The organism is Anaerosporomusa subterranea, assembly GCF_001611555.1.
Classification (GTDB): domain Bacteria; phylum Bacillota; class Negativicutes; order Sporomusales; family Acetonemataceae; genus Anaerosporomusa; species Anaerosporomusa subterranea.
Genome location: NZ_LSGP01000023.1, coordinates 115,344 through 215,019, shown reverse-complemented (window position 1 = coordinate 215,019; position 99,676 = coordinate 115,344). Strand labels below are relative to the sequence as shown.

The 99,676-nt window shown below is 46.7% G+C and carries 84 protein-coding genes, 2 tRNA genes, 1 rRNA gene, 1 other RNA gene and 3 pseudogenes (1 of these 91 running past the window's edge); 79 read left to right on the top strand and 12 right to left on the bottom strand.

What is annotated here, in order from left to right; translation table 11 throughout:
- The first annotated feature begins 242 nt into the window (after positions 1-242).
- A 5S ribosomal RNA gene (rrf, locus tag AXX12_RS14950) occupies positions 243-359 on the top strand.
- Positions 360-364: 5 nt separating this feature from the next.
- A tRNA-Asn gene (locus tag AXX12_RS14945) sits at positions 365-440 on the top strand.
- Between the two features lie 252 nt (positions 441-692).
- On the opposite strand, the gene AXX12_RS14940 is transcribed toward AXX12_RS14945, so the two are convergent.
- Complete coding sequence (locus AXX12_RS14940) at positions 693-1,187, bottom strand: rubrerythrin family protein (protein ID WP_066244429.1); 495 nt, start codon at positions 1,185-1,187, stop codon at positions 693-695.
- A 143-nt stretch (positions 1,188-1,330) separates the two neighbouring features.
- Positions 1,331-1,789 (bottom strand): adenosylmethionine decarboxylase, encoded by a 459-nt coding sequence (speD, locus tag AXX12_RS14935; RefSeq protein WP_074431377.1) that lies wholly within the window; start codon positions 1,787-1,789, stop codon positions 1,331-1,333.
- Positions 1,790-2,174: 385 nt separating this feature from the next.
- On the opposite strand from speD, the gene AXX12_RS14930 reads away from it, so the two are divergent.
- From AXX12_RS14930 to radA, 6 genes are all read left to right on the top strand, one after another.
- Complete coding sequence (locus AXX12_RS14930) at positions 2,175-3,356, top strand: class I SAM-dependent rRNA methyltransferase (RefSeq protein WP_066244426.1); 1,182 nt, start codon at positions 2,175-2,177, stop codon at positions 3,354-3,356.
- Between the two features lie 363 nt (positions 3,357-3,719).
- Complete coding sequence (locus AXX12_RS14925; RefSeq protein ID WP_066244424.1) at positions 3,720-4,154, top strand: CtsR family transcriptional regulator; 435 nt, start codon at positions 3,720-3,722, stop codon at positions 4,152-4,154.
- 19 nt (positions 4,155-4,173) lie between these two features.
- Entirely contained in the window at positions 4,174-4,704 is a 531-nt protein-coding gene (locus AXX12_RS14920) for a UvrB/UvrC motif-containing protein (RefSeq protein ID WP_066244420.1), read from the top strand.
- Positions 4,695-5,795: a protein arginine kinase gene (locus AXX12_RS14915; protein ID WP_066244416.1), complete on the top strand. Its 1,101-nt coding sequence runs from the start codon at positions 4,695-4,697 to the stop codon at positions 5,793-5,795. The genes AXX12_RS14920 and AXX12_RS14915 overlap by 10 nt, the downstream gene beginning before the upstream one ends.
- Complete coding sequence (locus tag AXX12_RS14910; protein WP_066244413.1) at positions 5,795-8,227, top strand: ATP-dependent Clp protease ATP-binding subunit; 2,433 nt, start codon at positions 5,795-5,797, stop codon at positions 8,225-8,227. Before AXX12_RS14915 ends, AXX12_RS14910 begins: the two co-directional genes overlap by 1 nt.
- Before the next feature lie 136 nt (positions 8,228-8,363).
- Positions 8,364-9,737, top strand: coding sequence for a DNA repair protein RadA (gene radA, locus AXX12_RS14905; RefSeq protein ID WP_156478689.1), 1,374 nt, complete (start codon positions 8,364-8,366; stop codon positions 9,735-9,737).
- Between the two features lie 106 nt (positions 9,738-9,843).
- Here radA and AXX12_RS14900 read toward each other — a convergent pair whose 3' ends face one another.
- The 3 genes from AXX12_RS14900 to AXX12_RS14890 form a co-directional block, all read right to left on the bottom strand.
- Positions 9,844-10,233, bottom strand: coding sequence for a stage II sporulation protein P (locus AXX12_RS14900; RefSeq protein WP_231881911.1), 390 nt, complete (start codon positions 10,231-10,233; stop codon positions 9,844-9,846).
- A complete protein-coding gene (spoIIP, locus tag AXX12_RS14895) occupies positions 10,202-11,335 on the bottom strand; it encodes a stage II sporulation protein P (protein ID WP_066244406.1) in 1,134 nt (377 codons plus the stop codon). Before spoIIP ends, AXX12_RS14900 begins: the two co-directional genes overlap by 32 nt.
- A gap of 206 nt (positions 11,336-11,541) precedes the next feature.
- Positions 11,542-11,937, bottom strand: coding sequence for a DUF1573 domain-containing protein (locus tag AXX12_RS14890; protein WP_066244404.1), 396 nt, complete (start codon positions 11,935-11,937; stop codon positions 11,542-11,544).
- Positions 11,938-12,259: 322 nt separating this feature from the next.
- Here AXX12_RS14890 and AXX12_RS14885 point away from each other — a divergent pair, with 322 nt between their 5' ends.
- The 13 genes from AXX12_RS14885 to AXX12_RS14825 all read left to right on the top strand — a co-directional run bounded on the left by AXX12_RS14885 (position 12,260) and on the right by AXX12_RS14825 (position 25,860).
- Positions 12,260-12,838 carry a glycerol-3-phosphate responsive antiterminator gene (locus AXX12_RS14885; RefSeq protein WP_066244401.1) on the top strand — a complete coding sequence of 193 codons (579 nt, stop codon included), beginning with the start codon at positions 12,260-12,262 and terminating at the stop codon, positions 12,836-12,838.
- Positions 12,839-12,841: 3 nt separating this feature from the next.
- Positions 12,842-13,105, top strand: coding sequence for an HPr family phosphocarrier protein (locus AXX12_RS14880; RefSeq protein WP_066244397.1), 264 nt, complete (start codon positions 12,842-12,844; stop codon positions 13,103-13,105).
- A gap of 219 nt (positions 13,106-13,324) precedes the next feature.
- Positions 13,325-14,800, top strand: coding sequence for an NAD(P)/FAD-dependent oxidoreductase (locus AXX12_RS14875; RefSeq protein ID WP_197470738.1), 1,476 nt, complete (start codon positions 13,325-13,327; stop codon positions 14,798-14,800).
- Positions 14,793-16,076 carry an NAD(P)/FAD-dependent oxidoreductase gene (locus tag AXX12_RS14870; protein ID WP_066244394.1) on the top strand — a complete coding sequence of 428 codons (1,284 nt, stop codon included), beginning with the start codon at positions 14,793-14,795 and terminating at the stop codon, positions 16,074-16,076. Before AXX12_RS14875 ends, AXX12_RS14870 begins: the two co-directional genes overlap by 8 nt.
- Before the next feature lie 2 nt (positions 16,077-16,078).
- Positions 16,079-16,471 carry a DUF1667 domain-containing protein gene (locus AXX12_RS14865; protein WP_231881910.1) on the top strand — a complete coding sequence of 131 codons (393 nt, stop codon included), beginning with the start codon at positions 16,079-16,081 and terminating at the stop codon, positions 16,469-16,471.
- A 216-nt stretch (positions 16,472-16,687) separates the two neighbouring features.
- Positions 16,688-17,728 (top strand): ABC transporter substrate-binding protein, encoded by a 1,041-nt coding sequence (locus AXX12_RS14860; RefSeq protein WP_231881909.1) that lies wholly within the window; start codon positions 16,688-16,690, stop codon positions 17,726-17,728.
- A 54-nt stretch (positions 17,729-17,782) separates the two neighbouring features.
- Complete coding sequence (locus AXX12_RS14855) at positions 17,783-19,468, top strand: ABC transporter permease (RefSeq protein WP_231881908.1); 1,686 nt, start codon at positions 17,783-17,785, stop codon at positions 19,466-19,468.
- Positions 19,469-19,528: 60 nt separating this feature from the next.
- Positions 19,529-20,584, top strand: coding sequence for an ABC transporter ATP-binding protein (locus AXX12_RS14850; protein ID WP_066244389.1), 1,056 nt, complete (start codon positions 19,529-19,531; stop codon positions 20,582-20,584).
- Positions 20,585-20,605: 21 nt separating this feature from the next.
- Positions 20,606-21,397, top strand: a complete 792-nt coding sequence (locus tag AXX12_RS14845; protein WP_066244387.1) for an HAD-IIA family hydrolase — start codon at positions 20,606-20,608, stop codon at positions 21,395-21,397.
- A gap of 75 nt (positions 21,398-21,472) precedes the next feature.
- The gene (locus AXX12_RS14840) at positions 21,473-22,360 is read left to right on the top strand and encodes a carbohydrate ABC transporter permease (RefSeq protein WP_231881907.1); all 888 of its coding nucleotides are present in this window, start codon (positions 21,473-21,475) and stop codon (positions 22,358-22,360) included.
- A 68-nt stretch (positions 22,361-22,428) separates the two neighbouring features.
- A complete protein-coding gene (locus tag AXX12_RS14835; RefSeq protein WP_066244475.1) occupies positions 22,429-23,241 on the top strand; it encodes a carbohydrate ABC transporter permease in 813 nt (270 codons plus the stop codon).
- Between the two features lie 32 nt (positions 23,242-23,273).
- On the top strand, positions 23,274-24,620 hold the full coding sequence (locus tag AXX12_RS14830) for an ABC transporter substrate-binding protein (protein ID WP_197470737.1): 1,347 nt from the start codon (positions 23,274-23,276) through the stop codon (positions 24,618-24,620).
- A 133-nt stretch (positions 24,621-24,753) separates the two neighbouring features.
- Positions 24,754-25,860: an ABC transporter ATP-binding protein gene (locus AXX12_RS14825; protein WP_066244378.1), complete on the top strand. Its 1,107-nt coding sequence runs from the start codon at positions 24,754-24,756 to the stop codon at positions 25,858-25,860.
- Between the two features lie 39 nt (positions 25,861-25,899).
- Here AXX12_RS14825 and AXX12_RS14820 read toward each other — a convergent pair whose 3' ends face one another.
- Positions 25,900-26,607, bottom strand: coding sequence for a glycerophosphodiester phosphodiesterase (locus AXX12_RS14820; protein ID WP_066244376.1), 708 nt, complete (start codon positions 26,605-26,607; stop codon positions 25,900-25,902).
- A gap of 187 nt (positions 26,608-26,794) precedes the next feature.
- Between AXX12_RS14820 and AXX12_RS14815 the strand changes: the two genes are divergently transcribed.
- The 25 genes and pseudogenes from AXX12_RS14815 (at position 26,795) to eno (ending at position 50,846) form a co-directional block, all read left to right on the top strand.
- Complete coding sequence (locus AXX12_RS14815) at positions 26,795-27,133, top strand: ArsR/SmtB family transcription factor (protein WP_066244374.1); 339 nt, start codon at positions 26,795-26,797, stop codon at positions 27,131-27,133.
- A gap of 24 nt (positions 27,134-27,157) precedes the next feature.
- Positions 27,158-27,526 (top strand): arsenite efflux transporter metallochaperone ArsD, encoded by a 369-nt coding sequence (gene arsD / locus AXX12_RS14810; RefSeq protein WP_066244372.1) that lies wholly within the window; start codon positions 27,158-27,160, stop codon positions 27,524-27,526.
- Entirely contained in the window at positions 27,527-29,281 is a 1,755-nt protein-coding gene (arsA, locus tag AXX12_RS14805; protein ID WP_066244368.1) for an arsenical pump-driving ATPase, read from the top strand. It abuts the gene before it with no gap.
- Positions 29,282-29,309: 28 nt separating this feature from the next.
- On the top strand, positions 29,310-30,392 hold the full coding sequence (arsB, locus tag AXX12_RS14800; RefSeq protein WP_066244365.1) for an ACR3 family arsenite efflux transporter: 1,083 nt from the start codon (positions 29,310-29,312) through the stop codon (positions 30,390-30,392).
- Positions 30,389-30,673 (top strand): annotated as a pseudogene (locus AXX12_RS20205) (NAD(P)/FAD-dependent oxidoreductase); the annotation flags it as partial. The gene arsB and the pseudogene AXX12_RS20205, both read left to right, overlap by 4 nt.
- 319 nt (positions 30,674-30,992) lie before the next feature.
- Positions 30,993-31,310: an ArsR/SmtB family transcription factor gene (locus AXX12_RS14795; RefSeq protein WP_066244360.1), complete on the top strand. Its 318-nt coding sequence runs from the start codon at positions 30,993-30,995 to the stop codon at positions 31,308-31,310.
- Positions 31,307-32,308 carry a permease gene (locus AXX12_RS14790; RefSeq protein ID WP_066244358.1) on the top strand — a complete coding sequence of 334 codons (1,002 nt, stop codon included), beginning with the start codon at positions 31,307-31,309 and terminating at the stop codon, positions 32,306-32,308. Before AXX12_RS14795 ends, AXX12_RS14790 begins: the two co-directional genes overlap by 4 nt.
- A 44-nt stretch (positions 32,309-32,352) precedes the next feature.
- Positions 32,353-33,612 carry an arsenite methyltransferase gene (gene arsM, locus AXX12_RS14785; protein WP_066244355.1) on the top strand — a complete coding sequence of 420 codons (1,260 nt, stop codon included), beginning with the start codon at positions 32,353-32,355 and terminating at the stop codon, positions 33,610-33,612.
- A gap of 34 nt (positions 33,613-33,646) precedes the next feature.
- A complete protein-coding gene (locus AXX12_RS14780; RefSeq protein ID WP_066244352.1) occupies positions 33,647-33,880 on the top strand; it encodes a thioredoxin family protein in 234 nt (77 codons plus the stop codon).
- A 79-nt stretch (positions 33,881-33,959) separates the two neighbouring features.
- Positions 33,960-34,580 carry a DUF2703 domain-containing protein gene (locus tag AXX12_RS14775; protein ID WP_066244350.1) on the top strand — a complete coding sequence of 207 codons (621 nt, stop codon included), beginning with the start codon at positions 33,960-33,962 and terminating at the stop codon, positions 34,578-34,580.
- A 120-nt stretch (positions 34,581-34,700) separates the two neighbouring features.
- A pseudogene (locus AXX12_RS19425) lies at positions 34,701-34,922 on the top strand (transposase); the annotation flags it as partial.
- A 237-nt stretch (positions 34,923-35,159) separates the two neighbouring features.
- Positions 35,160-36,158 (top strand): dihydroxyacetone kinase subunit DhaK, encoded by a 999-nt coding sequence (dhaK, locus tag AXX12_RS14770; protein ID WP_066244348.1) that lies wholly within the window; start codon positions 35,160-35,162, stop codon positions 36,156-36,158.
- Positions 36,159-36,420: 262 nt separating this feature from the next.
- Entirely contained in the window at positions 36,421-37,065 is a 645-nt protein-coding gene (gene dhaL / locus AXX12_RS14765; protein WP_066244345.1) for a dihydroxyacetone kinase subunit DhaL, read from the top strand.
- Positions 37,065-37,457, top strand: a complete 393-nt coding sequence (dhaM, locus tag AXX12_RS14760; RefSeq protein ID WP_066244342.1) for a dihydroxyacetone kinase phosphoryl donor subunit DhaM — start codon at positions 37,065-37,067, stop codon at positions 37,455-37,457. The genes dhaL and dhaM overlap by 1 nt, the downstream gene beginning before the upstream one ends.
- Before the next feature lie 238 nt (positions 37,458-37,695).
- Positions 37,696-38,427: an MIP/aquaporin family protein gene (locus AXX12_RS14755; RefSeq protein WP_066244340.1), complete on the top strand. Its 732-nt coding sequence runs from the start codon at positions 37,696-37,698 to the stop codon at positions 38,425-38,427.
- A gap of 75 nt (positions 38,428-38,502) precedes the next feature.
- Positions 38,503-39,999, top strand: a complete 1,497-nt coding sequence (gene glpK, locus AXX12_RS14750) for a glycerol kinase GlpK (RefSeq protein ID WP_066244337.1) — start codon at positions 38,503-38,505, stop codon at positions 39,997-39,999.
- A gap of 280 nt (positions 40,000-40,279) precedes the next feature.
- Positions 40,280-41,758: an NAD(P)/FAD-dependent oxidoreductase gene (locus tag AXX12_RS14745; RefSeq protein WP_066244335.1), complete on the top strand. Its 1,479-nt coding sequence runs from the start codon at positions 40,280-40,282 to the stop codon at positions 41,756-41,758.
- Positions 41,745-43,028: an NAD(P)/FAD-dependent oxidoreductase gene (locus AXX12_RS14740; RefSeq protein WP_066244329.1), complete on the top strand. Its 1,284-nt coding sequence runs from the start codon at positions 41,745-41,747 to the stop codon at positions 43,026-43,028. The genes AXX12_RS14745 and AXX12_RS14740 overlap by 14 nt, the downstream gene beginning before the upstream one ends.
- Positions 43,021-43,410, top strand: a complete 390-nt coding sequence (locus tag AXX12_RS14735) for a DUF1667 domain-containing protein (protein WP_231881903.1) — start codon at positions 43,021-43,023, stop codon at positions 43,408-43,410. Before AXX12_RS14740 ends, AXX12_RS14735 begins: the two co-directional genes overlap by 8 nt.
- A 205-nt stretch (positions 43,411-43,615) precedes the next feature.
- Entirely contained in the window at positions 43,616-44,650 is a 1,035-nt protein-coding gene (locus tag AXX12_RS14730; RefSeq protein ID WP_066244327.1) for a sugar-binding transcriptional regulator, read from the top strand.
- Positions 44,651-44,669: 19 nt separating this feature from the next.
- On the top strand, positions 44,670-45,677 hold the full coding sequence (gap, locus tag AXX12_RS14725; protein WP_066244326.1) for a type I glyceraldehyde-3-phosphate dehydrogenase: 1,008 nt from the start codon (positions 44,670-44,672) through the stop codon (positions 45,675-45,677).
- A 159-nt stretch (positions 45,678-45,836) separates the two neighbouring features.
- Entirely contained in the window at positions 45,837-47,021 is a 1,185-nt protein-coding gene (locus tag AXX12_RS14720) for a phosphoglycerate kinase (RefSeq protein ID WP_066244322.1), read from the top strand.
- 41 nt (positions 47,022-47,062) lie between these two features.
- Positions 47,063-47,812: a triose-phosphate isomerase gene (tpiA, locus tag AXX12_RS14715; RefSeq protein ID WP_066244317.1), complete on the top strand. Its 750-nt coding sequence runs from the start codon at positions 47,063-47,065 to the stop codon at positions 47,810-47,812.
- Between the two features lie 178 nt (positions 47,813-47,990).
- Complete coding sequence (gpmI, locus tag AXX12_RS14710) at positions 47,991-49,556, top strand: 2,3-bisphosphoglycerate-independent phosphoglycerate mutase (protein WP_066244314.1); 1,566 nt, start codon at positions 47,991-47,993, stop codon at positions 49,554-49,556.
- On the top strand, positions 49,557-50,846 hold the full coding sequence (gene eno, locus AXX12_RS14705) for a phosphopyruvate hydratase (protein ID WP_066244311.1): 1,290 nt from the start codon (positions 49,557-49,559) through the stop codon (positions 50,844-50,846).
- A 129-nt stretch (positions 50,847-50,975) separates the two neighbouring features.
- Here the strand turns inward: eno and AXX12_RS14700 are convergent, their stop codons facing one another.
- Positions 50,976-53,369: a sodium-translocating pyrophosphatase gene (locus tag AXX12_RS14700; protein WP_461781735.1), complete on the bottom strand. Its 2,394-nt coding sequence runs from the start codon at positions 53,367-53,369 to the stop codon at positions 50,976-50,978.
- Between the two features lie 454 nt (positions 53,370-53,823).
- Between AXX12_RS14700 and secG the strand changes: the two genes are divergently transcribed.
- The 20 genes from secG (at position 53,824) to AXX12_RS14605 (ending at position 75,698) form a co-directional block, all read left to right on the top strand.
- Entirely contained in the window at positions 53,824-54,051 is a 228-nt protein-coding gene (secG, locus tag AXX12_RS14695; protein ID WP_066244306.1) for a preprotein translocase subunit SecG, read from the top strand.
- 454 nt (positions 54,052-54,505) lie between these two features.
- A tRNA-Lys gene (locus tag AXX12_RS14690) sits at positions 54,506-54,581 on the top strand.
- An 896-nt stretch (positions 54,582-55,477) separates the two neighbouring features.
- Positions 55,478-55,723 carry a 2-phosphosulfolactate phosphatase gene (locus AXX12_RS14685; RefSeq protein WP_066244304.1) on the top strand — a complete coding sequence of 82 codons (246 nt, stop codon included), beginning with the start codon at positions 55,478-55,480 and terminating at the stop codon, positions 55,721-55,723.
- A 200-nt stretch (positions 55,724-55,923) separates the two neighbouring features.
- Positions 55,924-56,892 carry a hypothetical protein gene (locus AXX12_RS14680; RefSeq protein WP_066244302.1) on the top strand — a complete coding sequence of 323 codons (969 nt, stop codon included), beginning with the start codon at positions 55,924-55,926 and terminating at the stop codon, positions 56,890-56,892.
- A gap of 68 nt (positions 56,893-56,960) precedes the next feature.
- Positions 56,961-57,128, top strand: coding sequence for a hypothetical protein (locus AXX12_RS19420; RefSeq protein ID WP_156478681.1), 168 nt, complete (start codon positions 56,961-56,963; stop codon positions 57,126-57,128).
- A gap of 64 nt (positions 57,129-57,192) precedes the next feature.
- Positions 57,193-57,738: a biotin transporter BioY gene (locus AXX12_RS14675; RefSeq protein WP_066244300.1), complete on the top strand. Its 546-nt coding sequence runs from the start codon at positions 57,193-57,195 to the stop codon at positions 57,736-57,738.
- Positions 57,735-58,889: a thiolase family protein gene (locus tag AXX12_RS14670; protein ID WP_066244298.1), complete on the top strand. Its 1,155-nt coding sequence runs from the start codon at positions 57,735-57,737 to the stop codon at positions 58,887-58,889. Before AXX12_RS14675 ends, AXX12_RS14670 begins: the two co-directional genes overlap by 4 nt.
- Positions 58,876-60,216 carry a class I adenylate-forming enzyme family protein gene (locus tag AXX12_RS14665; RefSeq protein ID WP_231881902.1) on the top strand — a complete coding sequence of 447 codons (1,341 nt, stop codon included), beginning with the start codon at positions 58,876-58,878 and terminating at the stop codon, positions 60,214-60,216. Before AXX12_RS14670 ends, AXX12_RS14665 begins: the two co-directional genes overlap by 14 nt.
- A 215-nt stretch (positions 60,217-60,431) precedes the next feature.
- On the top strand, positions 60,432-60,851 hold the full coding sequence (locus tag AXX12_RS14660) for a 3-hydroxyacyl-ACP dehydratase FabZ family protein (RefSeq protein ID WP_066244296.1): 420 nt from the start codon (positions 60,432-60,434) through the stop codon (positions 60,849-60,851).
- A 165-nt stretch (positions 60,852-61,016) separates the two neighbouring features.
- On the top strand, positions 61,017-61,766 hold the full coding sequence (locus AXX12_RS14655; protein WP_066244293.1) for an alpha/beta hydrolase: 750 nt from the start codon (positions 61,017-61,019) through the stop codon (positions 61,764-61,766).
- A gap of 12 nt (positions 61,767-61,778) precedes the next feature.
- Positions 61,779-62,165, top strand: coding sequence for a PaaI family thioesterase (locus AXX12_RS14650; RefSeq protein WP_066244291.1), 387 nt, complete (start codon positions 61,779-61,781; stop codon positions 62,163-62,165).
- 22 nt (positions 62,166-62,187) lie between these two features.
- Positions 62,188-64,566 carry a ribonuclease R gene (gene rnr, locus AXX12_RS14645; protein ID WP_066244288.1) on the top strand — a complete coding sequence of 793 codons (2,379 nt, stop codon included), beginning with the start codon at positions 62,188-62,190 and terminating at the stop codon, positions 64,564-64,566.
- 213 nt (positions 64,567-64,779) lie between these two features.
- The gene (gene ptsP / locus AXX12_RS14640) at positions 64,780-66,486 is read left to right on the top strand and encodes a phosphoenolpyruvate--protein phosphotransferase (RefSeq protein ID WP_066244286.1); all 1,707 of its coding nucleotides are present in this window, start codon (positions 64,780-64,782) and stop codon (positions 66,484-66,486) included.
- A gap of 204 nt (positions 66,487-66,690) precedes the next feature.
- Positions 66,691-67,161, top strand: coding sequence for an SsrA-binding protein SmpB (gene smpB, locus AXX12_RS14635; protein ID WP_066244283.1), 471 nt, complete (start codon positions 66,691-66,693; stop codon positions 67,159-67,161).
- A gap of 85 nt (positions 67,162-67,246) precedes the next feature.
- Positions 67,247-67,590, top strand: a transfer-messenger RNA (tmRNA) gene (ssrA, locus tag AXX12_RS14630).
- 237 nt (positions 67,591-67,827) lie between these two features.
- Complete coding sequence (locus tag AXX12_RS14625) at positions 67,828-68,529, top strand: hypothetical protein (protein ID WP_066244280.1); 702 nt, start codon at positions 67,828-67,830, stop codon at positions 68,527-68,529.
- A gap of 22 nt (positions 68,530-68,551) precedes the next feature.
- The gene (locus tag AXX12_RS14620) at positions 68,552-70,165 is read left to right on the top strand and encodes an ORC-CDC6 family AAA ATPase (protein WP_066244278.1); all 1,614 of its coding nucleotides are present in this window, start codon (positions 68,552-68,554) and stop codon (positions 70,163-70,165) included.
- Positions 70,166-71,039: 874 nt separating this feature from the next.
- Entirely contained in the window at positions 71,040-72,413 is a 1,374-nt protein-coding gene (locus AXX12_RS14615; RefSeq protein WP_066244276.1) for an L-cystine transporter, read from the top strand.
- A gap of 599 nt (positions 72,414-73,012) precedes the next feature.
- Complete coding sequence (locus AXX12_RS14610; protein ID WP_066244273.1) at positions 73,013-74,434, top strand: cytosine permease; 1,422 nt, start codon at positions 73,013-73,015, stop codon at positions 74,432-74,434.
- The gene (locus AXX12_RS14605) at positions 74,418-75,698 is read left to right on the top strand and encodes a cytosine deaminase (RefSeq protein ID WP_197470736.1); all 1,281 of its coding nucleotides are present in this window, start codon (positions 74,418-74,420) and stop codon (positions 75,696-75,698) included. The genes AXX12_RS14610 and AXX12_RS14605 overlap by 17 nt, the downstream gene beginning before the upstream one ends.
- A gap of 208 nt (positions 75,699-75,906) precedes the next feature.
- Here the strand turns inward: AXX12_RS14605 and AXX12_RS14600 are convergent, their stop codons facing one another.
- Both AXX12_RS14600 and aspD read right to left on the bottom strand, forming a co-directional pair.
- On the bottom strand, positions 75,907-76,545 hold the full coding sequence (locus AXX12_RS14600) for a hypothetical protein (RefSeq protein ID WP_156478679.1): 639 nt from the start codon (positions 76,543-76,545) through the stop codon (positions 75,907-75,909).
- A 129-nt stretch (positions 76,546-76,674) separates the two neighbouring features.
- A complete protein-coding gene (gene aspD / locus AXX12_RS14590) occupies positions 76,675-78,297 on the bottom strand; it encodes an aspartate 4-decarboxylase (protein WP_066244259.1) in 1,623 nt (540 codons plus the stop codon).
- A 730-nt stretch (positions 78,298-79,027) separates the two neighbouring features.
- Here aspD and AXX12_RS14585 point away from each other — a divergent pair.
- The 11 genes from AXX12_RS14585 (at position 79,028) to AXX12_RS14535 (ending at position 93,341) form a co-directional block, all read left to right on the top strand.
- On the top strand, positions 79,028-80,482 hold the full coding sequence (locus tag AXX12_RS14585) for a DEAD/DEAH box helicase (protein ID WP_066244258.1): 1,455 nt from the start codon (positions 79,028-79,030) through the stop codon (positions 80,480-80,482).
- A 50-nt stretch (positions 80,483-80,532) separates the two neighbouring features.
- A complete protein-coding gene (locus AXX12_RS14580) occupies positions 80,533-81,675 on the top strand; it encodes a tRNA nucleotidyltransferase/poly(A) polymerase family protein (protein WP_066244257.1) in 1,143 nt (380 codons plus the stop codon).
- Between the two features lie 320 nt (positions 81,676-81,995).
- Positions 81,996-82,934 carry a substrate-binding domain-containing protein gene (locus tag AXX12_RS14575; RefSeq protein ID WP_197470735.1) on the top strand — a complete coding sequence of 313 codons (939 nt, stop codon included), beginning with the start codon at positions 81,996-81,998 and terminating at the stop codon, positions 82,932-82,934.
- A complete protein-coding gene (locus tag AXX12_RS14570) occupies positions 82,931-84,358 on the top strand; it encodes a HAMP domain-containing sensor histidine kinase (protein WP_082816898.1) in 1,428 nt (475 codons plus the stop codon). The genes AXX12_RS14575 and AXX12_RS14570 overlap by 4 nt, the downstream gene beginning before the upstream one ends.
- Positions 84,355-85,017, top strand: coding sequence for a response regulator (locus tag AXX12_RS14565; RefSeq protein ID WP_066244255.1), 663 nt, complete (start codon positions 84,355-84,357; stop codon positions 85,015-85,017). Before AXX12_RS14570 ends, AXX12_RS14565 begins: the two co-directional genes overlap by 4 nt.
- A gap of 303 nt (positions 85,018-85,320) precedes the next feature.
- A complete protein-coding gene (locus AXX12_RS14560) occupies positions 85,321-86,352 on the top strand; it encodes an ABC transporter substrate-binding protein (RefSeq protein WP_066244250.1) in 1,032 nt (343 codons plus the stop codon).
- Positions 86,353-86,431: 79 nt separating this feature from the next.
- A complete protein-coding gene (locus tag AXX12_RS14555; protein ID WP_066244248.1) occupies positions 86,432-87,523 on the top strand; it encodes an ABC transporter ATP-binding protein in 1,092 nt (363 codons plus the stop codon).
- 23 nt (positions 87,524-87,546) lie between these two features.
- On the top strand, positions 87,547-89,253 hold the full coding sequence (locus AXX12_RS14550) for an ABC transporter permease (RefSeq protein ID WP_066244463.1): 1,707 nt from the start codon (positions 87,547-87,549) through the stop codon (positions 89,251-89,253).
- A gap of 3 nt (positions 89,254-89,256) precedes the next feature.
- Entirely contained in the window at positions 89,257-90,327 is a 1,071-nt protein-coding gene (locus tag AXX12_RS14545; protein WP_066244245.1) for an ABC transporter ATP-binding protein, read from the top strand.
- 410 nt (positions 90,328-90,737) lie between these two features.
- Positions 90,738-91,652, top strand: coding sequence for an alpha/beta hydrolase family protein (locus AXX12_RS14540; RefSeq protein WP_066244242.1), 915 nt, complete (start codon positions 90,738-90,740; stop codon positions 91,650-91,652).
- A 69-nt stretch (positions 91,653-91,721) separates the two neighbouring features.
- On the top strand, positions 91,722-93,341 hold the full coding sequence (locus AXX12_RS14535; RefSeq protein ID WP_066244240.1) for an ATP-binding protein: 1,620 nt from the start codon (positions 91,722-91,724) through the stop codon (positions 93,339-93,341).
- Positions 93,342-93,680: 339 nt separating this feature from the next.
- Here AXX12_RS14535 and AXX12_RS14530 read toward each other — a convergent pair whose 3' ends face one another.
- From AXX12_RS14530 to AXX12_RS20310, 3 genes and pseudogenes are all read right to left on the bottom strand, one after another.
- Positions 93,681-94,562 (bottom strand): AraC family transcriptional regulator, encoded by an 882-nt coding sequence (locus AXX12_RS14530; RefSeq protein ID WP_066244237.1) that lies wholly within the window; start codon positions 94,560-94,562, stop codon positions 93,681-93,683.
- A gap of 83 nt (positions 94,563-94,645) precedes the next feature.
- Positions 94,646-95,878 carry a beta-ketoacyl-ACP synthase II gene (fabF, locus tag AXX12_RS14525; protein WP_066244235.1) on the bottom strand — a complete coding sequence of 411 codons (1,233 nt, stop codon included), beginning with the start codon at positions 95,876-95,878 and terminating at the stop codon, positions 94,646-94,648.
- A gap of 464 nt (positions 95,879-96,342) precedes the next feature.
- Positions 96,343-96,550 (bottom strand): annotated as a pseudogene (locus AXX12_RS20310) (GrpB family protein); the annotation flags it as partial.
- A gap of 493 nt (positions 96,551-97,043) precedes the next feature.
- Here AXX12_RS20310 and AXX12_RS14520 point away from each other — a divergent pair.
- Both AXX12_RS14520 and AXX12_RS14515 read left to right on the top strand, forming a co-directional pair.
- Positions 97,044-97,994: a helix-turn-helix transcriptional regulator gene (locus AXX12_RS14520; RefSeq protein WP_066244234.1), complete on the top strand. Its 951-nt coding sequence runs from the start codon at positions 97,044-97,046 to the stop codon at positions 97,992-97,994.
- A gap of 82 nt (positions 97,995-98,076) precedes the next feature.
- Positions 98,077-99,676, top strand: partial view of a DUF2779 domain-containing protein gene (locus tag AXX12_RS14515; RefSeq protein WP_066244232.1) — the 5' portion only. The gene runs 392 nt beyond the window's last position; 1,600 of the gene's 1,992 nt are visible here — the first part of the coding sequence; the start codon lies at positions 98,077-98,079; the stop codon falls past the right edge of the window.

The following is a 99,676-nucleotide window of genomic DNA, read 5'->3' as shown; positions in this document are numbered from 1 at the left end:
TAATCGGTCGAGGACTTGACCTGAAGCAGAGAACCAGGTTTTTAGGAGCGTAAGCGACGCGAAAACCTGAGTGAATCGCTTCGTTCTGAGTGGAACGAAGAACTTCCTAATTGTAAGCTCATTTGATCTTCTGTGACAGTTTTGAGGCGAGCAGAGAACCAGGTTTTAAGAAGCGCAAGCGACGTGAAAACCTGTGTGAATCGCTCGGTTCCAAGCGTAAGCGCGGAACTTCCTTAAACAGATCCTGTGACGATAGCTGTGTGGTTCCACCCGTTCCCATTCCGAACACGGCAGTTAAGCACACATACGCCGAAAGTACTTGGCTGGTGACGGCCTGGGAGGATAGGTAGTCGCAGGTTCATATTCCTCGATAGCTCAATTGGTAGAGCACGCGGCTGTTAACCGCGGGGTTGTAGGTTCGAGTCCTACTCGAGGAGCCAAAAATCAAGCGCCTGCTGATGCAGGCGCTTTTTTCTTAAACCTCTAGAAAGTATAACAATAGAGGTACGTTAGCGCGAAGTCCGGTTAAAGTGCGCGCAAGCGTCGCAAAGAAAACACTATATTATATAAATATATTTGTGATCTTCGATTCTTAGCGCGCTTTGTGCTTATGTTTTCCGTTCCAAAACCTATCATCGTTTTTCTCAAATAATATAAAAGAAGCCTGCCGGAAAACCGGCAGGTAGGAATAACTAGTCAACTTTTTTGAATGCCATCGCTTTTGCGCCACATATGGGGCATTTTTCAGGAGCGCTACCCTCATGGATATGACCGCAAATGGTGCATAGGTAAAGGTCAGTCTCAGTGAGATTGTTCATATTATCATAGTATTTCTGATACAGATCAGCGTGGACTTTCTCAGCGCCATTCGCCAGTTCAAAGGTACGAATAGCGGCTGCATTGTTTTCAGCCTTGGCTTCGGTAATGAACGGTGGATACATCTCTTTATATTCATAGGTCTCACCAGCGACCGCAGTTTTAAGATTCTCCTGAGTTGACTTGATGGCGCCCATAGCTTTCAAATGAGCGTGTGCATGAATCGTTTCAGCTTCAGCCGCGGCGCGGAATAATTTCGCCACTTGTTTGTGCCCTTCGGCATCAGCTTGCTTGGCAAAAGCTAGATATTTGCGATTAGCCTGGGATTCGCCAGCAAATGCGGCGGCAAGGTTTTTATCAGTATTCGTCATCAAAATCCCTCCATTGATATATTTATTATCCATTAACTATTATTATCGATTATGTGAAAAAAGTCAAGAGCAACAGTAAAATTTAAAGCAAAAAGCAGCGTATTCTTCAAAAGAATACGCTGCTTTTTAAACAAAGTGTAAAGCTATTTTTTCTTTTTCTGTGATAAAAATCGGAGAACTTTTGCGCTTGTGGATCGGACGCGAGTCATCGGACCGGCGCTTGTTTTGACCTTGGGTTTCATATCGCTTTCTGAGCCGAAATCACCACGGCGAATATTCGTAATCTTCATCCGTTCAGGTTTTAGGAATTGCTTCAGTATTGAGACTGACTTATCCGGGCGACTTAGGTCGCCGCAGGTGAAAACGTCGACTGCTGCGTAACCCAGTTCAGGATAGGTATGAATATTCATGTGACTTTCCGCCAGCAGCGCCATCGCTGTCAGTCCCTGGGGTTCAAACTTGTAGGAGGTAAAGTCAAGAAGTGTCATACTAGACTCTGTTATTGCCGTTAACATAGCTTCTTTTATAAAGTCTAGGTCATCCAGACATTCAAAGCTACAACCGTACATGTCAACTGTTAGATGCTTACCGATAACCTTCACTACACATCGCCCCTTCTATGTGATCCATTTTTGAGGCGTTGGCTATTCCTCAATTAACGGGCAAAAATCAAAATTAATTAAAGAACAAGGCTGTCCTGCGCCAATTATTATATACATTATACAGATTCTCATTATATAGCTATTGTAGGACAATGTAAAGTCCATTTTCGCGTGATTCTCCACTAGTACTTTCTGATACCGATGCTAAGGTAAATAAATGAGTTATTTTCCATTTCCTGCAGGAATAATAGGCCTTCGAATCCAATGTTCTAAAAACAGCCTGCGTAACTTGCACGATTTTCCTGGGCATACTACTCCAGGCAGGATTAAGAACTATAACGAGAATCTATTTATTGATGACAAGTTTGTTTGAAAGAGGGTAACTATGGATATCAAAGCTCGAATCATCATCCGCAAAGGTGCTCAGCACAGAGTGGAGAACGGTCACCCCTGGGTGTACCAAACGGAAATTGGCGAGATCATTGGCCAGTTTGAACCAGGCGATATAGTCGATGTGTATAATCACAGGCAACGCTTTATTGGCAGAGGCTATATTAATCCACGTTCGCAGATCATTGTTCGGATCTTGACTCGTGAGCAGGAATCGATTGATAAAGATTTCTTTCGTCGACGCATCGAACGTGCGTGGGCGTACAGAAAACGCTTTCTTGCTGAACCGGACTATTGTCGGCTGATTTTTGGTGAAGCAGATTTTCTGCCAGGTCTGGTTGTGGACAAGTTTGGCAAGTATTTGGTTATGCAAAGCCTGGCGCTCGGCATCGATCAGTATAGCGCCGAGATTGTCTCTATACTAGATGAAATGTTTGAACCAGATGGCATCTATGAACGTAATGATGTTCCCGTTCGACGGTTAGAAGGGCTAGAGCAGCGTAAGGGATTTCTTAAAGGCAACTTTGATACAATCATACAGGTTAAAGAGAACGGCATTCCCTTTTATGCTGATATTGAGAATGGACAAAAAACTGGTTTCTTCTATGACCAACGCGAAAACCGGGCCTCTATTCGCCCGTTGGTTGGAGGGGCGGAGGTTCTTGATTGCTTCTGCCACACTGGTTCTTTTAGTGTACATTCAGCATTGTATGGAGCGAAAAAGGTGACCTCAATCGATATCTCTGAGGACGCTATTAGTCTCGCCAAAAGAAATGCTGCCTTAAACGGTGTCGAGAGTTGCTGTGACTTTCAAGTGGCCAATGCATTTGACGCGCTACGGGCGATGAGCGATGAACGGAAACTGTTTGATGTCGTTATTCTCGATCCGCCGGCCTTTACGAAAAGCCGCAGTGCGTTGGAGGGAGCGGTTCGTGGCTACAAAGAAATCAACCTCCGAGGACTTAAGCTGACCAAACCGGGAGGCTTTCTCATCACCTGCTCTTGTTCTTATCACATGGACCGTGATCTGTTTAGCGCTGTCATAGTTGATGCCGCAAGAGACGCAAGACGGACTATTCGTCAAGTTGATTATCGTTACCAAGCCAAAGACCATCCCATTTTACCGGCTGCGCCGGAGACAAACTATTTGAAGTTCATGGTATTACAGGTTGATTAACTTAACTATAAAATTATAAATTTCGTAGAGACCGAGGCTACGTTTCCACAGAGGGCGCAGAGTTAAAAAGAGGTCACAGAGGATGTAAGATGATTACTATTTTGAAACTCTGTGTCCTCTGTGTGACCTCCTTTACTCTGTGGAATAGTGCCCAGTGCTTCCTTAAGACCGCAGTAGCGGTTTTTTTCTTTTTAAAAGCGATAATGGGCGAATTTGTTATCTTTGCAGAGATATTTGGCGATAATAAACTCTGATTACAATTTGTGGGCAATAATACTTATAAATTGTACTTGCAAAAAGTGCAAAAGTCGAATAAGATCAAATTAAAGTCAAACAAGGTCAAACTTTTTTGGGGGAATTGTTGTGGCGAACTTAGCTGACATTATCGAAAAGTTTATCCTGCGGCGCTTATCCGACCAAGCGGAGGATATTGTCTTGTTACAGCGTAATGAATTGGCTGATGAACTGGAGTGTGCTCCTTCGCAGATTAGCTATGTGTTAAGCACTCGCTTTACCAGTGAACGGGGTTTCATTGTGGAGTCCAGGCGGGGTACGGGCGGCTATATTCGTATTGCCCGCATGCCTGCGGAGAGTTTTCAGACCAATCATAGCGAGGCTGCACCGATGTCACAGGCTGATTTAGAATCGTCTGTCAGACGATTGCGAGAAAACGGCCTACTATCAGCTAGAGAAGAATCGCTGATCTTAACCGTATTTCATTTGTTTCAGCAACGAATAGAGGCGACAGAGAGGCTGTATATCTTGCGTTCGTTGCTGAGTAGCTTAAGCAATAATTAGTATGAGGAGGCGAGTCGAGATGATTTGTGATGACTGCCAAAAACGGCCGGCTTGTGTACACATTACCAAAGTGAATAACAATCAGAAAACAGAAAAGCATCTTTGTGAATATTGTGCTCAGAAAGCGGGAGAGTTTAGTTTCACCTCAGACGCTGGCTTGTCTGTACAGGATTTACTGAAGGGCATGTTTAATCAGGGATATGTTGAAACGCAACAGAAATCGGCAACAGTTTGTCCGAATTGCGGGATGTCTTATGGTGATTTCAGCCATAATGGCAAGATCGGCTGTAGTGTTTGCTACTCGACATTTGCTGATCGACTGGGGCGAATGATGCGACGAATACATGGTGCCAACGTGCACACTGGCAAAGTGCCGCAGCGCACAGGCGGCGCTTTAGCTGCCAGGCAAAATATCAAGAAAATGAAGCGACAATTGGATACCTATATTGCTAGAGAAGAATATGAAAACGCTGCAAAGCTGAGAGATGAGATAAGAAACCTGGAGCGAGAACTTGAGGAACGGGAGAGGGGGGGACAGACATGTCAATAGCAGAACAATGGCTGGCTGAACCTGTTTTATCATGGATGAAGCCGAGTAATGCAGATAGTGATGTAGTACTATCAAGTCGGATTCGCTTAGCGCGGAATCTTTCCGGCATTCCGTTCCCTAACCGAGCAGATGGTAAACAACTAGCCCAAGTTGTGACGCAAGTCGATGACGTCATTCCTGAGTTGGAGAAGAGCGGTCACCAATATGCTGCTATACGACTGGATAGTCTAAATCCGCTTGAACGCTTCGTTCTAGTGGAACGCCATATAACCAGTCCTGGTCATGTTGAGGAGCCTTGTGAACGATCAATTATTTTACGAGATGACGCCGCAGTCAGCATCCTGGTCAATGAAGAAGATCATTTGCGCATACAATGCATGCGTCCAGGGTTGGACTTAGCAGAGGCATATGTCAATGCAAATAGTATTGATGACATGTTGGAATCGCAGCTGGATTTTGCCTATAGTGAACAGCTGGGCTATCTGACGTCATGCCCTACAAATATCGGGACAGGATTACGCGCATCTGTTATGCTGCATCTGCCTGGCCTGGTGTTGACTAAACAAATACAGCGAATGGTGTCTGCAGCGACTCAGTTAGGCATGGCAGTACGCGGTATCTATGGCGAGGGAACAGAGGCTTCTGGTAACATGTTTCAATTATCTAATCAACTAACGTTAGGCTATAGCGAGCAAGAAATAGTCGATAATCTAACCAGTGTTGCTCGCCAAGTGGTTGAACAAGAACGGGGAGCGCGAGGCGCTTTACTGGCAGACGCCGGGGTATCACTGACTGATCGTATATGGCGGGCCTATGGCGTGTTACGGTTCGCCCGCAGTATTTCCGCTCAAGAGGCGCTTGCTCTTCTCAGCGAAGTTCGTTTAGGAGTGGATCTGGGAATCCTTGATGCAGTCGAGGCTCAGGTTTTTAACGAACTTTTGGTCACGATCCGGCCGCACTATCTTATAAAGCAATATGGTAAGCCTGAGTATGATGCCGCGGAGCGGGATCAGCTTAGGGCTAGGGTAATTCGAGAAAAGCTTGCACAAGCGTCGCAAACGAAGACTGAACAAGATGGGGAGGAATTATAATGTTTGACAAATTTACTGATCGGGCTAATAAGGTGATGGAACTGGCTTACCAAGAGGCTGCAAAATACCGCCACGGTTATGTTGGCACTGAACATTTGCTATTGGGCTTGATTGCTGAAGGTGAAGGAGTGGCTGCTCAGGCGCTGCTGTCTTTAGGAATCAGTCTGGAAGCAGTTCGGCAACAAGTAGAAAGTGCAATGGGACAAGGCCAAAGTGAGGAGAAAAAGATTGTTCCCACACCACGCGTAAAAAAAGTCATCGAGCTTGCTTTTCAACATGCCCAACATCTCGGGCATAACTATGTCGGCACCGAACACCTGCTGCTCGGCTTGATCGCTGAAGGAGAAGGCATTGCCGCCCAAGTCTTGGTCTCCCTTGGCGCAGACTTAAATACGGTTGGCAAAAAAGTCGTGGAACTGCTGGGCGGGTTTTCCATGTCCGGTCAGGCACCCCAGCCCAAAGGCAATACAGCAGGTAAAGGAGCAGGGACACCTGCACTAGACGAATTCGGTCGCGACCTCAATAAGCTCGCGGCAGAGGGCAAGATTGATCCGGTTATTGGCCGCGAATCGGAGATTGAACGGGTTATCCAGATACTCAGCCGGCGAACAAAAAACAACCCAGTTCTGATTGGTGAGCCGGGAGTCGGCAAAACAGCTATTGCCGAGGGTTTAGCGCAAAAGATTATTGACGGTCAGGTACCAGATGCATTGCGTGACAAGCGAGTCGTATCATTAAATATGGCGTCTATTGTCGCTGGGTCCAAATACCGCGGCGAATTTGAAGAGAGATTGAAGAAGGTCATGGATGAAATCAGTCAATCTGGCTCAATCATCTTGTTTATTGATGAGCTCCACACCTTGATTGGGGCAGGAGCGGCTGAAGGGGCCATTGATGCTGCAAATATCTTGAAGCCAGCATTGGCTCGCGGTGAGCTGCAGGTGATTGGCGCCACTACGCTAGACGAATATAAGAAACATATTGAGAAAGACAGCGCTCTAGAACGGCGTTTTCAAACCGTCACGGTGGGAGAACCCAGTGTTGAAGATGCGATTAAGATTCTCAAGGGCTTGCGGGATCGTTATGAAGCCTTCCACAAAGCCACGATCACCGATGAAACAATTGAGGCTGCGGTGAAGCTTTCCTCCCGCTATATTGCTGACCGGTTTTTGCCAGACAAAGCAATTGACCTGATGGATGAAGCTGCTTCCCGTGTTCGGCTGCAAGCCTTCTCAACCCCGCCTGACCTAAAAGATATCGAACGTCAATTGGAAAAGCTGGCGATCGAAAAGGAATCAGCCACGAAGACTCAGGAATTCGAAAAGGCTGCCCAACTTCGAGATCAAGAACGGGCGCTGCGCGAGGAATTTGAGCAGAAACAAAAAGAATGGAAACAAACAGGCAGCGGCCAAATTACGGTTACACCTGATGACATCGCTTATGTTGTAGCCGCCTGGACCGGGATACCGGTTAAAAAGCTGGCTGAAGAAGAATCAGATAGACTGCTCAAGCTAGAAGAAGTGTTGCATGACCGGGTTGTCGGTCAACACGAGGCGGTAAAGGCTGTAGCCAGAGCGGTGCGTCGCGCCCGCTCCGGCCTCAAAGATCCGAAACGCCCGATTGGCTCCTTCCTGTTCCTTGGACCGACCGGTGTTGGCAAAACTGAACTGGCCAGAGCGTTAGCGCAAGCGCTATTCGACGATGAAAACGCAATGATCAGACTGGATATGTCTGAGTATATGGAAAAACATACAGTATCCCGCTTGGTTGGTTCGCCTCCTGGCTATGTCGGCTATGATGAAGGTGGGCAACTTACTGATGCGGTGCGCCGTAAGCCCTATTCGGTTATCTTGTTCGATGAAATAGAGAAGGCTCATTACGATGTATTCAACATCTTGCTGCAGATTCTCGAAGACGGCCGCTTAACTGACAGCCAAGGTAGAACTGTTGACTTCAAAAACGCTGTCATCATCATGACCTCAAATGTTGGAGCCAAGTATCTTGGTAAAGACAGCGCTGCTCTTGGTTTCCTGGCAGATATGAAGAAAGACGATGCGGTGGCTGACAAAAATCGAGTACTCGAGGACGTGAAAAAGACGTTCCGGCCGGAGTTCCTCAACCGTATCGATGAGATGATTGTGTTTGGCAGCTTAAGTGACGACGAACTGAAACGAATCACTCGGTTCATGTTGCGTGATGTAGCTAATCGTTTGACTGAAAACGGCATTAGCCTAGAAGTCTCCGATAGTGCGGTGCAAGAATTGTTGAAGGAAGGTCGCGATCCGGCATATGGCGCACGGCCACTTCGCAGGGCTATTCAGAAGCTGGTGGAAGACCCCGTGGCTGAAATGCTGCTCAAGCGTGAAGTCGTCGCAGGGGATACAATTATGGCTGATGCGGGGACAGATGGTCTGACCTTTACCAAAAAATAATAGAGGAATCTAACCCACTCATGACGAAACAAGCGCTACATGGTAGCGCTTGTTTTTTTAATCCGTAACCCTCTGCGGGTGCCTCCGCGTACTCTGCGGTTCGTCCTCTACAGTGGGTATTCCTAAAGGAGAAATAATTTTGAGTAAACGCAAAACAGCATTTTTTTGTCAAGGCTGCGGTGCTGAGTCGCCCCGTTGGGTGGGGCGGTGCCCAGGCTGTGGCGCCTGGAATAGCATGGTTGAGGAGCCTATCTCTGTTGAACGTACAACTGGGAAGGGGCTAGCCTTAGGATTATCTGACGGACAGTCGCCAGTCGCCATTACTGCTATCGAGATCGAAGAAGCGCCGCGCTTGCGTACTGGCTCAGGCGAACTCGATAGAGTGCTTGGTTCCGGTCTGCTGCCTGGATCGCTTAGCATTATTGTCGGCGACCCGGGGATCGGTAAATCCAGTTTAACGATAAAGGTTTGCGCCCACATGGCCGAGAATTATGGTAAAACTCTTTATGTGACAGGGGAAGAAAGCGCTCATCAGATCAAGCTGCGGGCTGATCGATTAGGCGCGATTCGCGACAATCTCTTTGTACTGAGCGAAACGAATTTGGAAGTTATCGAGCAGCAAGCTCTCAAACTAAAACCTGCTTTACTGGTGATTGACTCTGTGCAAACAGTGTATCGCCCCGAAATCCAGAGTGCGCCAGGCAGCATCAGTCAAGTGCGCGAGAGCGCTATGCAACTCTTACGGTTGGCTAAGTCAAACCAGATTACGACGCTACTTGTCGGGCATGTCTTAAAAGATGGCACACTGGCCGGCCCACGCGCCCTCGAACATATTGTGGATACAGTGCTATATTTTGAAGGTGATCGGCATGGTCAATACCGAGTGCTGCGGTCTGTCAAAAACCGCTTTGGCGCCACTAATGAAATTGGGCTGTTTGAGATGCGTGGTGAGGGCCTGGTTGATGTGCCAGATGCGTCACGAATATTTTTATCTGAACGACCACTCGATGTACCAGGCAGCATTGTCATCCCAACCATCGAAGGCACTAGACCGCTATTGGTAGAAGTTCAGGCGCTGGTCAGTTCCTCGCCGTTCATGCCGCCGCGCCGAACCTCTGACTCGGTTGATAATAAGCGGATACAACTGCTGTTAGCTGTTCTTGAAAAACGAGTCGGCATTATGCTTGGCAGTTCAGACGTCTACGTCAAAGTTGCAGGCGGCATCAAAATTGACGAACCTGCTATCGATTTAGGTTTGTGTGTCGCTCTAGCCTCTAGCTTCCGTAATGCGAAGACTGCCTCGCACACTGTCTTTCTCGGAGAGGTGGGGCTAGCCGGCGAAGTGCGCGCTGTCACGCAAATTGAGGCGCGGATTCGTGAGGCAGAGCGGATGGGCTTCAAAACCATTGTCTTGCCGCAAGGAAGTTTAAAAAGACTCTCTATACGCTCAACTGCCCAGCTAGTTGGAGTGCAGACAGTTCGTGAAGGTCTGGACGCAGCGTTTCAGTGAAATAAGAGAAGCCCACACGGTTGCATGGGCTTCTCCCTTTATAAATCCGTAGACTCTGCCGGTCATCTTCCGCGTACTCTGCGGTTATCGTAATCGTCTAATCAAATCATTTCTTCCCAGGCAACTGTAGCGTGTCTGCCACCCTGCGGGCATAGGCTTTATTTTCAATAACCTTTACCACTTGAAACCGACGATTATCCTCAGTCAACAGTTCGTCGCCGACGTTGACAATGAGCGGAATTGTCATCAGACTTTCACCGCCAGCTTCATCCACAATCTCATAGTAATCGTAAATTGGCTGTGGAGTTGGTTTTTGATGCAACGGCAGTAAACTCATCGGCAAATATAATAACGAAAAATAGACAATAACAGCTATTGCAAGTCCGGCTAGCAAGAGAAATGTAATTCGGCGTTTGGCGATCACTGTCTCACCTTCATCTCCGTCTTCCTCTTTGCAAAATACATTACTTCTTACGTCGACGTCGTAATGGTCCAAGAAAATTTGTAAACTCCACTTTGCGGAAATGTCTGATTTTGTTTTTAAGCTCCCGCCAACTGCCTGTGCTTAAGTAAAGGTATAAGCCAGCCCCGCCAACTAAGACTGCCAAAATTTTCGCAATGTCAGAACCGTAGTCAGTGGGGCCCGGTGGTGTCGGAGGCGGCGGTGAAGCAGCATCATTGGTAGTTTGCCCGGCGTCGCTGCCAGCCGCTTCAGCGACTTTGGGTAATTGAATAAATAAGGGAACCGTTTCAGCGAAATAGGCGATGCTTTTTTTAGCAGCATCGAGCGAGTTATTTTCTGTACCCACCTCAACCAGCATGCTACGGGGCATGATATCCTGGTTATAGTTGCCGTGGGCAATAAAGATACCTCTGATCAGCCCTTTATATTTGGAATCAGCGGCTGCCTTAATTTGTTTAGCATAGCTTTGTGTAGTATTGAAGTTTTGATTTTCACGTCCGACAACCAGCACCAGTTTAGCGACATCCTCGCCCCTAATTTGCGTGATATAAGATTGAAGCGGTGCGCTGTCCCGGTGCAGATCAAACAAGGCGGTCGGTTGCTCACTCAGAAGTTTGATAAATGTCCGGCGTGAGCGTTGATAGGCATTGGCGTCATGCGGTTCGTGAAGCGTTTTATTGTGGTTTGTTCTGTACCCTAGCTCGCCCAGTTTAGTCGCGAAGACGTCTCCTACAGTCATAATGCTGCCTTTGCCTGGTGTGGTGGCCTTTCCATCAGTAGGAATATACGACTCATCATTATGGGTGTGATAGATGGAGATTAGCGGCGTAGTCGGTGCCTCCGCTGGCGTCTGAGCAGGTAACGCCAAGTCTAGATTCATATCTTGTGACAGATTAGCTTTATATACTGCCAAGGCCCGCGAGTTATCCACCAACAGTATTTCATACAGGCGATTATCTTCATTGATGAACTCATCCCCAGGATGGACTTTTCTCCCAGTCTCATAAATGATGGAGCCAGTTTCGTCGACCACGGTTATATACCCGGAGGGTAACTCGTCGTGCGCCGTTCCCAACGCAGGAAATGAACAGCCTGCAAAGAACGCGATCAATACACATATTTTGAGCAGCCGCATGGTTGCACCTCTCTATCTGGAAGTACCCTTAGCGTGTCCTGTACGGTGCGAATTATGTGTCCAGGCAAAGAAAAAGCGCGCCAAACGGCGCGTAGAGAATCGATGGCGGTGGGGCAGCACGCTACCCCACTAGCCGCACAACGTACAAGATATGTAGCCGTAGCCACGTTGTGGCGTTCGTGCTAAAACGGTTCTCCCTTATAGGGTTAGGATAAATGAAAGACTCCCAGAGTTGTCAAGTTCTTGCGTTCTTGTTCCATGATATCCCGGATGTTAAGTCCGGCAAGATTGCAGAGAGCAGTCTGGTAAAACATGCTGCGCCCCATCTCCTTGGCAATGACTTCGCGGCAATGGGTGCAGGGCTGACCGGAGGTGTGATTTGACATATATTGTTTCAAATCACGGAATTCGGCTCCTTCAGGAATCTCTTGGCGGCCAGCTTCGATAGTGACACAACCACACTCCGTCACAGCCTTGGCGTAAGCTCTGTTTACTCGGGCAGCGGCTTCTTGATATTTAGTTAAGACATCAAATACACTACGGTGACGAACCAGGTATTCATCAACAGCATCTTGAAATTGGTAACAGCACTTGTCATTCATGCTCGACACCTCGCTTTGGTTTTATTATATAGATTGCCTTTAGACGTTGTCAATGGCAGATGCGAGTCCGGGACGTTGGTTTAACGCAAGACTAGAGATCAATTGTCCCGAGAAGTGAGTTTGTGCTAAAATAAAGAAGAGTTGATTGGTGGATTTTTTATTCATCTGAATCCTAGTCGCACTTATCCAGGGACTTAGCCGCGCTTTCTTCCGCTTAAGAGAAGTGGGAGTCTTAGCGAGGTTTGGTCATCGGGTAAAAAGATTTGTCCAGCCTCAGAGTTGAAAAGGAATATTTGCGCAAGATTTTAATGAAGAGGTAATTATGAATCATCAACAAATCCTCAACCTTTTATGTGACGGGCCAGTTATCCCGGCAGTGAGAACCTATGAAGACTATAAACATGTTCTTTTACATATACCTGGTCCTAGTGTCATACTGCTGTTTGGAGATATCAACACTCTGCCTGGATTGCTTGCTGAGGCTCAAAAGCATGGCAAACGTTTGCTCATTCATTTAGATCTGCTCGAAGGAGTTGGCAAAGATCGAGCTGGTATTAAAATGTTGGCAAGGCTTGGCGTCAACTCAATGATCACCACAAAGTCCCACCTCGCCAAAAGCGCTCGGGAGGAGGGCATGTTGGTCATTCAACGCTTGTTTTTAATGGATTCAGAAGCATTGAAGCATGGTATTCACTTGCTGAAGGGATTTACACCAGATGTTGTGGAGGTACTGCCAGCGACTGTTCCCGCTTCTGTGGTTAGGCAACTCGCCAAAGCGACAGGTGTTCCGATTTTGGGTGGCGGTCTTGTGTTTACCGAGGAAGAGGTTAGGCAGGCGCTGGCAAGTGGTATTTGCGCTGTCAGCACCAGCCAAAAAAGTTTATGGAATATGGGAGGCTAAGTCGTGCAACAGAACCGTATTGTATTAACCAATGGCAGTGGACTACATGCTAGACCAGCCGCGCAGTTTGTGAAGAAGGCAGCCGGGTTCAAAAGTTCTGTAACTGTTGAGGCAAATGGAAAGAAGGCTGATGCTAAAAGTATTTTGCAGCTTCTTAGCCTAGGCGCAAAAGATGGAACGGAAATAGTGATTGCTGCCGATGGCTCTGACGAAGTTGAGTGCATTTCTTCACTGAGAGAACTGCTTCGTGGCGGCCTTGTCGAATAGCAAGTAATCGTGAAATAAATAACTTATTCTCTGTGTATAAAGATGGAGGATTATACTGGATAATGTTGAATATGTTGTAATAAATACATATTTGGACGAGAGATAAAGAGAAGTCCAGACTTGCCTCGGATGTTCCGGGGTCAAGTTGGGCTTTTTTCTTTTGCCTGTAAACAATGCCGGGGAACAATCTATTACCGGATTATTGATAGGAGTGAAAGTGTGTCTACGATAAGCAAAGCAGATGTGGTAGTTATTGGCGGCGGCATAGTTGGCGCAGCTGTTGCCCGTGAGTTATCCCGCTATCAGTTAGATATTGTGTTGCTGGAAGCAGAAACAGATATCGCGATGGGAACCTCAAAAGCGAACAGTGCCATACTACATGCCGGGTTTGACGCAAAACCGACATGTTGGAAAGCCAGGCTTAATGTACTGGGCAATGCGCTTTATCGGCAGCTCCAGGACGAACTTAAACTGCACATCGGATGGACAGGTTCCCTAGTTGTCGCAAAAGACCCAGTCGATATGGCGGTACTAGAGGAGCTTTTGGTCCGCGGCCAACAAAACGGAGTGAATGGGCTGGCGCTGCTCGGACGAGACGAGGTCCTGGCGAGAGAGCCTAATCTAGCCAGTGATATCACAGGTGCTCTCTGGGCGCCCACGGCTGGGATCATTTGTCCGTTTGGCGCAACTTTCGCTTTTGCGGAGAATGCCATACGCAATGGGGCAACTCTGCTTCGCGAAACACCGGCGCTCGATATTGTAGTAGAAAATGGACGCGTCGCCGGGGTCAGAACACCGCAAGGCGTAATCAACACAAAATTTGTCGTCAACGCGGCTGGCGTGCGGGCCGACGACATCGCCCGTCTGGCTGGCGACGAGAGCTTCACTATCCAAGCGCGTAAGGGTGAATATATCTTGTTTGACCGGTCGGTGAGAAATCTGGTCAACTCTGTGATTTTTCCGGCCCCGAGTAAGATATCTAAGGGAATATTAATTGCACCCACCGTGCATGGCAACTTATTTATTGGTCCTGATGCGCAAAACATTGACGATAAAACCGACATTGCGGCAACCGGCAATGGTATGGATCGTGTCATTACAGGCGCTCGCCGCTTAGTTCCCAATCTGCCGCTGCAGGCGGCTATTACTCAATTTTCTGGTCTGCGGGCTACTGCTGAAGACGGAGATTTTATTTTGCGCGAATCAGAAGCTGCTCGTGGACTCGTGCATGCGGCTGGTATTCAGTCTCCCGGATTAACCGCTGCGCCAGCAATTGCCCAGGTAGTCTCTGCTTTGCTGAAAGAAGCTGGACTGAAACTGAGTGAAAAGAGGGACTTTAATCCTGCTAATCCATTAAAGCCAGCCTTTCAAGAACTGAGTTGGGAGCAACGGTCTAGCTTGATCGCCAGCAATCCACTTTACGGTCGCGTTATTTGCCGCTGCGAAACCGTTACTGAAGCCGAAATTGTTGCTGCCATCCATTCACCATGCGGCGCACGGACGGTAGACGGCGTCAAGCGGCGGGTTCGGGCAGGCAGTGGGCGTTGTCAAGGCGGCTTTTGTGGTCCAAGGGTGACCGCCATTTTAGCCAGGGAATTAAACATTCCGATGACTGAAGTGCGTAAGGATAGCATAGACTCCCGACTTTTCTTTGACAAATTGCCAGGGAATTGTGAGGTGCCTGCCCATGAATAAACAGTTTTTTGATGTCGCCATCATAGGTGGTGGCCCCGCCGGTTTGGCCGCAGCGCTTAGTGCCCGAAAAGCTGGCGCCAAGCAGGTAGTCATTCTGGAGCGAGACGTTGAACTGGGCGGTATACTGCAGCAGTGCATTCACAACGGCTTTGGCCTGCATCGTTTTCAGGAAGAACTAACCGGTCCCGGTTATGCCGGACGATTTGTCCGCATGGTACGTGCCGATACTGGGATTACGGTCTATACGGAAGCCATGGTTCTTGAAGTTGCCAAGGATAAGACGATATGGGCGGTCAGTCCAACCCTTGGCCTGATACAGCTATCTGCAAGAGCAGTTATCTTTGCCATGGGCTGCCGTGAACGCACTCGCGGCGCGATTCGGATTCCCGGCTACCGACCGGCAGGCGTGTTTACCGCTGGCGCTGCGCAGCGCATGGTTAATATGGAAGGCTTTTTGCCCGGAAAAAATATTGTCATTTTAGGTTCTGGCGACATCGGCTTAATTATGGCGAGACGGATGACACTGGAAGGAGCGAAGGTTCAGGCAGTTGTTGAACTGATGCCGTTTTCAAATGGTTTGACACGCAATGTGGTTCAGTGCCTGGAGGATTTTGCTATTCCGCTGCATTTATCACATACAATCACGTTTGTGCATGGCCGTGAAAGAGTAACCGGCGTATCAGTTGCGGCTGTTGACGCCAATCGCTGCATTGTTCCAGGCTCAGAGTTCTATCTGCCCTGCGATTGTTTGCTGCTGTCAGTAGGTCTCATTCCGGAAAATGAGCTTTCGCGAGCAATGGATATTTGCTTGGATGGGCTAACAAATGGTCCAGTTGTCGATCAATACCGTCAGACCTGTGTTAGTGGTTTTTTTGCCGCGGGCAATGTTGTCCATGTCCACGACTTGGTCGATTTCGTCTCTGAAGAAGGCGATATTGCTGGACGCAGCGCCGCTTTATTTGCAAATGGTGAGTTACCGCTAGAGAAGCAATACATCAATGTTAAGGCGGAAACCGGTATCCGGACTGTGGTGCCGCAACGCATTAGCTTGCCAACTGCTGCCGGCGAAAAGGTCCGGCTGTTTATGCGCGCCCAGGAACCGCTAACACGTTCGACGCTAACCATTACCACAACTGCAGGCAAGTTGGTAGAACGAAAGCTGCCGGTTGCCAAACCAGGCGAAATGATTGTCGCTGATATATCAACAGAAAAGATCTCGCCAGATAGCCAAGAAATTATTGTGACACTTTTGCCGCAATCCCTAGGAGGTGCATAACTGTGAGTGAACTACAAAGGCAGCCAATCACGCAGCGGGTTAGTTGTATTGTCTGCCCGATGAGCTGTGTTGGCGAAGTCGAAATAGCAGAAGGTCAGGTTGTCCGCATGGTGGGCTTTAGCTGCGAACGGGGCCGCGCCTATGCCGAGAGTGAGGTTACTGCCCCGAAGCGAGTGCTGACAACGACAGTGAAGCTTAATGGCGGAACTCTCCGCCTACTGCCCGTCGTTTCTCGCCAGCCTCTGCCTAAAGATAAAATAGCTGCTTGTGTTCGTTGCTTGGCCTCTGTAGAAGTCGAGGCTCCGGTCAAAGAGGGAGACATTATTTCTGGCGACCTTCTTGGTCTGGGCGTGGATATAGTGGCCAGTCGGGACGTGGAGAGTGTATCCCGGTAACAGTAAGGTAAACAGCGAAATGATTTTTTTGATCATTAGCCGATTTATGCTATACCAATTACAGGATTTCTTGCAACTAGTGTAGAACAACGGAAATGCTGCAGTAATGTGTGCTAACAACGATAAATAGGCGCAAGTGATTATGCGACTATAGGGAGGTGGCGAAGAATCGTTGCAGGCAACTGGGTTATGCGCAAAAAAGAGGAGGAGAGCATCTTGAACAAACGTCTGGTAGGGTTGTTGGCCCTTGTTATGGTCCTCGTATTTACCGCCGGTATTCTCGGCGGCTGCGGTGGCGCCAAGGAAGCAGAGAAACCGAAGGCTGCCGACACTCCCAAAGGGAAGTTAATGATCTATACTTCTATCTATCCTGATATTATCGAGAGTGTAAAACCAGCTCTTAAAAAAGCGTTCCCGGATATTGAAATTGAGTGGTTCCAAGCCGGTACGGAAAAAGTTATGGCTAAAGTAGCCGGTGAAATTGAAGCGAAAAAAATCTCGGCCGACCTGCTGATGGTAGCCGATCCGTCTTATTATCTAACTCTGCAGGAAAAAAACCTGTTGCTGAAATACGATTCCCCTAACCGTAAAGATGTAAAACTCAATAAAGACCAAGACGGCTATTGGACAGGCGTACGGGTCAGCAATATGATCATCGCCTACAACACCGCCAAAGTCAAACCTGAAGACGCTCCGAAAAGCTTTAAAGATCTCCTTGATCCGAAATGGCAAGGCCGCATCGCCATGCCTAGCCCGCTTCTTTCCGGTACAGCGTATGTATTCGCTGGCGTCCTGAAAGACACCTACGGCTGGGAGTATTTTGAAAAATTAAAAGCTAACGGTCTGAAAGTTGAAGAAGGTAACTCAGCCATTCAAAACAAACTAATTCGCGGTGAATATCACGCAGTCGTCATCCTGGAAGAAAATATCTTGAAAATGGCTGATAAAGGTGAACCGGTTAAAGTCGTATATCCGGCTGACGGCACTGTCGTAATTCCTAGCCCGATCGCCATTTTCAACTCGAGCAAAAACCAGGAGCTCGCCAAGAAAGTACTTGACTGGTGGATTTCCAAAGAAGGTCAGGAAGCAATTGTCAAGGGCTGGATGCACTCAGTTCGCGATGACGTAGCATCACCGAAAGGCGCACCTGCGCTCAAGACTTTTGCTGACAAAGGCAATAAGCCTGATTGGCTGAAACTGTCCAAGGAAAACGAAACAGTGAAAGAGACATTCCGAGCTAAGGTTCTAGAGAAGTAGCAGGACGCAGGGGAGTGAGGGGAATCCTTCACTCCTCTAATGTGGGGGGCTAACGTGGATAAGAAGTTTTCGTTGCCGGGTTTTCAGGCTAAATGGTCTGTAATCGCCATTGCTGTTGCCGTTTTGGTCATATTTACTGTTCTGCCGATGCTATACTTAGTTCTGCGCAGTTTCGCCACTGAAGGCGGCTGGAGCGTCGAGAACTACAAGGTAGTATATGGGAGCTCTGTTAACCTAAGAGCGTTTGTCAACACCATTAAAATCTCTCTATTGGTTACATTGATTAGCGTGCTAATCGCATTCCCGCTGGCGTGGCTTGTTGGCAGGACCAACTTGCCGGCTCGTGGTCTGTTCCGCACTCTGTTTGTCGCCACCTATATGATTCCGCCCTATGTTGGTGCTATTGCCTGGACGCAGCTCCTTAGCCCGAATACTGGCTATCTGAATGAATGGCTGGTACATGTACTAGGGTTATCGGAAGCGCCATTCGACATCTATACGATGAGTGGTCTTATCTGGTGTATGACTATTTTTCATTTACCGTTTGCGTTCATCGCGATCTCGCGCGCGCTGGAGAAAATGGACCCTAGTCTAGAGGAAGCATCACGAATTTCCGGCGCTTCTCCGCTGACCACTCTGTTTCGGGTTACCCTACCGCTCATGTTCCCCAGTATTTTGGCAGGCGGTGTTTTGGTCTTTATCGGTGTAGGCTCAGCCTTCGGCATTCCTGCGATTATCGGTATGCCAGGTCAAATCGAAGTGCTGACAACTCGAATCGTCACGTATGTTTATATGGGTACAGGCAAAGGTATTAAAGAAGCTACCGCACTGGCGGTATCTCTGATGCTAGTTGCGAATGCCATTCTTTATGGAATGACGGCAATGTTAGGTCGCAAAGAATATGTGACCATCGGCGGCAAGAGCACCAGGCCTGGCATCGTTGACCTGGGAGTCTGGAAGTGGCCAATCACTGCCGTCGTGTCGCTTTATGCCTTCGTTTCCGTCGTCCTACCGATGGGTTCGATCTTTGTGACTTCACTGATTAAGTCACTATCACGGCCAATTACATTCGAAAACATGACACTAAGGAATTGGTTGGCGGTCGTACAGAATGACCAATATATGGACCCCCTAATTAACAGCTTCGTCTTGGCAGGTGTTGCAGCAACTCTGTGTACTGTCATCGCATTACTGGTGTCTTACTTATTAGTAAAGACTCGGACCAAAGGTCGAAAATTACCAGATGGGTTAGCTACACTGGGAGGCGCGACTCCGAGCATTGTTATCGCACTAGCACTAATCCTAACCTTCTCAGGTGAGTTTGGGCTCAATCTGTATTCTACCATGTCCATTCTCGTTGTCGGCTATATGGTTAAATATCTGACGATGGCAGTGCGTACCATATCTGCCTCGCTTACTCAGGTTCACATATCGCTGGAGGAAGCGGCGCTAAGTTCAGGTGCTAGTTGGCTGCGGACACTGAAAGATATCCTCTTGCCACTGATCTCACCGTCTATCGTTGCCGGCTGGTTTCTGGTATTTATGCCATCCTTCTACGAATTGACGATGTCTATCCTTCTCTATGGAGCGAAGACCAAGACAATTGGCGTGTTGCTGTATGAGCTGCAAACTTATGCCGATCCGCAAGACGCTTCTGTGTTGGCAATGGTCGTTTTACTCATTGTCCTTGTCAGCAACCTCATTTTGCGTAAGATATCAAAAGGGCAAATTAGCATTTAAATTCTAGCGCTAGGCGATGATCAGCGTGCCCTAGGAGTTCACAGTAAAGGAGAAGACAGCGTGGCTGAAGTAAAGATTGAGTCTGTTAGTAAATTGTTTGGCGAAGTGAAAGCTGTAGATAATTTTACGGCGACTGTTCGTGATGGAGAATTTGTTTCGATTCTCGGCCCATCAGGCTGTGGCAAGACGACAATGCTGCGGATGATTGCTGGGTTTGAGAAAGCAAGTTTGGGAGAAATTTCTATTGGTGATCAACTGGTTAGCTCATCAAAAGTAAAGAAATTCTTACCACCGGAGAAGCGCAATATTGGCATGGTCTTTCAGTCCTATGCCGTATGGCCACATATGAGTGTTTTTGATAATGTCGCCTATCCTCTGAAGATTCGTAGAGTCAATAGTCAAGAAATCCAGGAAAAAACGATGAAAGCATTAGAGCTCGTGCATCTAGATCAATATGCACAGCGCTTCCCTAACCAGTTATCAGGGGGGCAGCAACAACGGGTTGCTTTGGCGAGGGCACTAGTCGCAGAGCCGCGTTTGCTGTTACTGGATGAACCACTCAGTAACCTTGATGCAAAGCTGCGTGAAAGCATGCGCTTTGAGATTAAAGAACTGCAAAAAAAATTGGCGATTACCGTTATTTACGTTACCCATGATCAGGCGGAAGCCATGGCGATGTCTGACCGGATTATTGTTATGCATGCTGGCGTGATTCAACAGGTGGATGAGCCGACTGTAATTTATGAGAATCCGGCGAATCAAATTGTTGCAGACTTTATCGGACTCGTTAATTTCATTGAGGCTGATGCCACCGAGGGTCGAGTCTCTCTGCCTGAACTGGGTATGGAGCTAGCCTATGAGGCGCCCTTTACCGGTAAGGGCGTGGTTGCCGTGCGTCCGGAGCACATTCAGCTTAGCAGCTCAGGTGCTGGCGTGAAGGGCACCATTTTGCATCGTTTATATCTTGGTGATGCGACCGACATCCGGGTGCAGGTGAAAGACAAAGTCCTCCGTGTCATTGACAAGGGTAATTCGTATCAAAAGTATTCCGAAGGCGATGCAGTTGTGATTGATTTTGACAAGCTGATTGTGTTTCCAAATGAAAAGCTATCTTAGACAAAGGCGAGAGGTAGCAGCATGACCAACCTTAGCCACATAACCTGTTTCCTGCTAGACATGGATGGGACGGTATATCTGGGCGACAAATTGCTGCCAGGCGCTCTAGAATTTTTGCAACAGGCAAAACAGGCGGGGAGCGATCTACTGTTTCTAACCAATAATTCCTCGCGCAGTACTGCCTATTATGCGGAGAAGCTGACTCGCATGGGTTGGCCAGCCAGCCCGCAAGATATTTTGACCTCGGGGATGGCAACGGCAGCTTATATACACTCTTTGCAACCGAAAGCAAGAGTATATTTAGTCGGCACTCAAGAGTTGGCAGATGAGTTTAGCACCTGGGGACTGATCCTGACAAGCGATGCTCCGGATTTCGTGGTTCTGGGCTTTGATACAACGCTTACCTATCATAAGCTGCAGACCGCGTGTCAATTAATAACCGACGGTGTTTGCTACATCGCAACCCATCCGGATATCAATTGTCCGACAGAAACTGGCTATATCCCAGATTGCGGAGCAATGATCGCCTTGATCCAGGCATCAACAGGCAGACTGCCTAAAGTGATTGGGAAGCCCAACAAGGAAATTATCGAAGCCGCTTTTTCTCGCAAACCCTACTCCACCAGGCAAATGGCAATGATCGGGGATCGCCTATATACCGATATGGCCACAGCAAAAAATGCAGGCATAACCGGGATATTGGTCCTTAGCGGGGAAACGAAACAAGAGCATTTAGCAGAGTCACCCATTGAACCTGATTATGTATTTGATAATCTTGGCGAACTTGCTTATAGACTGCGACAAACAGAATAGAAAACGCATTTGTTTCATAGCAATAGTCAAAGTATGATATACCTAATTTTTCGGAAGAAAAGGCGGGGTGCTATTTTGAAAAGACCTATGAGACAATGGCGTTCCCTCGGGACTGCCCTTCTCTACTTAGGGCCGTCCCTTTTTATCTTTTCGCTATTTATTTTCTACCCTTTGATTAAGTCTTTCCGTCTGAGTTTGCATACGACTGACCTCTTAGGGGCAGAAAAACAGTATGTTGGTTTTCATCAGTATGTCGACATCTTCACCCAAGGACACTTTGGCCAAGACCTCGGGGTAACCTTATTGTTTACTGCCTACACCGTTATCCCCGGCATCTTGATCAGTCTTTTGCTTGCCTATATCGCCAATTGGAAACTGCGGGGGATTGGCGTTTTCCGGACTATTTTTGCCACTCCCTTGGTTATTGCTGTTGCCAGTGCCTCGCTAATTTGGATGATGTTGTTTAATCCGAGCGCTGGAGTGTTAAACTTCTTCCTACAAAAGATCGGACTGTCATCAGTGAATTGGCTGGCTGACCCCAATTGGTCCTTGTTTTCCGTCTCGCTGGTCGCCGTCTGGCGTGGTCTGGGTTTCAATACGATTGTACTATTGAGCGGGCTGCAGTCTGTGCCTGAACAATTGTATGAGAGTGCGAAGATTGACGGTGCGGGACCGGCTAGAACCTTTTTGGATATTACCTTGCCTATGCTTTCTCCAACCTTGTTCTTTGTTTTTATCGTATCAGTGATTAATGCGCTGCAAGCGTTTGGTGAGATTAATATCTTAACCCAAGGCGGACCAGCAGAAGCGACCACTGTCATTGTCTATTCAATTTATCGCGAGGCGTTCTTCAACTTTAACTTTAGCTTTGCCAGTGCCCAGGCTATCGTGTTGTTCCTGGTCATATTCCTGCTCACTGTTTTGGAGTTTTACGTCTTGGAAAAGAAGGTGTTTTACCGGTGAAGCCAATTGTAACGGTAAATACAATTTCTCGCTCGAAGACAAAACCGATTGCTGTGCAACTATCCCTTTTGCTTGCTAATGGACTGCGCTATCTAGTGCTGCTTTTGGCTGCGTTAGTTATTCTTTTTCCTGTACTTTATGCTCTGGCGGTGAGTCTAGAGAGTGCAGCCGAAAGTGTGGCCTATCCGCCGGTATTTATCCCCACTCAGCTGCACTGGGAGAGCTATCAAAAAGCACTAGAGACAGCACCGATTCTGCGATTTATTACCAACAGCTTTATTGTTTCCGCTGTCGTTACTGTTGGACAGATCATTACCGCCAGCTTAGCTGCTTATGCGTTTAGTTTCCTTGACTTCCCGGGAAGAAGTTACATCTTTTATGCTTTCCTTTCCACCATGATGATCCCTTGGGAAGTAACTATCATTCCCAATTACTTTACAATTAAAGAACTCGGCTGGCTGGATACCTATCAAGGATTATCTGTGCCGTTTCTAGCATCTGCCTTTGGCACATTTATGCTCAGACAATCCTTCCTCACACTACCCAAGCAATTGTTCGAAGCGGCACGAATTGATGGCTGCGGGCATTTCCGGTTTTTTCTAACCATGGTTTTGCCTTTGTCTCGGCCGGCACTTGGTACGCTTGCTGTTTATGCCTTCCTCATGACCTATAATCAATATCTCTGGCCCTTGCTGGTTACCAATAGTGATGTTATGCGTACTGTCCAAATTGGCCTATCCATGCTGCAATGGGATCAGGCGGCAGCTTGGAACTCGATGATGGCTGGCGTAATCTTGGTGTCTATTCCAACAGCATTGCTGCTAGTCTTGGGACAGAAGCAGCTTGTGCGTGGGCTGACCAAGGGGGCGATAAAGGGATAGCTTTTTAAGATGATTTGATGGAGGGTGAGAGAATGGTTAGTAAAAAACTTATTGCCGTACTGGTGTTGGTTGCTTTCGCCGCATTGCTGACAGGTTGCGGAGCAACCAAGGAAGCGCCTGCAGCCGACACAAAGAAACCGGTTAAAGTGGTATTTTGGTATTCACTCGCCGGCAAGATTTCTGAAACCACTAAGAAGATGGTAGAAGAATTCAACAAGACCCATCCGGATATTCAAGTCGAGGCCATCTACCAGGGTTCCTATGATGACTCAATTAACAAATTGAAACAATCTATTCAATCGAAGAGCGCTCCTCACGTCATCCAGATTTATGATATTGGCACCCGTTTTATGATCGATAGCAAATCAGTCGTACCTGCCCAGAAGTGGATAGATACAGACAAAATCGACGTGGCTAAATTTGAAAAGAATATCATGGGCTATTACACAGTAGACAACAAGCTGTATTCTATGCCGTTCAATACATCGACGCCAATACTCTATTATAACAAAGACGCCTTTAAGGCAGCTGGTCTCGATCCTGAGAAGCCGCCACGCACCTTTGAAGAAGTGGCCGAAGCAGCTCGTAAGTTAACCGTTAAAGAAGGCGGTAAAGTAACCCGTTCCGGTATGTCAATTGCGATTTATGGCTGGTTCTTTGAACAACTGATGGCCTTGCAGAACGCAACCTATGCGAACAACAATAATGGCCGCGATAGTTTAGCGACTGCTGTTACTATTAACGGTCCAGAAGGTGAAAAGATTCTTAACTGGTGGAACGATATGGTGAAAGAAGGCTCGGCTGCCAACATGGGCCGCAAAACAGCTGATACCCAGAAGGCGTTTGTCGGCGGACAAATCGCGATGACCATTGATTCAACCGCCGTTCTAGGCGACATCATGAATGGTGTTGGTGGCAAGTTCCAAGTTGGTACTGCGTTTATGCCACGTCCAGCAGATTCCAAAGGCGGAGTCATTATTGGCGGCGGTTCACTGTGGATGTTGAGTGGACATTCAGATAAGGAAGAAAAAGCCGCTTGGGAGTTTGTCAAATTTATGACTTCTGCGAAGCAACAAGCCTATTGGCACATCAACACAGGCTATTTCCCTGTAACCCAATTGGCCTATGATGATCCCGATCTCAAAAAGCATCAAGAAAAGTATCCGCAATTTAAGGTTGCCGTCGATCAACTGCATGCAACACCTGTCACCCGGCCGACCCAGGGCGCTCTACTAGGCGTATTTACCCAAGCTCGTCAAGAGGTTGAAGGCGCAATCGAGCGGACACTTACCGGTCAAGCAAGTGCCAAAGACTCTTTAACAAAAGCGCAGGATACGATTAATGCTTCCATTGGGCGTTATAACCAAACAATAAAATAATATTGCGTTTCGTTCAATCAATAAGAGCGAGGTTGCGTTTTGCCGCAGAGTACGCAAAGGCTAATCCTCTGCGGGACCCTCTGCGTACTCTGCGGTTAACGTTTTTTCCCTCGGGATATGGGAGGAGAATGCTTTGGCTGAAGTCCGGCTAAGTAATATTACAAAGATGTTTGGGATGCAAACAGCAGTAGCGACCATGAATCTTACCATTACAGATGGTGAGTTTATGGTGCTGGTGGGACCATCGGGTTGCGGCAAAACCACTACTTTGCGCATGATCGCTGGTTTGGAAGAGCCGACCGAAGGTGACATCTATATCGGAACCCGTAATGTTACCTATCTAGAGCCCAAAGACCGCGACATCGCTATGGTCTTTCAAAACTACGCACTTTACCCGCACATGAAGGTTTTTGATAATCTCGCATACAGTATGAAGCTTGCCGGTGTTGCCAAACAGCGAATCCGCGAGCAGGTGGATACAGCAGCCGCACTGCTGGGTATCGCCAATCTGCTTGACCGTTATCCGCGAGAATTATCAGGTGGACAACAACAGCGAGTTGCTCTCGGCCGTGCCATTGTCAGACAGCCTCAGGTGTTTCTCATGGATGAACCGCTCAGTAATCTTGACGCAAAACTTAGGGTACAGACCCGGGCCGAATTGATTAAGCTTCATCAGCAACTAAAAACAACCGTCGTCTATGTTACCCATGACCAAGTTGAGGCAATGACGATGGGAACACGGATTGTTGTCATGAAAGACGGCATTGTACAGCAAGTTGGCACACCAGCCGAGATTTACCGCCAGCCTGCCAATATGTTTGTCGGCGCCTTTGTCGGATCACCACCAATGCAATTCTTGCGCGGCGAGTTAAGCGGGGAACAGGATGATGCGTTTTTCAAAAGTGAGGGATTTGCGATACCGCTCCCAGTAAAAGGCGACATTACTTTCGACAAGAGGAATGTATCACTGGGATTCCGTCCGGAGAATTTGACTTTCTGCATTGCAACAGAGAACGATTGGGCGATCCCCTGTATCGTGGAAGTCGTCGAAAACATTGGCGGCGAAGCATTAGTTCATGCACGGACTACGGGGGGAAGTCCGCTGATTGTAAAGCTTACTGATCTCGAAACGATCCCCACTCCAGGTGAACAGGTGAAAGTCCGGGCAGCGAAAGGCAATCTGCATTTATTTGACATGGCTAGCACGTTGTGTGTGGCAACTGTCAAAGTGACGGCATAAAAGCATTGATAAAAATAAAAAGCCCCTCGAGGGGCTTTTTTATTTTGGCCAAATATCCGGGTAATCAGTAAAGATGGCGTCAACCTCCATTGACTTGACGAAATCATACTGATCGAGGTGATTGACGGTAAAGGTATGAATCTTGATTCCATGGTGCTTGGCTTCACTCGCCCACAGCGAATCGATGGATTCCCAAGCGGGATGCAGATAATCGGCTTGGCTCTGCCGGCAGAATTCCAGAGGATCTAGCGGGCGGCATGTAAACAGGGCACCGGTTTTAATTCTCGGACAAAGCTGCTTGGTCATCAGCAAAGAGGGATGAAAAAAGGAAGATATGAAAACCTGCTCAACAAGATCATATTTTTTTACTGCTTCAATTACCTTGCTCTCAATACCAGTGTATATCACCGGACCATTTTTAATTTCGATATTAAGCCTCATTCCTGTCGAGGCAAACCAACGAAGAAATTCTTCCAGAGTAGGGATTGTTTCACCTCTGAAGTCACTATGAAACCAGGAGCCGAAGTCCAGCTGTTTAATTTCCGCAAGCGTATAATCCTTTATCCAGCCCTGTCCATTACTGGTTCTGTTGACACTGTGATCATGACAAATCACGGGGACACCATCTTTAGTTAGCTGAACATCAAGCTCAATGCCGTCGGCACGCATGGCATAAGCTTTTTGAAAGGCACACAGCGTATTTTCCGGCGCATACGCACGGGCGCCGCGATGTGCGAAGATATCCATCCAGATCCCTCCTCAACTGTCGGTGAATATGGGTAGCTTCTCGATCTGCCTGGAGATTCCTGCTGAACTGGCTGAGGATTGTAAAAATTGGAATGATAGATTGCATTTCAGTAATGATCAGCATATAATAATCATATAATCGCATAAACGATTATATGATTATACAAGTTGGGAAAGAGGTGGATTTATGCTGAATTTGCTCGATGTTTTAAAAGGACTATCTGATGCGACGCGTTTGCGAATCGTAAACCTTTTATATGAAAAAGAGCTCTGCGTCTGTGACATTATGGAGACATTGCAAATATCACAGGCAAAAGCATCGAGACATCTGATCTATCTTAAAAATGCTGGCCTGGTGAAAGACCGGAAGCAGGCTCAGTGGGCGTATTATTCAATGTATAAGGATGATCGCTTGCAGTTCATCGATAGTTTGGTATATGACAACCTGAGAAATCTAGAACCATACAAAAAGGACATGGAAAATCTGAATAAATGGTTAAGAAACAAGGATGTACAATGCGACTAATTCAAAATGTAAGGAGAGATTATGATGAAAAATATTGAAATTTTTGACCCTGCCATGTGCTGCTCAACCGGAGTGTGCGGTCCTTCGATTGATCCTGAGTTGATGAGAATAGCGACAGTGATTAATTCGCTGAAAGAAAAAGGAATTATCATCAAAAGGCACGGCTTGTCTAGCGAACCACAAGATTTTATTGCCAATAAAGTGATCAGCGATATTCTCCAAAAAGAGGGAGCCGATGTTCTGCCTGTAACACTTGTCGATGGTGAAGTAGCCAAAACAAAGGAATATCCTAGTAATGAAGAGCTTTCAAAGTGGTTAGATGTTGAAATCAAACCCCATCAATTAAGGAAATTTGGCCGAGGATTTGGCTGCGGCCCCAAGGGGTGTTGTTAAGTGGCTGCTAACTACGAAGCTTTTGATCTAGGTAAAATACAGATAACAAAATACTTGTTTTTCACCGGTAAAGGCGGTGTAGGTAAAACGTCTACTGCTTGTGCTGTTGCTGTTAATTTAGCCGATGTTGGGAAAAAAATTTTACTGATCAGCACAGACCCTGCATCAAATTTACAGGATGTTTTTAATACAGAGCTTGATGGCAAAGGAGTGCCAATCGATGGCGTGCCTGGGCTTGTCGTTGCCAACCTCAATCCAGAGGAAGCAGCCAGAGAGTACAGAGAATCAGTTATCGGTCCTTACAAAGGAAAACTGCCTGACAGTGTCATTGCCAGTATGGAGGAGCAGCTATCTGGTTCTTGTACAGTCGAAATTGCAGCCTTTGACCAATTCTCAAACTTCATCACCGACAAGGCAACCGAGAATAACTACGACTACATCATTTTTGATACCGCGCCGACCGGCCATACGCTCAGGATGCTGCAACTGCCATCAGCCTGGAGTAATTTTATCAGCGAAAGCACGCATGGTGCATCTTGTTTAGGTCAGCTCGCAGGGCTTGAAGACAAAAAAGGTATGTATAAAGATGCGGTTGCTAATCTTGCAGACAAGGATAAAACAACTCTCATACTGGTCTCGCGCCCAGAGGAAACTCCATTGCTTGAAGCAGAACGCTCAAGCCTGGAACTTAGTGATTTGGGCATACACAACCAGCTTTTAATTATTAATGGGGTGTTGGGTGAAGCGTCTGATTCTTTATCGCAAATAATAGTCGATAAGCAACAGAAAGCAATGGACAATATGCCGCAAGGCTTAAAGCGGTTTAAAACCTTTACTCTACCGCTTCGTTCCTACAATATTCTAGGGATTGAAAAGATCAGAGAATTTTTCAAAAGCGATAATTACGAAACCGTTAGCGCAGGCGGAAAATCACTTGACCTGAAACAGCTTAACGTGCTGATTGACGATATTTATGCAACCGGCAAAAAGGTTATTTTCACAATGGGTAAGGGTGGTGTTGGCAAGACGACCATCGCAGCCACAATTGCCCTGGCTCTCGCAAGAAAAGGTGTTAAAGTGCACTTAACCTCGACTGACCCGGCCGATCATCTTAGCTATGTCATCAAAGATGTCGAGAATATAACACTCAGCAAAATTGATGAAAAGCAAGAACTGCTTAACTATCAAAACGAAGTGTTGAGTAAGGCTCGTGAAACGATGAATGAAGCTGATATTGCCTATATCGAGGAAGATTTACGCTCGCCTTGCACCCAAGAGATTGCTGTATTCAGAGCGTTTGCTGAGATAGTCGATAAGGCTGAAGATGAAGTCGTGGTTATTGATACCGCGCCAACTGGTCATACCCTGTTACTACTGGATTCTACTCAAAGCTATCACAAAGAGGTAGGAAGAACAAAGGGAGAAATTCCACTTTCAGTGCAAAGACTATTGCCCAGGCTGCGGGATGATAGGCAGACAGAGGTTGTTATTGTGACTCTGCCTGAAGCGACTCCGGTCTTTGAAGCATCGAGACTGCGTGAAGACTTAAAGAGAGCGGGGATAAATAACAAATGGTGGGTCGTCAATCAGTGCCTATCCATGACTGAGACCAACAATGCTATGTTACTTGCACGCGCTGAAGCTGAAAAACAATGGCTGGAGAAAGTGAGAGCAATAAGTTCTGGTAATGTTGTCGCCATACCTTGGCTCGAAGATGCGTCAGTAACCAATATAAGCAAATTCACTAATATATAACTTAAATATTTGTAGAAGGGCGATTGCCATGGAAACTAGAAATAAAGTCAGGTTATCCTTTTTAGACAGATTTTTGACCTTGTGGATATTTATTGCGATGGCTGTCGGGGTTTTAGGAGGCTATTTATTTCCCAACTTGGCAAAATCGCTGGGAACGTTTAGTACCGGGGCAATATCGTGGCCAATAGCCATTGGGCTTATCGTGATGATGTATCCGCCCCTTGCCAAGGTGAAGTATGAACAGATTGGTAGAGTTGTTCAAAATAAAAAGGTATTTACCTTCTCTCTCATTCAGAATTGGCTTATCGGACCTATTTTAATGTTTGCCCTGGCGGTAGTATTTCTCGGGGATATGCCGGGCTTTGCCATTGGGCTTATCATCATCGGTTTGGCTCGCTGCATTGCGATGGTAATCGTGTGGAACACCCTGGCCAAAGGTGATAATGAGTATTGCGCTGCCATAGTCGCGCTAAACTCAATATTTCAGATTTTGTTATACACCGTATATATCTATATCTTTGTCACCCTGATTCCTAAATGGCTGGGACTTTCCTGGGGCGGCCAGATTGTTGATGTATCGATGTGGGAAGTAGCCAAGAGTGTGCTGATCTATCTGGGAATTCCCTTTGCAGCAGGCTTTACCTCGAGATTTGGCTTGATAAAAGTTAAGACCAAAGAATGGTATGAATCAGTATTCATCCCCAAAATTTCACCGCTGGCTTTAATCGCGCTGCTGTACACGATTGTGATCATGTTTATTACCAAAGGCGAAGAAATTATTAATAATCCTGGCAATGTTGTTAGAATTGCTATACCTATGCTGATTTACTTTGCCGTAATGTTCTTTGTTAGCTTCTATATGTCCTATCGGGGTGGCTTTAAATATGAGCAAACAGTAACCTTGGCGTTTACGGCAGCCAGCAACAATTTTGAATTGGCGATTGCCGTTGCTGTAGCCGTGTTTGGCATTGCCTCTGATGTCGCGTTTACTGCCGTCATCGGACCGCTTGTGGAAGTGCCGGTCATGATAGCCTTGGTGAATTCAGCGCTGTATTTTAAGCATCGATATTTTAATGAACAAGGCGAGCCAAAGAGGATGAATGCAAGATAGTTATTATCGGTGCTGTAGCGGCCGGTACATCGGCCGCTGCCAAGGCAAGAAGAAACAATGAGAATGCGGAAATTAAATTATTTGAAATGGACAGTGACATTTCCTATTCAGCATGTGGCTTACCATATTACATCGGGTCTAAAGTTGAGAGTTCGGACCAATTGGTACCAAGAAATGCAGCGTTTTTTAAGAGTAAATACAACGTAGATATTTTCACCGGCCATCAAGTTTTGGCTATAAATCCTGAGTTAAAAACACTTGAGGTAAAAAAACTATCATCTTCAGTTGCACTCGTGCCTGTGCTGCCGGGTTTTAACCAGAGGCATGGAGCTAGGATCACCCACGCATATGGAACAATGTATTTCCTTTACCGGCGAGGTTGCCGAAGAAACGGCAAAAATCATTATTCGAGAATTGAACGCATAAGACATAGCTAGAAAGGGATTGTTGCAGAAGCTGCGACAATCCCTTTTTAGCTACAGGGATTTCTGTGAAAAAATTAATTTTATCTATTGACAGGACATCTGTATTTGTATTAAATTGGATATAGATATTTATCTATGTAATAGAAGTATGTCTATGTTAAGGCGGTGAATTAAAATGGTCAACGAAATTTACGACAATGCAGCAATCTTCAAAGCTTTGGGTGACGGGACGCGGCTGAGGATTTTTGCCATGCTGTCTGAGTCAGAGCTGTGTGCCTGTCATATACTGGAGGAGTTTCAGATCACTCAACCAACCCTTTCCTATCACATGAAGGTTCTCACCGATTGTGGCCTGGTCCGTGGGGTTCGTGACGGCGCTTGGATGAAATACTCGCTGAATCCCGCTGCATTGCGCTCTGTAAGACAACTGTTCGAATTGTGCGAAGGTCAATCGGCGGGTCGGCAAGTTAATCGTAAGGAGCGATTGTCATGAGTATTTTCGAATGGCTAAACAACCAAGTATTGAAGATGGAATGGCTGTATAACGCAGTTACTCTGTTGCTAAATTATCTCGGTGTAGACACAAGCACGCAAATCGGCGGCAGTATTCACTTTTTTATTTATGATGTCATTAAAATCTTTATTTTATTGTCATTCCTGATCTTTATGATCTCTTACATCCAGAGTTTTTTCCCGCCTGAGCGCACCCGCAAAATCTTAGGACGCTTCAACGGGATTACGGCCAACATTTTAGGCGCTCTGCTGGGTACGGTAACTCCGTTTTGTTCATGTTCCTCGATTCCGTTATTCATCGGATTTACCAATGCCGGGCTGCCGATTGGGGTTAGTTTTTCATTCTTGATTTCCTCGCCGTTGGTCGATCTGGCATCCATCATTCTGCTTGCCAGTATCTTTAATTGGAAAATAGCAATTGCCTATGTGTTTCTAGGGCTTGTCTTGGCAGTCATTGGCGGTACGATCATCAGCAAGGCTAAACTCGAAGAATATGTGGAGCCATTTGTCTTCAACGGAACAATGGCTACAACTGAATCTGTAGAGTTGACAACCAGCCAGCGGCTAAAGTATGCCAAAGAGCAAGTTTGGCTGATCTTTCAACGTGTTTGGATGTATGTTTTGTTTGGCGTCGGTATCGGCGCCGCCATTCATAACTGGATTCCGCAACATGTCATTACAGCGTTGCTCGGTCAAGACAAGATTTACTCTGTGTTTCTTGCCACCCTGATCGGCATACCGATATATGCAGACATTTTCGGCACATTACCAATCGCCGAGGCGCTAGTTGCGCGAGGTGTTGGCCTCGGAACAGCTTTATCGTTAATGATGGCAATCACCGCCTTATCGCTGCCGTCCATCATCATGCTAAAAAATGTGGTCAAGACAAAACTGCTGACTATCTTTGTCACTATCGTAGCAGTGGGGATCATGATCATCGGCTACACGATGAATGCGCTTGCCTTTCTGTTTATTTAATCGTAACCCCTTGTCTAGAACTCGATAATTATGGAGGAAAAGTCATGAACGAAGAAATCCGTGAACAGGTAAGACAAAAGTATGCTCAGGCGATTAAGTCGAAATCGAGTTGTTCCAGCTCAACTGGATGCTGTGGAGGCAGGCAGGAAGCGCTCAACGCTATTACTGGCAATCTTTATCATGCGGATGAATTAGTCGGCTTGCCAGAAGATATGGTCTCAGCATCCTTCGGTTGCGGCAATCCTACTGCCCTAGGAAATCTTTATGCCGGTGAAACAGTGCTAGATCTAGGTAGCGGTGCAGGGCTCGATGTGTTACTGTCTGCCAACAGGGTCGGTCCATCCGGAAAGGTATATGGGCTTGATATGACAGATGAAATGCTTGAAGAAGCCAACGCTAATAAGCAGAAATCAGGATTAACTAATGTTGAATTTCTGAAAGGACATATTGAGGACATTCCTTTGCCAGAGGCTAGCGTCGATGTCGTGATTTCTAATTGCGTCATAAATCTATCCACAGATAAAGACCTAGTCTTTCGCGAAATATACCGGGTTCTGAGACCTGGTGGAAGAGTTGCGGTATCCGATGTCGTTACAACCAAGCCGATACCTGAGAAAGTTCGGAACAGCATGCTTGCGTGGGCGGGTTGTTTAGCCGGTGTTTTAACTCGCGATGAATATGCAGTTAAATTGTCTAATGCGGGCTTTGAGAATGTTGAAGTTGTTGTCACCAGGGTATACGACTTGACTGGTCCTGGCGTGAGGGAGATTGTTCTCGGCGTGACCGATGAGGAATTTGAACAACTAAACGGTTCGATAATCAGTAGCTTTACTCGGGCCAGAAAACCTACTGTTCGCCTCAATGCCGGTATCGACTACACTATCCGTCCCGCCCAAGCAGAAGACCTGCCTGCTATCGAAAAGCTGCTAACAGCGAGCGGGTTATTGGCCATAGAAGTAGCAGCTAATCTAAAAAATTTCTTGGTGGCCGACTACGCCGGAGTCATCGGCGTCATCGGCAGCGAATACGTCGGTCAGGCGGTTCTTCTCCGTTCGTTGGCGGTCGATCCTGCCTGTCGAAGCGTCGGCGTCGCTGAGGCATTGATGACTGAGGCCATGAAAAGGGCCAAAACAGCTATGGCTACGAAGGTATATTTGTTTACCAATACCGCATCCGGATACTTTACCAATCGTGGCTTCCAGTCTATCGAGCGGGACCAGGTGCCGTCGGAGTTTTTGAACAGCCGATCAGTAAGTACCTGTTGCTCATTGGCCTCTACCGCAATGACGCTCGAACTAGAATAAACACCAGGAAATAATTTAATTGGAGGAATAAACAATGAAAATTGAGATTTTGGGTCCAGGCTGCCAAAATTGCATTACATTGTACAACAATGCCGCACAAGCGGCGGAGGAGTTGGGTATTGCCGCTGAAATCGTCAAAGTACAAGACTTTAAGGAAATTATGAAATACGGTGTCATGAGTACACCAGCGCTGGTAATCGACGGAGTTGTCAAAGTAGCCGGGAAAGTAGCGAATAAGCAGGAGATTAAAGATGTCTTGAAGGGGTGATGGGTGAAAAGCTGCACGGCGAAAGACGGTATGCGGCTTTTTCTCTTCGCGCCAGAAAGTGCAAAGGAGTGGATTCGGATTGACAAATGAGCAAAATGGGCTAAATACGAGCTGTTGCTCTTGCAACTCAGGATGCTGTGGTTCAACAGAGAGCGCCGGCATAGCGAAGCGGCATATTTGTATTGACTTTATGTATCTGGACTTAAGTGTTTGCAGTAGATGCCAAGGAACGGACGACACGCTTTATGACGCTATTGCCGAAACTTCAGCCGTTCTAAAAGCGACGGATGTTGATGTAACAGTTAATAAAATGCATGTTGCTAGTGAGGAGCAAGCCCGCCAGCTACGTTTCTCCAGTTCCCCTACTATTCGCGTAAATGGTCGAGATATTCAAATGGAAATAAGAGAAAGCCTGTGCGAATCCTGTGGTGATTTATGTGGCGACGAAGTAGACTGCCGGTTATGGGTATACCAAGGAAAAGAGTACACTGTACCGCCCAAGGCGATGATTATCGATGCAATCTTGCGTGACGTCTATGGAAATGCCGAGAATTCTATAAGCCCTGTTGAAGAGTTTATAGTTCCCGATAATCTCAAACGCTTTTTTCAATCTAAACAGCGAAAGGATAGCGAAGATGGCTATGAAAACCAGTTGGCGGGTAAACTGGTTGGGCCTTGCTGTGAGAGGTCGCTACGATAGAAGAGCAAGAAAGATGTAATTGCAGCGTCCGGACAGCAATCACAAAGTTGAGTCATGCCCAGTCTGCAGTCTGGTGGAGCTTGAGGAGGAGACGCTGAACAATTGCTGGATCAGTAGGTTAAAGACCTGGCTCAGGCAGCGAAAAACGAGCGTACCGAGTTACGGCAAGGCTACTGCTCCGGCCACTACGGCAGAAATTTGATACCACCCCTGGGAGTGTAACCCTAAAAGTCCCTAAACTTAAAGGCATTCCCTTTGAAACGGCTATCATATGTACCCAGAATGCCGCAAGAAGCCAGGTGGCAGAGGCATTTTTTAGAGGTATATAGTGCTGGACTTGCGCCTATTGGCGTGAACCCCTTAGCGGTTTTCGGCTTAACGGCAGGGTTGCCTCTGATCTGAGTTCGGGTACCGTCATAGATGGGACCCGAACCGTTTTTGTTCAGGCGAACATAAGGTGAGGCATAGAGCAGTTCTATATTTTTTATTGAGGCATACCTTTATTACAAGCTATAGGGTATGTCTAGTTCTTTTTTGACTAAGGATGTACGGGCTATTCAATTTGAGGAGGAAAAGTGTATGAAAAAAATCATCAACTCACCGGAACAAGTCGTGGAGGAAATGCTTCAGGGTGCTGTTCTTGCCCATCCGGGGTATTTACGAAGGGTGGAAGGGTTTCAGGTTCTTGTTCGTGCGAACACGCCTGTTGAAGGCAAAGTCGCGCTGGTCAGCGGCGGCGGCAGCGGTCACGAGCCCTCCCATGGAGGCTATGTAGGGAAGGGAATGCTTGACGGAGCTGTGGCTGGAGCTGTATTTACCTCGCCAACGCCTGATCAGGTTTATGAGGCCATCAAAGTGGTTGATGGCGGACAGGGCGTTCTGTTAGTCATCAAAAACTATACTGGCGATATCATGAACTTCGAAATGGCGGCAGAACTGGCAGAAGCGGATGGAATCAAAGTGGATAGAGTTGTTGTCAATGACGATGTCGCGGTAGAAAACAGTACTTGGACGACAGGCAGGCGTGGCATTGCCGGAACAGTATTCATTCATAAAATTGCTGGTGCAAAAGCCGAAACTGGCGCGGAGCTTGCTGAAGTAAAACGCGTTGCCGAAAAAGTCGTTACCAATGTCCGTTCCATGGGGATGGCGATTTCGCCTTGTACCGTACCGGCTGCCGGTAAGCCTAGCTTTACCTTGGATGAGACAGAAGTCGAAATCGGCATGGGGATACACGGCGAACCTGGAACCCACAGAGAAAGCCTGCGTCCTGCCGACGAAACGGTGGAACACCTGTTGAACAAGATCACAGCCGATCTTCCATTCGGTTCAGGGGATGAAGTTGCTGTGATGGTAAACGGCCTGGGAGCTACTCCGCTAATGGAACTGTATATTGCTAACCGTAAGGTGGCCGAGATGCTGGCAGAAAAGAACATCACTGTCGCAAAAACGTATGTCGGCAACTTCATGACCTCGCTGGAGATGGCAGGCTTTTCTATCACTCTGCTTAAGCTGGATGAAGAGTTGAAGCAGCTATTGCTGGCGCCTGCAGATACGCCGGCTCTGGTTCAGGTTTGAAGCTAGTACCTTGGCAAAGTCAAAAGTTAGCTTTAGGGCGAGGCAAAACGGCAAAAGACAAGGAAGTGCCGACGACGCATACTGGAAGGGGTCTGCTAGGAGGTGCTGACGCCGTATTTTGCCGTTTTGACCGCCATCAAGCCTGAGTTATAACTTTGTCAAGGTGCTAGGTACGTTTTACCACAGAGAGCACAGAGTGTCGCAGAGTACACAGAGGTACAGTTCGTAATGATGGTTTTTCTTATCTGACGGAGGGATAACGATGGCAAATTGTCTGATTGCAGCAGTAGAAGCCATTGGTGCGGCAATCGCCAGTAATAAAGAGGTACTGACCAGTCTGGATGCGGCGATTGGAGATGCTGATCATGGCATCAATATGGCACGGGGATTTCAGGCTGTCAGTGGAAAACTGAGTACGCTTGCGCAAACAGCAGACGCCGCCACTGTCCTAAAAACTGTTGGCATGACACTGATTACAACAGTCGGCGGGGCTTCGGGACCATTATACGGAACGGCTTTTCTCCGGGCTGCGGCAGCAGGTCAGGGGAAGAATACGCTTTCGCCAAGTGATGTAGGAAACATGCTGGCGGCAGCAATCGCCGGCATCAAAGAACGAGGTAAAGCAGTACGTGGAGAAAAAACGATGCTGGATGCCTTGGAACCTGCCTATGAAGCCTTTAAGTCAGCAGAACAGCAGGGCAGGTCTCTGGTTGAGTGTCTGGCGGCGGCTCGGGAAAGTGCGCTTGACGGTGTTATGTTCACCAAGTCAATCATTGCTACAAAGGGGCGCGCCAGCTATCTCGGAGAGCGCAGTCTTGGCCACCAAGATCCTGGAGCAACGTCTGCTTACCTAATTATTGCGGCATTGGAAGAATTTTGCCGGTCGCAGGAACAGAGGGAAGAATGATGGTCGGTATCGTTATAGTGTCACATAGCGCAAAGATCGCTGAGGGAATCTGCGACCTAGCACGGCAAATGGGAAGAGAAGGGCAAATAATTCTTCCGGCGGGCGGGATGCCGGACGGGGGCATTGGTACGGACGCAATGCTGATTTACAAATCATTGATTGATGCGGACGACGGTGACGGCGTGATCGTGCTGGCGGACTTAGGAAGCGCTGTGCTCAGCACGGAAACCGCTTTCGAATTTTTATGCGAAGAACAGCGAAGCCGGGTCGCAATCGCTGATGCGCCTGTAGTTGAGGGGGCTATCCTGGCCACGGTTCAGGCCTCAGTGGGGGCTGCGCTTCCAGAAGTCATGGAAGCTGCGATAAGTGCGCGAGAGTTGAAAAAAGTATGACTAAGTGAAATAATTAACTTGTCTGCGCATTACGTAACAGAGTAATAATCTGAAATATCCGGAATATGTTTTAGCAAGTGAATAAATCGGACGAGAGATGAAGAGAAGTCCAACGCATGTCCCGCCAAGACGGGCTATCGCTGGATTTCTTTTCCTGTCTGCAGTAAGGGGGTGGGAGCGAACTGCGTACGGGGTGGTGTTTACTCTAGCAAAATTATTGAAGTAGGAGGAGAAAAACATGACAAGTCCATTCCTCGGTGAGTTCATGGGCACATTGGTATTAATTCTTCTGGGCGACGGGGTTGTGGCCAACGTCGTATTGAAAAAATCCAAAGGGGAAAATTCTGGGTGGATAGTCATAGCTACAGGCTGGGCCTTCGCTGTTGTTTTGGGGGCGTTTGTCGCAGTCGCCACGGGTTCGGTGCAAGCCGACTTGAATCCGGCCGTTACCTTGGCGAAAATGCTGAATAACGTTTATACTGCACCTCTGGCGGCAAGCCTTATGGTGGCACAGGTACTTGGCGCGTTTGTTGGTGCTTGTCTTGTCTATTTTATGTATCTGCCGCATTGGAAAGTCACGGAAGACCCCGGCGCGAAGCTGGCTGTTTTCTCTACCGGTCCTGCCATCCGTGATACAACAGGCAATCTGATTTCAGAAATTCTTGGAACTGCCATGCTGATGTTCGCGTTCTTTGCTATCTTCTCCAAGCCGGTTGGTGCTTTAGCTCCTGGCCTTGGCACTTTCCTAGCCGGTGTTGTGGTCTGGTCCATGGGTTTGAGCCTTGGCGGACCGACCGGGTATGCCATCAACCCGGCTCGCGACTTAGGACCGCGAATTGCGCATGCCGTGTTACCGATTCCCGGCAAAGGAGATTCTGACTGGGGTTATTCCTGGATACCGGTAGTCGGTCCAATGATTGGAGGCACAATCGCCTACGCAATCGCTAAAATAGTGGGTCTGGCCGCATAGTTAGCCCATTAAGTAGGTAAATTTCAAGCTTAGCCCGAAATAAAACGATGATAACGAGAAAAGGGAGTGGATATTATGACGAAAAAATATATCCTCGCACTTGATCAAGGGACAACAAGCTCCAGAGCGATTATTTTTGACGAAACCTCCAGCATTGTTGCTGTTGCGCAAAAAGAATTCACCCAGATCTATCCGAAGCCGGGCTGGGTCGAACATAATGCTGAAGAAATCTGGAGCACCCAGATTGGTGTTGCAGCCGAAGTATTAGCCAAAGCAGGGATCGACCCCAGCGCAATCGCGGCAATCGGTATTACCAATCAGCGCGAAACGGCAGTTGTCTGGGATAAAGCGACCGGAAAGCCTATCTATAACGCGATTGTCTGGCAATCTCGTCAGACTATGGACATTTGCAACGATTTGAAAGCCAAAGGTCTGGAAAGCGTCTTTAGACAGAAAACCGGTTTAGTTGTTGATGCGTATTTCTCAGGCACCAAGGTGAAATGGATTCTTGATCATGTGGAAGGCGCCCGGGAACGTGCGGCGAAAGGCGAAGTACTGTTTGGAACAATCGACACCTGGCTAATCTGGAAACTGACTGGCGGCAAGGTGCACGTGACAGATTACTCGAATGCATCACGTACTCTGATGTATAACATCCACGAACTGAAATGGGATCCCGAACTGCTCGCAGCTCTTGATGTGCCTGAAGCCATGCTGCCAACAGTTCGTCCGTCGAGTGAAAAGTATGGCGATACCGATCCATCCGTTTTCTTGGGAGCATCGGTGTCGATTGCCGGAGCGGCTGGCGATCAGCAAGCTGCCTTGTTCGGGCAAACCTGCTTCCTGCCTGGCATGGCGAAAAATACCTATGGTACTGGCTGTTTCATGCTGATGAATACCGGCGACAAAGTATATGAGTCGAAAAACGGGCTTCTGACGACGATCGCCTGGGGCATTGATGGGAAAGTAGAATATGCGCTGGAAGGCAGTATCTTTATCGCTGGCGCTGCAGTGCAATGGCTGCGGGATGGATTAAAACTCATTGAAACGGCGCCAGATTCTGAATACTATGCCAGAAAAGTAAGCGATACAGAAGGCGTCTATGTCGTTCCTGCCTTTGCTGGTCTAGGTGCTCCGTATTGGGATATGAAAGCCCGCGGAGCCATCCTCGGCTTAACCCGCGGCACGTCAAAAGCTCACATCGTCCGGGCGACGCTGGAATCGATGTGCTACCAGACGAAAGACGTCTTAAGCGCTATGGAAGCTGATTCTGAAATCAAATTGCAGGCATTGAAAGTTGATGGCGGAGCGGTGGTCAATAATGTGCTCATGCAATTCCAGGCTGATATACTCGGCGTGCCGGTTGACCGTCCGGAAGTTACTGAGACGACAGCTCTTGGCGCCGCATATTTGGCCGGTCTCGCAGTAGGCGTGTGGGAAACTAAAGAAGACCTGGTCAAGAATTGGCAACTCAATGCGCGGTTTGAAGCTTCGATGGATGACGCACAACGCGAAAAGCTTTACAAAGGATGGCAAAAAGCCGTCAAACGCGCAATGGATTGGGAAGATTGAACAAGACTTCATTCAGCGGGGGATTTACCCTCCCGCCGAATGTTAGTCGCATCCATACCGGACTTAGCCGCACTTGGGCACAAGGTGAATTGCCCCACAGGGGCAAGAGAAGGTACCCTGGGGTACCCGCCTACAGAGGCGGGGGGCTTAGTGCGGGTTAGTCCGGTGATAAAAACAACATATAGAGGGACATAGAGAATGAGAGAAGGTCCTCGATTTCTGGCCGAAGGCCAGCGAGGGCCTTTTCTTTTCATGAGACAAGCGCAAAGGATGTGAAGGGATGTCAGCGGAAAGCACAGATGTTGTAATCATCGGCGGTGGCATCGTTGGCTCAGCAATTGCGAGAGAATTATCCCGTTATCAGCTGGCAGTCATTTTGTTGGAAGCGGAAACCGATGTGGCCATGGGAACCTCTAAAGCAAACAGTGCTATCCTGCATGCTGGTTTTGATGCTAAGCCGGGGACCTGGAAAGGCAAACTGAACGTGAGGGGCAACCATCTTTATCATCAATTGTGGCAAGACTTGAGCCTGGATGTGGATTGGATGGGATCTCTGGTTGTGGCCAAAGACGATGCGGAGCAGGCCACAATAGAAGAATTGCTGGCTCGCGGCAACCAAAACGGAGTGCCGAATCTAGAAATATTGTCGGCTGATCAGCTGTTGGAACGCGAACCAAACTTAGCGACTGATGTCACTGGCGCGCTATGGGCGCCAAGCGCCGGAGTTGTCTGCCCGTTTGGCGCGGTTTTTGGCTTTATAGAGAATGCGATCCGTAATGGTGTTACCCTATTGCGAGAATGTCCGGTGCAAGGCATTGTGATCGATAATGGACGAGTTGTCGGGGTTGTTACCCCACACGGCGTGATTCGCGCGCGATTCATTATTAATGCCGCCGGAATTCAGGCAGACGCAGTTGCACGCATGGCGGGGGATAACAGCTTTACAATACATCCACGCAAGGGTGAATACATTTTATTTGATAAAACTGTCCGCCAGCTGGTAAATACGGTAATTTTCCCAACTCCGTCTAAAGTGTCTAAAGGTATCTTAGTTTCGCCGACAGTTCATGGCAATCTGTTCATTGGGCCGGACGCGGAGGATGTTGCTGATAAAGATGACGTTTCGACCACTGCCGCAGGCATGGAACGAGTGATTAACGGCGCTCGCCGGATTGTTCCCCAGCTGCCGCTAGCTGCTGCAATCACCGAATTCTCCGGACTGAGAGCAGCCAGCGGCGATGGCGACTTTATCCTGCGCGAATCAGAAACTGCCAAAGGGTTAATTCATGCAGCAGGAATTCAGTCGCCAGGGTTTACTGCAGCTCCGGCCATTGCGGAAGTGATTGCAGATATTTTGCGGGAAGCAGGGCTGGCACTTATTGAAAAGGCCGAGTTCAATCCGGTCAATCCGCCACGTCGTGTTTTCCGGGAAATGAGCTGGCAGGAACGAGCAGAAATTGTGGCGCGAGATCCACTCTTTGGGCGAGTGATTTGCCGTTGTGAGACAGTGACTGAAGGCGAAATCGTTGCCACCATTCATTCCCCTTGCGGAGCGGTAACAGTCGACGGTGTCAAACGGCGCACCCGGGCTGGAACCGGACGTTGCCAAGGCGGTTTTTGCGGGCCCAGAGTTACGGCGATTATTTCCCGGGAACTGGGAATTCCCGTCACTGCAGTCCGTAAAGACGGCATACATTCATTTCTCTTCTCTGATAAACTGCCAGGTGTTTGTGAGGTGTCGACAGATGAGCAGCCTTAAATTCGATGTAGCTGTAATCGGCGGCGGCCCCGCCGGCTTAGCAGCGGCTTTGAGCGCTCGGACCGCAGGGGCCAAAGACGTGTTGGTTATTGAGCGAGACCGTGAGCTAGGCGGTATTCTGCAACAGTGCATTCACAACGGGTTCGGCTTGCACCGTTTTCACGAAGAACTCACAGGACCGACTTACTCTGGACGTTTCATCCGCCAAGTTAAGGCAGATGCAGGGATTACTGTTTGGGAAGATACACTAGTTTTAGAAGTGAGAAATGATAAGACCATTTGGGCCATTAATCCCCAACAAGGCCTTATTGGCATAACAGCTAAAGCAGTCGTTTTCGCGATGGGCTGTCGGGAAAGAACAAGAGGCGCGATCCGTATCCCCGGTTTACGTCCGGCCGGGATCTTTACCGCCGGGGCGGCTCAGCGAATGGTCAATATGGAAGGCTATATTACCGGTAAAAAAATTGTAGTACTAGGCTCAGGCGACATTGGGCTTATCATGGCAAGAAGGATGACGCTTGAGGGAGCGAAGGTGCAGGCTGTTGTTGAATTGTTGCCATACTCAAATGGCCTGACTCGCAATGTTGTTCAATGTCTAGAGGATTTCGGCATTCCACTTCATCTGTCTCACACGGTTAGCTTCATCCATGGCAAGGATAAAATTACTGGGGTTACAGTCGCGGCTGTCGACCAAGACCGTAACATCATTCCGGGGACTGAGTTTGAACTTGACTGTGATTGCCTCTTGCTATCAGTCGGCCTTATTCCTGAAAATGAACTGTCCCGCGGTATCGTTGATCTGGATGGACTAACAAGCGGACCGACAGTGAACCAATATAGACAGACTAGCTATGACGGTTTTTTTGCCGCCGGCAATGTAGTCCATGTTCATGACCTTGTCGATTTTGTCTCAGAAGAAGGCGATATTGCCGGAAAGTTTGCCGCACTTTATGCTCAGGGCAAGCTGCCGACTGCAACAAATGTTGTTGCAGTAAAAGCTGGCCAAGGCATTCGGACAGTCGTACCGCAGCGAATCAGTTGGCCGGATTCGTCGGGGAAAGTCAGGTTGTTTATGCGTGCGCAAGAACCGGCAGTTAGAGTAAAATTAAAAATTGCTGCCGGGGAAGACGTTCTTGTAGAACGACAGTTGCCGATTGCACGACCGGGAGAAATGATCGTTGTGGATGTTCCGTTTGATAAGATACCGGACTGTACCCAGGAAATTAGCGTTACGCTTCAGGCAGTGCAGGGAGGTGGACTGCGTGAATAACCAGGAACAAAAGGCCAGCAAGCGGCTAACTTGTATCGTCTGTCCGATGAGCTGTGTTGGCGAGGTCGAGATCGCTGACAACCAAATTGTGCGCATGGTTGGATTCACCTGTAAACGAGGCCAAGAGTATGCTAAAAACGAAGTGACAGCGCCCAAACGGGTCTTGACCACGACTATTCGAATCAGCAAAGGGGTTCTCCCGCTGCTTCCGGTTGTATCGCAAACTCCGTTGCCTAAGGAAAAAATAATCGAATGCGCTCGTTGCCTAGCAAATATTACTGTTAAGGCGCCTGTGAGAGAAGGCGACGCAGTATACAAAGATATTCTCGGGTTGGGGGTTGATATGATAGCGAGTCGGGATATAGAGGCAGTAGGTAAATAGGCTGAAGCCGTATCAGAAGTGGAGCAGTCGCCGCAAATCAGCGCCTGTTCCACTCCTGATACGAGATTTTTTCTGGTGCGTCACAACCAGGAGAAAGATCCGGATTTTTACTGTTGAATTTTCCAATTCTGTGATATACTACTGTTGGGACGAAAAATGTTCCGCCGGGACACATTTAATCCCAGCAGGGGAGACATGCTTACATATGGAAAATATAGTACGACTGCACCGTAGAATTGCTCCAGAGCTAATCGCGACAGTCGAAGAACGCTACCTGATACTTCGCCAAATTCTATACTCACAACCTGTTGGCCGCCGGGCGCTTGCCGCTTTGCTGGTATCAGGCGAACGCGTTGTGCGAGCACAGGTAGACTTCTTAAAAACCGCAGGCTTTGTGGAGTTTTCTCCTTTAGGCATGACAATCACACCAGACGGGCAGGATATTTTAGAAGAATTGGCTGATTATATTCGCCTCTTGCATGGCTTGACGAGTCTGGAACAAGAGTTGTCCTCAAGACTGGGACTTGGTCAAGTTGTCATCATTCCCGGGAATTCTGATGTTGATAGCGCAGTCAGGAAAGATTTGGGGCGAGCAGCGGCGGGCGTACTGGCCCGATACTTGGGCGAACCACTCACAGTGGCGGTCAGCGGTGGATCCACTATGGCTCGAATGGCTCACGCGTTCACCGAATCCTCACCGCAGACCCTGGTAGTGCCTGCGCGCGGGGCGCTCGGTGAACAGGTGGAGTATCAGGCAAATACGGTGGCGGCCGTACTGGCTGGAAAGCTTGGCGGCAAATACCGTTTGTTGAATATGCCTGATGCTGTGAGCGACCAGGCGCTGGCGGCTCTGTTGAACAGTGATGCGAATATCCGCGATGTGGCTGAGGTTGTCGGCCGCGCCGACATTCTCGTATACGGCGTGGGTCAGGCAGAACGCATGGCGATCCGGCGCGGGCTAAGCGCTGAAGTGATTACGGAAGTTCTGCAACGCGGTGCTGTAGGAGAAGCGTTAGGCGATTATTGCACATTAGCAGGGGAGATTGTGTATTCTACTGCCAGTGTAGGGCTGCGACTAAATGATCTCGTTGGCATCAGCCAGAGAATCATGATCGCCGGCGGGGCGAAGAAAGCAGCAGCCATTGTCGCTGTTGCTAATGCAAGTGGCGGCGGTATACTCGTGACTGATGAGGCTGCTGCCAGAGCCATTCAGGTAATAATAAACAACCATATAAAATAAAAAATGGGAGGAATAAACAATGACAACAAAAGTAGGAATTAACGGTTTTGGCCGTATCGGCCGCAATGTATTCCGGGCTGCTCTCGGCAATCCGGCAGTCGAGATTGTCGCAGTAAACGATTTGACTGACGCGCCGACACTGGCGCATTTGCTGAAATATGATTCAGTTCATGGTACTCTTAATGCTGATGTACGTGCAGAAGGCGACCAGATTATTGTCAATGGTAAAGCGATTAAGGTGCTGGCTGAGCGCGATCCCGCCAACCTGCCATGGAAGAACCTGGGGGTAGAAGTAGTCGTTGAATCTACCGGACGCTTTACTGATGGTGATAAAGCGGCTGCGCATCTAAAGGCCGGTGCCAAAAAAGTCATCATTTCTGCTCCAGCTAAAGGTGAGGACATTACCATTGTACTCGGGGTCAATGAAAAGAAATATGATCCCGCTACTCACCACATTCTGTCCAATGCTTCCTGCACGACCAACTGCTTGGCTCCGTTTGCCAAAGTCCTGCATGAAAACTTCGGCATTAAACACGGCTTGATGACTACCGTTCATTCGTATACCAACGATCAGCAGATTCTTGATCTGCCGCACAAAGATCTGCGCCGGGCCCGTGCTGCCGGCATGTCGATTATTCCGACCACTACTGGCGCGGCCAAAGCTGTAGCGCTTGTTCTGCCAGAATTGAAAGGTAAACTGAATGGCTTTGCCATGCGCGTTCCTACACCAAATGTTTCTATCGTCGATTTAGCGGTTGAACTTGAGAAACCTGCCAGCGCCGAAGAAATCAATGCCGCACTAAAAGCAGCCGCTGAAGGTGAACTCAAGGGAGTTTTGGCCTATACTGAGGAACCGCTTGTCTCGCGTGATTTTAACGGCAATCCGAATTCTTCCATTGTTGACGGACTATCTACCATGGTTGTCGATAAATCAATGGCGAAAGTAGTCTCCTGGTATGATAATGAATGGGGCTATTCTAACCGGGTGGTCGATCTGGTCGTTTATATCGCAGGCAAAGGGCTGTAAGAGGCTGTTATAAAACGCCCATCTGCGTTGTTGCTCCTGCGGTTGCTTGCTTGCGTACGTGCGTGTACGCGGCGCGGCGCAATCCTCGTCGCGCCTAGCATCTGAACATTTTCTAACAGCCTCGAAATTTACTTATTTTAGCCGTTTGGAGGAGAAGCAATGGATAAGAAGACCTTAAAGGATGTTCAAGTTGTTGGTAAACGCGTGTTTATCCGTGTTGACTATAACGTCCCGATGGATAAAGTCGGAAATATCACCGATGACACTCGTATTCGAGCCACACTGCCGACACTTGAGTATCTGCTTGCGCAAAATGCGGCAGTAATTATTGCCAGCCATCTCGGTCGCCCGAAAGGTAAGCCGACACCAGAGTTCTCGCTGCAGGCGCTTGTGCCGAAATTGTCCGGATTACTGGGGCGCGAAGTCCGGTTTGTTGCCGATTGCGTTGGCTCTATGGTCGAAGAAGCTGCTAAGGCGCTCCAACCAGGCCAGGTTCTTTTGCTGGAGAATCTCCGCTTTCATAAAGAAGAAGAAGCGAATGATCCAGAGTTCTCTCGACAGTTAGCCAGTCTTGCCGACCTGATGATCAATGACGCATTTGGTGTTTCACATCGGGCACATGCGTCTGTTGAAGGTATAACCCGCCATATTCCAGCTGTTGCCGGTTTTCTCATGGAGAAAGAGCTGGTATTTCTAAATGGTGCTGTGGCTAAGCCTGTTCGTCCCTTTGCGGCGATTATCGGCGGCGCCAAGGTTTCAGACAAAATTGGCGTCATTGAAAATTTGCTTGAAAAGGTTGATACTCTGATTATTGGTGGCGGCATGGCCAATACGTTTCTTGCGGCACAAGGCTATCCCCTAGGTAAATCACTTGTTGAAACAGATAAAATTGAGCTGGCGAAATCTCTGCTTCAAAAGGCTAAAGAGCGCGGCGTTAATCTGTTACTGCCCAGTGACGTAGCGGCGGCCGACCGGTTTGCTGCCGATGCCGAGACGCGTGATGTGGCAATTGCTGACTTCCCTGCTGACTGGATGGCGCTTGATATTGGCCCGGCTACGCGTCAGGCATTTGCTGCTGCATTGGCAGATGCCAAAACCATCGTCTGGAACGGCCCGATGGGAGTGTTTGAGTTTGATGCCTTTGCCAAGGGTACAGAAGCAGTGGCCAAGGCTGTGGCTGATACTGAGGCAATCAGTATCGTCGGTGGCGGGGATTCCATCGCCGCGCTCGAAAAGACAAAACTGGCATCAAAAATCACTCATATCTCCACTGGTGGTGGTGCTTCCCTGGAACTGCTTGAAGGCAAAATTTTGCCAGGAGTGGCGGCTCTAGCTGACAAATAAGAGTTCATATAACCATAAATTTAAGAGAAGGAAGTGGCTTCATGCGCAAGCCGATCATTGCGGGAAACTGGAAAATGCATAAAACGGCGACAGCTTCTGAGGCCTTTGCCCGCGACCTCTGCGACAATATAACCGGGGCGGCTGTTGATGTTGTGATTTGCCCTAACTTTACCGCCTTGCTGCCTGTCGGTATCGCCATAAAGGAGACACCTATCAAGCTAGGAGCCCAGAACATGCACTGGGAAGAGCAAGGGGCTTTTACTGGGGAAATTTCCCCAGCGATGTTACAAGACTCAGGCTGTGACTATGTGATTGTCGGACATTCGGAGCGGCGGCAGTATTTCGCTGAGACCGATGAAGCTGTCAATAAGAAGGTCAAAGCGGCTCTTGCGCATAATCTCACTCCGATTGTTTGCGTAGGCGAAATGTTAGCCCAGCGTGAAGCAGGCCAGACGCAGACTATTGTTGGTGCACAGGTGCGCGGCGGTTTGGCGGGACTGTCAGCAGAGGCAGTCGCCAGCTTAGTCATTGCCTATGAACCTGTCTGGGCGATTGGCACAGGGCGAACTGCTTCGGCGGTTGATGCCCAGGAAGTTTGTCGATTTATTCGTGATACAGTGGCTGCTCTGGTTGGACAGGGGAGCGCTGACTGTGTCCGCATTCAATATGGCGGCAGTGTCAAGGCTGATAATATTGATGAATTAATGGCTCAGCCGGATATTGATGGCGCGCTCGTCGGCGGCGCCAGTCTTGATACGAAAACATTTGCTCGTATTGTTAACTTTCAATAGAAAGCGTGTTTCAAAAAACACGCAACCATAAAAAAAGGGAGACTGTTAGAAAATGTTCAGAAGCTAGGCACCAGGGCCGGCGGGCCCGGAGGCGTACAGTACAGGTACGTTGAGGAGACCGACGGTTCTGGTAACGACGCATATGGGCGTTTTGTAACAGCCTCTAGGAGGCGCATCTGTGAGTAGACTGAAATCACCTATTGCCCTGATTATCTTAGACGGCTGGGGCATTGGCTCAACTGATGATCCTAGCAACGCTGTAGCGCGCGCGCGAACCCCGCACATGACTCTCTATCAGGAACTCTATCCCGCCGCGACGTTGACTTGTTCCGGTGAGGCTGTCGGTTTGCCGGAAGGGCAGATGGGAAATTCAGAAGTCGGTCACCTGAATATTGGCGCCGGACGGGTCGTGTATCAAGAACTCACCCGTATCACGAAAGCGATTCGCGAAGGCGACTTTTTCACCAATCCTGTTCTCTGCGAAACGGTGGACAAAGCGAAAGCGTCCGGCGGTGCGCTGCATCTGATGGGTTTGCTGTCAGACGGAGGGGTTCACAGTCACACAGCCCATGTCTTCGCACTGCTGAAGCTGGCTAAACTGCGCGGACTTGAACGGGTTTATGTGCATGCTTTCCTTGACGGACGCGATGTTCCGCCCAGCAGCGCTCTGAACTATATCAATGAACTGGAACAAGAAATGATGGCGCTCGGCCTTGGTCGGATCGCCACCATTGCTGGCCGCTATTATGCCATGGACCGTGACAAACGCTGGGAACGGGTGGAAAAGGCTTATAACGCCTTGGTCTGTCGCGAAGGTGAGCAGGCTGAATCTGCTACTGAAGCAGTGAAGAACGCCTATCAGCGCCAAGAGACGGATGAATTCGTGTTACCTACTGTGATTGCAGGATGCGGCGAATGCGGTATTACTTCAGGCGACAGTATTATCTTCTTCAATTTTCGCCCTGATCGTGCCCGACAATTGACTAGGGCCTTTGTTGATGAAGTTTTTAACGGCTTCACTCGTTGCGGCGGACGCTTAGACTTACACTTTGCCAGCTTGACGCAATATGACGAAACACTCTCTGTACCAGTGGCATATACACCGCAAACTCTTCACAAAACCTTGGGTGAAGTCGTTGGCGCTGCAGAACTTCGTCAGCTTCGGATTGCCGAGACTGAGAAATACGCTCATGTCACATATTTCTTTAATGGCGGCGAAGAAACACCAAACCCAGGAGAAGACAGGATACTTATCCCTTCGCCGAAAGTGGCTACATATGATCTGCAACCCCAGATGAGCGCTCCGGAAGTCACAGACCGTCTGATTGCAGAAATTAAGTCAGGTAAATACGATCTCATTATTTTAAACTTTGCTAACGGTGATATGGTTGGTCATACCGGAAAAATTGATGCTGCCATTAGTGCAGTTGCCACAGTCGACCGCTGCCTTGGCCGCATTGTTGAAACCATGCGTGAACAAGGTGGCATGACGATCATTACTGCTGATCACGGCAATGCTGAACTGATGGTTGATCCAGTGACTGGCGAGCCCCATACTGCTCATACCACTAATGTTGTTCCAATCATCGTAGTGTCTGAAAAACATCGTGGCTGTAATTTGCGTTCAGGATCTTTGGCTGATATTGCGCCGACTATCCTTGCGCTTGCGGGTATTGAACAACCGATTGAAATGACAGGGAAGAACTTGCTAGACCTATCGACAATACATGAGGAGGCTGAATAAATGTCTACAACAATTATTGACATCATGGCTCGCGAAATTATGGATTCGCGCGGAAACCCAACTGTTGAGGTTGATGTAACCCTAGAAGATGGTACTCTTGGCCGCGCTGCGGTTCCTTCAGGCGCTTCGACAGGCATGTATGAAGCAGTTGAACTGCGCGATGGCGACAACGGCCGTTACCTAGGCAAAGGTGTGTTGACTGCAGTTGAAAATGTCAACGAAAGTATCGCCTCTGAACTGATTGGCATGGATGCGCTTGATCAGATTGGTATTGATCAGGCAATGATTGAACTGGACGGCACTCCCAATAAAGGCAAGCTCGGCGCCAACGCCATTCTCGGCGTATCAATGGCAGTCGCCAAAGCAGCTGCCGCCTCGCTCGGCATGCCGCTTTACCAATACCTTGGCGGCTTCAATGCGAAACAATTGCCTGTACCAATGATGAATATTCTTAACGGCGGTGCTCACGCTGATAATAATGTCGATATTCAAGAATTTATGATTATGCCGGTAGGCGCCGAATCCTTTGCCCATGCACTGCGGATGAACGCGGAAATTTACCATACACTGAAGAAAGTGCTTAAAGACCGTGGCCTGTCGACATCGATTGGCGATGAAGGCGGCTTCGCTCCCAATCTGGCGTCAAACGAAGAAGCGATCCAGGTTATTCTCGCTGCCGTAGAAAAAGCAGGCTACAAACCTGGCAAAGATATCGTGCTGGCGATTGACGCCGCCGCTTCTGAGTTCTACAAAGATGGTAAGTATAACCTCGAAGGTGAAGGCCTAGTCAAAACTCCCGAAGAAATGGTGGAATACTGGGCTCAGCTAGCTGAAAAATATCCCATCATTTCCCTTGAAGACGGCTTGGCAGAAGACGATTGGGCGGGCTGGGCGCTATTGACCAAACGCCTCGGCGGCAAAGTTCAGCTCGTTGGCGATGATCTGTTTGTTACCAATACCGAGCGCTTGAGCCAAGGTATTGCCCAACAGGTAGGCAATTCTATCTTAGTCAAAGTCAATCAGATCGGCAGTTTGACCGAGACCTTCGATGCTATCGAGATGGCAAAACGCGCAGGTTATACTTGCGTGATTTCCCATCGCTCGGGTGAGACGGAAGATGCGACAATCGCCGATATCGCCGTCGCGGTAAACGCTGGTCAAATCAAGACAGGTGCTCCTGCTCGTACAGACCGGGTCGCTAAGTACAACCAATTACTGCGGATCGAAGAAGAACTGGGCGAGTTGGCGCAGTATAAGGGGATCAAAGTATTCTATAATCTAAAAAAATAAGACTATGTACATATAAAAATGAGAAAGTCCGTACCACTTTTACGTGATACGGACTTGTTTTTTTGCTTGGAGACCACTGATAGTCTAATTTTCTAGGATCCAGCACAGCCCTTGATGATACAATAGCTACTATTCGGAGGGAATTCGCATATTGTAGAAGGATCTCCAGACAAAGATCAGGGCTATTGCCAGGAATACGACGCCGATATAGGGGGCGATGTGCTTAAACGATTCAGAAATGGCAATTTCCATAGCCAGCAGGCCAAACAGGGTTGTAAATTTAATAATTGGGTTTAAGGCAACGGAAGAGGTATCTTTGAACGGATCGCCTACGGTGTCGCCTACGACCGACGCGTCATGCAGAGCGCTGCCCTTTTCCTTCAGATCAACTTCCACTACTTTTTTGGCATTATCCCAGCAACCGCCGGCGTTGGCCATGAAAACGGCCTGGAAAAGACCGAATGTGGCAATGGAGATAAGGTAGGCCACGAAGAAAGCTACCGGTTCGTTGCTGGTGGACGGTGCGGACAAGCAGGCAAAGGCCATGGCGAAGGAGAAGATGGCGATGAAGATGTTGAACATCCCTGCCTGGGCATACTGGGTACAAATTTTGACTACCTCTTTAGATTTTTCAGTTGCTGCTTTCTGGTTGGCATCTTCGTCAAGCTGGATGTTCTGTTTGATATACTCAACAGCCCTGTAGGCGCCGGTAGAGACGGCCTGGATCGAGGCGCCGGTAAACCAGTAGATGACCGCGCCGCCGCAGAGGAAGCCCAGGATCGTATAGGGGTTGAGGAGATTCAGAATAGTTTCCGGCTCCACACCCAGGACATTCTTAATGACCAGGATGAGGGAGAAGATCATAGTGGTGGCGCCAACGACCGCTGTCCCGATGAGTACAGGCTTCGCCGTGGCCTTAAAGGTATTGCCGGCGCCGTCATTTGCCTCCAGATAATATTTGGCTTTATCAAAATCTGGCTTAAATCCGAATTCTTTTGTAATTTTGTCTTCAATGTCCGGGATTGCTTCGATGAGAGAAAGTTCATAGATGGATTGTGCATTGTCGGTGACAGGACCATAGCTATCCACGGCAATTGTGACCGGCCCCATCCCAAGGAATCCGAAGGCTACCAATCCGAATGCGAAGATGGAAGGGTAGATCATGATGCCGGCTAAACCAAAGCCGCTGGCAACATAGGCTGCGAACATCAGGCCGCAAATAACAATCCCCAGCCAGAAGGCGCTGAAGTTACCGGCAACCAGACCAGCCAGGATATTCAGAGACGGGCCGCCTGCCTTGGAGGCCTTAACAACTTCCTGCACATGAGCTGATTTGCCACTGGTGAATATTTTTGTAAACTCAGGTATTAGAGCCGCGCCTAGGGTTCCGCAGCTGATAATAATAGAAAGGATCATCCAGAGGCTGGGCGCTTTGGCAGCCACGAGGGTGCCGGGGCCAAGCAGAAAGTAGCTGACGATGAAGGTAACCACGATCGATAGAATAGAGGTTAGCCAGACCAGATTGGTCAGCGGCTGTTCGAAATCGAAATCATCCTGCTTGCCGTAGCTCATTTCGCTGAAGAACTTATTGCAATAGAAGGCAGTGACAGAGGTGATGACCATCATGATCCGCATGGTGAATATCCAGGTGAGCAGGATTGCCTGCAGATTGGAGTCTGCTGCCAGCACGATAAAGGAGACCAGAGCAACGCCGGTGACACCGTAAGTCTCGAATCCGTCGGCCGTCGGCCCGACGCTATCACCGGCGTTGTCGCCGGTGCAGTCGGCAATGACACCAGGGTTGCGGGGATCGTCTTCTTTAATTTTAAAGACGATCTTCATCAGGTCTGAACCGATATCGGCGATCTTGGTAAAGATACCGCCGGCAATCCGCAGGGCGCTGGCGCCTAGAGATTCGCCGATGGCAAAACCGATAAAGCTTGAGCCGGCTAGTTCACGCGGTACAAACAGAATAATAAGCAGCATCATAATGAGTTCGACGCAGATCAGGAGCACACCAATGCTCATGCCGGCATCCAGCGGGATGTTCAAAAGGCGCAACGGCTTTCTTTCCAAGGATGAAAAGGCCATCCGGCTGTTGGCCAGCGTATTCACGCGGATCCCGTACCAGGCAACGCTGTAGGAACCAAGGATCCCGATAACTGTCCAAGCCAGAATCAGCAGTACACCACCAATGGAAACAGCTTGCAGGTAGCCGAAATAGAAGGCGATGCAAATCCCAATGAAAAGAAGCAGGATGCTCAGGAATTTTCCTTGCTGAATCATATAGGTTTTGCAGGTTTCATAGATTACATCGGCTACTTCCAGCATGGACGAATGGGCCCGTAGCGCCTTCACCTGTGCGTACTGGTAGAAACTAAAGAGCATCCCCAACGCACAGACGGCGATGCCGACCATCAACAAGCTGTTCTGGGCGGAGGTCAGTTCAGGGAGTATCAGATTAGCCTCGCTGGCAAAGGCTACACTTGGCGAGTATAGAAATAAGAGCAGAAAAAAAGTCATATTTGCCACACTGGTTATACTCTTCGGTACTTTTCTCAACATATTCTTTATTGTCCCCTCTCTTATTTAACCTGTTTTCTTCGCTGCTTCAAATTTGACATGAATACCGATTGCTGTTCAGTGTACTCCCTCCTTAGCATACTGCCTGATTTTTTCGACAGTACTTAAGTCAATTCCTGCAGATAATTTCAATAATTCAGAAGAATATACTTAATTAGGAGCGCTATCTGTGTGTTTACTCAAATATCTATACACTTAGTTAGGTTTCGTGATATACTAATTCCGAGTATTTGGTTCGAAAATGGCGCAGTATTTTCAAGAAGATTTTTCTGGTAAATCATAGAGGGCCTTACTCCGCCTTCCTTATCAAGAGAATTTCAGCAAAACATTTGCGAACCGGATTGTTCTTTGTTACAATGATGTGGTACAAGTTACTTTGGGGGTGTAATAATAGATGGTTACTGCATTGATGATTTTTGAAGCGATTATTTGTATCGCTCTGATCGCCACAGTTGTTCTGCAATCCGGTAAGAGCGCTGGCATGTCAGGATCGATTGCTGGTGGAGCCGAAACACTTTTCGGGGGTAAAAAGAAGGGACTTGATGAGCTTCTTGCCAGAGCGACTATGATTCTGGGAATCCTGTTTGGTCTGGTAACGATGGCACTGGTTGTATTGATGTAATAGATTGGGTTTCGTGGTGACGATAACCGACAGACAAGTAAATAACGCGCACCACTTTAGGCGGCAAATTGCCGCCTAAAGTTTTTCATATCCCATGCGGAGGTAGTTTCCGAAGGCAATCTGGCGAATCCCCATACGGAATATAGTTAAGTTACTGATCAAACTGATGACCATCGTGTCTCTGGTTTTCGCACCTGTATTTGTCAAGTATGGCGAAATGTTATCCCACATGCTTAAGTAAAGAGTTTTAGAAGCACCGGCGCATGCCGGCGCTTTCAAGCTTGTCTGCAAATATGGGGAGATAGCGTTAACAGGAGATTGGACTAAATATCAGGAGCTAAATCAATTAAATAGCATGAGATACAGGTAAATCAGACGAAAGCACAGGTAACTAACTTGACAAATGCAAGCAAAAAGACTATCATAAAAAAGTCAACTTTGCGAACTTCATAATGACTCACTAGCTCAACTGGCAGAGCAACTGACTCTTAATCAGTAGGTTGAAGGTTCGATTCCTTCGTGGGTCACCAGTAAATAAAAGGCTTCCGAGATTTCGGGAGCCTTTTATATTGTCTCGTTGGGGTTTATTCTTGGGGTTTATCGGGGAGTGTAAAATATTTTGTGTAAATGGATTTTTGCGGTTCTTTCTGTACTTAATGGAGAACAGGAAGAACAAATAAAGTGGCGGTAAGAAGGGGTGGATTTGTCCTGGTACGGCTCGCCTCCACGAAATTGGAAATTATACAACAGAATGTGTGTTTGAGATTGGGACACCGATAAGTGTCCCAATGGACATTAATGGGGTCTTTTGATTCCAAAGAAAATCAACGGCTCCTGAGTCAGAGGAGCCGTTGATTTTTATATCGTCAAGCCGCTCGGGGTTGTCCGATAGCCGGTAAAGTCGTTCCGGGAGACCGGCCAAGGGAGCAATTTCTATATGAACTTGCAGATGCATTTTATCATATTATATTACATAAGGAGGTGGCGCATGTATATGAGACAATATGGATCTCGGATTTATCCACCACTACCACCATCTATTCCACCAAAGCCAGTTAATTCTTATATCATTGATTGCATGTACAAGCATACCTATGTATGGTTGAAGAATGGAGCGCAATTTTGGTTTTATCCTACAAGTGTACAGTATGGCGCAGTTACAGGGTATAGATGGACTGGAGCTTTTTGGACTTTCTATCGCTTTGATTCGAGATTGATTGATGAGGTTTCTTGCCAACCGGTTCCTACACCACTCTATTAAATTTCGTTTGGATAAGCTGTTTGGAAACTCTCATAATTTGTTATACCTTTTATGCTTCTAGTCATAAGAAGTGTTACGCAAGAAAAAAGGCAAGTTCAAGAATTGCTTGTCTTTTTATCATAAAAAGTTATAGTAGTTTGCACTTGGCTAAAGCCTGTCCCTTCCATGGATTCTGTTTTATTTGCAGGGGAGCGGCAGTCAATAAAGATTGAGGGATTTGATTTCGGAAACTCACCCTTTGATTTTTCTATAGATAAGGTGAAGAATCAAATAATTATTATGACTACTACGAATGGAACAAATGCAATTAAAGCGACTAAAGAAGCGTATCTTACATTGATCGGGTCATTTATAAATGCTGCGGCTGTTTGTCAGCAGGCTAAAAAATACGGAAAAGACTTCTACTTTTAGTATTTACTAAAACTTTATACTAAATTAAATTTTAATGCCGCATAAAATTTCATGCGGCATTTTCTTATTTGAGATATTTAGCAGAGAATATAAATATAGATATCAACATAGTTTTACCTTATTTAACTCTGCCTAAAAAGGATTTATATTCCAAAGGGCGAATAACAGTTGCTAATATGTTGAAAAAAGGAGAACTTTTTATGAAACAATTTTTAAAAACAGGACTATTGCTTCTATTCATGTTAGCTCTTTCTATTCCGGCTTTAGCTGCCCCTCAGAATTGGGAACGAATATACCCGGATGCACCTAATATTTATTTAGATACAAACAGCGTCGCTAAACCACCAGAGGGAGATATAATTCTATTTGTAGAAAGAACCGATTTTTCTGCCCCGTACTATCAAAACCGTGCATTTGAATTAGAAACCATCGCATATATGCCACGCACATCTGAGTGGAGGGGTGTTCATCACATATATTACGACATAAATCGTAATTTATTGGAACAACATAAGTACAGCTTACAAACAACACCTTGGACTAAAGTCAGTCCAAACGACGCGGTTATCAAACGAGTTATGGAGATAGCAAATGGAGATTCAGTCACGATTATTAAGCCGCCTACAGGTAACCAACCTTCTTCAACTGGCAATAATGCGAACACGGGAGCAATTTCCCGAGAAGCAGGCACTTACTTTAAATTCGAAAAAGTTGAAGGTTATGGTTCTTATAAGGGCGGGAACAATGCCTATGTACGCCGAATAGACCTAACAAACTTAGTTTGTAAAGAACCAAGTTTTTCACAGACAGGTCGTGTATCAATTGAAACCAGAGCCGGAAAAGTATTTGATATTTGGATTGATTCTAAAAACCAAGGCGATAATTACGGCACATCAATAATGACCCATTATATAAAAGTGCTGTATAACGGTGATACAGTTTTCGTAGGTAAACCTTTTCATAAAAGACGTGCTTTAGATAAAGACTCCACTTTACCGATACCCGATATCACTGCCATCGTAGACGAATCTCAAGATAAAATTACTATGCAAGTAAAATATAAAGACGGTAGCATGGAAGAGTTTTTCCAACCTGCTTTCGGAGCTAACGCTTTAAAAGCAAAAATGACCAGTTCGTTTATTGAAGGAAACATCCAACTGACTTACTAATGAGATTAGACACCAGATTTTGGTCTGGTGTCTAATTTATGACAATCTGCATAAAAGGGGAGACTCTAATGGCTGTATTTCATAAGTACTTGCTGGCAAAAGCCACCCGATTCCTACGTGGGGCACCAGTAACTAAGGCTTCCGAGAAATCGGGAGTCTTGTTATTTTCCGGCAATCAACGACCGTTAACCAATTATAAATATCTGGTTGACAATTATGCGGGCGTAGATTTATAATCAAAATCAGTTGCTGCATATGGTGTAGTGCCTACATACATTCTAGAAGCGCGGGGGTTTTATTATGGGTGAACGAAGTAAAGTAACCGATTTTGTTTATGCGGCGATGTTCGCAGCCTTAACAGCAGTGTTAGGGCTGATCTCGATACCGTTGCCATTCAGTCCGGTTCCCGTTTCCGGGCAGAGTTTAGGTATTATGTTGGCGGGAAGCATATTAACGGTAAAGCAAGCTGCGTTTAGTGTATTGACATTTGTTTTGATTGGCGCAGTTGGAGTGCCTGTTTTTTCAGGCCTGACTGGCGGTCTTGGAATTCTTATTGGCCCGAGAGGCGGCTATTATCTTGGCTTTTTAGTAGGGGCTATTGTTATTGCCTTGTTAAGAGGACAAAGCAGCAATCCCTGGCGGCTGGCTTTAGCTAATCTGATCGGTGGAATTGGCGTTGTGTATCTGTTTGGTGTGGCATGGCTCAGTGTTGTGACTGGAATGAGTTTAGAAAAAGCGGTAATGGCTGGCGCGCTTCCTTTTATTCCAGGCGATCTGTTTAAAGTCTTTGCGGCTTCTGCTATTGGAACGGCGATTAATAAACGCCTGCGCAAGTCACGTCAATGACCAAGGCGTATATTATCGGCGGTGTCAGAACCCCGATTGGAAAAACCGGCGGAATTTTGCGGGATCTCCTGCCTGAACAGTTGGCTGCTGCGGTACTGAATGAGACAATTGCCCGCTATAGAGTAAGCCAGAAGGATATTGATCAAGTTATACTGGGCAACGCCGTCGGACCTGGCGGCAATATCGCAAGGGTTTCTGTGCTGGAAGCAGGCTGGCCTTATCGTATTCCTGCGTTGACGGTTGATTTGCAGTGCGGCTCTGGATTGAGCGCCGTGAACTTGGCTGTCAGTCAAATCTTGTCCGGTCAAGCTGATCTTGTCATCGCCGGTGGGGTAGAAAGCACCAGCATGGCGCCGCGGCGGCAATTTAATCCCACCGATCCACGGTTTCAAGGAGAAAATGTATATTATGAACAGGCTCCATTTTCTCCCGCGGCAGTTGGCAATCCGGATGTCGGCGAAGCGGCGGAAGCGCTTGCCGAGCAAATGGCGATTAGCCAAAAAGACATGGATTTATTGGCTTTAGAGAGTCATCAGCGAGCAACTCTGGCTCGGGAGCAAGGCCTGTTAAAAGATATCATTGTACCCATCCAAGTGCAGGGAGAAACAGTTGAAGCTGATGAATGTATACGCAACAACATGAGTCTTAAGCTGTTGGAGCGGATGAAGCCGGCCTTCCTTGCTGGTGGCAGGATCACTGCAGGCAATACTTGCTTAAAGCATGACGGCGCAGCTGTTATCCTGGTCGCATCTGAGGCGGCGGTGAAAAAGTACGCACTAAGGCCGCAAGCGATTGTTGCCGGAGCGGCAAACTACGGATGTGATCCGAATGCTTTTCCTTTGGCACCTGTATTTGTTATTCGAAAATTGCTAGAGAGAACCGGTTTGACGCTAGAGGCGATCGACCGAATGGAGATCAATGAGGCGTTTGCTGTTAAGATATTGGCCTGTTGCCGTCAATTGGGCTATAGCCTGAATAAAACAAATACCCTAGGTGGCGCGCTGGCCTATGGTCACCCCTATGGCGCCTCAGGAGCTATCATCCTGTTGCATCTCATCAAGGCTCTAAAGTATGCCAACGGACGCTATGGCATTGCCGCTATTGGCGCAGTCGGCGGTATGGGAGTAGCTACGCTGATTGAAAGGTGCTGAAAACGTGCTGATTCATCATGTTATCCAGGATAAAAGCGAAGACGATCAGACGAAGAAAAATTGTCTAATCTATGGCAATACTCGACTCACATACAGCGAATTAAACCGCCAAACAGATTGTCTGGCCCATCGGCTGGCCGTGCAAATTAAAAAAGGCGATAAGATATTGGTTAAGCTTTCAGATCCTGTCGCGCAATTGCTGTACTTCTTTGCGGTTATAAAAGCAGGCGGCGCTTGTGTGCTCATCGATGCATCGACTTCGGAAGAAGTAACTGCAGAACTGATTAAACGACATAAGCTGAATCTATATATTAATGAAAACTTCGAACCGCCAATAGGCAAAGCGCCGATACTGCCAGACCTTCATCCGCAAGATGTTTTTTTTGGCGCTTTGAGCTCAGGCAGCACAGGTATTCCTAAGCTAATCTGGCGCGATCACCAGAGCTGGACCAGCGCGTTTGCGGCGCAAAGCCAGGCTTTCAATATTGATAAAACTGATACGATCTATCTGGTGGGCTCACTAGTGTATACCGCAAATCTTAACTCCTGTTTGCATATTTTCGCCGAGGGCGGCGCTGTCGTGATTGCCGGCAATAGCATGCCTCGCACCTGGGCGCGAGAGATAGCAGATTTTCAGGTTAGTGCAATATTTATGGTTCCTGTCAATTACAGGCGGCTACTAAAAGCGATGGAAACTCCAGTCGTTCAGATCAAATCGATTATCAGCTGCGGCGCAAAGCTGGATCGTAATACAGTTCAGGATTTGCTGCAGTATTTTCCCCAATCCGGCATATATGAGTATTATGGAGCGAGTGAACTGGGGCATGTAAGCTATTTGACAGCAGATGAATCGGTGAATTATCCTGGCGCTGTGGGCAGAGCCTTTCCCGGTGTAACCATTAGCATTGAGGATGGCACCATCTGGGTTGAGAGCCCCTACCTGGCTCCTCAATATCGGCCGAAAGCATCGGTTGGAGATTTGGGGCGAATCGATGCTGCAGGCTATTTGTATTTGCTAGGCAGGAAGCATGGCTTGATCAACACCGGCGGCGTAAAGGTAATACCAGAGCAGGTAGAAGACATCCTGCTTCAATGTCCCGGTGTCGCCGAGGCGGTAGTTAGCGGCGTAGAGGACCCGATCCGAGGACAGAAAGTATGCGCATGGCTGGTAAAGAGTAAAGCTAGTTTGAAAAGTTGCGATGTCTTGGCTTTTTGTCGGAGAAAAATGCTCAAGCATTGCTGTCCCCAGAAGATTATCTTTGTCGATGCAATGCCGCTCACTGCCAACGGTAAGATTGACAAAATCCGGTTGCGGAGAGAAATCTAGGGAAGACAGGGAGCGGGGGTTCGTTTTACCGCAGAGTAAGCAGAGATCGCAGAGGGTTCGCGGAGGGTTACGATATATAATATAAAGATTATTATATAAACCAGTAGCCCTCGGGTATCCTCTGTTTACTCTGCATACTCTGCGGTTAACGTGCCTCGTACTTCCTAAAACGTCTCGACAATGTTCTTTAATACAGATCAATAGAGGAGGTTTCAATGCGAAAGGTTGATATCGAGTCGCTCCTTCCTCAACGTGAGCCCTTTTTGTTTGTCGATGAACTGCTTTCCGCTGGCATGGATGAAATCGTTGGTATTATGAAATATGATGAAACCTTCCCGTATTATCTAAGCTGCTCACGACAGCGGAAGATCGTTCCCGGCGTTATACTGATTGAGTCACTGGTTCAATGCGGCGGTGCCGGTGTAAACAGTTTAGGAATAACAGAAAAGGCGCTTTGGGGTTTAGCATCGCTTGAAAAGGTTCAGTTTCACGGCGTTGTTGAACCGAATTCAACCGTGAAAATGGTCGTGAAGAATTTGAAAATATCTAATAAGGTAATAAAACAGACCGGGGTAAGTCTCCGTGAAGGAGAAGCCATTCTTGAAGCAACTTGGTTCTGCTTGCGATTTAAATAAGTCTCATGGTAAGAGTGATTGGCACGCTGTTGTCAGTCACTTTTACTGTTTTATCTTCAATTCTTCTCGCTAGAAAGAGCGCGTCAGCGGTTTTTCGCAATTATCTTTAGTAAAAAAAATCGTACATGGTATAATTAGAATATAACGATTACGGAGGGAAGCTATTTGGCCATACTAAAAGGAGCGGAACCATTCTTATATCGTGGTGACAGCCATGGTGTACTGCTACCCCACGGCTTCACCGGATCACCCTCTGAAATGCGTCTATTGGGCGAGTTTCTCCATCGCCAGGGGTATACTGTTTATGGGCCACGACTACCCGGCCATGGCACACATCATCAAGACATGGAGAAGACTGAATGGCGGCAATGGTATGGAGCGGTGGAAGATGGGTTCCATATTTTGAAAGGCATTTGCAAGGAAGTCTCTGTCGTTGGCTTGTCCATGGGCGGTATATTAGCCTTGCTCTTGGCGAGCGAATACCCAGTGAAGCGGGTGGTGAGTCTTAGCGCGCCAATCTACATAGCTGATCAACGTCTAAAATGGCTGAATGTTTATCGGATGTTTCGCCGTTATGCCCCTAAGCGCAGGCGAAAACTGGATGTATCTCCTGAATACTATGTGGGGTATGACCGGACGCCACTGCGTAATCTTTCCAGTCTGCTCGAGCTGATCCAACACGTAAAAAATCGACTGGCGCAGCTTCAGACTCCGCTGTTGGTCGTTCAATCAAGAGCGGAACATACTGTCCGGCCTGAAAGCGCGGATTATATCTACCAGCATGCGGGTTCACGAGAAAAAGAACTGTTTTGGCTGCAAAAGTCGGGTCATATTGTGACCTTGGACGCAGAAAAAGAAATCGTATTTAAAAAAGTCGCCGCTTTCTTAGAGAAGCCTTTTGGCGACGTAAGATAGGGAGAGAAGAAAATGAGTGACCAGAATAGTTGGTGCTTTGTTTGTGGTGAAGAAAACCCCATCGGTTTGCATTTGACCTTTAGTGAAGAAAATGAAACCTATATCAGCACCTTTACACCGGGGCCAGAGCATCAAAGCTACAACGGCGTGCTCCACGGCGGCATTATCAGTACGCTTCTCGATGAGATTATGGCGCGCTACCTATATGCGAAAGGTCAAACCGCAGTTACCGCAAAATTGGAGGTTCGCTTTCGCGCCCCAACTCCCATTGGGCAGCCGCTAACTATTCGTGGCAGGATCGTAGGGCAAAAGGGTTCTATGTATGAAATGGCAGGGTCAATCGCGTTAGCTGATGGCACTATCACAGCAGAAAGCAAGGCGCTCATTGCTATAGTTTAGTACAAAGGATGTGAACAGACAGATGGATTTAAAACAACAAATCATTGACTTCATGCGAAATGAAGCCTACAGGCCATTGTCGGCCGAAGACTTAGCCGATGAAATGGATCTAAAGGCCAAAGAAGTTGCCGGATTCTTCTCTGCTTTGGAAGAGCTCACAGAGGAGGCCGCTGTTATTAAAACACGCTATGAGAAATATGGTTTGCCTGACAAGATGAATCTGGTTGTCGGGCGGCTGACCATCCATAGCAAAGGCTTTGGGTTTTTGCTGCCGGAAAACCCGGATGAGGAAGATGTCTTTATCGCCCCTGATGCCTTGATGAGTGCTATGCATAATGACCGGGTGGTAGTGCGCCTTCACAACATGCGCACAAGCGCTGACCGCAGACGCGAGGGCGAGGTTATCCGCATCGTCAAACGCGCCAACGAGAAGATAGTCGGAATTTATGAGTCAAGCCGCCATTTTGGCTTCGTCATTCCTGATGATAAGCGGATCAAACACGATATTTTCATCCCGCAACACGAAATTGGACAAGCGAAAAGTGGCGATAAAGTCGTTGCAGAAGTTACAGCTTGGCCGGAAAAACATAAGAGCGCCGAAGGTAAAATTGTCGAGGTGCTTGGAAAACCGGGAGACAAAGGCATTGAAGTTTTGGCGATCCTGACACGACATAATCTATCCACCGAGTTTCCCGCTAAGGTTGAGAAAGAAGCGGCTAACACCCCGTCAGCCATCAGCCCAGAAGAACTAGCCGAACGTCGCGATTTACGCCATCTGCCGATTGTCACTATCGATGGTGAAGATGCCAAAGACCTCGACGACGCCGTTTATGTTGAACGCCAAAAAAATGGCAACTACCGGTTGGGTGTGCATATCGCTGATGTCAGTTATTATGTTCGTGAAAATATGGCGTTAGACTTAGAGGCTCGTGAACGTGGCACCAGCGTTTATTTGGTTGATCGCGTGTTACCCATGCTGCCGCCGCGCTTATCCAATGGTATCTGCAGTCTGAACGCCGGCGAGGATCGCCTGGCGTTATCCTGTGAGATGGAAATCGACCAACAGGGGCGAGTGATTAATTATGATATCTATCAATCGGTTATCCATGTAAAAAATCGCCTGACCTATACAGCGGTACGTAAAATACTAGCTGAGCAGGATGAAGAGCTGATCGCCAAGTATCGTGATCAAGTCAGCCATATGCAAGAAATGGAACGACTTTGCTTAATCCTACGCAACCGTCGCATGCGCCGGGGCGCGATTGACTTCGACTTTCCGGAAGTTAAAGTAAAATTAGATGAAACCGGAAAACCGATCGAGATTGTTAAACGGGTGCGAACCATTGCTGAATCCATCATTGAAGAATTTATGTTGGTCGCGAATGAGACGGTGGCTGAGCATATGTTCCGCTTGGAAGTTCCCTTTGTCTATCGTGTTCACGAAGAGCCTGCGGCCGAAAAACTAGCAAAATTGAGCAACCTGCTTAACAACTTCGGCCAGCGTTTAGGGAAACTGGATGATATTCAGCCAGGCGTCTTGCAAAAGGTGTTAAGCAAAATTGCCGGTCGACCTGAGGAACGAATTATCAGTACTGTTATGCTGCGGTCGCTCAAACAGGCCCGTTATGAATCAGAGAATTTAGGCCATTTTGGCTTGGCCGCGAGCTTTTACACACATTTCACTTCACCCATCCGTCGCTACCCAGACCTGATTGTGCATCGCCTGTTGCACGAAATGATCGCAGGCGGGATTTCCGGTAAAAGACGCGAAAAACTCCTCGAACTCTTGCCTGAGATTGCCTTTCATTCCTCAGAACGCGAACGCGCTGCCGCAGAAGCGGAACGTGAAAGTGTCGAACTGAAAAAGGTCGAATACATGGAGCAATTTATTGGCCAGGAATTTACCGGCATTATCAACGGCGTGACCGCGTTTGGCGTCTTTGTCGAATTGGATAATGGCGTCGAAGGGCTTGTGCATGTCTCGACCATGGATGACGACTACTATACCTATGTCGAGGAACAATACATGCTGCTCGGCGAGCGAACACGTAAGATTTACCGGTTAGGCGATCCGGTTGCAATTATCGTGACCAAAGTCAGTCATGAGGATCGCAATATTGACTTCCGTTTTACTGACGAGACGGTGGACAGCCGACCACTGGGAGAAAAAACTGGCGGGAAACGCGAACCAAGGCGAGAAGGACGGAAACCGAGAGAACTCAGCGGGGAAACCAGAGAAAATAAAGCTCGTCCGACTGCTGCACAACCGAAGGGCGCGAGTCGAGGGAGGAATACTTCCCCTAAAGCTGGTTTAGGGCGCTCGAAGACTGGTTCGGCAAAACCAAAGACCGGAGCTGCGAGACCAAAACAGACAAATAGACCTGGGTCGAAAAAACGCTAGTCTACATTCTACCGCTGCCTGATCGGGCGGCGGTCTTCTTTCTATAAAAAGAATGTTAGTTGTCCATAGTGGCGCTAGTGTCGCTTGCGGCGCTTGTGTTATCGTACTCCATCCTTTCTAAAAGACCGCCGCCGCAATTTTTCTCACCCCGCGCAGGATGTACACAACTGGCGTCGAAACAACAAAGTAGAATGAATCTGAGGAGAGAAAAACGTGGACGACCATAAATCTTGGCAGGGTATCGGCGTGTCAACTGGTAAAGCAGTGGGCAGAGTTTGGCGTTTGATACCGACACTCTTTGCAGAGGCGAAACAAACGAAGAAAGATGCCGTCGATATTGCCCGGGAAATGGAGCATCTTGCAGTCGCTGCGGAACTAACCCGCCGTGATATTGCCAGAAGTCAAGAGCAACTTCGCACTGATAAAGGCGATGAATATGCTGACATATTTGCCGCCCATGCGCTCATTCTAGATGATCCCTCATTCTTGCCAGAGGCGGAGAAGGTCATCCAGAATGGTGTTATAGCAGTGGACGCTGTTTCGCAAGTTGGCGAAGAAGCAGCCGCCTTACTGGAAGAGATTGAAGATGAATACTTTCGTGAGCGGGCCGCAGATGTTAGAGCAGTTATGGGGCAAATCATTCGACACCTTTTAGGCGCCGGCAAGCCGTTCGATGAAGCCTTTCCAGTGGAAGGCAGTTACATCGTCGCTGCCGATGAGATGACTCCGGCGGAAACCATCGCTTTGCCAAAACAACGGGTACTCGGTTTCCTTGTCCGCAAAGGCGGCAAGACTTCTCATGCGGCCATACTGGCCCGCACCTATGGTATTCCGGCTGTTCTTGGTCTGGCTATATCCTGGGAAGAGATGGAGACTTTGCAATACGTCCGTCTGGACGGTGATACAGGAATTGTTGACGTATTAGATGAGACTCAATACCTTGCCGGTAGCAAGCAACAGTCAACTATTGAACAATTTGATGAGGCTGAGGTCTCGCCTCTACTTCAGAGCATGACATTGGCTGCGAATATTGGCTCTCCGTCTGAGCTGCCGATTGCCAAAAAGTTCTTTGCGCAGGGCGTGGGGCTCTATCGTACAGAGTTTTTATTTATGGGAGACTCTTTACCTAGCGAAGACGACCAGACGGAAGCCTATCGCTCGGTTATTGCCACCTGTGCGCCACATACTACTGTCATTCGCACACTGGATATCGGCGGCGATAAACAAGCGCCAGCGCTCAACCTCCCCAAAGAACAGAATCCCTTCCTCGGCGTCAGAGCTTTACGACTCTGCTTCGCGCGACCAGATATTTTTCATACTCAGCTTCGGGCTATCTGGCGTGCCTCATGTGCTGGGCCTACTGCCGTTATGTTCCCGATGGTTACGACGATTGAGGAACTCTGTCAGGCCAAGGCCGCGCTCGAAGCCGCTCGTCAAGCTGTTATTGCCGATGGATATTCTGTCGGTGACATCGCGGTCGGCATGATGATAGAAGTTCCGTCCGCAGCTCTGATCGCCAAGCATTTAGCGAAAGAAGTCGATTTCTTCAGCATTGGCACCAATGATCTGACTCAATACACGTTGGCTGTTGATCGAGAAAATAGCTCTCTCAACCAGCTAAATCAGCCATACCATCCAGCAGTTTTGCAACTAATCGTTACCATCAGCCAAGCTGCCCACGCAGCAGGCATCTGGACCGGCATCTGTGGCGAAGCCGGTGGCGATCCGATATTAACTCCCTTCTTCGCCGCCCTCGGTATCGACGAACTCAGCATGGCCCCAGGCCAACTGCCTAAAGTCCGCAAAAAACTAACATCCCTACATTTCGATCCTGGCGAAAAAGAAGAATTAGTTAGCTCCATCCTCGACTGCGCCACCCAAGACGAAGTGCGCGCTCTGCTCTCACGCTATGGAGACTAAATTTGACGGTTGGCTGGTTTTGGGATAAGATTATAAATAGTATATTTTTGAGATATCGTACCTAGGCCGTTCAGAAATGCCCAGATGCTAGGCAACTTTGGGAACCTTGCCGCGCCGCGTACGTTCGGTACGCAAGCAAGGGGTTTCCAGAGTTAACAACGCAGATGGGCGTTTATCAACGGCCGACAGGCGGAGGTGAAGGGGATGCCCAAACAAGTCGGCATCAAAATCGCGGCAGAAAACCGCAAAGCCAGACACGACTATCACATCCATGAAACCTATGAAGCAGGCATCGTCCTTACCGGAACTGAAGTCAAATCTCTACGTGCCGGCAAAGCCAACCTCAAGGACAGCTATGGCAAGGTTGAAAACGCTGAGGTCTTCCTGCACAATATGCACATCAGCCCTTATGAGCAGGGTAACCGATTTAACCACGAACCACTGCGCAAGCGCAAATTGCTCATGCACCGTGTTGAGATTAACAAGCTAATCGGCAAGGTCAAAGAAAAAGGCTTCGCCCTAGTGCCGCTCAAGATCTACTTCACCCACGGCTTGGCCAAGGTGGAGATAGCGCTAGCGACAGGCAAGAAACTCTACGACAAACGCGACGACATGGCCGAACGTGACGCAAAACGCGATATGGATCGTGCGTTTCGCGATAGCCAGAAAATGTAATTGACATCCCTGCGCTATTTGATATAATAAGATCACTCCAAGGGTTATTCGTTGACCAGGGAGTTAGCCTTACCCTCCTTCATACGGGGGCGTACTGGTTTCGACAGGGGTAGTTGTGGCATCGATAGCGAGCCGGGGTTCCATCAGCCCGTCAATACGGTGGACAATAGTAACTGCTAACAACGAATACGCTTTAGCAGCTTAATGCTAACGTTCTACCTAGCTTTGCCCACGGGCCGGGATAGGACGTCATACAGTGGGATACCGAAGACCTTATTCTCGGCGGGCCTTGGGGAATTTTATCGAGATAGCGCTAGCGAAGCCTGTCAGTAGGCGTCAACGGTGCGAAGTTTAAATTACTGACTGCGCTCGGAGAAGTCGTTGTAGCAATGCTTTTGGACAGGAGTTCGATTCTCCTCGCCTCCACCATTCAAATCCGGAAAAGTCGAAAACCCGCGTACTACGCGGGTTTTTTGTTGTTTGTGTGGGCGATTGGTGGAGGTGGCCTCCACCAAATGGTAAAAGGTGGAAAGTAGTGATGCAAGAGAATTGTCCTGGTGTATTTATGTTGATTCTTGAAACAACCATCAATGTATAAAGGAAATACTAATGACAAAGTAGAAATATTTTACACAAGTACATTTAGATGTTGGTGGAGGTTCTCAAATGGCTACATGTCATGAATATTATTTGAGTATAAATACCTTGTGTAAAGATATCATTAATAGATCTTTTAGCGAAGAGAACCAGGTACTTTTTGCTGAAAACCATGCGTTTATTAATGATTTGAATGAATGGATTGAAATTCTAAAGAGTCGACCAGAACTAGAACTTTTTAAAATGGCGTTTCGCGAGTATCAATATAGCCTGATTTTTGCTTCACAAGGCTTATATCGCCAAGCTTTTAATTCATTAAGATTTTTCATTGAACATTCGTCTGCGGCATTATACTTTTCTTTTAGAGAAATGGACTTAAGACTATGGATGATAGGACAGCAGGATATATACTGGAGTAGTATTACAGACCAAGACAATGGGATTTTCTCAAGAAATTATTTTAAGGCTTTTTCTCCGCTCCTTATGGATGAAGCTTCTTTTTTTGGACAGATAGCTAAACAGATTTACAGAGAATGCTCGGAGTATACTCATGGCAATTACAGTACACATAAAATATTACCTTTAACTTTCGAATTTAATGAAGTCCTGTTTCGAGACTTTCATGAAAAAGTAGGAACTTCAAAAATGCTAGTAGTTTTCTCATTATGTGCTAGATATCTAAATTTTTTAGATGCTGAATCTAAAAGACGTCTAGAATCAAACATTATGGAACATGTTGGGCATATAAGCGGAATTCGGGAAAGTTTTTAAACGTAAAGAGAGGGTGTTATAGGTGGCAGATTTTTTCTATAGAACCGAAGAAATAAAAGTGGAAGAAGTGGCGGATTACTTTGTTGAATCGAATCAAGATCGTCAGATTATAGACCAGCTTAAATCGAGAACCCCGGTGATTCTTGTTGGAAGTCGCGGGGTAGGAAAGTCATTTTTATTCAGAGTTGCACAAAATGAATTACAGAGTTCGTTTGCCAAAGACAAAATTTTGCCGATATACGTGACTTTTCGAGGTAGTTCATTAATTCATACTAATAATCCACAACAGTTTCATCATTGGATGCTTTCTAGGATTTGTGACGAGCTAATTAGATCGCTCTCAAAAAGTGGAAAGCTAACTATTACCCCCAATAGTTTGAATATCTTGGCTGCTGGGCCTATCTCAACGGGATTTATTCAAACTAAAATAGAACTAATTGCCCAAGCGTTTGAAGATTCGTGGAAGAATCCGGGTTCAATTATTGATATAGAGGGATTGCCGTCAACTGATAAATTTCTGGACGCCGTGGAAGATATCTGTGCTGATTTAGATATAAATCGTATTATAGTTTTTATTGATGAAGCTGCACATGTATTCATGCCAGAACAACAGAGACAGTTCTTTACTTTATTCAGAGATATTCGCAGCCCTTATATTTCATGCAAAGCGGCTGTTTATCCAGGTGTAACTGTCTACGGTGATACGTTCCAGCCTATCCATGACGCAACGGTATTAAATCTACATAGAGATGTTCTTGATGAAAAGTATATATACAATATGAGAGAGATAGTTAGGAAACAGGCAGAGGACAGTGCTTTATTGACTGCTCTTTCACGTAGGGGAGAAAATTTTGCGATTCTTGCCTATGCAGCTAGTGGTAATCCGCGTCATTTATTAAAAACATTAATTCTTGCCCCGAAACTTGATAGCGATTCTGTAAATAAAGTAATAAGAGAATACTATAGGACGGATATTTGGTCAGAACACTCGAAATTAGCTGAAAAATTTGTTGGGCACCGCGCAATGATAGACTGGGGCAGGAAATTTATCGAGGGTGAAGTACTCCCGGATATTCAACAAAAGAATGTTAATAACCTGTCAGATGATAAGAAGACATCATGTTATTTTTGGATTCATAGAGATGCTCCACAACCAGTTAAAGAGGCGCTACGTTTATTGGAGTATACAGGGGTAGTAACAGAGCACGCATCCGGAATTAAGGCAACAAGATCTCAAATAGGAACAAGATACCTTGTTAACCTTGGTACACTTATGGCGTTAGAAGCTACGCCAACTTCTATAGCATTTATCATTGCGTCGTCACTTTCAATAAAGAAGATGACAGAATATGGGGAGAATCATAAAGCTTATGAACCACTTTTAGCAGAAATGCCAAAGTTTAATGAACCAGATTTGTCTGATGTTCTTTTAGCGGAACTTGAAAAACCAATTGATGTGTTGGATCTTACATTGTGGCAAAGAGAAAAGATACTTTCATTAGGATTATCTACAGTTGGAGATATACTTAGGGCACCTGAATCCAAGCTCCTTGAAGCTTATCTTGTGGGTGTTAAGCGGGCGAGAAGGATACGCAATGTAGCGTTGACTGCTGTATATGAATATCTATCTAGTTAGTTTTCTAGCAACGATAGAAGGATACAAGGTGATGGTTCTGCTGTTTCCTTTTATAAAGGTGGATTTACAGGGTCACGGATCGCCTCCACCATACAAATCTGGATTTTTTATAGAAATAGGAAACAGCTATTTGCCTAATAATAGGCAAATAGCTGTTTTTTTAACCACAGTTTAAGATAAGCCGAGGAGAACCGTATCATCTATAATGGCGAATAATTATCGGTCATAGTGTAAGGATGAGTGGATCGTAGCTTGCGGCAAAGTCCTGTTAGGCTTCGGAGACCTGGCAGGACTTTGTTGTTTTGTGGGAAATAGGAGAAGTAATAATGCAGATACATTGAAAATATTTCTGCTCGGCTATAAATGACAAATGGGGACGTTACTTTTTTGTCAATAACGGAAGATAACATATGAAATAGCATCATGGTCAAAGACAGAACATAATGCTGTAATTCGGAAGTTAAGAGAAGAAGGGTTATCGTCACGTCAAATTGAATGAGCAACGGAAATATCACGAGATATATTAGCGAAATATTGACAAATTAGGAACGTTCCTTCTGTCCTCGCAGGAGCTTACTTGATTGCGTTCAAAAAGTACCGCCAAGATATTGGCATAGATAAAAGATTATGTTATACTACGTAAGTAAAATATTTATTGGCTGATCAGTAAACTGAAGGCCAAGGAAAATCGCTTAAGCGGTTTCCTTGGCCTTTTATTTTTATTTAGACGAGGAAGGTAGATAATCTAAGGGGAAAAGAGCAAATTGCTGTTATCTATGCATGAAAGACACGTATCAACAATAGTATTTAAAAAAAGTCATTGCGAAATCTAATTTAATCGCAAGAATGAATTAATTACGGAAGGTTGGGAAATATGAATAACTATTTAGCAGTAAGTATCAATATCGTAGCAATACTTGGAATGGTGTATATTTTATATCGTATGCAGTGCAAGCATGTGAGTTTTGGGATACGAGTCATGACAGGACTTATTCTTGGTGTTATATTTGGCGGTGTATTGCAGAGTATTTTTGGTGGTTCACCAGACGTTATCAAACAATCAAATAGTTGGTTTGATGTAATCGGATCTGGTTATGTACGGCTGCTTAAGATGATCGTGATGCCTTTGATTGTTGTTTCAATCACATCAGCTATCACGAATCTGAAGGATATAAGAATCCTTAGCAGAGTTGGAGGGCTGATCATCGGCATACTGTTATTTACCACTGCTATTGCGGGTGTAATAGGAGCAGGGTCGTCTTTAGCCTTTCATTTGACGGCAGATGGGTTGCAGGTAGGCGAGGCTGAGTTGGGTGCTACGAAAAGAGTCGAAGGAAAATTGACTTCATTTAAGACCAAACCTGTGCAGCAGCAGTTGATAGAAATCATTCCGACCAATCCTTTTTATGCTATGACAGGTCAAGGCAGTGCAGATACATTATCAGTAGTTTTCTTCTCAACTCTGCTTGGTCTTGCCGTGTTGGGCATTAAGAGAACGAAACCTCAGTCGGCGGAATTTTTCATGAATGCAGTTCAGACAGCGAATGATATCGTGATGAAGCTTGTGGATTTTGTATTGTTATTGACACCCTATGGAGTGTTGGCATTGATGACTAAATTTGTGTCTACAAGTAATTATGGCGATATTTACAAATTAATTCAATTTGTAATTGCTTCTTATGTAGCGCTTATCATTATGTTTTTAGTACATTTGATAATACTCTTTTTGATGGGATTCAATCCCATTACTTACGTTAAAAAGGTCATACCTGTACTGGTTTTTGCCTTTACATCCCGGACGAGTGCGGGGACACTTCCGCTGACTATCGAAGCACTGATCAATAAGCTGGGGGTTCCTTCCGGTTATGCAAATTTATCAGCTTCTTTCGGAGTAAGCATTGGACAGAATGGCTGTGCGGGCATATACCCAGCTATGCTGGCAGTGATGGTTGCTCCTACAGTGGGAATTAACCCTCTTGATCTTGCTTTCTTGTTTAAGCTGGTGATTGTTGTCGCTATTGGTTCTTTTGGGATTGCCGGTGTGGGCGGCGGCGCTACCTTTGCAGCGCTGATCGTGCTTTCTACGATGGGTTTGCCAGTGGGGATCGTCGGTTTGCTGATAGCTATTGAACCGTTAATTGATATGGGAAGAACTGCGCTGAACGTAAGCGGGGCCATGATTGCCGGCGTTGCTACTAGTAAAATAATGAATGAGATCGATACAGCAACTTACAATCAGGATAATTGAAGTCAATCGGGAATAAATTCAATTAATTATAAACAAAAGCACTATTTGTTATTCTACTGACAAATAGTGCTTTGTTTAGTGCGCCCCGTTCCAATGTGAAAGGAAAAAGCTTGGAGAAAATCGGAATGATTGGTGAGATGAATAATGTTGGAAAAGAATTACTCATGTTGAAAATGATATCTATGCCAGGGGTGAGTAGACCTTTGACTTATTAAACCATTAAGATTAGGAACAAAAAACAAATTGGGAACGTCCCTATCGTCATTAAAATCTCTCAAAGATTCGCTGCTAGTCGGATAGTATAATGATTCATACAAATTGGTTATTCCTCTTCTTGAAAAACTTAGTTTACATTTGATGTACCCTTGGAGCCAAAATTTTCATTGACATCGATCTCTAATGTGTGCTTAAATAATTTTAGCGTACTGGTACCTTTAAAAGCAGTCCTGCGAGGCTGACAAGGTAGACGACATAAGGTGGCACTCAGACATATTTTTTATGCTGTTGCCAGTTGATCTACATGCTTCTTGTCAGTGTTTCTGGCAAGAAGCCTTTTTGTTTGGGTATCGGAACAAAATATCACTGAGGAGGGGTTCTGTATGGATAAAAACAACGAACAAAATTTTGCTCCGCGGGAATTTGGCGCAGTCGAAAGCGTACCCGCAAGTGCACGAACACTATCTTTTTGGGATATGGTTGCCACCTGGATTGGCGCTAACGCCAACAATGGCTCTTGGTATGTTGGCGGCGTCGTAGCCGGTACTGCGTTTGCCGGATCGATCTGCGTAACAATGATTGCTAATCCAATCGCTTATATTATTATGGCTCTTATTGGTTTTATGGGATTTAAGGTCGGCACTTCAACAATGGCTCTCACCCGAGCATCTTTCGGTGTTCGCGGCAGTTATCTGCCCTCATTGTTAAACACGACCCAGTTTATTGGCTGGACAGCTGTGAACACCTTTATTGCTGCCATCTCGGTCAGTTTTATCTGTAAGGAATGGCTGGGCATGCCGGCCTTTGGTGAACCGGGCGGCAATACGACTATGCTCATCGGCATCGCATTCATGAGCATACTGCATCTTCTCTCGATTGCTACCGGTCATCGTTCGGTGAAAATGGTGGAACGGATTGGCGTATTCCTAGTATTGTTTCTTGGCGTATGGGAAACAATTGTCGTACTCCAGAATGTATCGCTGGAAGCTATTATGAACTGGCAGCCGCCAGCAGACAAGCGCATGCCTTTTGGTTCGGCTATGGATGTTATGGCCGCATTTAGTCTCGGCTGGGTACCGGCAATCGCAGAATTTACTCGTTATGGTAAAACAAAAGCCACGGCGACCATTGCGCCTATGATTGGTGCAAACTTGGCCTTATTCTGGTTTGCCTTTGTCGGCATCATTGCCACCATTGGTATGGCAATAACCACTGGAGTCTATGATCCCAATTACTCTGACCCCAGTACCATTGTTAGTAAATTAGGATTAGGCAGCGTAGCTCTCCTCGTCATCATTATCACTAGCACCACAGCTAATGCTGTAAACCTTATGGCTGCCGGCATATCGCTTACTAATATAACGAACAAGATTTCCCCCATTATCTCGCTCTGGCTGGTAACGGTTGTTGCGGCTGCTCTCACTGTCGTACCCCTGTATCTTTCCAGCTTCCTCCATTCTTTTATCCTCTTCCTGGATTATATCGGTATGGTCTTTGGTCCAATCTTCGCTATTTTAATTGTTGACTATTATTTCATCCGTAAAGGGAATTATGACCCGGCTGCTTTAGCTGAATGCCGCGGGAAATACTGGTACAGCAATGGCTTAAATAAACTGGCGCTCACCGTCTGGGTTATCGGTGTAATTACCTTTCTGTTACTGCACAAACAGCCGCTCTTTGCTAATAGTATAGGTGCTACCTATCCTGTGATTGTACTGACTGGAATAATTTATTATGTTGCTTCTAAACTGCAGGCTGCCGCCCATGTTGGCAGGGCAGCTAAGGAGGATGCAAATGCTAATTAAAAAGGTTCGCCTTCATGATCGGCAAGGATTGTGGCAGATTCAAATTAAAAACGGTAATATTCTTTCTATCTCCCCCAATACGAACGAACAGTCTGCCTCTGACAATGTGCTGGACGCAGAAGGCGGCTTAGTGATCCCGCCGTTCATTGAACCGCATGTTCATCTGGACACAACGCTGACGGCAGGACAGCCGCGCTGGAATGAGAGCGGTACTCTGTTTGAGGGCATTGAACGGTGGGCGGAAAGAAAACAGTTGTTATCGCAGCAAGATGTTAAAGAACGGGCGATAACAACTCTTAAATGGCAAGCCGCTCAAGGTATTCAATATGTACGAACCCATGTCGACATTACCGACCCTTCCTTAACTGCACTCAAAACACTGCTTGAAGTAAAAGCCCAAATTGCGCCGTGGATTGAGCTGCAGCTAGTCGCCTTCCCCCAAGAAGGTGTACAGTCTTACCCTCAAGGAATAGAACTGCTAGAAGAAGCTTTGCGTCTTGGGGCCGATGTTGTCGGGGGTATTCCGCATTATGAATTTACCCGCGAATACGGGGTCGCCTCGGTCCACACAGTATTTGAACTTGCTGCCAAATATGATCGGCTGATAGACATCCATTGTGATGAAATTGATGATGAGCAGTCTCGCTTTATCGAAGTAGTTGCAGCAGAAGCCTATCGCCAGGGGATGGGCGATAGGGTAACAGCAAGCCACACTACAGCCATGCATTCCTACAACAATGCTTATACTTTCAAGCTGTTTAATTTGCTAAAGTTATCTGGCATCAACTTTGTTGCCAACCCGCTTGTCAATATTCATCTGCAGGGCAGGTTTGATACTTACCCTAAGCGCCGCGGCATCACTCGCGTTAAAGAATTATGGGAAGCTGGCATCAATGTCTGCTTTGGGCATGATGATATTCTTGACCCTTGGTACCCGCTGGGTACAGGCAATATGCTCCAGGTACTCCACATGGGACTTCATGTCTGCCAGCTAATGGGTTACAGTCAGCTTAACCAGGCATTAGACTTAATAACAGTCAATAGCGCCCGCACCCTTAACATCAGTGATCGGTATGGAATTACTGAAGGGAACCCCGCTAATTTGATCATCCTGCCAGCTGACAACAGTTACGATGCACTTCGCCGCCAAGTACCGGTACGTTACTCACTGCGTCAGGGCCGGGTTATTGCTGAAACAAAACCCAGCACTACATCTCTTCACTGGAACACAGATAAACCGGAAACAATTACCTTCAAAAACTAAACATTGACGTAAAAAGGCCCAACAGACCGATTAACGTAGGACGTTCTGTTTAGGATCGAATTTTGGAAATCGGGCTTAAATGTCAACCAAGCTGGCGCTATAAATTAGTGTCAGCTTTTCTTTATAATGTCTAGATTTATGAAAAATTCCTGTCAAAGAAATAGATAAATCACCGGCATCGCGGCCGGTGATTTTATCTTGTTAGTGATTAAATTCCCATAATTATACCTAGTAGGTCAGTGGCTTTCATATTTGTGTGTAACTCTAAGGCACCTTCCCGAGTGGTGATTCTACTAATCTCAACCTTGTTCCCGATATTACTACTTAGTAGTGACTTCTCAACGAGCGGGCGGAAATTCACCTTTAGTGTGTTGCCATCGAAGCGTGCGTCGAACTGTTTTACATCCTTTAAGGGATTGCCATATAAGTCCGCTATTGCACCGATACTGATAAATTTGAGCATCCAGGTTAGGATCGGCTTATTGGCAACTTCCTTTTTTCGGATGTAAACTTCCGCATAGGATTCGGCCTGATTATGAACGAACTGCTTGATTTCGCAGGTAAGCCCAACACGTCCCAGACTACTATCGAATGTGACAACCATTTTATTATCGCCCAATAGTTTTAAGGTCGGATTTTTCGCCTTGTTCGAATTGGCGTGGGCAGCAAAATATTGATTAATTGCATCTTCGGGGATAACCCATATACCGCCGTTCAACCCGTCAATCGTCTGTGTTTTCCATATTGTCTGCAGTAAAGCCCCAGAGGATTCCTCCAGTGTCGGCGATGCTATAACCGGTAGTGTGAACAGCAGGATCAGCAATATACATATCGTTTTCTTTAACAAATTTATCACCAAAATCAATTATAGCATAGATTTCTAACAGATTGCCAACAGAACCCAAGATTGGATAACTAGAAGGAAACAAGTGCTTGCGATACGGGTTGATACCTTCTGATTAATTGTGGATTTCTTTTATGAATTCCTCCATTCGGCAACATATTGTTCCAATATTTTGGCTAATTCTCCGCCGATGTGAGCATATGCATCGTCATCGAGGTTAGCCAGCGATACTCGGATGGACCACTTCGGACCATGAAAGCCACGGCCACTCAGCAGTACGATGGATGAGTTTTCTGCTAAATGAAATAGGATATCGAGAGGTTCATAGTTCCTCTTTAGAAAATCCGTAAACGGGCTGCCGTAGTAAAGATTTGCCCATTCCTCCAAATCAAACTCCGTATAGTAATCTGCGTCATACGGAAGGTTGGGAGGCGGCAATCTTAGACCGTCATATAGAAGCTTCATACGTCGCTGGCAAATACTTTTTGTTAATTGCTTATACGTACTTTCTTTATTCAACAAAGCAAAGCCCGAAAATAGAGCCATTTGTATCTGCTGAGGTGTCGATAGCCCTGCGGTATGATTCAAGGCTACTTGACGGCTGTCCGCCACCATCCGGTCTATAAAGGGGATTGTTTCGGGGTGCGGTGAAATTGACGCATATCTCAGTTTCAAAATTTCTTTATTCTCACTTGGCAATTGTTTTAACAATTTATCGAATACATTGTCTTCATGAATTGCAATAACGCCTAACCGCCACCCGGTTACGCCAAAGTATTTTGAAAAGGAGTACACACCTATGGTGTTAAACGGTAAGTCGGCCATCAGAGAACGATAATTGTCAACGAAAGTTCCATAGACATCGTCGGAAATAATCATTAAGCTCGGGTTATGTTGTTTCACGATGTGTATCAGTTGTTGAATCGATTCAGGTTGAATTGCGACTGAGGGTGGGTTACTCGGATTTACTAAGAATAGGGCTTTAATCGATGGATCGGCAAGCTTTTCTATTTCTGAATGCGGATATTGCCAAGTGTGATTTCCGTTCTCATCCGTTCCTACAGCCCGAATCTCGACAACTTTAAATTGGTAGCGGTGCAGATGCGGTATTTCGAGATAGGGTACAAATATCGGTACCATAATTGCAATGGTATCTCCACGGGAGAGCAAGTAATTTTCAAGTAATGAATCAAAGATATAACACATGGCAGCGGTAGCCCCTTCGACAGCGAATAAATTAAATCTTCCGCAAGTTGAACCGTTGCCGCACATTTCTTGAATCATGAAGTTATGAACAACTCTTTCTGTATGCACAAGCATTCGATCCGGCATCGGATAATTATCACCAATAATCCCGTCAACCAACTCATAGATCCATTCTTCAGCGTCGAATCCGCAAATCCCTATTCCGTACTCAACAACGTCATCAAGCAGTCTTACCCCAGGAGTAGAAGTATTACTGTCAACGTAGGCCTTAAAACGCTGCACAATCCCGTTTAGATTTGGCTGTCCGCCTAGATTTCCCTCATCCCATACTCTGCGGCTTTCCTGCACTGCAAATTGTCCCAGCGCAAAGAAAGCCTCACGCGGTGTCGTCGAAATCCAATTTGGATTGCCTCTGCCTGCATCTAGTAGTGTACGTGTTCCCCTTTTATGCCCTTGTGCCAAGCTAATCAGCTTGTCTTTAAATTCAAAAGGGCTTATATCTTCGTATGGGGACTTTGTTTGATGCTGTTTTTCAATCACTTGGTTCATAAGAATGCATCCCCTTTCCTTAATTTTAGTTACTGATTAGGCTCAGGCAGCACTATGTTCGAATAGGAGAGGTAGTACCGGCTATGTTCTTATTGTCATTAAACGATATTAGCTCATGTGCATATGTTTACATACAACGAGTGTAACGATACGCACCTCTATGATAAATTTAGTATTTGCGGCTTGGCAGCGCCTATGCCGTGGTAGAGCAGATGTCGGCAGGTATTTAGCAGGTTGCCGCGAATACCAATTAGCCTGCGCGGCTAAATTATTCCTATGGTCAACTTAGCGATGCGGCTAGAACTGGTAACACCGAGGGCCGACGTCAGGCGGGCGCTGATTATCGAGAAGGTAGGTCTGAAAATGGGGATCGTGATGAATGCGGTTACGGAGGTAATCCGGCTCAGATAGGTAACAGAAAGGCTCTGACGTTTCTGGCAGAACCTTTTCTCTTGAAAATAGGTGGATTTGCAAGGGTCACGGATCGCCTCCACCAAAAATTTGTAAACCCGCGAATTGCGCGGGTTTTTTGCTTTTGTAGGTTTGTAGGGCGCGGATAGTTCACCAGTTAAAAACGATATTACTATGTATTAATCCACAGTTGGAGTGTTTTGAATAAAACAGAACCCCTGTCCCCCTGTTTATTTGTGCTATTATATGTATAATGAGATACAAACTACAGTAGGCTAGAGATAGGGTAATTCGACGAAAAAATGAGGCTTGGAGCAGTATGAATTTTCAAAATATTGAAGAGTGTGTTTTTAGTAAGGAAATAGCAAAAGCATTAAAGGACTTGGGGTACGAGACGCTCACTAAGGTTCAGGAAGAGGTGATACCCTTAGTTCTTGCACAGAAGGATATCATAGTGAGATCCCAGACGGGTAGTGGTAAGACGGCCGCTTTTGCCATCCCAGTTTGTGAGAAAATAGAAATTGAGCAAAAAAATCCCCAGGTATTGGTTCTAACACCAACGAGAGAATTGGCGGTACAAATAAAACAGGATATTTCCAATATAGGAAGATTTAAAAGAATAAGATGTGCCGCTGTTTTTGGCAGACAACCTATGGAAATACAAAGAAGAGAATTAAGGCAAAGAGTTCATGTTGTTGTCGGTACACCAGGGAGAACCTTAGATCATCTTGACAGAAGAAATATGAATCTGGAAGAAGTGCAGTATCTGATTATTGATGAAGCAGACAAAATGTTGGATATGGGTTTTATCGAACAGGTGGAAGCAATCATAAAGGTTTTGCCTGCTAACAGGCTCACGATGTTATTTTCTGCTACTATGCCAGACAAGATTCAGGAAATCTGTAAGCAATACATGAAGGAACCCATCAAAATAGAAGTTGATTCGGAAAGTCCTAGTTTGGAAAACATTCGGCAAGTTTATTATGAAGTAGAAGAAAATGAAAAGTTCAATTTAATTACTAAAATAATATATAGTGAAAGACCAGATAGTTGCATTCTGTTTTGTAATACAAGAGACAAGGTAGAAAATGTCTTTGAAAAGATGAAGCATAAAGGCTACTCCTGTGGAATATTGCATGGAGGAATGGAACAAAGGGATCGATTGCACTCCATTCATGATTTTAAGAGGGGAGAATTTCAGTTTTTGATTGCGACTGATGTGGCAGCTAGGGGGATCCATATAGACGATATATCTCTAGTGGTCAATTATGATATGCCATTGGATAATGAAAGCTATGTTCACAGAATTGGCAGGACAGGGCGGGCTGGGAATGTAGGATCGGCTATTACACTTACAACAAGAAATGAATATAGGACTTTGCATGAGATAGAGGAATATGTTCATTATAAGATACCGAAACAAGGAATTCCGACGGTGGAAGAAGTGGAAGAAGGAAAGCTGATTTTTAATAATCGTGATGGGATTGAGCGTACATTGAAAATTGATAAAAGCGAAGAATTAAATAGACAGATTACTAGAATTAGGATAAACGCAGGCAAGAAGACGAAGATGCGACCAGGAGATATACTAGGCGCCGTTACTACCATTCCAGGCATTAGTGGAGACGATATTGGTATTATTGATGTCCAAGATACATGCTCCTATGTTGAGATTCTTGGGGGCAAAGGAGATATTGTCATGGAGGCGCTTTCGGTAACAAAGATAAAAGGAAAGATACATACGATAAAAGAAGTAGGCTTTTCTAATAAGTAGCGCATGAAAAGACTGGGCGAGCTGAAAAGTAGAGGGGAAAAGAACATACTATGAGTACTAGTGTATTAACAGAGAAAGGCTTCGCCGAAATTATTGCAAAGAACGGCGGACGTGTTTTTAGAGTCGGTGGTTGTGTCCGCGACAGTTTTATGGGAGTAACACCGAAGGATATTGATTTTAGTATTGTTGGTATGGTTAAGAAAGATTTCAAAATCCTTTTCCCCGAGGCTGAAGAATGTGGCAAGTCTTTTTCCGTTTTTTGCTTGGCGATCGACGGTATAAAGCGTGAAGTTGCCTTTGCGAGAACGGAGCGGAAAGTAGGTAGCGGCTACAAAGGGATCAAAGTATCAACCAAGCCAAAGATCACCATTGAAGAAGATCTTTATAGACGTGATACTACGGTTAACTCCATCGCCCTTGATAGTTTAACGGGAGAAATTATCGATCCTTTCCATGGAAGAAAGGATATAGAAGCCAAGGTACTCAGAGCGACTAGTCAACATTTTTCCAATGATCCAATGCGCGCCGTACTACTTGCAGGGCAATCTGCCAGATTTGGTTTTGCCATAGACCGCGATACGTTGCCTCTTATGATTGCTGCTGCGGAAGAACTTGCTCATGAGCCTGTGGATCGTATGGTTGCGGAATTGGGAAGGGTTTTATCAGAAGCACAGGAACCAGGACGATTTTTCAAGGTTCTGGCAAAAACTAATTTATTGCGGGTTACATTTAAAGAAATCTCAGATTTGTCTGAAGGAGAGCTTAGAAGAGTAATAGACGGACTAGATTCAGTGGCAAAAGCTACACAAAATTCTAAGTTAAGGTTTGCAGCCTTTGGTTTAGTGCTGGGGGAAGAGAGTTTAATCTTATGGAGTAATAGAATGACATTGCCTGGTGACTGGCTGGATGCCGCTGTTGCTGTCAGCCAAATAATAGGCTTCTTGGAAACTCCCACTCCTGAGAAGATTGTAGATACCATTAATAAATTAAGGCGTGGTTCTCTTACTATTGAGGAGTTCGACATCATTGCCAAAGCAGCAGGATTAAAAATCCCAAAACTGGGACCACTGAAAGCGGTAATGGGCTTGCCCAAAGGAGAGGTGGTCCCCAAGACATTAAAGGGGAAAGAAATTGGTGAATGGTTGAGAGAGAAGAATGTGAAAGCCGTTTCAAAACAATTGCATTTCAGGTAATTGCATCTGAAATTATGAATTAATAAAGCAATTCAAAGAGACAATAGTCCAGAAATAACCGCCAGCTTCATATGCATGAGCTGGCCAAGGACAGTTTTCGCAAAGCATATGCTGAAAAACTAAAGAATGGGCATGTTGCTAAAGGGACTCAGAAATAATGCCGACGACAAGAACGATTCACCGTCAGTCAAGACGATGAATCGTTCTTGTCTATTATGCAGGCAATTCTGTAAAATTAAGAGGGATTACCGTTTCCAGGGAGAATAACATTAATAGAAAATTGAAGGGAAAACACACTCTCTTCTTTGGGCGGTCGAATTATGGATCGAAAAGCTTTGCGGTTTGTTTGTTTGCTCACAATTGTGATGGCTATCTGCGGGTTAATGGGGTGCGGCTCTTTCTTGAGTAAGAGCAAGTACCTCGATTTTAAGAAAGTTGAAACGCCGCCGGCCATATCTGCCGTCAATGCGGATTCTCAGTCTTTGCGGGTGGCGATTTCCTCTGTGTTATTGCCGCAGGAGACAGTAGTGTATTACCGCTCCATTGCTAATTTTCTCGGTTGGCATGTGGACAGGCCGGTGATTCTGATTCAACGAAAAAGTTATGCAGAGATTGCACTACTGCTCTTAAATGGAGGCGCGGACATCGCGTTCTTCTCATCCGGAGAATATGCAAACTACAGTGGTTTTGATGAGATTGAGATGTTGGCTAGTCAACAGCGGATGGGTCAGCCATATTATCAGGGGTATATCGTTGTATCGAAGGATAGCGAGATAAGAAAGATATCCGATCTTAAAGGCAAGACTGTCGCATTTACAGATCCTTTAAGCTATTCCGGCTATACATTTTTAGTACATATGCTTCGACAAAAAAACCAGACCCCGGAGACATTCTTCGGACGCTATATTTATACTTACAGTCATGATAATTCCTTTCGCGCAGTCGCAAACAAGGTTGTTGATGCTGCGCCTGTTACCAGACTAGTATACGACCGAGCTAAGCAAAAGCAGCCGGAGCTGGCGGAGGCGGTCAAGATTATTGCTGTTTCGCCGGCAGCTGGGATTGGCCCAGTAGTCGCAGGTAAAAGTGTAAGTCAGGGACAGCGGGAAATCTTGCGAAAGGCCCTGCTCACCATGCATGAAAGCCCGCAAATGACGCCAGCGCTGCAAGGATTATTGATTGACCGGTTCGTGCCGCCTCAGCCAGAGCTGTTTGAACCGATTCGGCGGATGCTGCGAGAAAAGAGAGAGCAGTTATGATGATGTCACGGCTGTCGATTTATTACCGGATAGTGGCGATGGCACTATTTATCATTGCATTGCTTAGCTTTGCCACCGGTTTAATTGTTTGGGATTCTCTTGATGATATTGTTTCGCAACAGCTCCAAAAACGCGGCGCCGAGATCGCAACCCACGTAGCATTGGCCAGCGGAAATTATATATTAATGGAAGATCTGTACAATCTATATGAGTTGGCGGCTCAAACAGCAGCAAGCAGCGAAGATGTGAGGTATATTCTAATCATCGATAGTAACAAGCGACTTTTGGCGCATACCTTTCACGGCGGTATACCGAAGGGACTGCTGGACGATATGCCTGACCTTACTCAGCAGGAAATATCGGTATTTAACTCAAACGAAGGGGTTATTCATGATATTGTTGTTCCCATTGAAAATGGAGCGGTTGGTTATGTTCGGGTCGGAATGACCGAGGAGTATACGCGAAATACGATAAATCAGCATATAAGAGACGTATTGCTTACTGTCCTCGTTATTTGCGTACTGGCTGTATTCTTATCCAGCAGGATATCGGCGTTAATTACGAAACCAATTCGCAATCTAGCGGAAGTTGCCGAATCCATAACACGGGGAAATCTTGTAATTCGAGCTAATATCCGTGAAAGAGGCGAGGTTGGCAAGCTGGCTACTGCTTTTAACGAAATGGCTGCCAGCCTAATACAGGCTAGCGCTGATAAAGAAGTTCTGGTTGGTGAGCTTCTCGCCAAGGAACAAATGCGTGATACGTTAATTGCTAAGCTGATGACAGCTCAGGAAGACGAACGCAAGAGGATTTCCCGTGAGCTGCACGATGAAACAAGTCAAGCGCTAACCTCGCTTATGCTGACAATGCGGGTTTTAGCGGAAGATGCACCGAATCAAGAGCAAAAAGATGCTTTGCTGCTGGGGCGTGACGTCGCCGCCAATATTTTGCGAGAGGTTCGCGATCTGGCAATTGAGTTAAGACCGCCTGCGTTGGATGATCTCGGCTTAGTCGCTGCTATAGAACGGTATAGCGAAAAATTTGCGATCCGACATGGGTTAAACATCGAACTAAATACATCAGGCCAGCAAACTTCTGTTGATGGCCAAATTGCCGTGGCCCTTTACCGAATTGTCCAGGAGAGCTTAAACAATGTTGTTAAGCACTCCGGCGCAACCACTGTGTCAATAAACATAACCTTTCTGCCAGATCAGATTATGGTCACTATAGCTGACAATGGCAGGGGAATTTCTGATTCTGATCTAATTCGGGCGCAGAAAGAAAATCGGCTTGGACTATATGGAATGCGTGAACGGGTAGAGCTTCTTCAAGGCAGGTTAGATATTAGACAATCCCTCTACGGCGGCGCTGAGTTGTCCATTGCAATTCCTCAATACCGCCCGAGGAAAGGAGAGTCATCGTGAAACAAAAGCTTAAGGTGCTACTAGCTGATGACCATAAACTACTCCGCTCTGGCCTAAAACTGCTGCTGCAGCGGAATCCGGACATGCTAGTGGTTGGAGAATCGGCGGATGGTGAGCAGACCATACAACTGTTTGAGCAGCTTCAACCGGATATTTTGTTGCTTGACTTATCCATGCCTGCTATGGATGGAATTGAATGTCTCAAGGAGATCAAAAGCCGTTATCCTGAGGCTAAGGTGATTGTATTAACGATGCACGAAGATGAGAATTATATAAAACGGGCAATGCAAGCAGGCGCCTCTGCTTACGTGCATAAAAGCGCGGCGGACACTGATTTGTTCAAAGCAATTGAGGCTGTGCAAGCAGGTGGTATCTATCTCAGCCAGCAAGATTCCAAACTATTGCTGCACGTTTTACTAAACCGAGAACAGGATGCGATTGATAAAAAAGCTCCTTACATTCTGCTCAGCCCTAGGGAGCGGGAGGTCTTGCGCCTGGTTGCACACGGATATTCGCTAGCTGAGGTAGCGGAGAGACTATCGCTAAGTATTAAAACAGTGGATACGTATAAAGTGCGGCTAAGTGAGAAACTGCAAGCAACTAAAAGGAGTGAATTGGTAAGTTACGCCCTAAAATATGGCCTACTGTCGACTGAATAGTATTTGTAGGGATTTTTCCGACAGTAAGTTGGGGGATTTTTCCGCTACATTGCGGCCTTATGTTGTGTGATAATTTAGAAAATAACACAAAAAGGCTGTTTTTTTCTGCGCTAAGCAAGCCAAGTATCTGCCCTCTTACTGGCGTCCGAACAGACCGATATCAAAAGGATTGCCGTTGTTTTTCTGAGAATCCAGAAGGGAGGTTGTTTTTCTATTTGTAGCGTGCATTTAGGACAAGAGAATGAAGGAGAACGGCTTATACAAGAACCATAATAGTTTAAATATAAGGAGGATTTCAGGGAAATGAGTAAAAAGAGCATTCTTCTGTTAGCAATCGTTATGTTGTGCAGTACCCTGCTCGCAGGCTGCGGCGGCAGCGATAAGAAAGCGGCAACGCCCGCTGCACCAGCAGCAGGCAAGAAACTCATCATTTACACGTCCATGAAGGAATCTCTCATCAGCGGGATAGTTGAGGGCTTCAAGAAGAAAAACCCTGGTATTGAGGTAGATTATCAGTCCGCCGGCGCCGGCAAGCTCATGGCCAAGATCGCAGCAGAGCGGCAGAGCGGCAAAATCCTGGCAGATATTATCTGGACAAGCGAGGTTCCCGATTTCTACAACATGAAGAAAGAGGGCATCTTGGAACAATACAAGACACCACTCCTAAAAGACATCGTAAATCCGTTTGATGACTATGATGGATATTTCACCGCAGCCCGGCTCGGAACCCTCGGTATAGCCATCAATACTGACAAGATTAAGACTCCGCCTACTCAGTGGTCTGACCTGTATAAGCCGGAATATAAAGGCGCTTTCGGTATAGCGGATCCCGCGCTTTCGGGAACAGCCTACATGAGTGTTGCCTTGTTAGAAAAGCAGTTCGGCTGGGAATTCTTTGATAAGTTACGCGCAAATGGCGCCAGAATCGGTAAGGGCTCCGGTCAGGTTGTTGACGACACCGCATCGGGCGAACTTGCTGCCAGTCTTGCGGTTGACTATATAACATACGACAAGATTGAAAAAGGCGCGCATATTGCTCTTTACTATCCGCCGGAACTTTTGCTCGCCCCAAGCCCTGTGGCTATATTCAAGGGTGGTAACGTAGACGCTGCGAAGAAATTCGTGGACTATCTGCTCGATAAGGAAGCGCAGACGCTCATTGCTGGTGAGGGTACGCTGTCCGTACGCACAGACGTAACGTCCCCAGAAAAATTGAAGCTGCCGGCGTCTGCTGATGCTTGGAAGCGCTCCATCAAGATAGACTACGTCAAGATGATGGATTCTAAGAAAGCGACGATAAAGCAATTTACTGATACCCTGCAGGGGAAGAAGTAGGTTTAACAAAGATCATGCTTCCTTCGGCGGGACGGATAGAGCCGTTCCGCCGTTTTCTATCATTAAGGGAGGGTAGCGTATGGCAATCATTCGTGTAGAAGGTATCGCGAAGAGTTACGGTACACATCAGGTACACAAGGACCTCACACTCTCTATTGAGCGGGGCGAGTGTTTTACCCTTCTGGGGCCGTCAGGTTGCGGTAAGACTGTGCTGCTGCGACTGATCGCAGGGTTTGAGACTCCCGACGCTGGGAGAATATCCATTGATGATACTGTAGTTGCAGATCCGGCGGCGGGTATATATATTCCCCCTGACCGCAGAGGGCTTGGCGTAGTGTTTCAGGATTATGCGGTTTGGCCGCATTTGACAGTATTTGATAATGTCGGTTATCCCTTGAAAATTGCCAAACGTCCTAAAAATGAGCTTAAAGAGCGTGTGATGGAATCCCTGGAGATGGTCGGGATGAGCGGCCTTGAGCGCCGTCTGCCGTCCGAGCTTTCCGGCGGTCAGCAGCAGCGCGTGGCTTTGGCCCGTGCTCTTGTCGCCAATTCGTCCCTGATGCTCTTGGATGAGCCGCTGACCAACCTTGACGCCAATCTGCGCGAGGAAATGCGGTTTGAAATCAAAGAGCTGCAGCGCAGGCTAAATATAACAGTCCTCTATGTTACGCATGACCAGGAGATAGCTCTTGCTATCTCAGACCGCCTTGCCATCATGGACGATGAGGGTAGGATACGGCAAACAGGCAACCCGTGGCAGATTTTTGAGCGGCCGTCGGATCCTTTTGTCTTCAACTTTATGGGCATAGCGAACTTCGTCCCTGTGCGGCGAGCCGGGGAGGCCTATTTAGTGGGACGCGGTGAACAGCTCATTCCGTGGGAGCCGCCCAAGGGTGACGCAGCCGAATGGGTCGCCGGTTTTCGCCCATCCGACGTTCAGATTGCCCCGCAAGGAATCGGCCTTAGAGGCACGGTCAAGCGCGCCAGCTTCCTTGGGGCGATGATGGATTATCTCATTGAGGTGGACGGTGCGCATCTGCGCACTAGCATAGAAACACACGAGGCCATATCAAAAGGGCTCATGTTCAAAGAGGGGGAGACTTGCGTGATCAGTTTCCGGGACCTCCTGTGGTTCAATGCCCAAAGCCTGACGGAGGTGGTGAAACAATGAGTACAGTTCCGCAAAAGACCCAGATGCCCACTCCCTCTGGAAATTTCATCTCTAAAAAGAGCAGTTTTGGGGCGGCGCAGATTATCCTCTTTTTCTCCGTTGCCATACTAGTCATTGTAGTGGCTGTTCCCGTTCTTTTGATTTTTTTCAACGCGTTCTGGGTGAATGGCGAGTTTAACATCCGTGATGTCGCCAATATCATTTTAGAACCGGAGACCTATCAGGCCCTGGTAAACTCGCTGATTATCGCCAGCGGCACCACGATAGGCAGCACGATCGTCGGCACCTTTTTTGCTTGGTTAGTAACGCGCACCGACCTTCCCTACAAGGCCTTTATGAAGGCCATGTTCTTAGTACCGTTCATGCTACCGTCTTTTATCGGCGCTCTCGCCTGGAAGATGCTGCTTTCCCCGAATGCCGGGTTCATTAACAAATTTTTCATCAATAATTTTGGCTTTGATGGCCCGATTTTTAATATCTACAGCTACCTTGGCATTGTTCTTGTAGAGGTAATGTATCTGTTTCCTTTTGTCTTCATCCAGGTATGCGGCGCGCTGGAACGCATGGACCCGACACTGGAGGAGTCAGCCCGCATATCAGGGGCAGGGCTTGTCACCATCACCAGAAAAATCACCATTCCTCTAGTGATGCCAAGTATCCTTTCCGGAGCGCTTCTGATCATGCTCTACTCCATGGCGCACTTCGGCACTGTTGCTGTGCTTGGTATAGAAAACGGGATATTCAATATCCCGACACTCATTTACCAGCGCATACACCAAAGCGCGGGAAGTTTTGAGTCAATACGGACCGGTACCGTGCTTGCCACTGTGCTAGTCATATCGGCGGCCTTAATCATCTGGTTGCAGGGGAAGATCCTGAGCAAGGGAAATTATCAGATTATCGGCGGGAAAAGCTTCCGGCCGATGGAACTGAAACTGCGCGCCCTGCGTGTGCCGCTGCTTGTCCTCTGCCTTGTTTACATTGCTTTTACCATTGTCCTGCCTACTGTGGTCATATTCCTTGTCGGCGGCTTGAAGACGTACGGACTGCCCTTCACTTGGGAGAATCTCTCACTGGATAACTATAAATTCATCCTCTTTGACTACAAGGTAACCAAGGACGCAATCTGGAACAGTGTTACGCTGGGCTTAGGTTCGGCAGTCATTACCATGTTCGCCGGAGTAATGATCGCCTACGTCATTGTGAAGATGAAGGTGCGGGGCAAAGGCATCTTAGAGTTTCTAGGGATGCTGCCCTTCTCAGTTCCCGGTTCGGTCATCGCCCTTGGCGTGATACTTGCCTGGAGCGGCAAATTTGGAGTAAACCTGTATAACACAGTCTGGATCATCTTAGTCGCCTATATCGCACGCTACATGGCCTTTTCCCTCAAAGCCAACTCGGCGGCTCTGGCGCAGGTGCATGACTCCTTGGTAGAGGCAGCCCGCTCCTGCGGTGCTACCATGTGGCAGACACTCAGGGATATCGTGTTGCCTCTTGTACGTCCCGGAATGCTGGCAGCCTTCTTTCTGATCTTTCTTCCCTCTCTGAGGGAACTGACCGTTTCCATCATGCTATACGCGCCAACCACCCGTACCATCGGCGTTGCTATCTACACCCTGAACGAGGATGGGGAAACTGTCGTTTCAGCGGCCTTAGCCGGCATTGCCCTGATACTGATCATTGTGGGGCAGACGCTGATCAACCGCTTCACAAGAAAGGCAGGTGCGTAGCAAATGTCGCATGTACGCTTAGTAAATGTTACAAAAAAATTCGGCGATGTTACCGCCGTCAATTCACTGAACCTGGAGATTGGCAAGGGCGAGTGCTTCTCCATGCTAGGGCCGTCCGGCTGTGGCAAGACAACGACACTCCGTATGGTGGCGGGTTTTGAGGACTTAAGCGATGGAGAGGTTTACGTCGGAGATCAGCTTATCTCCTCCCCCAAGCGTAATTATTATCTGCCTCCGGAAAAACGTAACTTCGGCATGGTTTTTCAGGCCTTTGCGGTCTGGCCGCATCTGTCGGTTTATGAGAATGTCGCTTTTCCTCTGCGCATCCGCAACCTTCCTGCCACTGAGATTGAGAAACGCACGAAAGACGCTCTGCGCTCCACAAACCTGCTGAAGGTCGCAGAGGACAGCCCGGCGAACCTTTCGGGAGGCGGCAAACAGCGGGTAGCGCTGGCACGGGCGCTGGCCATCAACCCTGATGTCATGCTCTTGGATGAGCCGCTCTCAAGCTTAGATCCTCATTTGCGGGAGGAGATGCGTTTTGAGATTAAAGACTTACAGAGGAAGTACGGCTTTTCCATTATCTATGTAACGCACGACCAGGCTGAGGCCATGGCCCTTTCAGACCGCATACTGGTGATGAAATTAGGCGTTGTGCAGCAGATTGATACGCCGCTTGATGTCTATAACAAGCCAGCCAATAAGTTCGTCTTCAGTTTTATTGGCCTCTCCAACTTCCTGGATATTGTCTGGGAGGACGGCAGGGCGACTTTACGCGGCGAGAATGCACCGCTGCCGGAGAGCCTGACCCCGCCAGAAGCCATGCGCGGCAGTGACGCGATTTCCTTGGCGAGCCGCCCATCTGAGATAGATTTTGTGAGCGTGGGCGACGAGGGCGGACTGCGCGGAGTCGTCAGCCGCAAAGCGTTTCTGGGCGAAATTATTGACTATCAGGTGAAAATCGGTGGACAGGAGATGCGCGTCCAGAAGGGACGCCGCGCCCCCGGCCCCGAATTGGGCGAAGTATGTTGTCTGCGTTTCTTGCGCCCCTTCTGGTATGCCGGGGAGCAATAGGGTAATTTAAGAGATTCAAACATAAAACGAAAGGTACGCCTAGGGTGTAAGCCCGGAGCGTACCTTTTTGACTCCGTTCGGCTTGGAGGTGGTATTTGCATGAATACATACTAAACTACCGGAATTTAGCAGGGAATCGCGAAGTGACAGATAATGTATGTATTATGGGGTTTTTGTCGTAATTTTACTAAATGAGGGCGCGTACGTGTGGTTGGGCTATATGTCTTTTTGCTAGGAGCGTTAGTCGTGTTCGCTATAATAACAGCATGTTGTTGATTTGGGAATGGCCCTTTCTGTACTTATAGCGGGGACAAGGAACCTGTCCCCGCGTCCCTTCACTAGTGTTTTGGGATGGGGAGAATGTATGGTTTAACAGCGACGAAATACGAGAAAAATTAGGGGAGAGTAGTTTGAGAAAGCATCTATTTTGGCAAATGATTTGCATTCTAGGGTTATTGTTTGGGGGCACAGTAATTGGATTTGCGGGGCAGCCGAGCTATAATACGCTGGAAGTTGGCTCCGGAATGTTTACTATGTCAGAACCCACAGGAGCTACGGATGATGACTTGCGGGTTTTCTATCATCGGCCGTCCAGTTGGACGCCTGATAGACCAGTTGTAATCGTGCTGCATGGAGTAAATCGGGACGCTGATCGATACAGAAATGAATGGCAAGTGCAAGCTGAAAAATATAACCTGCTCATCATCTGCCCTGAATTTTCAGAGAAAAAATACCCCGGAGATCGTTATTACAACATCGGTAACGTAATGGATAGAGGCGATGAAGGTGGCAAGGTACAACCCACTAGTAATCGGGTTTACCCAGTAATTGACCGCGTATTTGATGAAGTGCGCACCCGTTCCGGGTCAACACGTACTACTTACAGTTTATATGGCCATTCCGCCGGAGCACAGTTCGCCCACCGCTTTCTTTTGTTTGCTCAATCAACAAAATCAGATATGATTATTCTTGCTAATGCCGGGTGGTATACTATGCCGGACAGAAATATTGTGTTTCCCTATGGAATTAAAGACATTCCGATGACAGACAAGGAATTGGCCAAAATCTTTGCACAGCCCGCATTCATTTTACTTGGCGATCAGGATATCAATCCCAATCATAAAAATCTCCGGCACACTCCACAGGCAGACCGCCAGGGTGTTACCCGGTTTGAGCGCGGCCACAGTTTCTTTGAAATGACCAAAGTTAAAGCTGCAGAATTAGGAGTGCCATTCAATTGGAAGCTTGTCATCGTGCCTGGAGTAGGCCATTCTGACGCTGGGATGTCGACGATGGCCGCAAAACTGATCGCTGGGGAACAATAATTTTAGTGTATCGACGAGCGGGGAGATAGATGCTCGCCTAAATAGTTTGTATTATTAAGGAGTGCCGAAATGCATCGGAAACAGGTTGAAGCGAAAAAGTATGGGACAAATAACCAATTAGCAAATGAGTTGTCGATTATGAAGCGCCTCCACAACATCAGCATACGCTTCGTATCTGATGATCGCTCGCAAGATTTGCTCGCGGAGATCGTCGAAACGGCGGTCGTCATCACCGATGCCGACATGGGAAATATTCAATTGTTTGATGCACAATCCGGATCGCTCAAAATCGTTGCCCATAGTGGTTTTAAACAGCCATTCCTAGATTTCTTTAGCACTGTCTATCAGGGGCAAGCCGCATGCGGTGAAGCGATGGAGTGCAAAGAACGCGTGATTATTGAAGATGTAACCCAAAGCCCTATATTTATGGGAACGCCATCACTAGAGGTTATGTTGGCGGCTGGAGCACGGGCGGTCCAGTCTACACCGCTGTTCAGCCGTTCCGGTCGTCTAGTGGGCATGCTCTCTACGCATTACCAAACTCCGCGTCGACCAGACGAGCAAGACCTGCAGCTACTCGATCTGCTCGCCCGCCTTAGTGCGGATATCATCGAAAGAGAACAAAAAGAACAGGAGATTAAACGTCGTGAGCAAGAATATAGGACGTTGGTTGAGAATTGTCCATTTGGACTAACTAGGTTTGATACAGATTTACGACACATTTATTTTAACCAAGCGTGCTATTCTTTTTGGGGGGAAACGATAAAACTCCTTTTAGGGAAGACATGGGAAGAAGCAGGTACACCAAGGGAGCATTATCATCCAATGGAATTAGCGCTAAATAAGGTATTAGAAACAGGTCATGAGCAGGTATTTGATACAGAATACCTAGACCAACGGGGCCAAATACGCTATTACCGTAACAGAGCCGTTGCTGAGGCGAATAACTCCGGTATAGTTGATACTCTTTTGGTCATCTCGCAAGATATAACCGCGCAGAAGAAATCGGAAATCGAAATTCAGCGCCTAGATAGGTTGAACCTAGTAGGAGAAATGGCTGCAAGTATTGGGCATGAAGTCCGAAATCCGTTGACTACAGTGAAGGGGTATTTACAGCTATTCCAAATGAAAGAACAGTTTGCTGGATATAGCAGTCAGCTTGACATGATGATACAGGAACTGGATCGCGCCAACGCAATTATCACAGAATTTTTATCGCTTGCAAAAAATAAAACAGTTGAGTTACAGCCAGGTAGCTTGAATGATACTATTTACAGCATAATACCATTACTACAGGCTGAGGCCCTACACTTGGGTCATCAAATCTTTGTAATTACTGGCGATATTCCTACTACCTATTTCAGTGACAAAGAGATCCGCCAGCTTATTTTAAATTTGGTTAAAAACGCGCTAGAAGCTATGAAGCATAACGGGACTATCTCCATTAAAACTTATCAACTTAACGATGAGATAGTTTTAGCGATTGAGGATTCTGGGGCGGGTATACCGAATGAGCTTTTGGATAAGTTAGGAACACCATTCCTAACTACCAAAGAATGCGGTACTGGGCTAGGATTGCCAGTTTGCTATAGAATCGCCGAGAGACACATGGCAAAGATCGAAATTGACACGTCAAGCAAAGGAACAACTTTTTTTATAAAATTCCCCATCAGAACTAAACAACTGTAAAATTTTCTGTTAATAAATTATTAAAGGAGATATGCACGTGTCTTCTGTTTATAGGGCAGAGGACTTTTTCTTTATCATGAGTGTTAACTAATGACACCAATTAGTCGAGGCACCGCTGGCTAATTCAGTAAAAATAAAGAAAGATGAAGGCAATGCAGGATGTCTCGATAAGGTAGTTAGCAAGGATAACAGGGATATCGAAGAGTGTGATTGATAGAATGTGATCGGGACAACGAACCTGTCCCCTCGTCCCTCTCGTGGAAGTGGAAGCTGTCATAAGCCAAAGATGGAACAAGACAGGGAGATAGTCTTCCTGTCTTGTTCCATTACCATTAAATTTCACGCATCAGCAATCGGCTGATAAATGTCCAATTCGCAGTAATTATCTTTGGTGAGCCTGTTATCAATATACTCAAAGCGAAATCTATCCGCAAACGTAAAGCCAGAACTAAAAATCCATTTTGAATACATGTGCACCAGCAAGCGTCCTACCTGTCTGCCGTTGATCTCGTCAGGACGAAAGAAACCAACAAAACGAAAAACTACATATTTATGGGCGGGAATTTCCACACCATGCATCCCGTCAGGAATCTGGCTTAAATCTTCAACTTGCACGGACGGCATATAATAAATAAATCCTTCGTTACTGCCGCTCCAATCGGTGTAGCCGTAGTACACCTCAGGATTGATGACATTCTTCACCTGCTGCCGGTGATGATAAAAAAAGTCCCGCCCGTAGTAATTTGCTGTTTTATCCCCCGATTTACTGAGGATCTTATATCGCATCCCAACCAGGAAGGATCTTTGCCGGAAAACAAAAAAAGGTTTATAGATTGCGGAATTATTCACGGCATAGATATCGTTCAGATTGATCCGCTCCGTAATCCGCAGCGACATTTGCTGCGATCTGACTTTCTGCGGTGTATAGCCAAATTTCTTGCGAAATGCTCTGATGTAAGACTGCTCATAGTCAAACCCATAGTTTAGGGCGATGTCGATGATTCGCATTTTCGTATGGATGAGATCGTTGATGCTCGCCGAAAGTCTCCGGGACTGGACATACTCCATTAAGGATTCCCCGGTGAGCGACTTAAACAGTCTGTGGAGATGGTATTTTGAGATTCCACAATGCAGCGCAACATCATCGAGGCTAATCTTATTCGCCAGATTAGCCTCGGTAAATGTGACACACCTTGCAATCGTTTCTTTTATGTTGATCATGACGCATCCTCAACTTTACACGGTATTGAAACGGCTGGAGTCAACTCCCCGGCTGACGCACCGGAGAGTTAACTCAGCAGCTGTCAAATTGCTTTTAGCACCAGTGTAGCATTATGACCGCCAAAACCAAAAGAGTTTGTCATCGCGTGCGTAATCGTAGCTTCTCTACCCGTATTGGGAATATAATCCAGGTCGCATTCCGGGTCAGGAGACTGATAGTTAATCGTCGGCGGCAAATAGCTATCCCGCAGCGCGCATGCCGTAATGATCGCTTCAATGGCGCCTGCCGCTCCCAATAAGTGACCAGTCATGGACTTTGTAGAACTTACCGGCAACTGCTGCGCATGCCCGGCAAAAACAGTTTTGATGGCTGCTGTTTCATTTTTATCATTTAACGGTGTTGAGGTTCCGTGGGCATTGATATAGCCGACCTGAATGGGATCTATTCCCGCATCCTCAATGGCGAGCCGCATACAATGCACAGCCCCTTCTCCGCCTTCAGGAACCCCTGTAATATGATACGCATCATTGCTGCAGCCGTAGCCAACAACCTCGGCGATAATATGGGCACCTCGCTGCAATGCATGATTCAGTTCTTCAAGAATGACCACGCCGGAGCCTTCGCCAAGCACAAATCCGTCGCGTTCTGCGTCAAACGGCCGGCTGGCCGATGCCGCGTTCGTATTGGTTGTCATCGCCTTCATTGCGCAGAACCCGGCCATTGCCAACCGGGTAATCGGCGCTTCTGTCCCACCCGCAACCATCACGTCAGCGGCATTGCGTTGAATGACTTTGTACGCATCACCAATCGCATTCGTTGAGGTTGCACAAGCGGTCACCACACACTCGGTAAATCCTTTAATTCCGAATTTAATCGCTACCAGCCCGGTTGCCATATTGGTCAGCATCATCGGCACAAAGAAGGGGCTTACCCGGTTGGCACCTTTTTCAAGTAATAGCTGGTGTTGTTTCTCCAACGTTTCCAGGCCACCAATTCCAGAGCCAATGATAACCCCAATCCGTTCCCGATTAATGCTGTCAAGATTCAATTGCGCATTTTCCACTGCCATGCCTGTTGCCGCCAAAGCATACTGTGCAAACTTATCCAATCGCTTAAGTTCTTTCTTTTCAATCCAGGCGCTGGCGTCAAACTCCTTTATTTCTGCGCCGACTTGGGTCGGCAGATCAGATACATCAATATTTTCAATTCCTGTAATGCCGGACTTCCCTTTTCTTATTGCCTGCCAAAGGCTATCTGCGCCTATTCCCAACGAAGTTACGGCTCCCATGCCTGTAATCACTACACGTCGTTTCATTCTTGCTAACTCTCCTTTATTATGCCGTTTAAGTCAATACTTTTATCCGCAATGACAGGGGTACTCTCTTATCTTCAGGCACCTTTTCGCAGATCACGCACTTACTGTAACACACATATTTTCGGAAGGATGAACAACTATTGCTTTCAGCTCGGTTGCGGTCGTATCGGTTTTGGTATTTACGATTGGCTGAAGGGAACCGTACCACTGGTAACGGCGAAAACAAAGAGAACTCCTGTCAAATCCATAGGGATTTGACAGGAGTTCTATGCTTTTTACGGTCAATCTTTATAGATGAACTGAAAATTATTATTGGATAAAAGAAGAGAATTTATGAAAATCGGGCTAGTGTGGCATTCTAAGGTGGGTTGTTCTCATAAGTACTGATGACCGAATGGGTGAAAGTCCCGAGCGTAGAATGTGATCGGGACAACGAACCTGTCCCCTCGTCCCTCCCGTTATACTCATTTTGTGTGGTGATTCCATTCCATAGCTTTTCTTTCTAGTTCTTTAACGAAGTTATCTTTACCATCACAATAAGCCTCAATATCCGAAGGAAACATAGCGGCTAAGCGGCTCTTTAATTCTCCATAATCAAATGCATCCTCGGGGGGGTGTTCTTAAATAATCACGAACCGCTAGATGTCTTTCAATATCATTTGAATTACTTCTGCATGGCACTCGTTGAGATATTCAACGGGTGCCATGCCTTTTTTGCCGGGTCTGCAGCCTGTGGAGGTATAGACTGCCTTTTATGGCTATTTAGCTTTGATTTTTAATGGACTGCAAGCTAATTTGCGAAACTTTCTTGACGGTAACCTTTAGGACCTTTCCGGGAGCTTTCATTTCTGTTAAGACCATTAAGTTCTTGTTATCGCCCGTTAATATTATCGAGGTAACTTGTTTATTATGAATTTGTAAGCAACATTTACCCGAACCAATTTCGATAACTTTGAGGCATAAAGTGATAGAGATTATGTAATGACCAAGTGATGACAGACAGCTGGCAGTAATTTATATCATAATAGAGATGTAAGAGTTATGAAGGTGGTTCCTTTAGTTATAAGAGTGCAACAAGAATATTTACCCGGCATGAAATTAAAGGATAATGTCATGTGCATCCGAAATATGTAGAGAAAGTCTATGTACGGCGGAGGGAGAATACATGCCTAATAAGCTGAATCGATGGATGAAACTTATAAACATTCTTCATAGTCGAAATGGGATGTCGGTACAAGATTTACAGGATGAATTTGAAGTGGGGGAACGCACTATCCGCAGGGATATCGGGGATTTAAAAGAGGCGGGTTATCCGATTGAGTGCAAAATGGGCATTTATACAATTAATCAGAAGTTTAGCCTTAGAACTCTATACCTGGGAGATTCGGAGGCAGTTGCATTGCTTCAAACAATTGATGCCTTCAATCAAAAGGGGTTTCCTTTTTCGCCTGCGTTAGGAGCAGTTAGAGAAAAAATAGTTAATTGTTTATCTCCCCAACTGCGGAGTGTTGTTGAACAAAGACTCGACGTTGCTGATATTGACCTTGTTCAGCCCTGCGAAGTTTGTGATAAGTTATTTAGTAAATTAGAAGGAGCAGCGACAGCTAAACGGCAGGTAAAGATTAAGTACAATGCAAAAACCTCCTCTCGCGAAATTTTTGACAGGGTAGTAGATCCCTACGGACTAGTCTTCAAAGAAAAGGCATGGTATCTTGTTGCGTTCTGCCATACACGAAACGAAATTCGGCTGTTTAGACCGGACCGCATTTCGGAGATTGAGGTTTTAGAAACAGTGTTTTCAATTCCCGAGGGATTTTGCCTTGAGTCTTTTTTTGAAAACAGCTGGCAGATTGGACAAGGAGATCCCGTGAATGTAAAAATCCGGTTTTTGCCTCATATCGCTCAGTCGGCCAAATTAGCGAAATACCATCCACTGGGAAAATACACCGATATGGAAGACGGATCAGTATTATATGAAGTTACTGTTAAAGGACTTTGGGAAATTAGCCGCTGGGCGCTCAGCTTTGGGCCGGGGGTAGAAGTATTAGAGCCGCTGGAACTTAGGGAGCAGGTTACGGATATGCTTGCGAGGGCATGTGATATATATAAAAATTAGGGACATCTGAATGAACTGTAATCGAACTCCAAAAATATTACAAACATCAAGCAACATGGCTGTATAGGAGAGAAGGTTTTTTATGAAACCAAGATACCTGACAAAATCGAGATTTAAACTGGCTTTGGAGTGTCCAACTAAGTTATATTATGATGGAAAAACTGAGTATGCGAATCAAAATATAGAAGATCCTTTCTTGGAAGCGCTGGCTGACGGAGGATTCCAGGTTGGTGAACTTGCTAAAAAGTACTTTCCGGGTGGATGTGAAATTAAGACTCTGGACTATGATGAAGCGCTGCACCAGACAAACGAATTGCTGAAGCAAGAAAATGCAACTATTTATGAAGCAGCTATTCTCTTTAACAACCTTTTTGTGAGGGTTGATATTCTACGTAAAAATGAGAATAAAATAGAGCTAGTGGAAGTAAAAGCAAAATCTTTTGACGCAGCAAAGGACAGCTTTCTAAATGCGAATGGTGAGATTGTTACAAAGTGGTTCCCATACCTTAGTGATATTGCTTTTCAAAAATATGTTGCGATGAACTCTTTCCCCAACCACGAAATATCCGCTTATTTAATGATGGCCGACAAAAATGCGTCTTGCCCTACCAACGGTCTGAATCAGAAATTCAAGGTAGCCAAAGACGCCAATGGCAGGAAAAAGGTTGTGGTCACCCAACAGTTATCGGCAGAGGATCTGGCTGAACAGATACTGTTGCAAGTGAACGTGGATGAACCCTGCGCAGCGATTTACTCCAATGGGTTTGAAGATGTGAGCTTCGGAGAATATGTGGCGTTGCTGGCGGATCATTATCAGCGCGACGAAAAAATTGGCTGGCCGCTATCTGCCACGTGTGCGAAGTGTCAGTATAGGACGAATAAGCAGGAGAAGACACTGGGCTTGAAAAGCGGTTTCGAAGAATGCTGGAGGGAAAAGCTGAACTGGACTGATAATGACTTTTTGGAACCAAATGTCATCGAAATATGGAGCTTCCGTAAAAAGAATCAGTATATTAAAGAAGGGCGCATTAAGCTATCAGAGATAGCGGAAGAAGATATTTCACCAAAAGCGGACAAAAAGCCGGGGCTTTCCCCGACTCAAAGGCAATGGCTACAAGTGCAAAAGGTACAATGTCAGGACACGACTTGTTGGATCGATTCAGAAAACTTAAGGCGAGAGATGAGTGGTTGGATTTATCCCTTGCACTTTATTGATTTTGAAACTTCGAGTGTGGCGATTCCATTTAATAAAGGACGGCGTCCCTATGAAGGAATTGCATTTCAATTTTCTCACCATGTAATATATGAGGACGGACAGATCGAACATCGGGGACAATACTTGAATGTTGAGCCAGGTAAGTTTCCAAATTACGAGTTTATTAGAAGCCTGAAAGCGGAACTGGAATACGACAACGGAAGTATTTTCCGTTATGCTGCCCATGAGAATACATACTTGAACCTCATTTACAAACAATTGATGGAGGACCAGGAAGAAATCCCGGACCGGGAGACGCTTTGCCATTTCATCCGCACTATCACTCAATCAGTTGGCGGTAGTGAAGCACAATGGAATGGAGTTCGCAATATGATTGATATGTGTGAGCTTGTCAAACGCTACTATTATAGTCCGGCTATGAAGGGATCAAATTCGATTAAACAGGTATTGCCGTCCATTCTTAACA

Excerpts from the sequence above, each read along its gene's own strand:
- eno (WP_066244311.1), top strand. The coding sequence starts at position 49,557 with ATGTCTACAACAATTATTGACATCATGGCTCGCGAAATTATGGATTCG.
- AXX12_RS14555 (WP_066244248.1), top strand. The coding sequence starts at position 86,432 with ATGGCAATCATTCGTGTAGAAGGTATCGCGAAGAGTTACGGTACACAT.
- rnr (WP_066244288.1), top strand. The coding sequence starts at position 62,188 with ATGGATTTAAAACAACAAATCATTGACTTCATGCGAAATGAAGCCTAC.
- AXX12_RS14535 (WP_066244240.1), top strand. The coding sequence starts at position 91,722 with ATGCATCGGAAACAGGTTGAAGCGAAAAAGTATGGGACAAATAACCAA.
- AXX12_RS14940 (WP_066244429.1), bottom strand. The coding sequence starts at position 1,187 with ATGACGAATACTGATAAAAACCTTGCCGCCGCATTTGCTGGCGAATCC.
- AXX12_RS14795 (WP_066244360.1), top strand. The coding sequence starts at position 30,993 with ATGGTCAACGAAATTTACGACAATGCAGCAATCTTCAAAGCTTTGGGT.
- AXX12_RS14680 (WP_066244302.1), top strand. The coding sequence starts at position 55,924 with ATGAAACAATTTTTAAAAACAGGACTATTGCTTCTATTCATGTTAGCT.
- AXX12_RS14660 (WP_066244296.1), top strand. The coding sequence starts at position 60,432 with ATGCGAAAGGTTGATATCGAGTCGCTCCTTCCTCAACGTGAGCCCTTT.
- AXX12_RS14890 (WP_066244404.1), bottom strand. The coding sequence starts at position 11,937 with ATGAATGACAAGTGCTGTTACCAATTTCAAGATGCTGTTGATGAATAC.
- AXX12_RS14780 (WP_066244352.1), top strand. The coding sequence starts at position 33,647 with ATGAAAATTGAGATTTTGGGTCCAGGCTGCCAAAATTGCATTACATTG.
- AXX12_RS14885 (WP_066244401.1), top strand. The coding sequence starts at position 12,260 with ATGAATCATCAACAAATCCTCAACCTTTTATGTGACGGGCCAGTTATC.
- dhaL (WP_066244345.1), top strand. The coding sequence starts at position 36,421 with ATGGCAAATTGTCTGATTGCAGCAGTAGAAGCCATTGGTGCGGCAATC.
- gap (WP_066244326.1), top strand. The coding sequence starts at position 44,670 with ATGACAACAAAAGTAGGAATTAACGGTTTTGGCCGTATCGGCCGCAAT.
- AXX12_RS14685 (WP_066244304.1), top strand. The coding sequence starts at position 55,478 with ATGGATTCTGTTTTATTTGCAGGGGAGCGGCAGTCAATAAAGATTGAG.
- AXX12_RS14545 (WP_066244245.1), top strand. The coding sequence starts at position 89,257 with ATGTCGCATGTACGCTTAGTAAATGTTACAAAAAAATTCGGCGATGTT.
- AXX12_RS14730 (WP_066244327.1), top strand. The coding sequence starts at position 43,616 with ATGGAAAATATAGTACGACTGCACCGTAGAATTGCTCCAGAGCTAATC.
- AXX12_RS19420 (WP_156478681.1), top strand. The coding sequence starts at position 56,961 with ATGGCTGTATTTCATAAGTACTTGCTGGCAAAAGCCACCCGATTCCTA.
- AXX12_RS14930 (WP_066244426.1), top strand. The coding sequence starts at position 2,175 with ATGGATATCAAAGCTCGAATCATCATCCGCAAAGGTGCTCAGCACAGA.
- AXX12_RS14845 (WP_066244387.1), top strand. The coding sequence starts at position 20,606 with ATGACCAACCTTAGCCACATAACCTGTTTCCTGCTAGACATGGATGGG.
- AXX12_RS14720 (WP_066244322.1), top strand. The coding sequence starts at position 45,837 with ATGGATAAGAAGACCTTAAAGGATGTTCAAGTTGTTGGTAAACGCGTG.
- AXX12_RS14740 (WP_066244329.1), top strand. The coding sequence starts at position 41,745 with ATGAGCAGCCTTAAATTCGATGTAGCTGTAATCGGCGGCGGCCCCGCC.
- AXX12_RS14530 (WP_066244237.1), bottom strand. The coding sequence starts at position 94,562 with ATGATCAACATAAAAGAAACGATTGCAAGGTGTGTCACATTTACCGAG.
- AXX12_RS14745 (WP_066244335.1), top strand. The coding sequence starts at position 40,280 with ATGTCAGCGGAAAGCACAGATGTTGTAATCATCGGCGGTGGCATCGTT.
- AXX12_RS14830 (WP_197470737.1), top strand. The coding sequence starts at position 23,274 with ATGGTTAGTAAAAAACTTATTGCCGTACTGGTGTTGGTTGCTTTCGCC.
- dhaK (WP_066244348.1), top strand. The coding sequence starts at position 35,160 with ATGAAAAAAATCATCAACTCACCGGAACAAGTCGTGGAGGAAATGCTT.
- AXX12_RS14815 (WP_066244374.1), top strand. The coding sequence starts at position 26,795 with ATGCTGAATTTGCTCGATGTTTTAAAAGGACTATCTGATGCGACGCGT.
- AXX12_RS14910 (WP_066244413.1), top strand. The coding sequence starts at position 5,795 with ATGTTTGACAAATTTACTGATCGGGCTAATAAGGTGATGGAACTGGCT.
- AXX12_RS14790 (WP_066244358.1), top strand. The coding sequence starts at position 31,307 with ATGAGTATTTTCGAATGGCTAAACAACCAAGTATTGAAGATGGAATGG.
- AXX12_RS14920 (WP_066244420.1), top strand. The coding sequence starts at position 4,174 with ATGATTTGTGATGACTGCCAAAAACGGCCGGCTTGTGTACACATTACC.
- tpiA (WP_066244317.1), top strand. The coding sequence starts at position 47,063 with ATGCGCAAGCCGATCATTGCGGGAAACTGGAAAATGCATAAAACGGCG.
- AXX12_RS14575 (WP_197470735.1), top strand. The coding sequence starts at position 81,996 with ATGGATCGAAAAGCTTTGCGGTTTGTTTGTTTGCTCACAATTGTGATG.
- AXX12_RS14615 (WP_066244276.1), top strand. The coding sequence starts at position 71,040 with ATGAATAACTATTTAGCAGTAAGTATCAATATCGTAGCAATACTTGGA.
- AXX12_RS14675 (WP_066244300.1), top strand. The coding sequence starts at position 57,193 with ATGGGTGAACGAAGTAAAGTAACCGATTTTGTTTATGCGGCGATGTTC.
- AXX12_RS14550 (WP_066244463.1), top strand. The coding sequence starts at position 87,547 with ATGCCCACTCCCTCTGGAAATTTCATCTCTAAAAAGAGCAGTTTTGGG.
- AXX12_RS14820 (WP_066244376.1), bottom strand. The coding sequence starts at position 26,607 with ATGGATATCTTCGCACATCGCGGCGCCCGTGCGTATGCGCCGGAAAAT.
- AXX12_RS14585 (WP_066244258.1), top strand. The coding sequence starts at position 79,028 with ATGAATTTTCAAAATATTGAAGAGTGTGTTTTTAGTAAGGAAATAGCA.
- arsM (WP_066244355.1), top strand. The coding sequence starts at position 32,353 with ATGAACGAAGAAATCCGTGAACAGGTAAGACAAAAGTATGCTCAGGCG.
- dhaM (WP_066244342.1), top strand. The coding sequence starts at position 37,065 with ATGGTCGGTATCGTTATAGTGTCACATAGCGCAAAGATCGCTGAGGGA.
- AXX12_RS14610 (WP_066244273.1), top strand. The coding sequence starts at position 73,013 with ATGGATAAAAACAACGAACAAAATTTTGCTCCGCGGGAATTTGGCGCA.
- AXX12_RS14870 (WP_066244394.1), top strand. The coding sequence starts at position 14,793 with ATGAATAAACAGTTTTTTGATGTCGCCATCATAGGTGGTGGCCCCGCC.
- arsD (WP_066244372.1), top strand. The coding sequence starts at position 27,158 with ATGAAAAATATTGAAATTTTTGACCCTGCCATGTGCTGCTCAACCGGA.
- AXX12_RS14580 (WP_066244257.1), top strand. The coding sequence starts at position 80,533 with ATGAGTACTAGTGTATTAACAGAGAAAGGCTTCGCCGAAATTATTGCA.
- AXX12_RS14755 (WP_066244340.1), top strand. The coding sequence starts at position 37,696 with ATGACAAGTCCATTCCTCGGTGAGTTCATGGGCACATTGGTATTAATT.
- fabF (WP_066244235.1), bottom strand. The coding sequence starts at position 95,878 with ATGAAACGACGTGTAGTGATTACAGGCATGGGAGCCGTAACTTCGTTG.
- AXX12_RS14605 (WP_197470736.1), top strand. The coding sequence starts at position 74,418 with ATGCAAATGCTAATTAAAAAGGTTCGCCTTCATGATCGGCAAGGATTG.
- smpB (WP_066244283.1), top strand. The coding sequence starts at position 66,691 with ATGCCCAAACAAGTCGGCATCAAAATCGCGGCAGAAAACCGCAAAGCC.
- AXX12_RS14560 (WP_066244250.1), top strand. The coding sequence starts at position 85,321 with ATGAGTAAAAAGAGCATTCTTCTGTTAGCAATCGTTATGTTGTGCAGT.
- arsB (WP_066244365.1), top strand. The coding sequence starts at position 29,310 with ATGGAAACTAGAAATAAAGTCAGGTTATCCTTTTTAGACAGATTTTTG.
- AXX12_RS14700 (WP_461781735.1), bottom strand. The coding sequence starts at position 53,369 with ATGACTTTTTTTCTGCTCTTATTTCTATACTCGCCAAGTGTAGCCTTT.
- secG (WP_066244306.1), top strand. The coding sequence starts at position 53,824 with ATGGTTACTGCATTGATGATTTTTGAAGCGATTATTTGTATCGCTCTG.
- AXX12_RS14625 (WP_066244280.1), top strand. The coding sequence starts at position 67,828 with ATGGCTACATGTCATGAATATTATTTGAGTATAAATACCTTGTGTAAA.
- AXX12_RS14570 (WP_082816898.1), top strand. The coding sequence starts at position 82,931 with ATGATGATGTCACGGCTGTCGATTTATTACCGGATAGTGGCGATGGCA.
- AXX12_RS14650 (WP_066244291.1), top strand. The coding sequence starts at position 61,779 with ATGAGTGACCAGAATAGTTGGTGCTTTGTTTGTGGTGAAGAAAACCCC.
- AXX12_RS14915 (WP_066244416.1), top strand. The coding sequence starts at position 4,695 with ATGTCAATAGCAGAACAATGGCTGGCTGAACCTGTTTTATCATGGATG.
- AXX12_RS14670 (WP_066244298.1), top strand. The coding sequence starts at position 57,735 with ATGACCAAGGCGTATATTATCGGCGGTGTCAGAACCCCGATTGGAAAA.
- glpK (WP_066244337.1), top strand. The coding sequence starts at position 38,503 with ATGACGAAAAAATATATCCTCGCACTTGATCAAGGGACAACAAGCTCC.
- AXX12_RS14520 (WP_066244234.1), top strand. The coding sequence starts at position 97,044 with ATGCCTAATAAGCTGAATCGATGGATGAAACTTATAAACATTCTTCAT.
- spoIIP (WP_066244406.1), bottom strand. The coding sequence starts at position 11,335 with ATGCGGCTGCTCAAAATATGTGTATTGATCGCGTTCTTTGCAGGCTGT.
- aspD (WP_066244259.1), bottom strand. The coding sequence starts at position 78,297 with ATGAACCAAGTGATTGAAAAACAGCATCAAACAAAGTCCCCATACGAA.